This window comes from Pseudomonas sp. B7 (genome assembly GCF_016735645.1).
GTDB classification, from domain to species: Bacteria; Pseudomonadota; Gammaproteobacteria; order Pseudomonadales; family Pseudomonadaceae; genus Aquipseudomonas; species Aquipseudomonas glycinae.
In genome coordinates this window covers 1-115343 of sequence record NZ_JAERRE010000008.1, presented here as the reverse complement: position 1 = coordinate 115343, position 115343 = coordinate 1, and the positions used below count along the sequence as shown (strand labels likewise).

Below are 115343 nucleotides of genomic sequence, written 5' to 3'. Positions count from 1 at the left end.
GCATCTGGCGCATGAAGAACATGAACACCGCGATGATCACCAGGATCGGGAAGCTGGCTACCAGAAGCTGGGTCCAGATGCTTTGCTGTTCAGGCTGCTTGCCTTCTACTACAACGTGGTTGTCGACCAGGTCGCCAATCAAGCCATTGTCCTGAATTGCCGGACGAATGGTCTTGAAGCTGTCGCCATCGTTGCGCTTGCCGGTAATCACATAGCCGTCGACGGCCACGCGCTCGACCTTGCCATCCTTGACCTGCTGGATGAAGTCGGAATAGTTGAGGGTCTGCGGCTCGTTAGGGCTGGAGAAGTTGTTCATCACCGTCACCAGGACAGCCGCGATGATCAACCACAGGATCAGATTCTTTGCCATATCGTTCAATTAACTACCCTCTGAAGCAAGCTCCGCTACTGGCGCGCGCTTCGCATGATATTCACCGGCCTAACTTACTACATTACCTACAGCTCTGGCAGGCGCCGTCTGTAACCCTTTGTGAAACACTTTCTACACAATATTCGCTTATGCGCGCGGGGCGAAATATGAAAAACCTATCGCCCCGCCAAAAAACCTCGTTTTACTCGCTACGACCGCGGTAGCCCCAAGCCAGCATGTACTGCTCGCGAGAGCTGCCACGAGAGGAGTCCGGCTTGATCATCTGGATCTTGTCGAACTTCTTACGAGCATCCTTCAGGTAAGTATCGAACCCTTCGCCCTGAAAAATCTTGATCACGAAATTGCCACCCGGCTTGAGTATCCGTTCCGCCAGATCAAGCGCCAGCTCGCAAAGGAACATGGCTTTTGGCATGTCCACTTCAGGCGTACCACTCATATTGGGGGCCATATCGGAAATCACAAGGTCCACCTGCGAATTACCCACAGCCTCAAGGATCTGAGCGAGCACTGCATCCTCGGTGAAGTCACCCTGGATGAAAGTCACGTCCGGGATGCTGTCCATTTCCAGGATGTCCGAGGCGATCAGTCGCCCCTGACCACCGATCAGCCGGCTGGTGACCTGCGACCAGCCGCCAGGCGCCGCGCCCAGGTCGACGACGTTCATGCCCGGACGGATCAGTTTGTATTTCTCCTGGATCTCCAGAAGCTTGTAACTCGCACGCGAGCGGTAGCCATCCTTCTGCGCTTGCTTCACATAGGGATCATTGACATGTCTTTTCAGCCAACCAAGGCTTGTCTTGGAACGCGCCATTGGGCACCTCGTTGATTAGGGTCGTGATTAATTGGGCGGATCCACGAGCCCTCGGGTAAAATGGCCGCCATTTTACAGAATCCAGACGAAAGGGTCAGATTATGCCGCTCACTCCAGAGCAGAAGAAACAATACAAATCCATTGGTCACCACCTGAAACCGGTTCTGACTGTGGCTGACAACGGTTTGACTGAGGGTGTTTTAGCCGAGCTCGAACGCGCATTGGCAGATCACGAGCTGATCAAGATCAAGCTCAACATCCTCGATCGCGAGGCGCGCCTGGCGTCCGTTGCAGAGCTGTGCAAGGTCGGCAAGGCCGATCTGGTTCAAGTCATCGGCAAGATGGCACTGATTTACCGCAAGAACTTCAGCGTCAACAAGCAGCTGTCGAACGTCCATCGCTTCAAGTGATGGCAAGGGTCATGGGTGTGCTTCGCGCACCCTGCCACTCCATCCCGGCACCGGCTGCAATACCAGCACCAGCCCGGAAAAACCCAACACAAGAAAGCTGAACACCTGCCAGCGCTGCGCATCCGGCCAGCCGACACGCACTGCGACAAACATCGCACACGCATACAACCCCATCAGCAACACCTGCCCGCGAAAATCCCGCCATAGACTGGCAAGGCCCTCGGCCTGTACCAGCACCAAAGCCTGAAATATCACGCACGCGACGGCAAACCCCACCACCGCCACTTCAAACGTACTTGCAACTTCATCGATCAGCAGCGGTGCCAGGCCGATTTGACCCAGCACCGGTCGCAGACCGAGATGTACCAGCCACAGGCCACCGACCCACAACATCTGGGCCAGTTGCCAGAGCATTGCGCCCGCATGCAGCAGGCGGCCACCCTCAGATATGACGGACTTCGACAATCTCGTACTCGATATCGCCACCTGGCGTTTTCACGACGACCGTATCGCCCTCTTCCTTGGCAATCAAGGCGCGAGCGATCGGCGAGCCGACGGAAATCTTGCCGAGTTTGATGTCCGCCTCATCCTCACCCACGATCTGGTAAGTCACGCTTTCATCAGTCTCGACGTTGGCGATTTCGACGGTAGTGCCGAAAATCACTTTGCCGGTGTGCGGAATGGTCGTCACGTCAATGATCACCGCGTTCTGCAGGCGACCTTCGATGTCACGGATCCGCGCCTCGACCATGCCTTGCTGTTCGCGCGCAGCATGGTATTCAGCGTTTTCTTTCAAATCACCCAACTCGCGGGCCGTACCGATGTCCTGACTGAGCTTCGGACGAACGACCTTGGTCAGGTGAGCATGCTCTTCTTCCAGGGCCTTGGAGCCCTGGACGGTCATTGGGTATTTATTCATGCCTTCAATCCTGCGTGTAGATCCTGCAAGCGGCGTACGGTCTTCTCGGGACCGAACTTCAGCGCTTCACAGATAGCTTCGCCAGCAGCAATGGTGGTGGTGCAGTAAATCTTGTGCTGCAAGGCGTTACGGCGAATGGAATAGGAATCGGCGATCGACTGGCGACCTTCGGTGGTGTTGATGATCAAAGTGACTTCGTCATTCTTGATCATGTCGACCACGTGCGGACGCCCCTCGGTCACCTTGTTCACGCGACGCACTTTCAGACCTGCGGCTTCGATCAGCTTGGCAGTGCCGGCAGTGGCGACGACTTCGAAGCCCAAGTTGATCAGATCACGGGCCACGCCTGCAACCAGTGGTTTGTCATCATCGCGCACGCTGATGAATGCGGTACCGCCGGTCGGCAGCACTTCGCTGGCGCCCATCTGGGCTTTGGCGAAGGCTTCGCCGAAGGTGTCGCCGACGCCCATCACTTCACCAGTGGACTTCATCTCTGGGCCGAGGATCGGGTCAACGCCAGGGAATTTGGCGAACGGGAACACCGCCTCTTTCACACTGTAAAAGTTCGGGATGATTTCTTTGGTGAAGCCGATTTCCTTCAGGGTTTTACCGGCCATCACGCGAGCCGCGACCATTGCCAGGGAAATACCGATGCACTTCGACACGAACGGTACGGTACGGGAAGCACGCGGGTTGACTTCGATGACGTAGATGTCTTCGCCTTGCAGCGCCAACTGAACGTTCATCAGGCCGACCACGCCCAGCTCCAGGGCCATTTTCTTGACCTGTTCGCGCATCTCGTCCTGGATGCGTGCCGGCAGCGAGTACGGCGGCAGCGAGCACGCGGAGTCACCGGAGTGAACGCCCGCCTGTTCGATGTGCTGCATGATCGCGCCGATCACTACGTCCTTGCCGTCGCAGACCGCATCCACGTCCATCTCGATGGCGCAGTTGAGGAAGTGGTCGAGCAGCACCGGACTGTCGTTCGACACTTGCACCGCGTCACGCAGGTAACGCTTGAGTTCTTCTTCCTTGTAGACGATTTCCATCGCCCGGCCGCCCAGTACGTAGGACGGACGCACCACCAGCGGGTAACCGATTTTCGCGGCAGCGCGAACGGCTTCGTCTTCGCTGCGCACGGTAGCGTTTGGCGGCTGACGCAGGTTCAGACGCTCGACCATTTGCTGGAAGCGCTCACGGTCTTCGGCACGGTCGATGGCGTCAGGGCTGGTGCCGATGATCGGCACGCCGGCTGCTTCCAGGGCGCGAGCCAGTTTCAGAGGCGTCTGGCCGCCGTACTGGACGATCACGCCCTTCGGCTTCTCGACGCGGCAGATTTCCAGCACGTCTTCCAGGGTCACCGGTTCGAAGTACAGACGGTCGGAAGTGTCGTAGTCAGTGGAAACGGTTTCCGGGTTGCAGTTGACCATGATGGTCTCGTAGCCGTCATCGCGCAGCGCCAGTGCCGCGTGAACGCAGCAGTAGTCGAACTCGATGCCCTGACCGATACGGTTCGGGCCACCGCCGAGGATGATGATCTTGTCGCGACCGGACGGCGCGGCTTCGCACTCTTCCTCGTAGGTCGAGTACAGGTAGGCGGTGTCGGTGGCGAACTCGGCCGCGCAGGTGTCGACTCGCTTGTAGACCGGGAACACTTCCAGCTTGTGGCGGTGAGTGCGCAGGTTCTTCTCGGTGACGCCCAGCAGCTTGGCCAGACGCTGGTCGGAGAAACCTTTGCGCTTGAGCTTGTACATCAGATCGCGGTCGATAGCGGACAGACCGAGGGTCTTGACCTTCTCTTCATCCTTGACCAGATCTTCGATCTGCACCAGGAACCACGGATCGATCATGTTCATGCCGAAGATTTCTTCGACGGTCATGCCGGCGCGGAAAGCGTCCGCCACGTACCAGATACGCTCGGCGCCCGGCACAGTCAGTTCGCGCTTGAGCACGCTCATGCTTTCCGGGTTGCTCAGGTCGACTTTCTCGTCCAGACCGCAAACACCCACTTCCAGACCGCGCAGAGCTTTCTGCAGGGATTCCTGGAAGGTACGGCCGATGGCCATGACTTCACCGACCGACTTCATCTGAGTGGTCAGGCGCGCATCAGCGTTGGCGAACTTCTCGAAAGCGAAGCGCGGCAGCTTGGTCACGACGTAGTCGATGGACGGCTCGAAGGACGCCGGGGTACGACCGCCAGTGATGTCGTTCTGCAGTTCGTCGAGGGTGTAACCGACCGCCAGCTTGGCCGCGATCTTGGCGATCGGGAAACCGGTGGCTTTCGAGGCCAGAGCCGACGAGCGGGATACACGCGGGTTCATCTCGATCACGACCATGCGGCCGGTGTCCGGGCAGATACCGAACTGAACGTTGGAACCGCCGGTCTCGACGCCGATCTCGCGCAGCACCGCCAGCGAGGCGTTACGCAGGATCTGGTATTCCTTGTCGGTCAGGGTCTGGGCCGGGGCAACGGTGATCGAGTCACCGGTGTGCACGCCCATCGGGTCGAAGTTCTCGATCGAGCAGACGATGATGCAGTTGTCCTTTTTGTCGCGGACAACTTCCATTTCATATTCTTTCCAGCCGATCAGCGATTCGTCGATCAGCAGTTCCTTGGTTGGCGACAGGTCCAGACCACGGGCGCAGATTTCTTCGAACTCTTCACGGTTGTAAGCGATACCGCCACCGGTGCCGCCCATGGTGAAGGACGGACGGATGATGCACGGGAAGCCCAGGCGCTCGAGCACCGCGTTGGCTTCTTCCATGCTGTGGGCGATACCGGAACGCGGGCATTCCAGGCCGATGGCTTTCATCGCCTTGTCGAAACGCGAACGGTCTTCAGCCTTGTCGATGGTGTCGGCGTTGGCACCGATCATCTCTACGCCGAACTTCTCCAGAACGCCTTCGCGCTCCAGGTCCAGGGCGCAGTTCAGAGCAGTCTGGCCGCCCATGGTTGGCAGCACGGCATCCGGACGCTCTTTTTCGATGATTTTGGCAACGGTCTGCCACTTGATCGGCTCGATGTAGGTCGCGTCGGCCATGTCCGGGTCGGTCATGATGGTGGCCGGGTTGGAGTTCACCAGGATGACGCGGTAACCCTCTTCGCGCAGGGCTTTACAGGCCTGGGCGCCGGAGTAGTCGAATTCGCAGGCCTGGCCGATAACGATCGGGCCAGCGCCGAGAATCAGGATGCTTTTAATGTCTGTACGTTTTGGCATGGGTTTGTCACTCAAATCCGCAGGTCAGTCGGCAAGCCGTCTTGATCGATTTCTGAAGTCCCGAGGGGGCCGCCGGTTCCGGGGCCGCCCTCAAGGGCTTCTCGCTACAGTCTCAAGGCGAGCGCTTAGCGTCGCTTGGCCATCTCGTTGATGAAGCGGTCAAACAGAGGGGCCACATCGTTCGGGCCCGGGCTCGCCTCAGGGTGACCCTGGAAGCTGAACGCGCTCTTGTCGGTGCGCTCGATGCCTTGCAGGGTGCCGTCGAACAGCGATTTATGGATCGCGCGGACGTTGGCTGGCAGGGTTTCTTCGTCAACCGCGAAACCGTGGTTCTGGCTGGTGATCATCACGACGCCAGTGTCCAGATCCTGCACCGGGTGGTTGGCACCGTGGTGGCCGTGGCCCATTTTCAGGGTCTTGGCGCCGGAGGCCAGAGCCAGCAGCTGGTGACCGAGGCAGATGCCGAAGACTGGAATTTCGGTTTCCAGCACTTCCTTGATCGCTTGGATCGCGTAGTCGCAAGGCTCCGGATCACCAGGACCGTTGGACAGGAACACGCCGTCCGGCTTCAAGGCCAGCACGTCGGCCGCCGGGGTCTGTGCCGGAACGACAGTGACGCGGCAGCCGCGCTCGACCAACATGCGCAGGATGTTGACCTTGACGCCGTAGTCGTAGGCAACCACGTGGTAAGGCAGCTCGGAGGCTTCGATGGTCGCGTGGCTGTCGGTTTTCAGATCCCAGACAGTGGAGCGCCATTCGTATTGGGTCTTGGTGCTGACGACTTTCGCCAGATCCATGCCCTTCAGGCCCGGGAAGCCTTGCGCCGCGGCGATGGCCGCCTCTTCGGAGATGTTGTCGCCGGCCATGATGCAGCCGTTCTGTGCGCCTTTTTCACGCAGGATGCGGGTCAGGCGGCGGGTGTCGATACCGGCGATCGCCACAACATTGTTGGCTTTCAGGTAATCGGACAGGGACATCGTGTTACGCCAGTTGCTCGCTACCAGCGGCAGGTCACGAATGACCAGGCCAGCGGACCAGACGCGATCGGACTCGGCGTCTTCCGGCGTGGTGCCGGTGTTGCCGATGTGCGGGTAAGTCAGGGTAACGATCTGTTGGGCGTAGGAAGGATCGGTAAGGATTTCCTGATAGCCGGTCATTGCGGTGTTGAACACCACCTCACCAACGGTCTGACCGTCGGCTCCAATGGCTTCGCCGCGAAAAATGCTGCCATCAGCAAGGGCGAGTATGGCTGGCTTAGTCAAGAAGACCTCCCGTAAATAACGCATGAAAGGGCAATCGCAGGTTGTAAAAAAGCGGAGTGACGTATGGACACGTCACCCCGCTTCTTCACTGAATTATTCTGCGCGCTTTTAGTGGACACACTAAAGCTGTAGCTTACAGAAAAAGGGATTTTTGGTCTACCGCCAATGAGCCTGAAAGGCCGGAGAATGCGACAGGGCGTCGCCCGGCGGAGCAAAACCGGCACAAACAGGGCGTTTGCGCCGGCTTCAGAACATCTCAATGCAGGCCGAGCACGTCCTGCATGTCGTACAAACCAGGCTCGCGAGCATCCAGCCACAACGCCGCACGCACCGCGCCCTTGGCGAATGTCATGCGACTCGAAGCCTTGTGCGTGATCTCCAGCCGCTCGCCCTCGCAGGCAAACAACACCGTGTGATCGCCCACTACATCACCACCGCGAACAGTGGCAAAGCCGATAGTTTCACGCTCACGGGCACCAGTGTGGCCTTCACGACCATAGACCGCGACTTTCTGCAGATCACGATCCAGCGCATTGGCGATCACTTCACCCATGCGCAAGGCCGTACCCGACGGCGCATCAATCTTGTGCCGGTGATGGGCTTCGATGATTTCGATGTCCGCATCTTCCGCCAACACCCGTGCCGCCATGTCGAGCAGCTTCAGCGACAGGTTGACGCCGACACTGAAGTTGGCGGCGAACACGATCGGAATATCCTTGCCCGCCTCGGCCAGCAACTGCTTCTGCGCAGCGTCCAGCCCGGTCGTGCCGATCACCATCGCCTTGCCGGCCTTGCGGCAGAAGGCCAGGTTTTTCAGCATCACTTCCGGCAGGGTGAAGTCGATCAACACATCGAACTCTTCCGCCACTGATTCCAGATTCCCGGACAGCGGCACGCCGATTCGACCGAGCGAAGCCAGCTCACCGGCATCCACACCGATCAGCGTACTGCCAGGGCGGACAATCGCGGCCGTCAGACCGGTCAGTGGCGCGCGCTGCTGCACCGCCTCGACCAGAATCTTGCCCATGCGCCCGGCAGCGCCCATCACAGCTATACGTCGCATGCCGACTCCTTACAGATCGCCGAAGAAGCGTTTCACACCGTCGAACCAACCGGTGGTTTTCGGGGAGTGGCTGTTGTCGTCCGCCAGGGAGCTGCGGAACTCTTCCAGCAGTTCACGTTGACGACGGGTCAGATTGACCGGCGTCTCGACGGCCACGCGGCACATCAGGTCACCCGCACCACCGCCACGCACTGGCGCCACGCCTTTGCCGCGCACGCGGAACTGCTTGCCGGTCTGAGTCCCTTCCGGAATCTTCAGCTTGACGCGACCGTCGAGGGTCGGAATTTCCAGCTCGCCGCCCAGGGCCGCGTCGACGAAGCTGATCGGCACTTCGCAGAACAGATGCTTGCCGTCACGCTGGAAGATGTCGTGTTCGCGGACATTGATCACCACGTACAGGTCGCCGGTCGGGCCACCCTGAGTGCCCGCCTCGCCTTCACCGGACAGACGAATGCGGTCACCGGTGTCGACACCGGCCGGCACTTTGACGGAAAGGGTTTTGTATTCTTCGACGCGACCGTCGCCGTGGCATGAGTCGCACGGATCGGAAATGATCTTGCCCTGACCATGGCAACGTGGGCAGGTCTGCTGCACCGAGAAGAAGCCTTGCTGCATGCGTACCTGACCGATGCCGCCGCACGTCGGGCACGTCGATGGCGACGAGCCTTTCTTGGCACCCGATCCATCACATGGTTTGCAATTGACCAGTGTCGGAACGCGGATATTCACGGTCGTACCGCGTACCGCTTCTTCCAGGTTCAGCTCCAGGGTGTAACGCAAATCGCTGCCGCGCTGGGCGCCGCCACGGGAACCGCCGCGACCGCCACCGAAGAAGTCACTGAAGACATCACCGAAGATGTCGGAGAAGTTCTGACCGCCGAAACCGGCACCCCCGCCGCCCATGCTCGGGTCGACGCCGGCATGACCGTACTGATCGTACGCTGCACGCTTGCTGGAATCGGACAGCACTTCGTAGGCTTCGTTGGCCTCCTTGAACAGATCTTCCGACGCCTTGTCACCGGGATTACGGTCCGGGTGGTGCTTCATCGCCAGACGGCGATAGGCCTTTTTCAGGTCTGCTTCGCTTGAGCCGCGCTCAACACCCAACACTTCGTAATAGTCACGCTTAGCCATAAGTTCTTCATACTCTTGAGGACGTTCGGCAAACCCCTCCTGAGCTTCGCCAAACTCGTTGAGCCCCAATACAGGCCCGGACCCAACTCACGTCAATTCAACGATCCTGGTCTTTGGTTCATGCGGTATTTGCGGCGCGAAAAGCAGGAGCATTCCCGGCCATACCGCCAACACACGAAGCTTGTCGCATGCTGTAAAAATTCGCGTATTCCAGATACGCCAACGCGGGAGCAAGCTCCCGCGCGGCGACATCCTACCAGTCACCGCCGCAAGGCAGTCAACCGGGCGACCAACAACTTACTTGTGGTCTTTGACTTCTTCGAACTCGGCATCAACAACATCGTCAGCCTTTTCAGCTTTCTCGTCGTGCGGTGCTGCGCCTTCAGCAGGCTGAGCCTGTTCGGCGTACATCTTCTGAGCAACCGGTGCAGAGACTTTCGACAGCTCTTCAACCTTGGCGTCAATGGCAGCCTTGTCGTCGCCTTTGACGGCAGCTTCCAGGGCAACCACAGCCGCTTCGATTGCAGTCTTCTCTTCTGCAGTCACTTTGTCGCCAGCGTCGGCGATCATCTTGCGAGTCGAGTGAACCAGTGCATCACCCTGGTTACGGGCAGCGGCCAGCTCTTCGAACTTGCGGTCTTCCTCGGCGTTCAGCTCGGCGTCGCGCACCATCTTCTGGATTTCTTCATCCGACAGACCAGAGTTGGCCTTGATGGTGATCTTCTGCTCTTTGCCAGTCGCCTTGTCCTTCGCACCTACGTGCAGGATGCCGTTGGCGTCGATGTCGAAGGTCACTTCGATCTGCGGCACACCACGTGGAGCAGGTGGAATATCGGCCAGGTCGAACTTGCCCAAGGACTTGTTCTGTGCGGCTTGCTTGCGCTCGCCTTGCAGGACGTGAATGGTCACGGCGCCCTGGTTGTCGTCGGCCGTCGAGAACACTTGCGATTTCTTGGTAGGAATCGTGGTGTTTTTCTCGATCAGCGCGGTCATCACGCCACCCATGGTTTCGATACCCAGGGTCAGCGGGCTGACGTCGAGCAGCAGAACGTCTTTCACGTCACCGGCCAGAACGGCGCCCTGGATCGCAGCACCCATGGCAACAGCTTCGTCCGGGTTCACGTCTTTACGTGCTTCTTTACCGAAGAAATCCGAAACAGCTTTCTGCACCATCGGCATACGGGTCTGACCGCCGACCAGGATCACGTCGTCAATCTTGCTGGCGTCGATGCCGGCGTCTTTCAGAGCAATGCGGCATGGCTCGATGGTACGAGTCACCAGATCTTCAACCAGCGATTCGAGCTTGGCACGGGAGATCTTCACATTCAGATGCTTCGGACCGGTCGCGTCTGCAGTAATGTACGGCAGGTTGACGTCGGTCGACTGCGAGGAAGACAGCTCGATCTTGGCTTTCTCAGCGGCTTCTTTCAGACGCTGCAGGGCCAGAGGATCGTTCTTCAGGTCCATGCCGGACTCTTTCTTGAACTCGTCGACGAGGTAGTCGATCAGGCGCATGTCGAAGTCTTCGCCACCCAGGAAGGTGTCGCCGTTGGTGGCCAGCACTTCGAACTGGTGCTCGCCGTCAACTTCAGCGATCTCGATCACGGAGACGTCGAAAGTACCACCACCGAGGTCGTAAACGATCACGGTGTGATCGCCCTTGGCCTTGTCCATACCGTAAGCCAGAGCAGCAGCGGTCGGTTCATTGATGATACGTTTTACGTCCAGACCGGCGATGCGGCCAGCATCTTTAGTTGCCTGACGCTGACTGTCGTTGAAGTACGCCGGAACGGTGATCACCGCTTCGGTCACAGCCTCACCGAGATAGTCTTCGGCGGTCTTCTTCATCTTTTTCAGGACTTCGGCGCTGATTTGCGGCGGAGCCATCTGCTTGCCGGAGGCCTCGACCCAAGCGTCACCATTGTTAGCCTTGACGATCTTGTAAGGCACCAGCTTGATGTCTTTCTGTACAACTTCTTCTTCGAAGCGGCGACCGATCAGACGCTTCACTGCGAAAAGGGTGTTGTGCGGGTTGGTCACAGCCTGACGCTTGGCCGACTGACCGACCAGGATTTCGCCATCGTTGGCGTAAGCGATGATCGACGGCGTGGTGCGCGCGCCTTCAGCGTTCTCAATAACTTTGGCTTTGCCGTTTTCCAGCACGGAGACGCAGGAGTTGGTAGTCCCCAGGTCGATACCGATAATTTTGCCCATGTTCACTCTCCCGAAACTTTGGATTTTTTTGCCGCAGCAGTGGTGGCTGACTGCGGTAATACTTAAACGCTTGACTTGTAAATGGGGGCCTTGCGGCTAATTTCAAGCCTTCTCGTCAATCGAAGGCGAAACTGGCGCCGGCGCCTTGCTGACCACGACCATCGCCGGACGCAGCAGGCGACCGTTGAGCTGGTAGCCCTTCTGGAACACCTTCAGAATGCTGTTCGGCTCCAGGTCAGCACTTTCCTGCATGGCCATCGCCTGATGCTCCACGGCATTGAACGGTTCGCCTTCCTGCGGGCTGACAGCGACAAGCTGATAGCGCGTGAGGGTGTCGTGAAACATTTTCAGGGTCAGCTCGATGCCTTCGCGCATCGGACGGATGCTTTCGTCATCCGGGCTCGACAGCTCGAGACCACGCTCCAGGCTGTCGACGATCGGCAGCAGATCGCCGGCGAATTTTTCCAGCGCAAACTTGTGCGCCTTTTCGACATCCTGCTCGGCACGGCGGCGGACGTTCTGCAGATCGGCAGCTACGCGCAGCGATTGATCCTGCGCGGCGGCCAATTGCTCTTCGAGCACTTGTACACGGGTCGCCAGGTCATCACCCGAGGCCTCGGGCGCCTGATTGGCTTCTGGATTTTGCGTATCTACTGTCTGTTCGTCAGCCATAGAATTCTCCTTTCAATATCGTCCGCGAGTTCGATTCGCGCTTCTGCCCCGATATATGGGGCCGCAAAATCAGGCTTCAAGGGCTGACAACGATTAACCCTACAAAAAAGTGCTGCATTGGCATTCCCGGGCGCGACAGGCATTTGATCGGATCATCCTCATCGATCCAAGCGAGGGCATTGTCAGCCCGAAACAAAACACTGTATAAATAACCAGACCTGAAGCCTGGGAGCGGCCTTTATGCTGGTGCACCTGTCCGTACACAACTACGCCATCGTTGAACATCTCGATCTCGAACTTGATCGCGGCATGAGCGTGATTACCGGGGAAACCGGCGCCGGCAAATCGATCATGCTCGACGCCCTGGGCCTGACGCTCGGTGATCGCGCCGACAGCGGCGTGGTTCGACCGGGCGCCGACAAGGCCGATATCCTGGCGACCTTCGACCTGGCCGATATCCCCGAGGCCAGCGCTTGGCTGGCGGAACGCGACCTGGAAATCGACGGCCCGTGCATCCTGCGCCGGGTCATCACGTCCGAAGGTCGGTCACGCGGCTATATAAATGGCACGCCCTGCCCGCTTGGCGATCTCAAGGCACTCGGCGAGCTGCTGATCGATATCCACAGCCAGCACGAACACCAATCCCTGCTCAAGACCGACACCCACCGGCGCCTGCTCGACGAGTACGCCGGGGCCACCGATCTGGCACGCCAGGTACACTTGGCCGCCCAGCGCTGGCGCCAGACTCGCCAGGAGCTGGAACGCCTTTCCAACTCCGGCGACGAACAGCGTGCACGCCATCAACTGCTCAGCTATCAACTCGAAGAACTGGAAAACCTCGGCCTCGGTGAAAACGAGCTGGAAGAGCTGGAGCAGGAACACAAGAACCTGACCAACGCCGAAACCCTGCTCGGCATCTGCCGACAAGTGGTCGAGCAATGCAGCGAAAGCGATTCCGGCAATGTGCTGAATGCCTTGACGGCCAGCCTCAACCGACTGTCGAGCGTGAACAGCTCGGTGGGTGCGCTGGGTGAAGCGAGCAGCCTGCTGACCAGTGCGCAAATCCAGGTCGAAGAGGCCGTCGGCGAGCTCAATCGTTTTCTCGACAACTTCGACGCTGATCCGGCGCGCCTGCAATATCTCGAGGAACGCCTGGACTCCATTTACACATTGGCACGCAAACACCGCATTCAGCCGACGGAAGTGGCAGAGATGCAGCAGAAGCTGCTCGACGAAATCGAAGCGCTGGACGCCAACGATGAATCCATCGAACGCCTCGCCGAAGAACTCGCTTCCTATGCCCGCCACTATCAGGAAAAGGCTCGGGAACTCAGTGAGCTGCGCCATCAGGCAGCCGGCAGCCTGGCAAGCGCGGTGGAACAGGAGATTCAGCGCCTGGGCATGCCCGGCGGGCGCTTCACCATCGAACTGCGCGCCAACAATAGCAGCGAGTTGCAACCCAATGGTCTGGAACAAGTCGAGCTGCTGGTGAGCGCCAACCCGGGTCAACCCTTGAAAGCCTTGGCCAAAGTGGCGTCCGGCGGTGAGTTGTCACGGATCAGCCTGGCCATCCAGGTGATTACAGCCCAGACCTCTCGCGTACCGACATTGGTATTCGACGAAGTGGACGTGGGGATTGGCGGTCCGACGGCGGAAATCGTCGGCCAATTGTTACGCCGCCTCGGGGATCGCGGACAGGTTCTGACGGTCACGCATTTGCCGCAAGTTGCGGCTCAGGGGCATCAGCACCTGTTCGTGCACAAGGTACGTGGCGAGCAGGCGACTCATACGGCCGTTTCGAAGCTGAGCAAGAATGACCGCATAGAAGAAGTCGCGCGGATGTTGGGCGGCATCGATCTGACCAAAGAGTCCTTGGCGCACGCGAAGAAGATGGTCGTAACCGCAAAGGTTTAAGAACCGCAGAAAGCACGAAGGCGACCCTCGGGTCGCCTTCGTTCGTTTCGCGAACCTGAAATTCGCGCGACATGCTTACTTTTTCTTGCGTACGTACAGGACGAGATTGTGATCAACCAACTCGTAATCGTGCTTCTCGACGATCGCCTTCTGAAGCTTTTCGATTTCTTCGTCGAAGAATTCGATGACTTCGCCCGACTCAACGTTAACCATATGGTCGTGGTGGCCACCATCGGCCAATTCGAATACCGCGTGGCCGCCGTCGAAGTTGTGACGGACCACGAGGCCAGCCGCTTCGAACTGGGTCAGAACACGGTAAACCGTGGCCAGACCGACATCCTCGCCAGCTTCCATCAACGCCTTGTAGACGTCCTCGGCACTCATGTGACGCTGCTCGGTGGAGTCGAGCATTTGCAGGATCTTGACCCGTGGCAGGGTCACTTTGAGGCCGGCTTTGCGTAGTTCGCTATTTTCAACCATGGTCAGCTTTCTCGCGATGCTGCTTCGCAGCTTCTCTTAATGCGGGTATGATCGGCGTTTACGTTGTCCCAGCCAAGATAGTGGAAGTCGCCCACCGATGCAAAACACCAAGCTCTTGCTAACCAGTTTCACCTTTGTGGGACTGCTCGCACTCGCCGGTTGTTCATTCCCCGGGGTTTACAAAATCGACATCCAGCAGGGCAATGTCGTCACGCAGGACATGATAGACCAGTTACGCCCGGGAATGACCCGGCCGCAAGTACGGTTTATCATGGGCAACCCTCTGCTTGCCGACACGTTCCATGCCAACCGCTGGGATTATCTGTACAGCCTGCAACCTGGTGGCGGTGAACGCCAGCAGGAACGCATGAGTGTCATTTTCGACTCGAATGACCGTCTTGTCAGCCTGTCCGGTGACTTCATGCCGGGCGTCAGCCGTGACGAAGCCATTCTCGGCAAGGACAGTGGCACCAGCGTGACCGCTCCTGCTGAGAACACCGAGCAGCCGAAACCGGAAAAACCGGCCAAGCCAGGCTCCTTGCTGGATCAGATCCAGAAGGACGTCGATGGTGTGGAAACCGTTCCGGTTCCAACGCCAGAACCGCTGGACACCTCGCCGCAATAATTTGCGACGCAATAAAAAACCCGGAAATTCCGGGTTTTTTATTGCCTGCCGTTCGACCACCCTACTGGTTTCGCGCCTTGGCTTCGGCAGCCTTGGCGGCACGCAGACGGCGCACCTCTTTCGGATCAGCCAACAACGGTCGATAGATCTCGATGCGATCGCCTTCCTGAACCCGCCGGGCATCAGGATCAGCGATCACTTTGCCGAAGATCCCCAAAGGACAACTGATCAGATCCAGCTCCGGAAACTCAGCATCAATCCCGGACGCCATCAGCGCCGCACGCACCGTCGTACCCTCGGCAACACTGATTACACGCAAAACCTGACGATCAACGGCGGCATACACCACTTCGATTTCAATCACCGGCTCAACCATGCATCTGCTTGGCGCGCTGGCAGAACGCATCCACCAGTGTATTGGCTGCCTGATTGAACAAAGGACCGAGCGTCGCGCGGACCAGCGGCCCGGCGTAGTCGAAGGACAGATCCAGACTGATCTTGCAGGCCTTCTCGTTCAGCGCCTTGAACACCCAGACGCCGTGCAGTTGATTGAACGGCCCCTCCTCCAGGTTCATCTCAATCGACTGCCCCGGCACCAGCGTATTGCGCGTCACGAAGTGCTGACTGAGCCCCCCCTTGGCCACGCCGACACTGGCGCGCATATGCTCGAGCGAGCTTTCCAGGACTTCTGCAGACGAGCACCACGGCAAAAACTCGGGGTAACGCGCCACGTCATTGACCAGGTCGTAGAGAAATTGCGCCGGGTAAGGCAGCAGCGCCGATCGTTGAATATGTGTCGTCATGTAAGCGTCACTTCCAGAGCTGGGCGGCAAACACTACAAGAATGCCGATGGGCGCCACATAGCGCATCAAGAACAGAGACAGGGCGAACAGCGCCGGGCTGCGAATCGACAATTCATCACGCACCGCTTCACGCCCCATCACCCAACCGGCAAACAGCACAAAGCACAGCCCGCCGAGCGGCAACATGATCCGCGAGGTGAAGAAGTCGATCACACCAAAGAAGTCCAGGCCAACGGCCGCACCCCATTGGTAGAGATGGAACACCCCGCCATCGTTCACGAAAAATTTGGCTTCCTTCCAGATATTGAAGGAAAACACCGTGCCCAGGCCAACGAACCAACAGGTGAACGCCAACCAGAATGTCACCCAGGCACGACTGATTTTAGTCCGCTCGACCAGATAGGCGACCATCGGCTCAAGCAAGGAAATCGCTGAGCTCCAGGCGGCAATCGCCACTAAAACGAAAAACACTACGCCCATCAACTGGCCGAAAAGCACGTTACCGAAAGCAAATGGCAGGCTGACGAACATCAGCCCCGGGCCTTCACTCGGGTTCAAACCACCGGCGAACACAATTGGAAACAAGGCCAGACCGGCCACCAGCGAAACGAAGGTATCGAGCAGCGCCACACCCACGACCGTGCCGGACAGCGAGGCTTCCTTGGTCATGTAGGCGCCGTAGATCATGATCGAGCCCACGCCCACGCTCAGGGAGAAGAACGCGTGGCCCATGGCCGGCAGCAAGCCGTCGAGGACTTTTTCCGGGTGGAAATCGAACATGAAGTGCACACCCTCCATGAAATGCCCGGTGGTCATGCTGTAACCCAGCAGCACCAGCACCATCACGAACAGCAGCGGCATCATGATCCGCAGGCTGCGCTCGAGCCCGGCAACCACGCCCTTGGCGATCACCACAGCCGACAACAGCATGAAAACCGTGTGCCAAAGTGTCAGGCGCCAGGGGTCGGAGATGACATTGCCAAAATAGGCCCCGACCTGATCGGCCGTAGCCCCCTGAAAATCTCCGCGCCCCATATCAATGATGTAATCCAGCGACCAGCCGCCGACCACACTGTAGAAAGACAGGATCAGCAACGCCGTGATCATCCCGGCGAACGCACCCCACGACCATTTGCCCGAGTGACCGGCTTCCAGCGCCAGCATCTTCAGGGCATTCGCCGGGCTCTGACGGGCACGGCGGCCGATCAGGGTTTCGGCGAGCATCACCGGGATACCGATCAGCGCGATACACGCCAGAAACATAAGCACGAAGGCGCCGCCACCGTAGACCCCGACCATGTAGGGGAATTTCCAGATGCTGCCCAATCCCACGGCCGAACCGGTCGCGGCGAATATGAAAACCCAGCGGCTAGCCCAACTGCCGTGGACAGAAACCTTGTCTGTCGACATCGTTTATCACGCCCAAGCGTTAGAAAAAGAGGCCGCATTGTCCGGGATTCACTCAACCTGCTCAAGCACGCAGCATCACCGTAGCCGACAGCCGTTTATCTCCATATAATGCCGCCCCTATGGCTAAACAGAAGAAACACCCAACAGGGACCATCGCGCAAAACAAAAAGGCGCGACACGATTACTTCATCGAGCACAAGTTCGAGGCTGGTCTGGTCCTGGCCGGCTGGGAAGTAAAAAGTCTGCGGGCAAGCAAGCTGCAACTGGTCGACAGTTACGTGTTGCTCAAGGATGGCGAAGCCTGGTTGCTCGGCAGCCACATCACGCCTCTGATGACCGCCAGCACCCACGTCATTGCCGACCCGGTGCGTACCCGCAAGTTGCTGCTCAACCGCCGCGAACTGGACAAGCTCGCCGCCGCCGTGCAGCAAAAGGGTTACGCCTGCGTGTGCCTGTCCTGGTACTGGAGCAAGCACATGGTCAAGTGCGAGATTGCTCTCGGCAAGGGCAAGAAGGAATACGACAAGCGCGATACCGAACGCGAACGCGACGCCGGTCGCGAGTTGCAGCGTGCGGTGCGCAACAAGGGCAAGGAAGACTGATTCCTCTGCCTGAATGACCGTTCCCGCGCCTGGCACGGGAGCGGTCTTTTTTACATCCCTTTGCGTCGCTCGGCGCGAGCCATGCGCTGCACTTCCTGTCGCACTTCTTCCAGCACTTCCTGCACATACAGAATGTGTCGGCTGGAGACCTCACGCGCCTGCTCCGCGCGCCCCTCGATAATCGCCAGATACAATTCCCGATGCTGGGTGATCAGCATGTCGCGGGTTTCCGTGCGCTGCTTGTACATGCCACCGATGTTGGTCACCACGTTACGCTTGAGCAGATCGAACAAGCCGCGAATGGTGTGCAGCAACACTGCGTTGTGACTGGCTTCGGCAATCGCCAGGTGGAATTTCGCATCCGCCGCACCCTCTTCCGCCCGGCTCACTTCATCGTGACGCGAATAGCAATCCTGTAACTCTTCAAACGCCGCCGTCAGCCGTTCACGATCCACGTCTGTGGCGCGCAACGCTGCGTAATAGGCGCACGATGCCTCCAGTGTGTGACGAAATTCCAGCAGATCGCGCTGTGCCTCGGGATTGCTTTCCAGCAATTGCAGCAGCGGATCGCTGAACGTCGAACCGAGGCTTTCCACAACATAGTTGCCGCCGCCCTGCTTGCTGACCAGCAAGCCCTTGGCCGCCAGTTTCTGAATCGCCTCGCGCAACGAAGGCCGGGAAACGCCGAACTGCTCCGCCAGTGCCCGCTCGGCCGGCAGACGCTCGCCGGACTTCAGCGTGCCCTCGAGAATCATCCCTTCCAGTCGCTCGACAATGTCATCAGACAAACGGCGCTGACGTATCTGATCAAACCCCATCACTCAATTCTCCACCATCCCGACCGCTCGCCGGGCTCTCTATTCTGGCCTATCGGCGCCTTGCCGACACCTGCCAGATGAAACGCCCCGGACCGGATCAGATCGATTCTGCACCGGTGATTCGACGAAAGTTTCAGGGCGGCAAATTGACACACCGACATCAAGGCTTTTACCCTAGCCAACAGCGATTGTAAATTGGTATTACCAATTAACCAAGAACGCTGACAGCGCCTGACCAACAACAATTAGGGGCCACCCCATATGCAAACCTGGCAACAGCTCTACAGCCCGCTCGGCAGTCTCGGCGTGTCCGCACTCGCGGCCGTCATCCCCATCGTTTTCTTCTTCCTCGCTCTGGCGGTGTTCCGCCTCAAAGGTCATGTAGCCGGCAGCATCACGCTCGCCCTGGCCATCGCCGTGGCGATCTTCGCGTTCCAGATGCCGGTCGACATGGCGTTCGCCGCCGCCGGATATGGCTTCGCCTACGGCCTGTGGCCGATTGCCTGGATCATTGTGGCGGCGGTGTTCCTGTACAAACTGACGGTCAAGAGCGGTCAGTTCGAGGTCATCCGCAGCTCGGTGCTGTCGATCACTGACGACCAACGCTTGCAGGTGCTGCTGATCGGTTTCTGCTTCGGTGCCTTCCTGGAAGGCGCCGCCGGTTTCGGTGCGCCCGTGGCGATTACCGCTGCGCTGCTCGTAGGCCTGGGTTTCAACCCGTTGTACGCCGCCGGCCTGTGCCTGATCGCCAACACCGCACCGGTGGCGTTCGGCGCACTGGGGATTCCGATCATCGTGGCCGGGCAAGTCACCGGCATCGACGCGTTCAAGATCGGCGCAATGACCGGCCGCCAGCTGCCGCTGCTGTCGCTGTTCGTGCCGTTCTGGCTGGTGTTCATGATGGATGGCCTGCGCGGCGTGCGTGAAACCTGGCCAGCAGCGCTGGTTGCCGGCCTGAGCTTCGCCGTGACTCAATACTTCACTTCGAACTTCATCGGCCCGGAACTGCCGGACATCACGTCGGCCCTGGCCAGCCTGATTTCGCTGACCCTGTTCCTGAAGGTCTGGCAGCCAAAACGTGCCGCCGGCCAGCACATTGCCGGTGCCGTTCCCGCTTCGGTGGTAACTGCCAGCGTCGGCGGTTTCGGCCAGAAGCGCACCACAGTCGCTTCGCCTTACAGCCTCGGGGAAATTTTCAAGGCGTGGTCGCCGTTCCTGATCCTCACCGTGCTGGTGACCATCTGGACGCTCAAGCCCTTCAAGGCCATGTTCGCCGCCGGCGGTTCGATGTACGCCTGGGTGTTCAACTTCGCGATTCCGCACCTTGATCAACTGGTGATCAAGACCGCACCGATCGTGGCCGCCCCGACCGCGATCCCGGCCGTATTCAAACTCGATCCGATTTCCGCGACCGGCACGGCGATTTTCTTCTCCGCGCTGATCTCGATGCTGGTGCTGAAGATCAATTTCAAAACTGGTCTGACCACTTTGAGAGAGACCTTCTACGAACTGCGCTGGCCGATCCTGTCGATCGGCATGGTGTTGGCGTTTGCCTTCGTCACCAACTATTCCGGCATGTCCTCGACCATGGCTCTGGTGCTGGCGGCGACCGGCGCGGCGTTTCCGTTCTTCTCGCCTTTCCTCGGCTGGCTCGGCGTGTTCCTGACCGGTTCCGATACTTCGTCCAACGCCCTGTTCAGTTCGCTGCAAGCGACCACCGCGCACCAGATCGGGGTCAACGACACTTTGCTGGTGGCCGCCAATACCAGCGGCGGTGTGACCGGCAAGATGATCTCGCCACAATCGATCGCCGTGGCCTGCGCCGCGACCGGTCTGGTGGGCAAGGAATCCGATCTGTTCCGCTTCACCCTCAAGCACAGCCTATTCTTTGCCACGATCGTCGGCCTGATCACTTTGGCTCAGGCCTACTGGTTCACTGGCATGCTGGTGCATTAAGACTACAAGCGACATGGAAATAACCGACGCCGGTTCGTGATTCCGGCGTCAGCAATTCACAACCCGGTCTGTAAGGCTGCTGAAAGCAACGCGCTCTATATTCGGCAGCCTCAACAGACGGATAACCGGGCCCACCCGGAGACACGCCTGATGAGCGAGCTTTTTTACAACGCTGTGCCCAACGCCACTCGCGTCGCACCGCCACTGCCCGAACCCCGGCAATACCCCAGCGAGAAACCGTCGCGGGTCTACCTGTTCGGCACGTGTGTGGTCGACCTGTTCTACCCGGAAGCCGGGATGGACGCGATCCACTTGCTGGAGCGCGAAGGCATCCGGGTCGACTACCCGCAAGGGCAGAGCTGCTGCGGACAACCGGCCTACACATCGGGTTACACCGAGCAGGCACGGACGGTGGCGCGCTCGCAACTGGCGCTGTTTGCCGGGGACTGTCCGGTGGTGGTGCCGTCGGGTTCGTGCGCCGGAATGATCCGCGAGCATTACGCCGACTTGTTCAAGGACGAGCCGGAAACGTTGACACAGGTTCAGGCCCTCGCGGCCCGCACCTATGAATTGGCCGAGTTTCTGCTGTTCGTCTGCAAGGTGCAGCTCAAGGACAGCGGCGAGCCGGTGAAAGTGGCGCTGCACACCTCGTGTTCGGCGCGGCGGGAAATGAACACCCACCTGCACGGCCGCGAGTTGTTGGCGCAGTTGAGCAACGTGGAACGGGTCAACCACGATCACGAAAGCGAATGCTGTGGCTTCGGTGGGACATTCAGCGTCCGTATGCCAGACATTTCCGGCGCGATGGTGGCCGACAAGACCCGGGCGTTGAAGGAATCCGGCGCGCATCAGGTACTCAGTGCCGACTGCGGCTGCCTGATGAACATCAACGGCTCGCTGGAAAAACAGCAGGAAGCACTGCGCGGGCAACACCTGGCGAGCTTCCTCTGGCAACGAACCGGAGGTGCGCGATGAGCACTTCCACGATTATTCCTACGGTTGCCGTAGAAGAAGACTTCCGCACCCGGGCACACAATGCCCTGGGCGACTCGCAGTTACGGAACAACTTCCGCACTGCAATGGATTCATTGATGACCAAGCGGGCAGCGGCTTTCAGCGATGCCCACGAAAGAGAACACTTGCGCGCCCTGGGCAACTCGATCAGGGCGCGTGCGCTCTCCAAATTGCCCGACCTGCTCGAGCAACTGGAACAGAACCTGACCCGCAACGGTGTGACAGTGCACTGGGCGGAAACGGTGGACGAGGCCAATGGCATCGTCCTTTCGATCATCCGCGCTCACGAGGCGCGGCAAGTGATCAAGGGCAAATCGATGGTCAGCGAAGAGATGGAGATGAACCATTTCCTCGAGGCTCGGGACATTGAATGTCTGGAGTCCGACATGGGGGAGTACATCGTCCAGCTCGACCACGAGAAGCCTTCACACATAATCATGCCGGCAATCCACAAGAATGCCGGTCAGGTCGCGTCCTTGTTCCACGACAAACTTGGCGTGGAATACACCAAGGACGTTGACCAACTCATTCAAATCGGTCGCAGGGTACTGCGGCAGAAATTCTTCGAAGCGGACATCGGCGTCTCCGGCGTCAACTTCGCCGTGGCCGAAACCGGCACCCTGCTGCTGGTGGAGAACGAAGGCAACGGCCGCATGACCACCACCGTGCCGCCGGTGCACATCGCCGTCACCGGCATCGAAAAAGTCGTGGAAAACCTGCGCGACGTGGTGCCACTGCTGTCATTGCTGACCCGCTCGGCGCTGGGCATTCCGATCACCACTTACGTCAACATGATCTCCGGCCCGCGCAAGGAGCATGAACTCGACGGCCCGCAGGAAGTGCATCTGGTACTGCTCGACAACGGTCGCAGCCAGGCTTTCGCCGACAGCGAACTGCGCCAAACCTTGAACTGCATCCGCTGCGGCGCCTGCATGAATCATTGCCCGGTCTACACCCGCGTCGGCGGCCATACCTACGGCGAGGTTTACCCCGGCCCGATCGGCAAAATCATCACCCCGCACATGGTCGGCCTGGCGAAAGTACCGGATCACCCGAGCGCGTCTTCGTTATGCGGCGCCTGCGGTGAAGTGTGCCCGGTGAAGATTCCAATCCCCGCGTTGCTGCGGCGCCTGCGCGAAGAAAACGTCAAAGCCCCGGACGCACCGCATCAGGTGATGCGCGGTCAGGGCAGCAAATACTCGCGCAAGGAACGCTTCATCTGGAACGCCTGGGCGAAGCTCAACAGCTCGCCGACCTTGTATCGACTGTTTGCGTTTTTCGCCACGCGCCTGCGCGCCCTGGCGCCGAACAATGTCGGGCCGTGGACGCAGAACCACAGCGCACCGAAACCCGCCGCCCGCTCACTGCATGACATGGCTCGCGAACACCTGGCCAAACGAGGAGACCGTTGATGAGCGCCAAACAAAACATCCTCGGCAAGTTACGGAAGAGTCTGACCGGCACCACACCGATTGCCGACAACTTTGACGTCGATCTGGTGACCCAGCCTTACACCTACAGCGCCGAACAACGGATCCCGCAACTGCGCAAACTGATGGAAGCGGTGCACACCGAAATCCACCTGACTTCCGCTGATGGGTGGCCGGCGCTGCTGGCGCAATTGCTGCGCGACCGCCAATTGCCGAGCCTGCTGATCGCACCGACTACACCTCACGGGCAGCGCATCACACAGCACTGGGCGAACAATCCTGATCTACCGGCGCTGAAGTCCTACGACCGGCCGATGGAAGAGTGGAAAGCCGAGTTGTTCAACGACACCCCGGCCAGCCTCACCGGCACCCTCGGCGCCATCGCCGCCACCGGCAGCCTGATTCTCTGGCCGACCCGCGAAGAACCGCGGCTGATGAGCCTGGTACCGCCAGTGCATTTCGCCCTGCTCAAGGCCAGCCAGATCCGCGACAACTTCTATCAGGTGCAGCAGGAATTCGAGTGGGCCCAAGGCATGCCGACCAACGCGCTGCTGGTGTCCGGCCCGTCGAAAACCGCCGACATCGAACAAGTCCTGGCTTACGGCGCCCACGGCCCGAAAGATCTGGTGGTGTTGATCCTGGAGGACCAATGACCTTACCGGCGACTTTCCTGCGCGATGCGCAGCAATTGATTCCTGCCGAACGGCGTTTCGACGATCCGCTGTCGACCCTGGCCTTCGGCACCGATGCCAGTTTCTACCGATTGATTCCGCAACTGGTGATTCGCGTCGAATCCGAAGACGAAGTGGTGGCGCTGCTGAAACTGGCCCAGCGCGATCAAGTCCCGGTGACCTTCCGCGCCGCCGGCACCAGCCTGTCCGGCCAGGCGATCAGTGATTCGGTGTTGATCGTGCTTGGGGATAACTGGAACGCTCGTGAAATTCGCGGCCAGGGCACGCAGATCCGCCTGCAACCCGGCGTAATCGGTGCCCAGGCCAATGCATGGCTGGCGCCATTCGGGCGCAAGATCGGTCCGGATCCGGCGTCGATCAACGCCTGCAAGATCGGCGGCATTGTCGCCAACAACGCCAGCGGCATGTGCTGCGGCACCGCGCAAAACACCTATCACACGCTGGCCGGAATTCGTCTGGTGCTGGCCGATGGCACACGTCTCGACACTGAAGATGCCGCCAGTGTCGCGGCGTTTCGAGTCAGCCACGGTGACTTGCTGGAACGTCTGGCGACTTTGGGCCGCGAGACCCGCGCCAATGCCAAACTGGCCGCGCGAATCCGCCACAAATACCGTCTGAAAAATACCACCGGCCTGTCGCTCAACGCCCTGGTGGATTTCGATGAGCCTGTGGATATCTTGAGCCACTTGCTGGTCGGTTCCGAAGGTACACTCGGCTTCATCAGCGCGGTGACCTACGACACGGTGATCGACCACCCGAACAAGGCTTCGGCGCTGATCGTTTTCCCGGATGTGGAAACCTGCTGCAACGCCGTCACCGTGCTGAAAAGCCAACCGGTGTCGGCCGTGGAACTGCTCGACCGCCGCAGCCTGCGCTCGGTGCAGGACAAACCCGGCATGCCGGCTTTCGTACAGCAGCTGTCGAACAATGCCTGCGCGCTGTTGATCGAATCCCGCGCCGCCTCTTCCACTTTGCTGCAGGAACAACTGGCGCAGATCATGGCGTCGCTCAGCGCCTTTCCGGTGGAAAAGCAGGTCGATTTCACCGAAGACCCGGTCGAAAACGCCCGCCTCTGGGCGATCCGCAAAGACACCTTCCCTGCCGTCGGCGCCGTGCGCAAGACCGGCACCACGGTGATCATCGAAGACGTGACCTTCCCGGTGGAGCAACTGGCGATCGGTGTGAACCGTCTGATCGAGCTGTTCGACAAACACTCCTACGACGAAGCGATCCTTTTCGGACACGCACTGGAAGGCAATCTGCACTTCGTCTTCACCCAAGGCTTCAACAGCCCAGAAGAAGTCGCACGCTATCAGGCGTTCATGGACGACGTGGCGCAACTGGTGGCCGTGGAGTTCGGCGGTTCGCTGAAGGCGGAACACGGCACCGGACGCAACATGGCGCCCTTCGTCGAACTGGAATGGGGCAGCGACGCCTATCAATTGATGTGGCAGCTCAAGCGCCTGCTCGACCCCAACGGCATTCTCAATCCGGACGTGGTACTCAGCGAAGATCCGCAGATCCACCTCAAGCACCTGAAACCGCTGCCGGCGGCCGACGAGATTGTGGATAAATGCATCGAGTGCGGTTTCTGCGAGCCGGTCTGCCCCTCGAAAGGCCTGACCCTGAGCCCGCGCCAGCGCATCGTGATCTGGCGCGATATCCAGGCGCGAAAGCGCGCCGGGATCGACACCACCGAACTGGAAAAAGCCTACGAATACCAAGGCATCGATACCTGCGCCGCGACCGGGTTGTGTGCGCAACGCTGCCCTGTGGGAATCAATACCGGTGAGCTGGTGAAAAAGCTGCGCAGCCGTCACGCGACACATACGAAAACCGCCAACCTGATCGAAGGAAATTTCGCCACCACCCTGCAAGGTGCACGTTTCACCCTGCATGTGGCCAACGGTGCGCGGATGTTGTTGGGGGCACCGCGCCTGGCGAAGCTTTCAGCGACCCTGACGCGGCTGTCCAAAGGTCAAGTGCCGCTGTGGACCCACGCGATGCCGCAGCCGGAAAAAGCCATTCGCTTCAGCCCGGCCGTGTCGGACGAGCGCCCGCGCGTTGTGTATCTGGCGGCCTGCGTCTCGCGTGTGATGGGGCCGGCGGCGGGCGACAAGGAGCAGATGTCGCTGTACGACAAAACCCGTGGTCTGCTGGAAAAGGCCGGTTATCAGGTGGTGTTTCCGGACAATCTGGACAACCTCTGCTGCGGCCAGCCCTTCGCGTCCAAAGGCTATGCCGAACAGGCCGAACACAAGCGTCAGGAGCTGATCGGCGCGCTGCTCCAGGCCAGTCGCGGCGGACTCGATCCGATCTATTGCGACACCAGTCCCTGCACGCTGCGGCTGGTGCAGGATGTGGGAAATGTTCGCCTGGATCTGTATGACCCTGTGCGATTCATCCGTACGCATCTGATGGATCGTCTCGAATTCACCCCGCAGGAAGCACCGATTGCCGTTCACGTGACCTGCAGCACTCAGCATCTTGGAGAGAGCCAAGCGCTGATCGAACTGGCGCGCAAATGCAGCAAGACGGTTGTGATTCCGGAAGGCATTCACTGCTGCGGTTTCGCCGGCGACAAGGGTTTCACCACGCCGGAGCTCAATAGCCATTCGCTGCGAACGCTCAAGGATGCGGTGCAACAATGCAGCGAGGGGATTTCCACCAGCCGTACCTGTGAGATCGGTCTGACGCAACATGGTGGAATCGACTACCACGGTCTGGTGTATCTGGTGGACCGGGTAACCCGAGCCAAAGCCCCCGCAACCGCCCTCTGAAGAAAAATAGAACCCTTGCGAGCGACCGCAGTCCACAGAACAGGCCCCGAACAATCGGGGCTTGTCCTCCATTCGGTTGCCCGTCCTGACGGCCAGCGAAGTCTGGATCCCTCAGTTCAAGGAGATTCATATGAAACGTTCTGTACTGTTAGGTCTGTTCGTTACTGCCTCGATGATGGCGTCGGCTTCGTTCGCTGCCGACAAGCCCGCTGACCTGTGTGATGCCAATCTGCAAACCATCAACAACGCCAAGGCGCAGGCAATGGCCTCACCCGACCTGAATCAACGGGTAGAAGCCAGTGTGCAAAAGGCCCAGGCACTGAAGGCCCAGGGCAAGATCGACGAATGCGTGGCTGAAACCCAGCAAACCATTCTGGAAATCCGCAAAACCAGCGGAACCAACAACTGATCGAAGCTCAGGCCAACCTTCGGGTTGGCCTTGTGCGCCGTTTGGCGTACACTGCGCAGGCTTGTTGCTCACAAGATACACAGAGCACCAGGCTCGGGGCCGTTTAGGATTCGACGCCGGTTGCGAAACTCTAGGTGCATGCCGACTTGGTAACAGAAGTCGTAAATCCACTGTTGCAACTACTTATAGTTGCCAATGACGACCAATACGGTGCTGCTCTCGCTGCTTAATTGCAGCTGACATGCACTCCTGGTACCTTCGGGTCCAGCAATCATCAGGGGATGTCTGTAAACCCAAAATGATTGTCATATAGAACAGAATCGCCGTGCAGTACGTTGTGGACGAAGCGGCTAAAACTTACACAACTCGCCCAAAGCACCCTGCCCGTCGGGTCGCTGAGGGTTAACTTAATAGACACGGCTACGCATGTAGTACCGACAGCGGAGTACTGGCGGACGGGGGTTCAAATCCCCCCGGCTCCACCACTTCAACATCTAAAGACGTCCACGGACGTCTTTTTTTGTGCCTGAAATCCAGTAAATACGGGGGTTTCAGGGCCATTGAGCTTCACAGCGTTTCAGGCAGATCCATTTTGAAATGTATTCCAAGGCGTATTCCAAGCCAGTGACTGGTAAATTTTGGAATACACAAACAGCGTTGGAGTACCCATGGGAGCACGAGCCACACGCCTTTCAGACCTGAAAATCAAAGCCGCCAAGCCCAAGGACAAAGACTACACATTGACCGACGGCGACGGCCTTCAGTTACGAGTCCGAACCAACGGTTCGAGGCTTTGGAATTTCAATTACATCCATCCCGTGACCAAGAAACGGATCAACATGGGACTGGGGACGTTCCCGGAACTCAGCCTGGCTCATGCGCGAAAACGCACGGTTGAAGCCAGGGAGCTGGTCGCTCAAGGACTGGACCCGAAAGAGCAACGCGACGCAGATCGCCAAGCGAAAAAAGCTGCGACAGAGCACACCTTTCAAAACGTCGCCATCGCCTGGTTTGAACTGAAGAAAGACTCAGTGACAACCGCCTACGCTGAAGACATTTGGCGCTCGCTCACGTTGCACATTTTTCCGGATCTACACGCCACGCCGATTTCTGAAATCAGCGCGCCTCAGGTCATCAAGTTGCTTAGGCCACTTGAAACCAAAGGCAGCTTGGAAACGGTCAAGCGCCTGACCCAACGCCTCAACGAAATCATGACTTACGGGGTGAACTACGGACTCATTCATGCCAACCCCCTGAGCGGAATTCGATCGGTTTTCAAAAAACCAAAGAAGAAACACATGGCGGCATTGCCCCCCGATGAGCTCAATGAACTCATGGTGGCAATTGCCAACGCTAGCATCAAAAGAACCACCCGCTGCCTCATCGAGTGGCAGCTCCATACGATGACTCGCCCTGCAGAAGCCGCGACCACCCGATGGGCTGACATCGACTTCGAGAAGAAGATCTGGACCATCCCAGCGGAGCGCATGAAAAAACGCCGCACACACATCATCCCGCTCACGGAGCAAGCTTTGGCGCTCTTGGAAGCAATCAAGCCCTACAGCGGACACAGGGAGTACGTGTTTCCCGCCGACCGAAATCCGCGAACTCATTGCAACAGCCAGACGGCAAACATGGCGTTGAAGCGAATGGGATTTGAAGGTCGATTGGTGAGTCATGGCATGCGCTCTATGGCCAGCACCATCCTGAATGAACACGGGTGGGATGCGGAGCTGATCGAGGTCGCGCTTGCGCACGTGGACAAAGACGAAGTCCGTAGCGCCTACAACCGGGCGGACTACATAGAGCGAAGACGCCCGATGATGGCTTGGTGGAGTGAACATATCCAGCAAGCGGCCACCGGGAGCTTGTCGGTTTCAGCCGCTCAGAGTGCCAGGGGATTTAACGTAGTCTCGATGAGATAGACGCAATAGCGCTCCTATCGTATTCATCCCAGAGGCATTCGTGTCATATCACCTGGGATCATTAACACAGCGTTCCAGATCACTCCGCTGGTATCCATCGCTCCAAAGGCCAAACAATGTGTCCGTAGCAGAGATCGCATTGTTGGCTGATAAACGGAACAGTCCTAGATGAGATGTCGAGTAACAGGCCGACGTGGCCCAGACCTCGGAGACACCTCATGACCAACCAACACTCTTCACTTACCATGCTGGCCCAAGACGCTCCGCGCTCTTCGGTCCTATCGCTCATGGTCGATAATCGCCTGACACCTCTGGATCGCAATTGCTGGCACGTGATGCACTCGCTACGATCTGCCGGAGGTCTGTACACCCTGGCAGGATTGGGTCAATTGCGCTCATACCTCGCGTGCGCCCCGCTGGCAAAGCGAGCCTCCTACGAAACAGCCTCCCGAGCGCTAACCGTTCTGCGCCTAACAGGTTGGATAAGCTTGGTCGGCCAGAACAGCGACCTCATGACCGGCAACGTTCTGAACGAGCTCTACCAGATCAACGAGACTGCCCTGAGCTTCCGCGAAGCCTGCGCTTTAGACACCACCCTGCCAGCGCTTCTCGATAACTGTATCGACCATAAGCACACCCATCTCGATTGCATCGCAAAGCACATCGAAGCTACGCGGGAGCCAACGTCCAAAGACACTCCCTCACAAATGCCATCACAACGTGATGAGGACAATGAGCCGCCACCCTCACGGAAATGCCCACCCGCCACCAGAAAACCCGTTCCGAGCCATCCGGCAACAAGAACCTCCGTCACGCAGCAGACCGACCAGAAACACCTCAGCACCGACGACAGTACGTATAAAAACAAATATAAAAAAATACGTACGTACCGCACACGCGCACGTGAGGAACGCCATTTGACACAAGGGCCAGTGACGCTGCCGCAATGCCTGGCAAACGCCAAAGCGGATCAGCAACAAGACGTGCTGGCAGCCCTGACTCGACTGCCACCCCAGCATCGCCAGCAAGTGCTCGACGAACTCCAGGCGCGCAGTCAGCGCGGGACGGTGCGTAACGTCGTCGCCTATTTTTTTGGGTTGATAAATCGAGCATTAGCCGGCGAATTTCGACCGTGGGCAGGTCGTGTAAAAGAGCAGAAAACTGCCGCCCCCATTACGCCCCCTCAAGTGGCCTCGGTTGCCGTTGAGATCAGACAAAAGCCCGCCAACAAATCGAAGACAACTCAGCGGGGCCGGCCGCACTTTGCCGAGATGCGCAAAATAATGATGGGGCCAAGAATTGCAAACGACCTGGCTGCACAGATCATGAAAAGCTTGGCCCGCCAGCCGCTTCCTGCCTAAAGCACGCGTCAGTAATCTCTGCGCAACTGGTTATCAGCAAACGGAGGAACATTAGGAAATCCCGAATAACCGGTTTCGGATTTACAGCGAGCACCGGAGGGAGCAACTTCACACCTCGTCTCGCTGAAGTGATCAGCACCCAAAAGCCGCCAGGATCTGCGAGACGGCGCTGCGGGTTCCCGCAGGATCCTCCCAATGACCGCATCGCTTCCGGCAGCGCGGACAGTCGACATCATTGTCGATGGAAGCATGTTACTCACCCCCACCCACGACGGGCCTTTCCCGTCCGGGCAAGGCCTTTCTTGTTTATTCGGAGGCCTTAATGAACATTCGACTGGCACTGTATCAAGCACTGAAAGCGATCGACGTGCCTGAGCCAAAAATCGACGCTGTAATCCAAGCCATGGAGACTGCGTTGCAGTCATCTCCTATCGTTAAACCCGATCCAGACGTAGAACACTTTCGGTCAGAGCTATCCCGCGTCGCATCTGATCTCACTCTCAACATTGGCACGATGATGTTCCCAGTGGTGGCAGTGGTCTTCGTCTTGATGGTGATGATTCATTAACGATCTACCTTGTCGGTAGTAGCAAGAACCACCTGCCCTCTGGCAGGTGGTTTTTTCTTGTGAACCAGAAAGCTGCAAGCGTATAGCGAGCGAACGCACTCGCCTTTGCTTTTGATCAAAGGAAGAGGGACACCCGGATAAATCGGGTACATCTAAAATAGTGGGCTATGTCCAGGGGAGGGACTGACGCGCCCCCCCCTAATCGTGGTGTTCACAACATCGCTCATCTTTATCAGCGCCGTGTGCCGATACTGGGCATGGTTGGTTTCTGCAGGTCACGACGGGCAGAAATCGGCCAGAAGCATTGGTTCACGGGAGGAAGCTATCAACCCGCAGCAGTCATCTGAACCGCATTGATCTAAAGCAACTCCTCCTGCCAATCCTAAAATCGTGATGGCCGTTCATTTCCGGCCTTGATATCCGAAAAGACCTCATCAGGATCTGCCTGACACCAATATCTGAAAAGTAGGTGAGGCTCGATATTTCCGAAATATCGAGCCACGATGCTCTCGGGGGGCACGGTCAATTTAGATTTTGGCCATTGCTGGGCTAAAACACCTATTGGTTTGCCAGATGAATAAACAACCCAAGTCGCCTTGCCTCCACTGATACGAGGTAGGTAGTCCATATCTTGTATCACTTCGATTAAGGTGCGCATTTTTGCTGATTGATCGAGTGTGATCGACATTGCATGGCTTTCTAGGTCATCCCCCGCATGAACGCTATCTCGATCAACGGCAACTTCCAACATGACTGCTCCTTTATAGTAGTGTGCTTTCACCAGATCGATCAGCGTAGAGACACCAGCGGCTATCTGTCGAGTCCGATACTGGATTGGTACCAGTCGTGAAGGGCTGCAATCGGCCAATAGCGGTCGTTCTGGATTGGCAGGAAGCGGCCGATTGCACCGTCTTGGACAGCTAGCTCCAAACAAACAGCCAATTGTTTGCGAACCTGTGTATTGCTGGCGGTCAGCGAGTCCGATCGGCTGCTTCATCAAAGGCGCTAGCTTATCGGTAGTGGCGAAAAGCTACACATCAACTATCTTCTCGAACGGCACCTCGACCGTTACGGAGAGCAGGGATGGCTGATCTAGCGAATGAAGCAATCGGGATCAACGACTTTGAAAAGTGGTTGAATGAACGGAGTGGTTGGCTTCAGGCAGCCGCCAAGCAGCTTATCGACAACAAACGTTTGCCGAATGAGGTCGAACTTGCAGAGCTGGTTCGGCTCGCCAAACTGGAGGCTGCGAAGCAGGGTGACCCTGGGTTCCTGAAGGTGGCTCCTGGTGCATTTTCGGCTGGGGCGGTTCAACGGGTGGTGCGGGTCGAAGAGTTAACCCAAGTCTTCGGGGTTAATGCGATTAAGCCTGGTGCATCTTTGCCATTCGGAACGGGTAGTTTGACTGTCATCTACGGGCAAAATGGTTCGGGGAAAAGCGGTTTTGCTCGTCTACTCAAACAGCTTTGTGGATCTCGTTCACGGGACGAAATCCGGCCGAACGTATTCAGCGATGAAGAGCATGCTTGCAGTGCTCAATGCCGAATCACGATTGATGGCAATTCCCGAGATATCTATTGGCATCCTGGCGCCGAGCCCCATGCGATGCTCAAGTACGCCCAAGTATTTGATTCGAAAACCGCAACTCAGTACATGGGGCGCACTGAGTCAAGCTATGAGCCGAGCAGCATGCGGTTCATCTCCATGCTCATTCAGATTTCGGGCATGGTTTCTGATGAGCTGGGGCGGGAGAAGGGAAAGCTCGTTAGTGCCCTTCCACAGTTCCCAGATGATCTCTCAGATACCGCTGAGAAGGCCTGGTTCTCCTCTCTCAAATCCTCTGCTTCTGCTGAGAAGGTCGAGGCGTATTGCCGGTATGGAAAAGATTTGGACGACGAGCGGGTCAAGGCTGAGGCTCTGCTCGCGGAAAAAGACATCGCGGGTCGCTTGGTTACGATTGGCAAGGAAAGTGTTGCCACCGAAAGCATCAAGCAAGCAATGAAACTGTTGAAAGAAGGCCTCTCCGACGAGAAGGCTAATGAGCTGTCGAAGGCAAAAGTATCGGCGGTTGCGGCGAGAAAGGCGGCCAACGAAGTTGCGCAGCAGGCATTCGCTAATGCTCCTCTTCAAGGCGTTGGTGAGTCGGCCTGGAAACTTATGTGGGAGCAGGCGCGCGCCTATTCCGTTGCTCATGCATACCATGGTCACGAATTTCCCGTTACTTCAGACGGTGCGCACTGCGTGCTCTGTCAACAAGAGCTTACGGCTGAGGGCGCCGCTAGGCTCAAAAGCTTCGAGGCTTTCGTCACCGCGGGTCTCGAGACTGCGGCGAAAACTGCAGAGGCCGCCAGTTCGGCACTGATCGCCAAGGTAATTCAGGTGCCTTCGATTGAAGACTGGATTGCGCGCCTAGCTCAGTTGCAGTTCGACGAATCCACGGCCCGTGCCTGGTATGAGTCGTTGAAGTCTAGGCGAGCACAGTTTATGGAATGTGCTGCCGTGGGAGATATCTCTGTGCTCGATTGGGCTCCTATCGATCAGGCACTGGAAAAACGAGCTGCCGACTTGCTTGCTGAGAAGACCAGCCTCGCCCAGATTCAGCAGGATGGGCAGCGGCAGCAGGTCGAGAAGCGAGTGAAGCAACTCAAGGCGCTTCAGTGGCTGTCACAGAACAAGCCGGCGATTCTCGCAGAGCGTGAGCGGCTAGTAGCTGTAGATCTGCTAGATAGAGCAACAAAGTTAACGGCCACCAATTCGTTGACAACCAAGCGTACCGAGCTTGGACGTACGGAGCTTGATGCTGGATATCAGGCCCGCTTTGATGAGGAGTTGAAATCCCTTGGTGGGCGACGTTTGCCAGTTGTGCCGCAGAGCAGGGCTCAAGGAAAAGGAGTTATCACATTTGGGCTCGCCCTTGTCGGTGCTCGGGCTGGTTTCACTCCTGATGTGGTACTCAGTGAAGGCGAAACCCGTATTGTTGCACTGGCAGCATTCCTGGCCGACACGACCGGTTCAAACCAGCTTGCCCCCTTCATTTTTGATGACCCGATTTCGTCGTTAGATCAGGATTTCGAGGAAAGGGTTGTTACCCGGCTTGTCGAGTTGGCGAAGACTCGACAGGTCATCATCTTCACTCACCGCCTCTCCTTGATTGCACTTGTCGAGGCTGTAATAAAAAAACACGGTGAGAATCCGGCTAACGAGAAAATCACCCACACCGTGCAGTCGCTACGACGGCTGGATAAGGTTTCGGGAATTCTGGCGCAACACAATCTGCGGGATGCCAAGCCCGACAAGGCGCTGAATGCGATTAGAGATCACGTCATCCCCAGGCTCAAAAAGCATCAGGCCGATGCCGACGCAGACGGTTATGACCTCACCGTGAAGAGCGCCTGCAGTGATTTTCGGATCATCTTGGAACGAACAGTGGAACTCATCCTCTTGAATGACGTAGTTATTCGTTTCAGACGGGACGTAATGACTAAAGGAAAGCTAAGAGGCGTTGCAAAGGTGATGGCAGAAGACTGCGATTTTATCGACCGTTTAATGACGAAGTATTCAGTATACGAGCATTCGCAATCAGATGAACTGCCTCAGGTTCCGGTTGAACTTGATGAGTTCGAGCGGGATGTATTGGAACTCATTGAATGGATGGACGAGTTCAAAGATCGAGCCATTTGATGTCAAACGACGAGTAGGTCCAACTGAATTGGGCCGTTTGTCTTAAGAGGAGAGTTTCCGATAGCAGCTGCTAAGCTCATCAAATAGATCCTCCCTAACAGTCAGTATCTTGGTTCTCCAAGCCTGTGCTTGCTCTTCCGTTAGCGGTGTTGAGTCTTTGTGCACCTCTCGTCGAAGAGAGGTTATTAGTTCGCCATAAGTACGGGCCTTGTTCTGTGCTGGCTTATATCCGAGAAGCAATAGCTTTGCTTCTGCATTACTCATTTCTTTGAATGAAGAAAAAAGCTCAGCTATGCAGGAGTCAAGAGCATCTATCCGAGCGTCGGGCATACTCCTCTGTGCTCTTTTGTATCTTCCCCACTCAACAATAAGAGCCCAATACTTCAAAGCGACATGTGTGAAAAGCTCGATTTGTTCAGCGGTTTGTTTGAGCACTTCAAACTCTCTGTTTATACGTGCTTTCTCGAGCTCGCGTGTATGCTGCCGATGGCTCAGTAAAAACGTCGAAATTCCCGCTATGAGTGCGCCTAACCCTATTTTTACCGCTGAATCCAACACTTCTAGTGCCGTCATATTTCTGATTTTCCGTAGCTAACAACTAGGTTATCTTACTGCTCGATAAATACATTACTGCAAGAGGGATGCAACTCTTTCTTCTTCTGTGAATGCAATCTCATGTATTTTTAAAATTCCACTTGCGATGGCTGGCTCGAAATCATCCAAGACTCGGTAGAAATTTGAGCTTGATCGTGATGATTCTTCTGCATTTGGCATTGAAATGAGAATCAGGTCTAGTCTGGTTTTGACCCGCCTTGCTACACGGTAATGATGTATCTTGGATAACATCATGTAGAGGCGATCTCTAACAAGCATAGGAGAATTTCGCCTAATTCGAACATCTACGAAAATTTCGCTCTCGCCATCATTGAAATATGCATCGAAAACTGGCTGAAAATTAGATATCGGATCAATATCCTTGAAATGACTGACAAGCTTTGCGTCGTGAATTACGTTTAAGGTATTGATTGACCGTTCTGCGAAGTATTTCGTTAGAGCAATTTGTGTGGCCGCTCTGATATTAATCCGCTCCCTGGTTACTTCCGAGAGTTCCGGTGGGGTGGAGGGCACGGCATCAACCGATTGGCTTTCTTGAACGTCTAGAGCGGACGCCCGCTCTACACTTGGTGCAGCATGGTAGTCGCCATACACGTTTGTATGATTTTGGTGCTGAGCCTGGGTATTGGTAACGCTTAAAACTTGAGAAACAAGTTGTGCATTTTGCCGCTCGAGCTTGTCGACTTCTCTTTCCTTCTTTTTGACTTCACGTGAAATTGTTATGAGCTTTCCAACCGAGAAGTTATCGAAGGACTCGGCTAGCACCAATATAATTAAGAAACTAAGTAAAGTGATCACTCCTGAGGAGATCTCACCCTTCGGATCTACCACGAGGTAGCGAAACAGAATCATGGCTGCCAGAAGAACGCATAAGGCTGCGATCATGAAGCGCACAAAATAACTGGGTTTACGAGGTTCTTCCATGACTCAGCCTTTACGATCTCAAAAAGCTATTATCTGCCTAGGCCAGTATGGCCGCAAGCAACGCTTGGCACCTAAGGCGCGGAGGTGGTGAGCGATTCGCCCCTACTTTCGTACAGACTTTGGAATGGCCGCTTCTGGCCGATAGCTGCCTAACTTGGATGACCGCTTTTGGTCGATACGGTCTGACGCGTGCATACTATTACTCTAGCCATCTTTTCGCAGCGATCTGATTAACGGCTCGGTTGTCCAGCAACGCGGCATTCACCGCGTCGCCGGCCACTTGGCTAGAAGTTATTCCGTTGATAGCGGATCGAGTGGAAGCTCAACTCCTCGTCACCATCAAACAGCGACTCCTCTAGAGGGTTAACCACTGCGTTGGAGGTCGGATCGAACATTGATCCCCTAGCCTGTAACGTTGGTGCTGCCTGTAGCTGCTCGGACAGCCCTTGGACGCGCAAAACCTGCCCTTCGCGGATGGCTTTCTTCAGTAACTTTAGCGGTTGGCGTTCAACCAGTTTGAGCAATGCCGGTTCAATGTCGCAATACAGCATCTGCTTGTCCCCATCGTTTTGGAATACGCGCCGGCTGATCAGGTGCGCACTGTGAAAGACTGTCTGTTCGATACAGTTCATCGACAGGCTTAGATCAACGCAGGCGTGGTCGTCCGGCAGGTCAATGCGCATGGCGTAGTGCGCACCGAACGTTGCGTGCTCGTAGCGAATGAAATCCCCCCTGTGTACCCGCTCCAGCACTTCCATGGCAAGGCTTGGATTGTCAGTCTGCAGGGTCAGGAGCGTTTCATTGGGCTCGGGCTTGATCTCCACTCGCAATTGGCGCTCCAAGGCTAAGCGGCAGGCGGGACTGATGAATAACAGGTCACCCCAACCGTGCAGGGGCGCGCTGATCCAGCCTGCAGCCACCGCGCCATCCAGCAATCCGTCGCATAACGCCTGGTGATAGTCTGCGTAATCCCAATACTGGTGTTGTGCTGGTTTAGACACGATCAGCATTTCGATCTGCAGCAACTGACCACCGAGCAGAATGACTTGAGAGCAGTTATTGTCTTCGTCCGGGAAATGGATGTATTGGCGGCGCAACGGCGCGTGTATCACTGGCTCGGAGCAGGGCACGCCGAACACCAAGTACGCGTGGCCTTGGTATAAGAACGGAATAAACTCCTCTCCCTCGTCATTGTAGCGGCGCTCCTGCGGCCACTCTCTCAGGCACTGGGCGAACCACCGGGAATGCATTTGCATCCGCGCAGATTCGGGAATCAGCGGTTCCACGAAGTCTGGCAGGTCGTCCCAGTCGTCTCCACGTTGATACTCGAATAGATAGTCTCGGCTTGCCTGATACCACGGAGCGACTTCCCACATGATTTTGAGGTCGTCGCCAAAGGGCTCTGCAGTCGCTGGCTCGACTGTGATCTCTGCATCAAAGGCAAATAACCGCGGCCAGAAAATCCGGGTTCCTAGCAGCAGTAGATCCTTCCCGTTAACACAGACTCGACTTTGAATCACCGCCAGTGGGTCAGGCCCCATGTCGGTGGGTAACCACTCACTTGGTGTGATAGCCTGCAACACATCCTGCAGTGCCACCGGGTTACCTGGTACCGCGAATACTTTACGTAGCGCTTCACAGAGCTCTGGCAAGTTGCGGTTGGTGATGATCAGTTGACTGACCGAGGCCGCCAACGTGCATAGATGCTTGGCCAGATATGCTGTTGCGCCCAGGGACTGAGGCAGTTCGGCCAGTTGCAGCGGACCTTGAAAAGGGGGCTCCTGTTCGAGTCGGCTACACAGATCTGCCCAATCGGCACAGCCATAGGGGCCGCGCGCTAAAACGTATTTGGCAGTGGTCAGGTCAATATCGAACAAATCGCGCAGTTGCTTAGCCTGCACTTTGATAGTTTCGCGGCGAGTAGTCGGTACCATAAGTTCTCCGTTGCTCCGAAGGAGCGACATCGGAGACGCCCACCCGCCATCCCCGATGCCCGGAAGAGGCTCAGGTCAAGAGATTGCTGTGATAATCATGGTTCGATGCGGTTAGCTGCGGCCGGTGAGGCCTCAAGGGGTGGGCAGCCCGTCGACCATGTAGCGACGTGTGGCAAAACTAGCGCAAAGTGATTTGCGACGCAAGCTACTGGGATCATGCGAAAAATCTTGACCGTTCAACCCCCACTATCAGGTTCAAACTCGGAGGATAATCGCCAATGGTCTGACGGGGACTTGCGCATGCGCGCCAACAATGGCGGAGGGAAAGCCTTACAGCGCCCTATTCCCTCATCCCACAGCTCCCTGTGCAGGCGTGGCATGGGCACCATGCCGCTCCTGCACAGGGAGCCGACAAGGACGAAGGCCGCGTCAGTCGTGCAAGCATTGGAGATTTAAATCTGTCGCAAAAGCTGCGCCACTCGATGACGCGCAACTCATATATGCCGGGCCGTCACTGCAGCCGCCGTGACGGCCCCGCCGACGCCCCAAAACTCACCGGTAAATCCTGAATCCTAAAGCGTGCGGCATACATGATGATGCCCCCGCACACTAGCCTTGCAAAAACCAAGGACGGCATATTCAAACGTCGCCCTCCCAATCGCGCAAAACTCCTGCAAGCGCGAATCCAGCAGGATGGAGTTATCCAGGTACGCAAGGTTCCAAAAGCGTACCGACCTTACCCATGGGGCGGAGCCATTTTTGTCTATCTGATTCATTCCGCTATGTGCAGCTAATGCACCATCGAAGACGGCAGCGTCATGAGCAATGCAACGCGCTACCTCCATTAACAATCCCATCCACTTCCCTGGAGTACTCATCAACGCCTAAAGCTCGCTTATCCCGCTCCATCTCCGTAAGAACTTCCAGCAGGAAGCAAGACGGACGTCTCAGTCGAGACACAGGTGTTGCCTGAACACCATGCCCCTGCCCTTCGGGAATCTCGCCTAGCGAGTTGGCACCAACACTTACCAATGATTTTCAGGACAGCGCAATAACTCGAACCAAACCTGTGAGCGTGAATGGGATATGGACGATTTGACCTACGCCCTGCGGCAACTTTGCCGACGCAATCGCGACGGCAGTCACAACACTCAGGCCGACCGCATTAGGTCGCTGGGGCTGATCGCCCGCCAACTGCGAGAGGCTGGCTTTCGGCAACTGAAAGCCTCGTCCCTCAAGGGCAAACATGTCCAGGCGCTGCTGGATCGCTGGCATGCTGAAAGCCTCTCACTTGGCACCATCAAAAATCGACTTGCGCACCTTCGATGGTGGGCTGAAAAAGTCGGCAAAGCTGGAGTTCTCCCAGCGGACAATACGCAATTGGGTGTGGCCGACCGACGCTTCGTCACTAACGTCAGCAAGGCCAAGGTTCTGGGAACAAGTATTGGAAAGATCACCGACGCCCATGTACACATGAGCCTTCAGCTTCAGTCTGCGTTTGGACTACGCCGTGAGGAAGCCATCAAATTTCAACCCAGGTATGCGGATCAAGGCGATCACATCCTCCTTAAGGGCTCATGGACGAAGGGTGGTCGTGATCGAACAGTGCCGATCACTACTTCGCAACAACGCGAGGTACTCAATGCCACACATAATCTAGCGGGGGTCGGCTCATTGATCCCGGCACACAAGACATACATTCAGCAGCGCAATACATACGACGGACAGTGCAAAGCGGCAGGCCTGAGCCACATGCATGGGTTACGTCATCAATATGCACAAAGCCGCTACTTAGCTTTGACAGGCTGGAAGGCGCCGGCAGCAGGGGGAATCTCCTCCAAAGAACTGACCCCAGTACAACGCTCTCAAGACGCTATCGCTCGGCAAATTATCAGTCGTGAACTCGGGCATGAGAGAACACAAATTACCGCAACGTACTTGGGCCGATAACTCAGTCCGCGCGACGTCAATGAGCCGAAAACATCGTCACCACACGCACCGGAACGCAGAACTCTGGGTAGTCAGTAAGTCCAAGTCTGACGAACCTCACCTCGAATGCTCAATCGACCATTACGACCACATTCGCCACTCTCTGGCTGGATGCCAGCTCCCATCGCAAATCTCTTCAGCGCCAACATGACCAAGCGCATTTCCAGTCAATAGGGGTACGCGTAATAACGCATTGAGTCTTTCTGCGCTTGCCAGCTGCGTGTCATATGTGCACGACACATCGAATGCCTCCCCGGCTCAACGCATGTGAGTGAGCGTCAGGAGAATTGTTCATGCCCTACAACGACGAACAGCCATCAGCCAATCCGGAACTACGAATCCTCCGGCGCGCGGATGTTGAGAAAAAACCGGGTTGAAACGCGCCTTCATTTACAAGCTGATGAGAGAAGGAAAATTTCCCTCCTCAGTGCAGCTCGGTATCCGCGCTGTCGGTTGGGATGCCGCAGAAATTGATCAGTGGACTTCGGAACACTTGAAAAGACGCCAATAACAAATGGGGCAGGAACGTGACGATAGCTTTGATCACTCAACGCGGCGGCTCAGCAGAATTGTTCCAACTGATCCCGTTGCAACAACCACTCAGAGACATTCGACCAGTCTTCGATCCAACTACCGCATACCTCTCTCAGGGGGTGCTATGACAAATCCTCACCCGATCAATCAAGCCGTCATTGCCCAAGCTTTGCAAGATTTGCGGAGTGGTCAATTGCGGCGGTGCAAGGCGATGGGCTTTGCAGCTGAAGACCTGGCGGCGCTCAAGGAGCCTGTGTTGCTCAGTGCACTACTCTACACCCGGGTGCTTTGGTGCACGGTTCAGATAAACCGCAACGTGCTGCAAAGAATTCTGAAACAGGCGGGTGAAGTGGAACACGAAACCGCCATGATTGATCGCATGCTTCGCTTAGGGGCGAGCACAGAAATGGTGGCCCGCTTTCATGGTTTGACACACCAAGAAATTGCTCTTCGTCGAAACGTACTCGGACTGCCAAAACGCAAAGGTCGCAGACCGGTGCTTACCGAGCAACAAGACATACTGTTATGGCACAGGCTGCAGCCCCAGCTGAGAACGGCTGGGATATCGACTGGCGATGAGAGCGCCATGCTGAAGTTGTCGCTTGACCTGGCCGAAAAGCTTTCATTCCCGGTATCGGTCGTCTGGGCAACGCTGCATGAATGGATAGCTGACGGACTAATCTGATATCTCGAGATTGTCTGATATCCCTCCCCCCCCCTGCTCATACGCCCTGGAGCTTCTCCAGTTGAACGACCGGCTCGGCGTTTCAAAATCAACCATTGATCAGTCATTCGTCAGGCCCAACCATGACGAACGACATACAACTGAATTGAGCGTTGTCGCATTAAGCCTCAGCAGCCACCTGATCAATCGAATAAAGCCAAATCTCAGATCGAGCGCCCTCCCTTATTACCGGAAGCCTAGCAAGTTGCTTTGCTGGGCGTCCCGTTGCATCCCGCATCTGAAGGTAGCGATGCCAGGCAGCCAGAGGGTTAATTTCCACAAAATACGGAAACACTCGATAACTCTTTTCCGGATTGACAGCAAATGTACTCAGGGGCATTTTGGCGATGCACCTTGCTGATTCATTCAGCACCAGCCGCCAGGATCTTCAAGACGGCGCTGCGGTTCTCCGCAGGATCCCCCCAATGACCGCATCGCTTCCGGCAGCGCGGACAGTCGACTTGAATGTCGATGGAAGCATGACTTTCCCACCCACGACGGGTCTTTCCCGTCGTGGGGAAGGCCTTTTTTTGTTTCAGGAGGCCTTAATGAAAATGGAACTGGCGATGTATCAGGCGCTACGCGCAATCGACGTACCTGAGCTCAAAGCCGAAGCTGTTATCCAAGCATTGGAATCTGACATGCTCACACTACTTGCGACGAAAAGTGATCTCACCAATCTAGAACAGCGATTGACTGTTGAGTTGGCTAAAACTGATCATCGGCTGACCTCCGAGATCTCTAAAATTGATCATAGGCTGACTGCAGAGATCGCCAAATCGGATCTAAAGTTGTCCATTCGCATGGCTTCCATGCTCGCCGTGACGATCGGCATCTTGATCGGGGCGATGAAAGTCTTCTTATAGTTTTCTTAGCGATTACTGAAACAACGAAAATCACCTGTCGTTCGATAGGTGATTTTTTTGCGGCTCTTGGCGTTGAAAAAGACTGTAAGCTTGACTCCCCCCACACTCAGGCACTCTCTTATTAAGCATAAGGGCCTCGCTTAACTTCCGTTGTTCAAGGGCTGAAATCCCAGCCAAACCGAAATATGGCGCATGCTGCATGGAGACTGGCTATGCAACTGCCAGAGTCCAAGAACCAACGCGCCCCTTTCTGACAAACACGCAACGCCCTACCACACCAATCCCGGCGCAGAGCGATCTGTGAGCTCCGACAACCGAGACTGCTCAGTGCTGAGCTTGGATTGGGATACAATCCCCGACATTTAGTCCATCAGGATCGGCATCTGCTCCCTGAGTGCCCACAAGAGATTCCGCAATGCCCCTCACGCTGCAACAACTGGAACGACATCTGTTCAAGGCTGCCGATATTCTTCGCGGCAAGATGGATGCCTCGGAGTTCAAGGAATACATTTTTGGCATGCTGTTCCTCAAGCGCTGCTCCGACGTATTCGAGGAGCGCTATGAGCAGATCGTTGCCGATGAGATAACTGCAGGCAAGAGTAAATCCGAGGCATGTGCCATGGCGGAAAATCCGCGCTGGTACAAACTCCATGGCAATTTCTGGGTACCCATCCATTCGCGATTCTGGTACGTGCTCAACGAAGCGCACATCAATGTCGGCGATCTGTTGAACAAGGCGCTGGCCGGCATCGAGGAAAACAATGCAGCCTTGGATGGAGTGCTCGAGCACATCGACTTCACCCGCAAGGTGGGCCAGAGCAAGATTCCCGATCAGAAGCTGCGCCAACTCATCACCCACTTCGGTGAGGTGCGCTTGCGTAACAGTGACTTCGAGTTTCCTGACCTGCTCGGGGCAGCTTACGAGTACCTGATCGCCGAGTTCGCAGACTCGGCCGGTAAGAAAGGCGGTGAGTTTTATACACCGCGTTCGGTGGTGCGGCTAATGGTGCACTTGCTCAAGCCGACCCTAGACCACGATATTTATGACCCGTGCTGCGGCTCGGGCGGCATGTTGATTGCTGCCAAGGAATATATCGACGAGCACGGAGAGGACGGCCGCAAGGCCAACCTTTTCGGCCAGGAATTCAACGGCACCGTCTGGTCCATCGCGCAGATGAACATGCTACTGCACGGCATCAGCAACGCTTGGCTGGAGAACGAAGATACCTTGGCTGACCCTCGGCATATCGAGGGCGGCGAACTACGCCGCTTCGACCGTATCCTCACCAACCCGCCATTCTCCATCAACTGGGGCCATACCGAGAAAAGCCCGGATGGCAGCCTGGCCTGGAACCCGACATTCCGCGAGCAACGCTTCTGCTTCGGCGAGGTGCCGCTGGGCTCGAAAAAGGCCGACCTGATGTTCCTGCAGCACATGCTCGCCGTAACCCGCGATGAGGGCATGATTGCCACCGTACTGCCTCATGGCGTCCTTTTCCGAAGCGGTGAGGAACGCAGCATCCGCGCTGGCATTATCGAGAACGATCTGCTCGAAGCCGTGATCGGCCTGCCGGCCAACCTGTTCTATGGCACCGGTATTCCCGCCTGCATCCTTATCCTGCGCCAACAAAAGCAGGAAGGAGCCAACCGTGTCAGCGCCAAGCCTGGCGAGCGCAAGGGCAAGGTGCTGTTTATCAACGCCGACCGTGAGTACTTCGAGGGCCGTGCGCAGAACTACCTGCTGCCGGAGCACATCGAGAAGATCACCACCGCCTTCGACGAATTTCGCCGGATCGACGGTCTCAGCGACGTGATGGATATCGCCACACTGCGCGCCAACGACTACAACCTCAATATCCGCCGCTATGTGGATAACGCACCGCTGCCCGAGTCGCATGATGTGCGTGCCCACCTGCTGGGCGGGGTGCCCAAGGCCGAAGTCGAAGCGAAAGCTACGCTATTTGCCGCCCACGGCCTCGACCCGCAGGACCTCTTCGTGGCGCGCGACGCAGAGTATCTCGACTTTCACAGCGAGCTGACCCGCCGCACCGACCTCAAGCCTGCCATCGAAGGCAATGCAGGCCTGCAGGTCAAGGAAGCCGCCCTCCGCGAGGCCTTCGAGCGCTGGTGGCACGAACACAGCCGGCGTATCACCGCACTGGCAGGGAAGCTAGATAACAGCGCTGCACTGGTCGAACTGCGCGGTGAATTGCTGGCCAGTTTTAACCAAACGCTGGAAGGCATCGGCCTGCTCGACCCCTTCCAGGTCCGGGGCATCGTCGCCGGCTTTTGGTACCAGAGCAAATACGACTTCCTTGGCTTGATGGCTCGCGGTAGCTGGGGCGTAATCGACGCTTGGCGCACCAGCATCATCACCGCTCTGGAAGACAAGACCAGCAAGCAAAGCCCGCTGGAGCACAAGCTGGTGAAGTTCCTGCTCGGCGATTTCGTTGCCGGGCTGGCCGAGCTGGAGGCCAAAATGGCCGAACTGGACAACCAGCTCAAGGCAGCCGCCCCAGCCAAAGGAGAAGGTGCTGATGAGGCCGACAGCGCAATGGATTCCGATGACGAGGAGCCCCCCATTGACGAAGCCCAGCTCAAGGCCTGGAAGGCCGAGCTGACCAAGGTGAAGAAGCAGCTCAAGGCCCAGCAGGAAAACTTCGCCAGCCATCTGAACCAAGCTGTCGACGAACTGGACGAGGAGCAGGCCGCTGAGCTGCTGCTCACCATCCTGGACAACGATATGCAGGCCATCGTCGAGCGCTATATCGCTGCCCAACGCAAGCTAATCGTCGCTGCCTTCGAGAACTGGTGGGACAAGTACCGGGTAACGCTGAACGAGATCGAGCAAAAGCGCGATGCGGCGGCGCAGGCACTGCAAGGATTCTTGAAGGGGCTGGGATATGTCTGAGCTTTGGCAAACGGACCATCTAGGCAAGTATTGCTATATCAAGGCTCGCATCGGCTGGCGGGGCCTTTCCGCATCCGAATATACCGAGTCCGGCCCTTATCTAATCGCGGGCAAGCATGTCGAGAATGGGGTTATTGACTGGGATACTTGCGATCACATCTCAGAAATTCGCTACCGTGAGTCATGGGAGATTGCACTTTCCGAAGGCGACGTAATCCTCACGAAAGATGGCACTATAGGGCGCGTCGCTCGTATAGATTCTCTACCCGGCAAAGCAACGATTAACGGAACGATGATGCTTATCCGGCCTGGGGAGGGGCTCGACTATCGATTTCTCTACCATGTTTTGAATGGTGAAGAGTTCAAGAGACTAATTGAGGATAAAGTTTCCGGAAGCTCGATCCCGCACATCTTTCAGCGGGACATGATTAACTTACCAATTTCATTTCCACCAATAGAGCATCAAATCAGGCTTGCCCAAATCCTCGACACCCTCGAAACCGCCATCCGAGAAACCGAGGCGTTGATCGACAAGCTCAAGGCCGTCAAGCTAGGCCTACTGCACGACCTGCTGACCCGTGGCATCGACGCCAGTGGCCAATTGCGCCCGACACAGAGCGAAGCGCCACAGCTTTACAAAGAAACTCCACTGGGGTGGATTCCTAGGGAATGGGAGGTGGCACAATTAGTAAGCCTGTTGGCTGATTTCGATCCCGCGATGCGCTCAGGGCCATTTGGCAGCGCACTCCTCAAGGAAGAGCTTGTCGAGATCGGTCTGCCTCTCTTGGGCATCGACAATGTACATACCGAGCGATTCATTGCAGAGTTCAGGCGCTGCGTAACACCCGAAAAGTTCCGGCAGCTCTCGCGGTATGCTGTAAGGCCCGGTGACTTGATGATTACTATCATGGGAACCGTAGGTCGCTGCTGCCTGGTTCCTGACGATCTAGGCTTGGCGCTGTCTTCAAAGCACACTTGGACGATTTCCTTGGACCAAGATCGCTACTCTCCCTTTCTGGCGATGCTCCAGGTGAACTACTCACCATGGGTTGCCCAGCACTTCGCTAGGGATCAGCAGGGCGGCACCATGATGGCGATTCGTTCTGACACTTTGCGTAGTCTTCTACTTCCGGTCCCGGCCCTTCAGGAGCAACACGCTATCGAGGTTCGACTGCGGGAGATCGGTAATCGCATTAGTGCCGAAACTGCAACACTGGGAAAGATGAAACTTGAACAGTCCGGCCTGATGGACGACCTTCTGAGCGGCCGAGTCCGTGTGACCCCACTGCTGAAATCCGTACAGCAAGCGGCTGTTCAAATGGGAACCTGACATGACCCAGCACCTGCCACCCCGCGAGTCCCTCACCGTCGAGTTCAAGAGCGACCTGAAGAAGCTCCCCGACCGCGAGCTGATCGAGGCGCTGATCTGCCTGACCAATGCTGAAGGCGGTGAGCTGTGGCTAGGTCTCGAGGACGACGGCACCCCCACCGGCCTGCATGAAGAGCATCGTCTACTTGAGGGCCTAGCAGGCATGGTCGCAGCGCGCACCTCGCCGTCGCTGAACGTACAGGCAGAGGCACTCGACCTAGATGGCGTGACCGTGGCGCGTATCCATGTACCCAAGGCCCAATGCGAGGTGGCCACCACCAGCGGCGTCTACCTACGCCGCCGCTTGAAACACGACGGCACGCCCGAATGCATAGCCATGCTGCCCCATGAGCGCAGCAGCCGCGCAAGCAGTTTCGGCCTGCTCGATGTCTCCGCCCTGCCGGTGGCCGGTGCCACCCTCGCCGACCTCGATCCGCTGGAGCGCGAACGACTACGCCAGGCAGTACAACAATACGGCGGCGACCGTGTGCTGCTGGAACTAGACGACGAAGCCCTGGACGGCGCACTGCTGCTCACTTCGCGCCAGCCGGACGGAACGCGCGTGCCGACCCTCACCGGCCTGCTACTGATCGGCCGCGAAACCTCCCTACGCCAACTGGTGCCCACCCATGAGTTCGCTTTCCAGGTGCTGGCCCAGCAAGCAGTGCGCTTCAACGAGTTTCGCCGCTTCCCATTGCTCAAGGCACTGGACTGGCTGGAAACCAACTTCCGCCCCTACAACCCAGAGGAAGAACTACAGGTCGGCCTTTTCCGCGTACCAGTGCCCAAGGTCGACCTAGGCGCCTTCCGTGAAGCCGTAGCCAATGCCCTGGTCCACCGTGACTACCACGGCCGGGGCGCGGTGCATGTGCGTCTTGAAGACGATGCCCTGGTGGTCAGCAACCCCGGGGGCTTAGTCGATGGCGTGACCTTGGCCAACCTGCTGGTGACCGAACCGCGCCCGCGCAACCCGGCCCTGGCCGACGCCATGAAGCGCGTCGGCGTAGTCGAACGCTCCGGCCGAGGCGTGGACAAGATTTTCCGCGGCATGCTCAAATTCGGCCGGCCGGCCCCGGACTACAGCTACACCACCGCCCAAAGCGTGGTGCTGCGCCTACCCACCGCGGAGGCCGACCTGGACTTCCGCCGCCTGGTAGTCGAACACGAGCGCGCCACCAACGCCGAACTGCCCATCGACAGCCTGATCGCACTGGCCGCCCTGCGTGAGACCAAGCGCGTCACGGCCGACGAACTTGCCGTACAAATCCAGCGCGATACCGCCAGTGCCAAACGCACGTTGGAAGCCCTAACCGAAGCTGGCTTGGTCGAGGCCCACGGTTCTACCCGAGGGCGCAGCTACACTCTGTCAGCCAGTCTGTACCAGGCCGTGGGCGACAAGGCCGGTTATACCCGCCAGGCAGGCTTCACACCCATTCAACATGAGCAGATGGTGTTGAACTACGTGCAGCAGCATGGGCAGATTCAGCGCGCTGAAGTAATGGATCTTTGTCGGCTCTCGCCTGATCAAGCGGCAAAACTGCTCAAGCGCATGAAAGACAAGGGCACACTGATACAGCAAGGTGAACGACGCTGGTCGGTCTATAAGCTCGGCTAAAAATTCTATGAGCCGCTATGAGCCGCTATGAGCCCATACACGCCTGAACTGGATTAAAGGAGTAACCGTGGGCTGGGAATTGGATGACGTCGAAAAACCCTTTGTGGCTCAGTTACAGGGGCTGAACTGGAAGCATATCGAGGGCAGCCTCGACGACCCGGCCATCACTGGCCGCAGCAGCTTCAGTGAAGTGATTCAGCGGGCCGCACTGGCCGAGCGCTTGCGTGCCATCAACCTGCGCGACGGTCAGCCCTGGTTGGATGAGCAGCGCATTGCCGAAGCACTGGCGGCCGTTACCCGCGTAGGCGCCGGCAAGTTGATGGAAGCCAACCAAACAGTCACTGAGCTGCTGCTCAAAGGCATCACTGTCGACGGCCTCCCCGGCTGGGAAGGCGGGCGTGGCCAGACCATCCAGTACATCGACTGGGCCACCCCGGCCAATAACCACTTCAGCGTGATCAACCAGTTCCGAGTGAATTGCCCGCCGGGGTATGACAGCGGCAAAAAATTTATCGTCCCGGATCTGGTGTTGCTGGTGAATGGCATCCCGCTGGTGCTGGTGGAGTGCAAAAGCCCCTCCATTCCAGAACCGTTGGCCGAGGCTGTCGATCAATTGCGTCGCTACAGCAACCAGCGCAAGGCGGCCTTCGAGGTCGAGGAGAACGAAGGCAACGAGACACTGTTCGCCAGCGTGCAGCTGTTGATCGCCAGTAGTTACGACGAAGCACGGGTGGGCTGCATTGGTGCTGGCTTCGGGCATTTCTCCCAATGGAAGACCGTGGTTGGCCCGGATGGCAACGGCAGCGAGCAGTCAGTAGCAGTGCAGTTGGGCAAATCCAAACTGTCCGAGCAGGAGCGACTGGTGGCAGGCATGCTGACACCGGCCCACCTGCTCGATCTAATCCGACATTTCATGCTGTTTATGCAGGTTGGCGGGCAGACCATCAAGACGGTCTGCCGCTACCAGCAGTACCGCGCGGTGAACCGCACAGTGACCCGCATGAAACGCGGACAGACCCGTCTTGAGCATGGCGAAAGTGACCAACGCGGCGGCATCGTTTGGCACACCCAAGGCTCGGGCAAAAGCCTGACCATGGTATTTCTGGTGCGCAGGATGCGCACGGATACACAGCTGCGCCGCTTCAAGATCATCGTGGTCACTGACCGTAAAGACCTGCAAAACCAGCTCGCCGTCACTGCGACACTTAGTGGTGAACTACCGGAGGTGGCCTCCAATATCGAAGGTGTTAAAGCCTTGGCACGCCGCCAGGGCCCCGGCCTGATATTCGCCACTATCCAGAAGTATCGCAATCCCGAGCAAGAAGAAAACGGGAATGCCCACATCGCCGTGGACACTGTGCCCTTCCTCAAAGCCGCAGAAAAGCGAGCGCCCTATCTGGTAAACAAACCATTCGAGGTGCTCAATCACGACGAGAGCATTTTGGTATTGATCGATGAGGCTCACCGAACCCAAGCAGGCGATCTGCAGGCGAACCTGCTGGCAGGCCTGCCAAACTGCGTGCGCATTGGCTTTACCGGTACGCCAATCATCATGGGCGATAAGAAACGCACCCACGAAATTTTCGGCGCGTTCATCGATAAATACACCATCAAGGAAGCCGAGGCAGATGGCGCGACAGTGCCGGTGCTATACGAAGGACGCACTGCCAAGGGCGCATTGAAAGATGGGGCGAACCTGGATGAACTGTTCGAGGATTTGTTCCGCGAACACAGTCAGGACGAACTGGAGCTGATCAAGAAAAAGTACGCCACCAAGGGCCATATCTTTGAGGCCCCCGCGCTGATCGCTGATAAGGCGCGCGACATCCTCAGACATTACGTCACCAATATCCTGCCCAATGGCTACAAGGCGCAGGTGGTAGCCTACAGCCGGATTGCAGTAACCCGCTATTTCCACGCGCTGCAGGCCGCCCGTGATGAATTGCTGTTGGAGGCTGAAGCACTGCCGGCAGCCGAAAAGGACCTCGACGATGAAGCACTGTGCCAGCGTCCGCCCAAGCTGCAGGCGCGTGTGCAGGCATGGCGCTATCGCGACAAACTACGCAGCCTGGAATTCGCACCGATTATTTCCGGCTCCAATAACGATCCGGCCGAGTGGAAAACCTGGACGGATGGCAGCAAGCACGAGCAACTGATCCAGCGTTTCAAGAAGCCGCTGATTCATGAGCAGCCGGGCAAGGCCGATCCACTGGCTTTCCTGATCGTTAAGTCTATGTTGCTCACCGGCTTTGACGCCCCCATCGAAGGGGTCATGTACCTTGACCGGCCAATCAAGGAAGCCGAGCTGCTGCAAGCCATTGCGCGGGTCAACCGTACTGGTTTCGGCAAGCGCTGCGGCATCGTGGTCGATTACTACGGGGTCGCCAACCACCTGCGCGAAGCGCTGGCAGCCTATGCCGACGAGGATATCGAAGGTGCGCTGAGCAGCATCAAGGACGAGGTGCCTGTACTGCGCGACCGTCATCTGCGCGTGGTGGACGTGCTGCGTCGCCAGGGCATCGAGTCTCTGGAAGATGCCGAAACCTGCATTGCCGCACTGGAGTCGGAAAAAGTGCGCGCTGAGTTTTCGGTAAAACTCAAAGCGTTCCTCGACTCTTTGGACACCGTACTGCCACGCCCAGAAGGCCTCCCCTTCGTCAAGGACGCCAAGCGTCTGGCCTATATCCATGCACGTGCGCGCGGGCGTTACAAGGACCTGCCGCAACTGGGCAAGGATGTCGGCGCCAAAGTGCGCAAGCTAATCGACGATCACGTTATTTCTTTGGGCATCGACCCGAAAATTCCGCCTATCCAACTCACCGATGCAGACTTCGAGAAGCAGTTGTCGCGTAGCGTCAACGACCGCGCCAAGGCCTCAGAGATGGAGCATGCCATTCGCTCGCATGTGCGCAAGCATGCTGATGAAGATCCGGTACTTTATCGCAAGCTGTCCGAACGCCTGAACGAGCTACTCAAGTCGCTGGGTGAGCAGTGGGATCAGTTGGTTGAGCAGATGCGGAAGATCATCAACGATCTGCGCAGCGGTCAAATGAGCGATGACTACAGCCCCCTGGATTTGCCCGAACACTACGCCCCCTTCCTTCGCACCCTGCTGGATATGGTGTGTGCCGGCGTCAATCCGCAGCCCGCCGAGCTGCTGCGTTTGAAGGATGTGACAGTGGAAGTAGTCGATCTGTTGGTAGGCGAGATCCAAAGCCACCGCGATATCTGGAGCCCGCGCAAGCGAGCGGCACAGGAGGAGTTGGCCGGGCAGCTATTCGATTACTTGATGCGACTGCGTCCGCCCTTGATGGATAGCGATAAGGCCGGGATATTGTCTGACCGCCTGATGGATCAAGCGAGAGCCAGTCATGAAAGGTTGATGCAACTGTGAGCAATCACACCCTCACGGTAGACGATCTGCAATTTACACTGCGCCGTAGCGCGCGCCGAAAAACACTGCAGATCACTGTGGAACGCGACGGCGCGCTTATCCTTTCTGCCCCGCCCGAGGTAGAAGAGCAAATGTTGCGGCAGTTCGTGGCAGAAAAAAGCTTCTGGATTTACTCACGTCTTGCAGAAAAGGAACGCCTGCAACGTTCGATCCCTAACAAGGAATTTCTCGACGGAGAGGGTTTTCTATATTTGGGACGAAGTTATCGCCTTAAACTGGTTGATGAGCAGGATGTGCCGCTGAAACTTTCTGCCGGTCGATTCCGCCTGCTGCGTAGCGAACTGCCACAAGCCCGCGAACATTTCATCCGTTGGTACAGCGAACATGCCCGCAGCTGGTTAGCCTTACGCGTCAAAAACCACCAAGCCCGCATGGACCTGATCCCCAGCGGTGTGCGTGTGCAGGATCTAGGTTATCGCTGGGGCTCCTGTGGCAAAGGTGCACAACTCTATTTTCATTGGAAAACAATCCTGCTGCCCAAGCCCATTGCGGAGTATGTGGTTGTGCATGAGATGGTGCACCTGCAAGAGCCACATCACACCCCAGAATTCTGGCTCCGCTTGGAGCGTGTCATGCCTGACTACGCCCAGCGCAAAACATGGTTGGCAGAACATGGGATCGAAGTTGAAGGAGTCTAAATCGCTTCCACTGGCATTTGCTGGGTCGCTCGTAGCGGTAATCACAAGGCTGCGATCAGTAGGCTTGGAACGACGGGCATTGCCCGTATGTTTATCTCAAGGATGTGCTAACAAGTCTGCCAACGGAGCGAGCCAGTGAATATGCGGCAACATCAGCGCAAGTGAGGTCCGGCTTAGTCATTCAGCCGGACGCTTAGCCGCTGTTGCGCCCCATCAGACTCCCGACCTATTTGCTTCACCGTTGAAGGTGACGAATAACTGATCAGTCATGCTGTCGTAGTTATCCGGCCAGTAGCCGTCACGCTCGGCAATTATTTCCACTAGTGCATTTACCTCAGTTTCATCAAGTACCTGCCACATGTCCTCTCCGGCACAAGGATCAAGTCGAACAATTGAGAAGCTTACTGGCTCACGGAGTTTTTCGTGTTTTTCAATCGTTGTTCAAAATTTCATGGGCGAAAATGGCTGTCGGTGTGTTCTGCTGGGCAGAGATCACCGGCCAATAAAAGGGAGCCCCGGTCCAGCCCTTTTCTTCCCGGCCATTCTGCCGGATTAAAATCAGCATGGGATTGTCGATGGCGTACTTCTTACGAATCTGCCCTTCGGTCTTGGTGCTATCCGGTGCGTCGGCATAAAGGGCGTGCGAGCCTGCACTGACAATGCGCTGGATTTCCCGGTCAACACGCACCATGCACCAAACCTTGCCTTGCGCGCTGGAGTCATTCGGCAGGCTGGCTAGGTACTGTAGCGCAGAGCGTGCTGCCTCCCAATCGAAGCTGTAGCCCTCGTCCTCCTCCATCTTGAAAGTGGGCTCCAAGGCGTTCAACAGCTCAATCGCCATCGCTACTGGGATCAGGGACGGCTCATCAAAGCTGCCTTTACCGGCGAGCTTATCAAGCTGCTGGTCTAACTTTTCAGTGATCGGGCGTAAATAGGATTTGGGCAACACCTGAAAGCCTACCGGGAGGATGCGCTTAAACGGCTTGAGCGTGGTGGTGCGTGATAAGGCGATCTTATTCGGACTACAGGGCTGTACGCCATTGCCAGGCGCCTTTTGGATGAAGACGACCGGCTGTTCAGGGTTCTTGGCCAAGGACTCGCGCAGAGCCACATCGCTCTCGTGCATGCGTTGCATGGCGGTATAGATGGTCGGCTCAGTGTAGAACCGAGTGATAGCGAGATCCTGCCGCGGGCGGAAGCCAAACATGCGCGAGTGCTGCAGCACGGTATCCTGCTGGTACACGTTGGGTTTGCGACCGTAGTAAAAGCCGATCAGGTTAGCAATAGTGACCCCACGGTCGAGAATCTGCCCACCGATGAAGATATTCAGCGGAGTGCGTAGTTTCAGCTGTCCATCATCATCGAGCAGCTCCTCGACCTGTTTCTCGGAGTTGACCTTGGTGATCATCAGCCAGTCCTGCTTGAGTGCTATTTTCACCTCTTGGGCGACCTCCTCAAGTAGGGGCAGATAATCTCCCTGTAGCTCCACCGAAGGTTGCAGCTCTAGGTAGGCACGCTGGATAAGGCTGCTCAACATCTGCGGCTCTTCGCTAACTGCTGCACTGAGTTTTTCCTTGATCTTCTCGACCAACTCCTCCTGCCAGGCATGTGCGGTAGTATTGGCCTCGGTATGCACAAGGAAACTGAACTTTTTCGCAGTCTTCCCTGCCTTCTTGTCCTGCAAGCGACGGATACAGCCACCGATGATGAAGTTACAAATTGCATCACGCAGGGTCGGGATCGCCTTGCTAGTCAGTACCTCCTCCAATTTCAGGCGACGACCATCTTTTTTGCGCAAAACCTGCAGCTCGTCCAAATCTACCGGCTGATAGAGAAATTTGGCCAGGTGGCCTTCATCCTGACTATCTTCAAAGTAGTATTCGCTACCCACGTAGGCGGCGTTGACGGGAACCAGCTCAGTAAAGGCCGGGCGGATCGGCCTGAAGCTGTCGCCTTTAATCTGCACATCGGCAGGCTGCAGGTAAAGCGAATAGGGGGTCGCAGTAACCTGCAGAAAAGCTGCACGCTCGACGATAACGCGCAAATGCTCGAGCTGACGAGCGGTGACGTTGATGTCCAATTCGCCCTTGTCGCGCTTGAAGCCTACGCTAGCGTAATCCGCCTCGTCATCGATGATCAGCACGCGCTTAGCTTTGAGCTGTGGGTATTTGCTTTTGAACAGATCTATAAGGCGGTTGAGGTTGTCAGTCTGCTTCTTCACCACAAGCACCAACTTCTGGTTAAGTTCGAAACCGGTGAGATGACCAGGCATGGTCATGATGTCGAAGACCTTGAGCAGGTCGTTCTCGTCGTGCGCACGGAACTCGCTCTTGATACGTTCGTAGGTCTGTTTAGCTAGAGCCTTGGTGCCCTTCGTCAGCACCACCGCCACATCGAAATCATTGTCGAAGGCCAACGCCATTACTGCCAGAAAGGTTTTCGTCTTACCCGACTGGATCTTACCAAGCAGCATACCGGGGTGGTCTTCACTGGTCTGGCTCAGCATCAGACGTTCGACGACTGACTCGATGCATTTGCAGTCTTCCTTGGAGTAACGTACATCGTCTTTGATAAAAGACGGGTAGAAATCACCCTGCTTGTTCATGCTTGTTCCTCAAATCGTCTAGTAAGTGCTAGTCCACTGCAGATTTTAAGTGCTCAGGCAGCGGCTGCTTGCACATGTGAGGCATTAGGTGGCGAACTTTCCTCACAAACAAGCAGGTACCTGCTGCATAGGTGTTGGATCATTTGGGCAAATTGTGCCGGCCGAAGCGGCCACTTGCCATCACTACCGTTGTTCCAGGCCAAGTGAAGCACCAGCGGACACACTTTGCTCAGCTTTGGCAGTTTTTTATGTATAAATGAGCGGTATTTCGCCCTAGAACTTGCAAATTCAGTACTGCCGTGTCCAGCCTGCGGCAGCCCAATCCAAATTCTCTGGCATCAGATAACGATTACTAGCGTCGGCCAGCCGATTGTTAGCCACTTCTTCTGCGGCTTTGAACAGCAACTTAGAGGCCTCCACATGGGGGCTTTGGGTACTGTGCTCGGCTGGAGTCAATAGCCATTGGCTAGCCGTCGCGGGATTCAATTTGGCTTGGCCATCATGAACCTGAACCACCACAAACTCCTGGCGCATGCGTTTACCCTGGGAACCTTGCCAGCGGAGCATGGCTCCTAGCAATGCGCCTTCCTCAAGTTCTGGTGCTTGGAGCATCGCCGCCAAACCGCCAAAGTCGTACTCGCAGGCTTTGGCCAGAAGGTACTGCATCAGCTTGGAATTGAGATCAAGTATGTGGGTATCCGGGCGATGGGCCGCTAGCGTGCGATCTAAAGTCGCATCCATGCGCGGTGAGGCATTCGGAGATAACCCAATATCGCGCATCACTTGCTCAGATAATCGGATGCGCAGCAGCCGTTCTTTATGGCTGCGATCGATAACCTCGATACCGAGTTGATTGAACATTCCCAAAACGAAGCTATAGAGATGACCGACAGTAATTTCAAGTTCATCACGCAGTTCATTTGGATCACTAGTAGCGGCGTGTGCAAATAACTCGCGCTGGTTAGCTGCAGCAGTTCGTGCCTGCTTTAACGCTTCGTCAATACGTTCGCGAGTACGATCTATGCCGAGTTTTGTAGCCTGTTGCAAGATATCTTCTACATCAATCAACTCGGCAAGCTCACCCAGGATTTCGTCCTTGAGGCCTTCGTTAAACTCATGCCGCTGAACCTCAGCCAAGTTAGTCACCACATTGTCGATTCGCTCATACATCAGGTCGACGATGTTTTGATCCAGGCTATCGGCTTGCTGGATATTGAATACGACAACTTTCTTCTGCTGCCCATAGCGATACAAGCGACCAATACGCTGTACGAGGCGCATCGGGTTCCAGGGCAAATCATAGTTGACCATGACGTGGCATTTGCTCTGCAGGTTGATGCCTTCCCCGCCTGCCTCAGTCGAGATCAGAAAGCGACCTAGCTCCTCGAAGCGCTTGATAGCCTCACGTCGTTCAGCATGTTGCATCGAACCATTGATGAGCTCGACTTGGTCGCTGCCATAGCGGTCGGTCAAAGCTTCACGAAGGTAATTTTGAGTGGTGCGGTATTCGGTAAAGATGAGCACCTTCTCGTCAGGATCGGCAGCGTGGATTTTGCCTATGATGTCCTCGATGAACAGCTTAAGTTTGAGGTCGTTGGCTTTTAGCAAGGCAGCCTCTTCGATAAGATCTTTCAGCAGCCTGACTTCACCAGCAAAGAACTCACGGGCATCGCTGGTGAACTGCTCTTCCCACTCGCCCAAGTAACGTTGATCTCTAGGTTCTTCTTCTGAGAGATCATTGATCTGGTCGTCGAGCAGGCGCTGGAGGCGGTTGCAGAGAGCCCTGTGAATAGCTGCTGCGCTTGAGGCTGCAAGCTTGCGATAGACAGTCATTACGAATCCAATGGCGTTACCGGTGCGGCCTAGTGCTTCTCCCGCTTCATAGCCTTTGCGCAAATAGTTCTGAAGTGTTTTATCGAAATCAATGGATTCAACGCTGCTAGGCACTTGTAACGCGCTGGTAATCTTGCCCTGGAAGATGAAATTCCCTTCAGCATCCGTGACGTCCGCTTTATGGTTGCGAAAAACCATGTCATGCAAAATCTCGGGCTTGACGCTGAGCGCCATTAGCTCGTTACGGCGCTCAGGACGAAGAAGCTCTAGCAGCGCCACGAACTTGTCTTGCATGCCCTGATGTGGGGTCGCGCTCAGCAATAGCATATGCTTAGTCTGGCTGCGTAAGCTTTTCGCCAGGTCATAGCGCTCCGAGCTGTCCAGCTTTTGTCCGTACTGGCGGCGGCTGAGTCGATGGCCTTCGTCGAAAATCACCAGATCCCAGGGATCTGCTTGAAGTAGGCTTTCCAGATGGCCCTCTTGCTTGAGTCGATCCATCGAGCCAATGACGAATTTATACATGCCCCATTCGCGAGGCTCATCGATAAAGAAATCCTCTCCATAGATTCTGAATTCATCTAGCTGGAATTTATCGAAGAGTTCTTCTTTCCATTGCTTGGTGAGCCCAGCTGGGGTGATCAGCAAGATTCGCTTAACTTGGTCACGTTGCCGAAGGGCATGCAGTAACATGCCGGTTTCAATGGTCTTGCCTAGGCCTACATCGTCTGCAATCAGCCAGCTGAGATTGCCGGAGGCTAGGATGTGGTGCACCAAATTAATTTGGTGGGGCAAAGGATCAATTCCCAGGTGAGAAAGGGCACCTGTATTTTCATTCCACACCTTAATTGCGTAGGCAAGCATGCGTAGGCGCATACGTTCGGCATCGTTTGGCTCACTCTTGCTAGCGGTGACAAACCGATGTTTAACCCCCTTTACCTGGCGTAAATACTGATAGGGCAACCAATGGCGCTCTCCTCGATCGGGAAAGTCGACCAACACTTGCTCACTGCCTGCCAAGGTGCGTTGCTGCATGATCACACCCTGTCCTAGGGAGCGAACGCCGCTGCCAGGAGTGGCATCGACCACATCCATGCCATTTTGAAAGCCCGAGCGAACCGCAGATGCATCAACGTAGGCCAGCTTCTTCTCCGGACTGAACCAGTGAACTTGAAGCTGATCCTCGACCTCTTTAGAAATGGTCATTTTGACGATGCCACGGCGTTCCCCTTGGCCGCTGGGTAGTGTTTGACTGACCCAGCAACCAGGAACATGGGTAAGCTTGAGAGGCTTCATGGACTAATCCTTTATCCTTACGACTCGATGCTTGGCGAGGGTTGATCGGTAGTCTGTGTATTCAAGGCAGATGCGAGCGGCGCCCCTGACCATTGAGGCGCGTCCTCATCATCAACAACATCGTCGACTCTGCTCGTGTCATCCTCACTCTTTAACCCTGGTTCTGTGGCATCAGGCCCATTTTCTCCACGCTTTCTTTTTCCAGAGGCGTTGAGGCACAGCTCTTCCTCTATGACAAGGGGCTTGTCACTGAAGTAGCAGCTGGGCTCCTGGGGATGCTTGTTTTGATAAACACCGAATACCCTTAGACGCTCGGTCTTCTCAATATCTAGAGTGTCGCAAAGTCCAAGATCGCTGTACTCCTCCGCCGGTAACTCCCTAGGATCACAAAAATCAAAGTGCTGATTGGCAGGCAAGCAGCCCTCAAGATTGGCGAACCTGAACCATACATACCGAATAAAGGCTTTGAACACGCGACGCAACGTGTGGTTTTCGTACCAGGAAGTAAATAAATTCTCGAGGAAAAATTCAATTTCTTCCACTTGGGGAAGCGAATCAAAGGAGCGCACAATCAGGAGTGCCGTCGGCCAGGATAATACGTAGTAGGACAGGCGACTACTGCCGGTTTTATCGAACGCGATCCAGTAGATATCGTTTTCCGCCCACATCACCTTGATGTGCGCTGCCAAGATAAGTTCGTCAGGAGTCAGCCCCTTTTCGATCTCTCTCTCCAACGCTAGGCGGGTTGCCCCCCACCCGCTAATTACAAAAATTTGTTGAACCAAACGTAATGTGCTTAGCGGCCAGTTAGCGTTTACAATCAACTCTGCTGCTTTCTGAAGTGCGCGATCTTCGCGGGAAAGCGTGTCTGCAATCCAGTCATTGCATTCGACATCTACCGCTTCCTGACTGTCGAAGACTTCATCCGGATCAAAGGCATAGGCCGCATAGTCATCATCTAGATCGCGGAAATCATCTAGGACAGTACTGGTGTCCCCTTCGTGTTCTTTCCCAAGATCAATGAAGGTCAGATCATGCAAGTCATGGTCGAAATCGATTCCATTTTCCGGATCTTCAATCCCCAGCCCATAAGGCGCGCCTAACTCAGGGTAAGCGTAGGGAAGGTCGTCATCATGTTCGTCAAAAATATCATCGTGAATCCGAAAACCGGCGGCTAGCGGCTCAGACAATTGAGACAAGTCTGAGTGAGCAGGGACGGCATCAGTGTCAGCCTCTAGTGAACTCGAGGACAAAGTATGTATGACGCCTAGTGATCGCCCCGACTTCTTGATTACATGGACGCTAGCTTGCGTTTCGCCGGAGGAAGTGATTTTTCGCGGTATTGCAAGCTTAAGAATGGACTTTTTTGGAGTTGGTGAAGTGGCCTCATCTTCACTAGCACGTTCTTCAGAGTCATGTGTTGCGGCTAGGGATGTCTCAAGCTCGTCCACTGCATCGGTCTCATCGGCTAATGTCGATGATTCTTTGGAGGCCAGTTCCACATGATTTTCCCACCAGCCTTCCTGGCTCAAAGGGGGGAACTGAGCGGTTGCTTGCTGACTGAAATCAAGTGAGTTTTCGGCTTCCACCGAAGAGGCCTGGCCAGCTGTTGCAGATGAGGGCCCAAGTGTAGCCAGCGATGTAGCGGAGTCGTTGAGATAGGCCAAGTCGCTAGCCCTAGGCAGATCGTCATCCTCTGACTCTACTAGGTTTGTTTCAACAAAGGCACGCTGTTGTCGCCTAAGCAGTAGCCCCCTCTTAATCGCCTTGGCCGCATCAAGCGGGCGTTTTTGAAGCATATAAATGCGGCCAAGTAAACTTAGGTAGTCCGGCTCCTCAATGGACTCATTGGCTTCGAATAGGATCGTCTCTGCCGCTCGAAGATTGCCTGAGGCAACGAGGTCATTGACGTCTTTGAGCAGGACTTCTTTGCTACGTTGCTTGCACTTGAGCGAAAGCGCTTGAGGAGTGCGACTTTGTTTGAAATGTAGAATGCGTTCAAGGCGATGCTTTATGTCGCCCGCCGCTTGGTGGTTCCTTAGGAATTCGCTGAGAAGCGTTCGGGCGGTGGCATGCTGCTTTTGAGTAATCAGAAGCGTAGTGGCTTGAAGCAGTCCCTCTGAGGAATAGCCGTTCAGGCACACACGTATCTTCGCCTCAAACTCAGCTGGATCCGATGAGGCATGCCCCCACAGTTCGTCCAACAGCGACTCCCAATCCATTCCCATACCGACTCCGTGACGACACAGCTTAGATTTTTATGGTCTTGGAGCGATAGCAGCGAGACCGCCCCATCGCTGCTGAGTTCTGTGCCGTGTGTCACATTATCCAGACCGACTGTGCGGGTAAAGGCAAAAAGCCAGCGGAGCGCTAATTAATTATCCGATCAGCACGCACCGACACGTGGAATCAAGGCCCATCGTGCGCTGCTTAAACTTGGTTTTATGGAATATGAACTTAGTTTCCAGCTCAGCGCTATCGTGTTCAGCCTAATGCGCACCTGAGTAGCGTGCTGAGCTGGGTTTGGCAAACTCGCTACAAACGGCCTACTCAGCATGCCCACTTTCGGATGAACAGATGATCTTTTCGGCCATACCTGCAGGACGGTTATGAAGCATCTCGCTCAATCCAGCTCTCGAGGTATTCCAGTCGGTATCCCAGAGAAATTTACAAGAACAAATTAATCAATTAGATCAAACACCTAAGAAACCAATTCAACTTTCCCCGGCCCACCAACTCTCAACGACAAAGCCCGCCCAGTGCGGGCCTTGTCGCATCTGGAGATTCATCCCGGGAACCTCATACGCTAGGCACTGCTGATCATCGATGTCCAACCCTGTTTCTCCCCACCGCAATGGCTGGTCGACGGCATTCAATCGCTCATCGGCAACTGCCCAGCGTCGCCACGGTCGAGCGCCATGACGAGAGCCTGATCGCCGCAGACCGCATCTTCATCAAATACGCTACGCCCCGTCCCCGGACACGATCGAATACCTGAAAAGCCTGAACCTGGATCGCGTGCTGGTCTGCGGCCTGCAAACCGAAACTTGCTGCCTCGCTGCCGGGTTTGCGTTGTTCGATGCCGGCTTGCAGCCGACGTTGCTCACGGATCTGACGGTGGGCTCGTCGCTGGATCGCTCGGGCGGGTTGGGTGTGCGGTTATGGGAACATCACTTCAAGCACACGCTGACGTCGAGTGAACTTCACTCCTGTCTGCAGGCGTCCTAGGAAATTTCCCGCAACCCGCGTCGACTTTCATGAACTGGTTCAAGATGCTTCCAAACGCTAGTCTTCGCGCTCCGCTGCAACCCGGCAGATGGTTTACCAAAGGGATTCGCCGGGAGCCTGAACCCATGGAGCCTCGTCATGAAAAAAGACACCCCAAGCCTGCCTGATCAAACACCGCCTCACGAGTCTGAATCGAAAGAACCCGCTGTGCTTGCCCAGCCTCAGGAGTACGTGAGAAAGCCGCGTCGCACCCTGCCGTTCAACGAGATTTTCTCCGTGCGCACCGACGTGGATACGGCCACTCTGTTGACCCATGCCTGCGAAACGCTGGCGGCGCTCAACATGATGACGGCGAACATCGCCGATGATTTCACAGGCTCTCAGCGCAGCCGGTTACTGGCGATCCGGCAGCTGTCGATCATGACTGAAATGCTGGTCAATCGGGCCGTGGAGAACCTTGATCCGGTGAATCTGGTGCCTCGTACGACGGCGCCTGTCGTGCACTGAAAAACGACCGCTCGTCGATGACGCAAGTCGTTCATCGACATGAACTTTTCTTCACCCCGGCGGCGGTGATGGCCGTGTACATTGGCCTCGCTCATTCAAGAAACTACGGTTCGCCCGCGCTCCTGCGGGCTTTTTTTCGCCTGCGTTTTGCCTGGCAGGCGATAGACGCAGGTGTCTTGCTCACCGTGCCGTTCCGATTGTCGGGCCCCTGGGTGGATCCTGATCAACACAAACCCGACAGCCTCGGCCAGACGCCGGCTTCGCGCATTGGCAGAGGACGCCGTCAGGTAAAAGGTGAATTCAGGAAGGTTGTTGAGCAGGTGCGTGAGGGCGGCGCGCATGTAGCCCTTGCCCGATTGCTCGGTGTTGGCCCAATAACCCACGACGTAGCGGTTGCGCGAGCGGGGTTTCAGCCCGATGCAACCGATCAGCGCTTGCCCGTCCTCGGTCACGATCAGCCATCGTCGCTCGCCGGTTTCACTGTTGAACTCTTTTCGGGCCTTCAGCAGGAACTCGAGCGCCTGCTCCGCGTTGGTGTACTCACGCGGCCAGGGCAGAAATTCCGAATGATCGAGGTAGCTGGCGTTCAGAGCCTGCTGAAACAACGAATAAAACGCCGGATCCGCCGGTATCAGTCGCAGCGACTGCTCCCCCGCCTTGAATGCCCATTCCATCATGTCCTCCTTGAACGACGCATCTCATAACCGGATGTGAAGTGAATCAGGAAAATTTATAGTGCTCCGCGTTCGGCGATCCAGTTGTGTTTTCCGTCCGGCCGGACAATTCTGTCTATCACTTCATGCTTCCGGAGCACCCGATGCCGCTGCTGACCCTGCCCTGTCAACGCTTGACGCTCGCGGTGCTCGACCCGGATCAGGCGTCTCTGGAAAGCGCGTTCTACCAGCGCAATCAACGTCACCTCGCGCCGTGGTCACCGATCCGCACCACCGACTATTTCTCCACGGAACAGATCCGCCGACGCCTTGAAATACAGGCCAGCGCCTTCGAAGCAGGGCTGGCGGTGCATATGGCGTTGCTGACCCCGGATGGCGAGCAGATGATCGGGGCCTGCAATTTCAGCGGGATCATTCGCGGTGCGTTTCAGGCGTGTTATCTGGGTTATCACATCGACGAGGCGCATCAGGGCAAGGGGTTGATGCAGGAAGCGCTGGAGGCGGCCATCGCCTACATGTTCGACACCCAGAACCTGCACCGGATCATGGCCAACTACATTCCCGGCAATGAGCGCAGCGCCCGGTTGCTGGAGCGCCTCGGGTTCGAGCGTGAAGGCTATGCCAAGGCGTATCTGAACATTGCCGGGCGCTGGCAGGATCATGTACTGACGGCGCGGGTAAATCCGCGTTTCGAAACGCCGGAGCAGCGCTGGTCACGACCGCTGTCCTGACGTTCACAAATTATTAAGGAATGGCCGCGTAAGCTCGGGTTTCCGCTCACTTCCGGTTGCCTGAACCCATGTCGCGTGCCACCTCTTCCCTGCTTCTGCTTGCAGCCCTGCTGTTCTTTTTCGCCCTCGGCAGCCATCAACTGCAAGGCTCCACCGAGGCCCGGGTGGCGGGCATTGCGATGGAGATGCACCTGGACAACGACTGGGTGACGCCGCGCCTGTTCGGCGAGCCCTTTCTGGAAAAACCGCCCCTGAGTCTGTGGCTGGATGCCGGCGCCCTGCGGGTTTTCGGTGTCTCGCCCTGGGCGGTGCGACTGGCGTCGGCGGTGGCCGGGTTGCTCAGCGTGATGCTGCTGTACGCCATGTTGCGGCGCTTCGAACGCCCGAAGGCCATCGCCTGGACGGCGGGGGTTCTGCTGGCGACCATGGCCAGTTACTGGAGCAACGTGCGCGGGGTCGGCGAGGATGCGTTGCTCGCCCTCGGCGTGACCATGGCACTGTTGGCGTTCTTCCAGGCGCAGCGAGCATCGACTCCAGGCAATTCGTTGCTATTTGTAGCCGGGATCGCCATCGCTACGCTGAGCAAAGGCGTGCTCGGTCTGGCGATGCCGGGGGTGGTGATTTTCGCTTTTCTGCTGGCCGACAATCTGATGGACAAGCGCTTCAAGCTGACGGACTGGCTGCGTCCGGGCTTGCTGACCCTTGTCGGTCTGATCCCGCTGATGATCTGGCTTGCCGTGCTCTATCAGCGCGGCGGCGTCCAGGCGGTCAGCGAAGTGCTGCTGACCAACAGCGTGGGACGTTTCAGCGGATCGTTCGTCGAAGCCGGGCACTACGAGCCGTTTTACTACTACCTCGCCAAGCTGCCGCAGGCGTTCCTGCCCTGGAACATTCTGGTGTATCTGGGCCTTTGGCATTTTCGCAAGGAGCTGAAGGCCAACCGTTACCTGCTGTTTTTCAGCCTGTGGATCATCGCGCAGTTCATCCTGCTGACCCTGGCCTCGAGCAAACGCACGGTGTACCTGATGTCGATGACACCCGCAGCGGCAGTGATCGCAGCGGAATATGCGGGCGTGCTGTTCGACAGGTTGAAGGATCACAAGAATGGTTTTGTCGGACGCATCGCCCGCCATCGTCAGACAGTGGCGGCGGGGATACTGGCGGTGGTCATCGCCAGCTACCTTGGCGCCGCGCAATGGGCACTGCCGAACGCCGATAAACACCTGTCGTTCCTGCCGCTGACCGAACACATTCAGGCCCTGCAGGCGAGCGGCAATCAGGTCGCACTGTTTCAAGCCAACGAACGGGTCGGCGGCGCCAGCGTGTTCTATACCCGGAGCGTCCTCAAGGGCCTGGACACCGACGCGCAGCTACGGGAATTTCTCAGCGCATCGCCCTCGCACATCGCCGTGATGTCGGGAGACAGCGAACCCGCCGCCCCGCTGAAAGTCCACAAGACCATGATGGTCGGGCGCCAGGCGTATTACTTCGTAGGCTATTGAAACCACAACAGCACAAACGAAAAACCCGCCGGTGATGGCGGGTTTTTCATTCAGCGGCGAGGCCTCAGAGAGAAACCTCAGGCTGTGCGCCGAACACCTTCCGCTCACGCTTGCTCAACATCGGCAATTCCAGACGAGCCCGCCCGTAAAACGCCAGCGCCGTCAGCAAACACGCCAGCCACACGAAGATCCCGGCCCAGAATGTGTGGGACATGTAGTGCCAGCCCTGTAGGACTCGCGTAGTGCCGTAGACAAAACCGAGCAGCAGCGAGCCCCACAACAACGCGCTGGAGAAACGCCACTGGTAACGACGCGCCACGAAATACAACGCCAGCATGGTGAAACCACCGGAGGCATGGCCGCCCGGCCAGCAACGACCTTCGCCCGCTTCGTGGAACAGCTGGAAATTGTTGTACCACTCGATGTGCGGCATCTTCCCGCCGTACAGCGTGGTTTCGATCGGGCAGTAGACGCTGGTGTGCGCCTTGAGGAAATGGATCACCCCGGTGCAGACCGCGAAAGCCACCACCACGAACAGAAAATCCCTACGGTGCTCGGCGGCAAAGCGCAGCACCGGCGCGACTTTGCAGCGCTCGATAAACCCGCCCAGACGCGGATGCTTTTGCGGTTTCACCAGCGGCCAGACCAACGACAGCATGGCGCCGATCAAGGCAATTTCCGCCGTCCAGTTCGGAATGATCCGCGCCCACTTGTGGGTCAGTTTTTCAAAAAAGTGAATCTTGTCGAGCGGAAAGGTGTGGGTCAGTGGATCGAACAGCAGATTGCTGAACGCGATGTCGATGTTGGTCATGTCGAACATCAGAAAAACCACGGCTGCGCAGAGCAGCGGGATGCCGAAGTTGTAAGCGTAAAAGCGTGATTTCATTGGGTAGTCACCGTGCGCCAGTCGGAGGCTTCAATGAAGCCGAGCATTTGTGGGGCCGCCGGGCTGGCGGCAGAAACAAACAGCGATGCGCCGTACCCGAGGGTCGAGGCCGGCACCTTGAGGTCTTTTTCCAGCTGCGCCATGCATTCGCTGTGGGTCACCAGAATCAGGTTGCGTCCCGGGACCTTGTGCGCGAGCGCGTCCTGCAGCATCCGGCCCTTGCAACTGATCAGCCAGTCTTCGCCGGTCGCCGCCTTGTTGAACATGTAGCCGGCGGTCTGCACCGTGCGCATCATCGGGCTGTTGTAGACGTCGGCCTTGTCCAGGCCCAACTGCTCGAACTGCGCGCCCACGCTCACCGCGACACTGCGCGAACGATCGGTGATGCCATCGTGGCCGCTCAGGCACGCCGCTTTCGAGTGGTCGCAGCGCTCGACGTGGCGCACCAGCACGATGATTTCGCCCTTGTTCCAGCCCTCCTTCAGCGCCTGCGCCCCGGCCACATTGCCGTGGGCAAGGTCCGGCACCGCCGCCGGGGCGAGCAGCCAGAGGGTCAGCGGAATGACCAGCACCGAGGCCGCCAATACCACCCAGGTGTTTCGAAAACGGGCCAGACCGCTCAGATCAATCGAGCGCTTGACGCCGAACAGACTCAGTCGCAATTCCACAAAAAGCCGCCATCACGTGTCATTCGATGCGGCGAGGTTAAAGAGCGCGGCGTGGGCAGCCAGTGAAACCCATGTGAAAAAAGTCTTGGAGGCGCTTGTTACAAATTCCGTAGGACAAAAACCTTTCAGCTCTCGGATTTGCGGCCGATACAGTCCTGCTTACACCCTTGCTGGCGCAAAAAAACAACAATCTTCCAGCCTGACCGACGATCAAGACGCACAACGTTTTTCTGGAGGATTTTTGATGAATAGCTGGTTCGGCAACATCAGCGTGAACCTGAAACTGGGGCTCGGATTCGGCCTCGTCCTGGCCCTGACCTGCATCCTGGCGCTCACTGGCTGGACCAGCCTGGGCGGCCTGATTGACCGCAGCAACTGGATGAGCGACATCACCCAGCTCAACGCTGGCCTGACCAAACTGCGCGTGGTGCGCCTGCAATACATGCTGACCAACGGCGACGAAACCGCCGCGCAGAACGTGCAGACCACCCTCGACGGGTTCGCCGCCCAACAGCAGAAGCTGATAAGCAGCTTCAAGAGCCCGGAAAACGTCAAACTGCTCAAGGAGCAGGCGGCGACCATCGCCGAATACCAGACGTCCCTGAACAAAATGCGTAACGCCTACCGCACCGGCAACACGGCGCGCGACTCGATGGCCACCAGTGCCGCGACGGCTTACGGCCTGATCGAAGCGCTGAGCAACCGCGTTCAGCAAATGCCGCTGAGCGATGAACGTTTCGAGCAGTTCCAGGCCGTCACCGCCGCCAAGGAAGCGTTCATCCTGGCGCGCTACGAAGTGCGTGGCTACACCGCCACCGCCAACGCCGAGACCGAGCAGAAAGCCGTCGGCCAACTGGACGTGGCCATCGCCAGCCTCAAGCCACTGAACACGCATTTCGCCAGCACCCAACAGGACGCCCTGCGTCAGCTGGAAACCGCACTGACCAACTACCGCAGCGCCTTGCAGGCGTTCAAGAACGCCAACACCGATGCGGTGCAGGCGCGCAAGGAAATGACCGATCAGGGCGCGACCATCGTGACCCTGAGCGAGCAGTTGTATCAGATCCAGCTCGATCGCCGTGATGCAGAAAGCGCCCAGGCCCGCACCCTGCAACTGATCAGCACCCTGCTGGCGTTGCTGGTCGGCATTATCGCTGCCTTCATCATCACCCGTCAGATCACCCGTCCGCTGCAGGAAACCATGGCTGTGGTCGACCGCATCGCCAGCGGCGACCTGAGCCACAACGTGATCGTCACCCGCCGCGACGAACTCGGCGTGCTGCAACAAGGCATCGCGCGCATGGGCGTGACCCTGCGCGACCTGATCAGCGGCATCCGCGACGGCGTGACCCAGATCGCCAGCGCCGCCGAAGAACTGTCGGCCGTGACCGAACAGACCAGCGCCGGCGTGAACAGCCAGAAGGTCGAGACCGATCAGGTCGCCACCGCCATGCACGAAATGACTGCCACCGTGCAGGAAGTCGCGCGCAACGCCGAAGAAGCCTCGCAAGCTGCAGCCGCCGCTGACGGCGAAGCCCGCGAAGGCGACAAAGTGGTGAACGAAGCCATCGCCCAGATCGAGCGTCTGGCCAGCGAAGTGGTGCGTTCCACCGAAGCCATGAGCGTGCTGCAACAGGAAAGCGACAAGATCGGCAGCGTCATGGACGTGATCAAGGCTGTGGCCGAACAGACCAACCTGCTGGCCCTCAACGCTGCCATCGAAGCCGCCCGTGCCGGTGAAGCCGGTCGCGGTTTTGCCGTGGTTGCCGACGAAGTCCGTGGCCTGGCCCAGCGCACGCAGAAATCCACCGAGGAAATCGAAGGCCTGGTGGCCGGTCTGCAGAACGGCACGCAGCAAGTGGCCGCCGTGATGAACAACAGCCGCGCCCTGACCGACAGCAGCGTGGCCCTGACCCGCAAGGCCGGCGACTCGCTGGAAAACATCACCCGCACGGTGTCGAACATCCAGTCGATGAACCAGCAGATCGCCGCAGCCGCCGAACAGCAGAGCGCCGTGGCTGAAGAAATCAGCCGCAGCATCATCAACGTCCGTGACGTGTCGGAACAGACCGCGGCGGCGAGTGATGAGACCGCCAAATCCAGCGTTGAACTGGCGCGGTTGGGTGGGCAGTTGCAGCAGATGGTGAGCCACTTCCGCGTGTAAACCCTGCACACGAAAACCGAAGTACAAAGAAGGGCAGCTGAAAAGCTGCCCTTCTTTTTTGCCCGGAAATTGCCATTTTCAGGAATTGGATGACGCGCTCGGAAACGCAATTACACACGGTTGGCGATGGGTGTTTAAGGACACGCCGTGATACGTCCCGAAGCCCACAAAACCTTGCGCCGTTGCCTACGGCTACGCCAGAATCCGCCGGCTTGTGCGCCTTGGGCTGGCTGCGTAATTTGATTGCGTCACTGATTTCCAGTGATCGAGCTTAGCGGCTCGGAATGTCCCCCAACGGTTGCACATGTCGAATCCAGTCAGGCGCAAGCCTGCACTTGATGGTGGCTGTGCGCATGGCACCTTCGGGTGCGCCGGGTTTTGGGTGACTTACCGGTCCGCTAACTTGCGCACAGCTGCCACCCTTTTGCTTAGCGGCGAAAAGGTGCGGCCTCAACCAAGAGGTAAATCACCCATGTTCAAGGTAACGCCAAACCCACCGCTCACCGAACCCACAACCCTCCCGGATCCAACATCCCCCTACGAATGCCCCGGCTCGAAACGCTTCAACGAAGCCGCCGAACGCGCCCTCAATTATCATCTGGGCCCCATCACCGCCCACATCATGGCCGCGCCCTACAAACCCAACACTCTCTATCAGACTCACCCCGAAGCCGACACCGAATCCCTGCTGGTGGACGCCAGCGAATCCCTCGGCTCCGCCACCGTCATGCTCAACAATCATGTAGCGCTGGTCGAGGGCAGCCACCGCAAGACCCTGCAAGGCATCGCCCAGATCGTGATGATCGCCGAACTGGCTGTTAACCGGGCGCTGGACAAGGTTGTGCCGACGGATTGATGCGGGAGGTGGCGAGTGCGGTGCACTCGCCGCTTCTTCTTGATCGCTCAATGAAAAAGCCCGCAGGACGCGGGCTTTGTCACAAAGACTTAAGGCTTGTCTCGCTCAAATTCTCCAAGGGCTGATCACCTCACCCCCCAACGTCGCGCAAGCGTCAGCCATTTACTTTATTCGCGGATTCAAATTACCTTTCAGAGCGCTCATCCGCCCACGGCGGCCTCGATCAAGAGGATTCGGTCATGCAATCGCTCGGCTTCACCTCCGTTCCGCCGCTGCTCAAGTACCTGCGCCATGCCGAACATCTGGGCCTGGCCATCGAGCCTGCGTTGGCGGCGGCCGGGTTGCAGGCGCAGCAGTTGAGCGACAACAGCCTGCGCTTGCCGGGTGAAACCCATGAGCGGTTGCTCGATTACTTTTGCGAACACTCGGGCGATCCGCTGTTCGGCCTCAACGCGGCGAATTTCGTCCTGCCCAACTCGTGGAGCGTGCTGGGTTACATCACCATGAATTGCGCGACATTGGGCGATGCCATGAGCCGCATCATGCCGTTCGAAAAACTGGTGGGCGACATGGGTGTCAGCCGCGCCGAGGTACACGACAGCCACGTACACCTGATCTGGAGCTGTCGCTTTGAGCGCCCGCGGATTCGCCGGCATCTGGTGGAAAACGTGCTTGGCTCCTGGCTGCAATACGCACGCTGGATCGCCGATACCCGACTGTCGCCCGCCGCAGTGTGGCTGGAACACTCACTCCCGGCGGGCACGACGCTGGCGCAGTACGAACAGTTTTTTGAATGCCCGGTACTGTTCGATCAGGCGTATTCAGCGCTGATCGTGCCGTTGCCGTATTTGCAGTTGCCGTTGCGCCAGGCCGATGCACATTTGCTGCGCACCCTGGAAGAGCACGCGCAGAGTTTGATGGCGACCCTGGAGGATGCGTCGCTGGAGCAGCGGGTCAAAAGCATCCTGCGCCAGTTGCTCAAGGAAGGCCTGCCGCGCAAGGAACAAGTGGCCGAACATCTCACCGTGTCGGTACGCACGCTGCAACGTCAGTTGCATCAGGCCGGCACCTCGTATCAGCAGATTCTCGATGAACTGCGCCAGGAACTGGCCGAGCATTACCTGCTCAACAGCACCCTGCCGATTCAGGACATCGCCCAGTATCTGGGCTTCAGCGAATCACGCTCCTTTCACCGCGCCTTCAAGAGCCGACGCGGGATGCCGCCCGGTGAGTTTCGGCAGACTCACCGGGTTAGTGGTGGTGGCGAGTAAGAGTACGGCTCACAGCAGTCCCCTCACCCCAGCCCTCTCCCGGAGGGAGAGGGAGCCGACCGCAATATGCTCATGATCTACGCCGACCTGAAAAAGCTTCTGTGAATCCATAATCGCCACGATCTTTCAGGTCGATGTATGGCTACAGACACCTCGGTCAGTCCCCTCTCCCTCCGGGAGAGGGTTAGGGTGAGGGGGCTTTGAGCTCAGAGGCTGATCGCGTTGGTGAACACCAGACGATTGCCGAACGGGTCGGCGATGGTCATGTCCTGGCTGCCCCACGGCATGGCCTGAATCTGTGGATGCGAAAACTTGTATTCCTTGGCCAGCAACTGCTGCTGAAACGCCTCCAGTTCATCGGTCTCGATCCGCAGGGCCGAACCCGGTGTTGCATCGCCGTGGTGTTCGGACAAATGCAGCACGCACTCGCCGCGCGAGACCTGCAGGTACAACGGGAAACCGGGTTCGAAACGATGCTGCCAATCGATCTTGAAGCCGAGGAAGTCGACGTAGAATTCCACGGCCTTGGCTTCATCGAAAATCCGCAGGATCGGGGTGGTTTTGCCGAAGCTCATGGGTTGCTCCCTGACTGATTGGCCCCAGAGTGTAGCCGGGGTGGATGTCAGCAATTCGGCTTGGTGATGGCTTTCTTTAATTGCAATGTGCCATCACCGTGACGCAGTCAGCAAAATTCAACGAAAGCCGTCGCGCAGATCGCCCTGGCGCGCCAGGAACCGCCCTGCTGTTTGCCCGTTGGCCCGGCCGTCGCGATAACTCAACACACCATTGATCCACACCCCGTCGATGCCTTGCGCGGCACGTTGCGGGTCGTTGAAATCCGCCACGTCACGCACGGTCGCCGGGTCGAACAACACCAGATCTGCCCAGTGTCCTTCACGAATCTCGCCCCTTTCCTTCAGGCCGAATCGCGCGGCCGACAGACCGGTCATCTTGTGCACGGCGGTGTGCAGCGGAAACAAGCCGACATCACGACTGAAATGTCCGAGCACCCTTGGGAAAGCACCCCACAAACGCGGGTGCGGGAACGGGTCTTCCGGCAGACCATCGGAGCCGACCATCGACAGCGGATGAGCGAGGATCCGGCGCACGTCGTTCTCGTCCATGCCGTAATACACCGCGCCCGCCGGTTGCAGGCGTTTGGCGGCGTCGAGCAACGACAGGTTCCATTCGGCAGCGATGTCCATCAGGTCGCGACCGCCCATTTCCGGATGCGGCGTCGACCAGGTGATGGTGATGCGGTGGGCGTCGGTGACCTGCTTCAGGTCCAGGGTCGAAGAACTCGCCGCATACGGGTAGCAATCGCAGCCGACCGGGTGAGTTTTCGCCGCGGCTTCCAGCGAGGCGAGCAACTGCGGACTGCGGCCCCAGTTACCGGCGCCGGCACATTTGAGGTGGGAAATGATCACCGGCGATCGGGCGTGGCGTCCGATACGGAAGGCCTCGTCCATTGCTTCCAGCACCGGTTCGAATTCACTGCGCAGGTGGGTGGTGTACACCGCGCCAAATGCATTCAATTCTTCGGTCAATTGCATGACTTCGTCGGTGGATGCCGAGAACGCGCTCGCATAGGCCAGACCTGTGGATAACCCAAGGGCGCCCGCCTCCAGGCTTTCACGCAACTGCTCGCGCATCGCGCTGATTTCATCGTCGGTCGCGGTGCGAAACAGATCATCCAGATGATTGCTGCGCAGCGCCGTATGCCCGACCAGCGCCGCCACGTTCAACGTGGGATTGGCCGCTTCCACCGCTGCGCGGTAGTCGCTGAAACGTGGATAGACGAACGCTGCCGCCGAGCCGAGCAGGTTCATCGGATCCGGCGGATCGCCGCGCAAGCTGACCGGCGCCGCACTGATCCCGCAGTTGCCGACAATCACCGTGGTCACGCCCTGGCTGAGCTTGGGCAGCATCTGCGGCTGGCGGATCACCACGGTGTCGTCGTGGGTGTGCACGTCGATGAAACCCGGCGCCAGCACACGGCCGGCGGCGTCGATGTCCTCGCTGGCGCGGGCCTCGTGCAAGTCGCCGATCTGCGCGATGCGGCCGTCGAGGATCGCCACGTCGGCGGCGTAACCGGGGCTGTTGCTGCCGTCGATGACCAGGGCGTTGCGAATCAGCGTGTCGTACAGCATGTCAGTCTCCCAGCGGCAGGTGATCGTCGCCGCCACGGTATTCGTCGAGGGCGAGTTTGATCCGCCGCAGACGTTCTTGATTGTCTTCAGGATTGGCCAGCGCAAGCTCGGTGGCCAGCACGTCGATGGCGAGCAGCATGCCGTAGCGCGCCGCCGTCGGTTTATAGATGAACGAGGTTTCGGCGCCTTGCAGCGGCAGGACGATGTCGGCCAGTTCCGCCAGCGGCGAGTCGGCGCGGGTGATGGCGAGAATCCGTGCGCCGTAGTTGCGCGCCAGCGCCACGGTCTCCAGCAACTCCGGGGTAATGCCGGTCAGCGAACAGACGATCACCACCTGCTCGGCGCTGAGGCTGGCGGCGGTGACGCGCATCATCACCGCATCGTGGCACACCGCAATCGGGTAGCCGAGGCGCACCAGTCGCACTTGCAACTCATCGCTGCACAGGGTCGAGCAACCGCCGATGCCGAAGGCGTGGATCATCCGCGCCTGGCCCAGCAGTTTCACCGCATCGGCGAAGCGCGATTCATCGAACGCCGCCAGATGCTGACGCAGGGTGGTTTCGATATCGCCGACGATCTGCCCGTAAAACGCCGACTGCTCGGGCGTGCCCGCCGGGTCGAGGAAACGGCTGCCGACGCCGCTGGCCTGGGCCAGTTGCAGGCGCAGATCGCGCAGGTCGCGGCAACCGACGGTGCGGGCGAAGCGCGACAGCGTGGCGGTGCTGACTTCGGCCCGCTGCGCCAGCTCTTCGAGGCTGGCGGAGGCGGCAAATCCTACGTCGTCGAGCATCAGACGGGCGATGCGTCCTTCACCGGCGCTGAAGGAATCCTGACGGGCGCGGATCTGATAAAGGATGTCCATGGCGGATAACTCCGACTACAGCAGGTAAGAAAGACCGACGGTCAGGGCGAAAGCGACAACCGAGATCAGGGTTTCCAGCACCGTCCAGGTCTTGAACGTCTGGGCCACCGTCATGTTGAAGTATTCCTTGATCAACCAGAAGCCGCCGTCGTTGACGTGGGAAAAGATAACCGAGCCCGCGCCGGTCGCCAGCACCAGCAGTTCCGGGTGGGGATAACCCAGACCGATGGCCACTGGCGCGACCACGCCGGAAGCCGTGGTCATCGCGACCGTGGCCGAACCGGTGGCGATGCGCATCAACGCGGCGAACAGCCAGCCCATGATCAGCGGCGACAAATGAAATTCGTGAGCGAGGCCGACGATCTGATCGGTGACGCCGGCGTCCACCAGAATCCGGTTCAGACCGCCACCGGCGCCCACCAGCAAGGTGATGCTGGCGGTCGGTGCCAGGCATTCGTTGGTGAATTTGAGGATCGATTCGCGGTTGAAACCCTGGGCAATGCCGAGGGTCCAGAAACTCAACAGCGTCGCCAGCAACAGCGCGATCACCGAGTTGCCGATGAACAACAGGAACTGATTGAAAGCGCTGCCCGGCGTGGCAATCAGGTTGGCCCAGCCGCCGATCAACATCAGCACCACCGGCAACAGAATGGTCGCCATGGTGATGCCGAAACCCGGCAGGCTGTCGCGGGGTTCGCGTTCGAGAAATTGTTTTTCCAGCGGGTTATCCGCCGGCAACTGAATGCGCGGCACGATGAATTTGGCGTACAGGGGGCCGGCAATGATCGCCGTCGGAATGCCGATGGCAATCGCATACAGCAAGGTCTGCCCGACCGACGCCTGATAAGCCTGCACCGCCAGCATCGCCGCCGGATGAGGCGGCACCAGCGCATGCACCACCGACAGACCCGCGACCATCGGCAAACCGACCATCAGGATCGACACGCCAACCCGCCGCGCCACGGTAAAGGCAATCGGCACCAGCAACACGAAACCGACTTCGAAAAACAGCGGCAGCCCCACCAGAAACGCAATGCACACCATCGCCCAGTGCGCGTTCTTCTCGCCGAAGCGCTCGATCAGCGTGCGTGCCATCTGCTCGGCGCCACCGGACTCGGCCATCATCTTGCCGAGCATCGTCCCCAGCGCCACCACCAGCGCAATGTGCCCCAGCGTCTTGCCTACCCCGGCCTCATACGCCCCCACCACGCCGGACGGCGGCATCCCCGCCACCAGCGCCAGGCCAATGGAAATCAGGGTGATGACAATGAACGGATTGAGCCGGTAACGGGCGATCAGAACGATCAGGGCGATGATGGCAACGGCGGCGTACACCAGCAGCCAATAGCCGAAGGACGGTGTCATGCGGTACTCCTCGAAAGGGTCACGTTCGAATGGGTTGTGAAACTCATAAATCATTTCGAGATCGAGTTTTCAAACCCAGTGAAAGTAATTTTCGTGGAGGGATAAGGGTTGTCGTTTTTGGATATGTCTTGTCGCGAATAATGAAAATCGCGGGGTGGGATTTTCATAATCCTCGGGCACAAAAAAACCGGTGAAAACAAGCAAGCTTGCTTCCACCGGTCTCGGGAACGTCGCCTTTTCAGCGTGAACTCACACCATTTCGTTACGAATCCATTCAACCACCGACGTACGCTTCGGCGCCCAGCCCAGCAGCTCGCGGGCATGTTTGCCGCGTACGCGGCTGTTGGAACCGAGGCCGTAGTTGGCCATTTCGTAACCCCACTCGGCTTCGGCGTCTTTCAGTGGCCAGTCTTGTGGCTCGCCGAGGTTCAGGGCTTCGGCCATGGCGGTGGTCATGTCGATGAACGACGCTTCGCCGCTTTCGACGAAGTAGAAGCTGCCCGGAACGTTTTGGGTCAGGGCCAGCAGGTACAGCGCCACCACGTCTTCGATGTGTACGTTGGACCAGATGTTCTGGCCGGTGCCGACGTGACGCACCACGCCGCTTTTGCGTGCCTGTTTCAGCAGGCGCGGCAGTTGCACGCTGTCGCGATTGACGCCCAGGCTGTGGCCGTAGATCAGGGTGTTGCAGATGACGGCCGAGTTCACGCCGTCCTTCGCTGCGGCGAGGATCAGGTTGTCGATGGCCACGCGTGCGGCCTTGTCGACGGTCGGCTCCGGCAGATTGTCTTCGAAGTAGATGACGTCGCTGGATTTGCCGCCCGAGGCGTCGCCGACGATGCTCGAACCGCTGGTGTGCAGGAACACTTTGTTCGAGCCGCGCAGGGCATCGAGCAAGGCTTCGACCGCGCCGCGATGATCGCTGCTGGCGGCGTTGATCACGGCGTCGGCGGCGCGGGCCTGTTCGGCCAGCAGCGTTTGGTCGTCGAGGGTGCCGATCACCGGGGTGATGCCCAGTGCTTTCAGCTCATTGGCCTGTTCCGCGCTGCGCACCAGACCGGTGACGGTGTGGCCGGCCTGGACCAGGCCGGTGGCGATGGAGCCGCCGATAAAACCGGCAGCGCCGGTGACGAATACGTTCATGGAGAAACTCCCTGCGTGAGTAAGTGATGCAACGAGTATCGACCGCCGAGCCCGGTGGAAAAACCCGCCCACAACCAAATCACTGTTGCGCAGGGGTCACGAATCAGCCTTTGAAATCGGCGCTGGCGTAAGCCGCCAGTTTGCTCTGGATGAAGTCCAGGAAGCACTGGATGCGCAGCGCCAGCTGCGAGTTGCGGTAGTACACCGCGTTGATCGGCTGGCGATAACCGCTGTTGAATTCCGCCAGCAACACCTTGAGGCGCCCGGCGCGAATGTCGTCGATGGTCATGAAGTGCGAGAGGCAGGCAATGCCCTGGCCTTCCAGCGCGAGATGGCGAACCGTCTCGCCGCTGGAGGCGCTGATCGCCGGAGTGATCGGCCAGCGGTCGCCGTGCACGTAACGCAACGGCCACTGGTTGAGGCCTTCGTTCTGGGTGAAGCCGAGCAAGGTGTGTTCACTGAGATCGGCCACTTCCAGCGGCGCACCGTGTTTTTCCACATACGCGGGACTGGCGACGATCAGCAGCGGACTGCAACCCAGCGAGCGGGCATGCAATGTCGAATCGGCGAGGGTGCCGATGCGGATGGCGACGTCGGTGCTTTGCTCCAGCAGGTCAATGATCAGGTCGTTGCTGTTGAGTTCGAGCTGGATGTCCGGGTACAGCCGACGGAATTCGTCGATGTACGGCACGATGGCGTGGAGCATGAACGGCGACGCGGCGTTGATCCGCAGCCGTCCTGATGGCGTCTGCTGACGGGAAGAGAGGCGCTCTTCGAGCTGGTCCATCTGGTCGAGGATCAGCTTGGCCTGTTCGAAGAAATACTTGCCCTCTTCGGTCAGGTCCATGCGCCGTGTGGTGCGGTTGATCAGCGTGGTGTCGAGCTTGGCTTCCAGTCGCGACAGCGTGCGGCTGACCGCCGACGGCGTCTGTCCGACCTGCTCGGCGGCGGCGGAGATCGAACCGCATTCGATCACGCAGACGAAAATCTGCAACTCATCGGATCTGGCTTTCACGGGTGTCCTCGAATCGAAAGGCCTGCTGCGCAAGCTCAGGCCTTCGATAGTAGCCGAGCGTCAGGCCTTGAGGCCAAACACCTCGGTCAGATGCTGCTCGTAACGCGCCACATCCGCTTCGATGTTCGGGCGTTTCATCACGTCCACACAAAGGAACGTTGGCAGGCCGGTCATGCCGAGGAACTGGTTGGCCTTGTGGAACGGGAAGTACACGGCGTCGACGCCTTTGGCTTCGAAGAAGTCGGTCGGATCATCGAACGCCTGCTGCGGCGCGTTCCAGGTCAACGACAGCATGTACTGCTTGCCCTGGATCAGACCGCCGCTGCCGTACTTCTGCGAGGAATCGGAACGGGTACGGCCATCGCTGGCGTAGAGGCTGCCGTGGCCTTCGGTAAAGACTTCGTCGATGTACTTTTTCACGGTCCACGGCGCGCCCATCCACCAGCCCGGCATCTGATAAATGATCACGTCGGCCCAGAGGAATTTGGCGACTTCTTCGGCGATGTCGTAACCCTCGTCGATGAAGGTGGTTTTGACGTCGAGACCGCCACGATCCAGCACGCTCAGCGCGGCTTCGTGCAAGGTGGTGTTGTAGCGACCGTCGGAGTGGGCGAATTTTTTACCGCCATTGAGCAACAGCACTTTTTTCATGGGAGAGCCTCGATCGGATTCCGATGCGCAGCGCAGAGCGCTGGATGGAGAAGGGGAAAAATTGAATGGCGGCAGATTAGCGATCCGCCTCGCGCGGAATAAGCACCGGGTACGCAAAATTCATTTGAGTAAAACGCACGAATCGATTGCCGATTGTTGCCGTAGGATTGGCCGCCATCTGAATCTGAGGAGTTTTTTGCGATGAGCGAACGCCAGGGCTTCATCCTGCACGCCAAGACCCGCCCGGAAAAAGCCGAGGCTTTCGAAGCGTTTTTCCGCGCCTACGTCGAGCCGAGCCGCGCCGAACCCGGCTGCATCGAGTACCACATGCTGCGCGACAAGGAAGACCCGACCCTGTTCATCTTCTACGAGATCTGGGAAAGCCAGACGCATCTGGACGTGCACTCGAACCTGCCGCACATGCAGCAGTTCCTGGCCCAGCGCATGGAATACCTGGAGCGGGATTTCGATATCCGCCCGATTGAAATGCTCAGCGCGTCGTCCGCTAACCGCTGATCAGCAGATGGGCGCCGAGCGCGCCCAGACCGATGAAAAACACCCGCCTGAACAGCACGGCACTGATGCGCTGGCGCAGCCATTGGCCGAGCAACATGCCGAGGACAGCGGGGATCAGGGCCAGCAGCGAAGCACTCAGTTCCGCGCCGCCGAGCGACCCGCGCCAGAGCAATCCGCCGGCCAGCGCCAGGGTCGATACGGTGAAGGACAGCCCCAGCGCCTGCACCAGTTCATCACGGCTCAAGCCCAGGGCCTGCATGTACGGGACGGCGGGAATCACGAACACCCCCGTCGCCGAAGTGATGACGCCGGTGATCACGCCACACAGCGGGCCCAGCCACGGCTCATGGCGACGACTGACACTCAGCGCCGGCAGGAACAATCCGCTCAACGCATAGAGCAACAGCGCCGCGCCGAGCCCGCGCACCACCCAATACCCGCCGGCCATGCCGATCCACAAGGTGCCAACAGCCGTGCCGAAAAAGATCGCCAGCAGCATCGGCCACAAGCGTTTCACCAGCCCCTGCAAATGCCCGCCGAACGCCAGTTGCCAGACGTTGGTGAGGGTCGCAGGGATGATCAGCAACGCCGCAGCCTGCGACGGTGCCATAGCCAGACCGAGCAGCCCCATGGCGACGGTGGGCAGGCCAAGGCCGATCACGCCCTTGATCATGCCTGCGACGACGAAGGTCACGATCACCAGCAATGACAGGGCCAGACCGAGGTTTTGATAGAAATCTGCGAGTGCGTTCATGGCCACACTTTGCGCCTGCGCGGGTGAACTGAAAATCTGTCATACACTGAGGCAGCCTCTCTTTCAGCAAGAGCCACGCATCATGCACTTCGACCTCACCGACCTGCGCCTGTACCTGCACATCCTCGACAGCGGCAACATCACCGCCGGTGCTGCACGCAGTCATCTTTCGCTGGCGGCGGCCAGTGCGCGGATCCGGACGATGGAAGCGTCGCTGGGCACCGAGTTTCTTGAGCGCGGGCGCCGTGGGGTCACTCCGACGCCGGCCGGCAAGGCACTGGCGCAACATGCCCGGGTGTTGCTGCAACAGGCCGAACGCCTGCAACAGGATCTGGCCGAATACGCGCGCGGCGTCAAAGGCCAGGTGCGCCTGCTGTGCAACACCACGGCGCTCAGCGAATACCTGCCGGAGGTGCTGGCGGATTTCCTGCGTGAGCATCCCAACCTCGACATCGATCTGCAGGAACTGCCTAGCACCCGCATCACCCATGCCTTGCGTCAGGGCGCGGCGGATCTGGGCATTGTGTCCGATGCGATCGACACCACTGACTTGCAGACCCGAGCCTTTCGCGATGATCCGCTGATGCTGATTCTGCCCTTGGATCATCCGCTGTCTGACGCGACCGAAGTCAGTTTCAGCGACGCATTGCGTCATGACTTCGTCGGCCTCGACGCAGACAGCGCGCTGGCGGTCTACCTGGAAGAACAGGCCCTGCACAGCGGCTCGCGGATGCAGATCCGCATCCGCGCCGATGGTTTCAACGGCGTGATGCGCATGGTGGCTCGAGGTGCCGGCCTGGGCATCGTACCGCTGGCGGCGGTTCAGCGCGCTGCGCCGCAAGCCTTCAAGACCCTGCCGATGAATGAAGGCTGGGCCAGGCGCAAACTGTTGCTGTGCGCCCGGGACTTCGCCGCCCTCCCCGCTTATGCCCGCGCCTTGCTCGACGCCTTGACTCTGCCCTGAGGGGCAGACTTTACCCTTGGGGTTTCTTCTTCAAGGACAGTGATTATGGGCAAGCGGATTCTGCTGATTCTCGGCCATCCATCCAATGAAAGTTTTTGCGCGGCACTGGCCGGACGCTACGCTCTATCGGCCCGAGCGGCCGGGCACGAAGTACGGGAAATCGTACTCGGCCAACTCGATTTCGACCCGATCCTGCGCGAAGGCTACCGTCAGGTTCAAACCCTTGAACCGGATCTGCTCCAGGCTCAGGCCGACCTGCTGTGGGCCGAACATCTGACGCTGGTGTACCCGATCTGGTGGGGTGGAATTCCGGCACTGCTCAAAGGTTTTTTCGACCGGGTCCTGCTCCCCGGTTTCGCGTTCAAATACCGCGCGGGCAAAGCGTTTCCCGACAAGCTCCTGCACGGTCGCAGCGCCCATTTGCTGGTCACCATGGACACCCCGCCCTGGTATTACCGCTGGATCTATCGCATGCCCGGCCTGCACGAAGTACGAAGGAACACGCTGGCGTTCTGCGGTATCGAACCACGCCGGACGCTGACCTTCGGGCCGGTGCTCGGCGCCAGCGACCATCAGCGCGAAACCTGGCTGAAGCAGGCCGGATCGATTGCCCGGCATTGAGTTTTCCGCTATTGGTGCGTGAGCCCGCTGACGGAGAAAAGGGATTTGCACATGTACATCGGCCAGGCCGCACAGCGTTCGGGAACCACGATCAAGACCATCCGCCACTACGAGTCGATCGGCCTGCTGCCCGAGGCTCCGCGCCAGGGAAAATACCGGGTTTACGACCCGCAGACGGTCGAACTGCTGAGCTTTATCAAATGCGCACAGGCACTGGGTTTTCGCCTCAGAGAATTGCAGGCGATCTTTGCCGGCCAGCCTGAATTGACGCCCTATGAAAAGGCCCGCCGCGCGATTGCCGACAAGCAACAGGAGATTGCGGCGCAGCTCTTGAAACTCACCCGCCAGCAAGAGGAACTGAGCGCGCTGGAGGCCAGCCTTGAACACGCACAACAGCAATGCCTGTCGAGCGTATCGACCACAAAATAAGCACAAGGAATAGCTTGCAAGGTACGTATACATACGTACTATATCGCCAGAGCGAACGTGTTGCCCGATACCCGTTTTCGCACAACGACAACGGACAAGGAAGAACGGATCGGCTCCATTAAACCTACATGGAATGAGGTGACGCGATGGTTGATTCAACGGAGTTTCGTAATGCAATGGCGATGCTGGGGAGTGCCGTCACCATCGTCACGACCGATGGCCCTGCGGGGCGTTTCGGCTTTACCGCATCCGCGGTGTGCAGCGTGACGGATTCACCGCCCACGCTGCTGGTGTGCGTCAATCGCTCGTCGTCCAATCACGAGCATTTCAAGACCAATGGCGTGCTGTGCGTGAACGTCCTGACCGGCGACCACCAGTCGACCTCCGGCGCGTTTGCCAATCGGCAGTTGAGCATGCAGGAGCGTTTTTCCAGCGTGAATTGCCAGACCCTCAAGACCGGTTCGCCGGTGATCGAAGAGGCGCTGGTCAGCCTCGATTGCCGGGTCAGCAAGGTCGACGAGATCGGCACTCACAGCATCTTCTACTGTGAAATTCTCGAACTGCAGCAACACAGCGAGGCCACGGAAGGCCTGGTCTATTTCAACCGCAGTTACTACCGCCTGAATGACGAACTGCGCCTGGCACCCGAGCAGTGATCCAGACACCCGCCGGCTTCGGCTGAAGCCTGCCGGCGGGTCATGACAGGGATGTAACCATGCTATTCAATGAAGACAACTTCGCGGATATCGACCTGAACCTGATCATCATTTTCCTGGTGCTGTTCCGCGAACGCAGCGTGTCCCGCACGGCCGAGCGCCTGCACGTCAAACAACCCGCCATCAGCGGATCGCTGGCACGGCTGCGCAAGCGGTTCGATGATCCGTTGTTTCTGCGCTCGTCGCGAACCATGCGCCCGACCTCGAAGGCCGAGGAACTGGCGCAGGCACTGACACCGGCCATCAAGCAGATCGAAGCAGTGATCCGGCTCTGAAAAACCGGCGAAAAAAAACCTGCGGGACTTCACTCCTGCAGGTTTCATTTTGTCAGGCCGACTTGAGCGCCTGAGCATACTCGACCCGGGCCCAGAACGCTGGTAGAAAGCACTCGCTGACCAGCAGCGCCGAGCCATTGCGGGTGAAACGCGAACGTCGTGCCAGCAGACGTTTGGCCTGTGGCGCGAAGCGATAGGACAGCGCCGCCAACGGTGCGCCGGGCGGCAGCAAGGCACACTGGAAGGGCTCGCGCAGGGTCTGCTCCGAGGTGTAGAGAATCTCGGCCAGAGGTCGACGGCCATAACCGTTCAGATCCGCCCAGTCGCCATTCAGTGCCGGCACGCTGGTCAGGCTGCGCGCGGTGACGCAGGCCTCGCCGTCGAGCTTCATCACCACTTCGCGCACCCAACCGAGAGTGGCCGGCGGCAAGTTCAGCGCTTGCGCTTCTTCAGGATTGAGCGGGCCATGGGACTGCTCGACGACTTCGATTGAATAATCGCCCATGGCTTTCAGACGTGGGGTCAGTGCCCCGGGCAAAAACAGCCAGTGATGCTCGGAGCCGGTCAATTCCGACAGCGGTCGCGATGACCAGTAATGACTTGTATCCATACCCGCTCACACCTTCCTGGTGATGGTGAATTGTTGGTTGCCGTGGAAGGCCAACCCTTCACCGGCGGTGTCTGTCACTCGGCTCCGTTTTCTTCGGTCACTTCGTGTTTGCTGATGACGCTGATGGTCTGTTCATCGGTCTTGACCGCCGACAGCAGCGAGTCGAGCAATCCCGGGAAACGCACATCCATGTCTTCGCGACGCAGGGACAGCAGGTTTTCCCGACCGTAGGGGCGCTGCCAAATCAGACCGCTGTCACGCAGAACCCGCCAGTGGTGGGTCATGGTCGACTTCGATGCGCCCTTGAGGATCCGGCCGCATGGATGTTCCTGGCCATCGGACAACACTTTCAACACGGTCAGGCGCAGCGGGCTTCCCAATGCGTTCAGCACATTTTCCAGAAGGATCTGATCCTGATTGGGATGATTCGGGACGTTCATAGGTAGGTACCCTTGATGATATAGGCGGGAAAAATCCGGCTTGTATTCGTCTATACGAGAACAGTAAGACTATACACAAGATGTTTTTTCCCCGCGACAGCCGCCCCGAAGGCGGCGTCCCGCAAAACAACTACAAATCGCTGCTCTGCGCTGTCTCCAGCGCCGGCGTCTGGAACCCGCCGCCCAGCGCCGCCATCAACGAAACCGAGCTGTCGATGTGCTTGCTGTTGAGGAAGGCCAGGCGCATTTCGTCCTGAATCAATTGTTGCTCGATGTTAAGCGCATCGAGGAACGTGTCCTCCCCGGCCTTGTAGCGCGACTGCGACAGATCGTAGGACGACTGGGCAATCGAACAGGCATCGCGCTGCACGACGATCTGCTGCTCGAAAGAACGCAGCTGCGTGACCGAAATCGCCACCTCATGCAGCGCCGAATTCAACACCCGGTTGTACTGCGCGATGGCGCTGTCGAGTTCGGCATTGCCGGCCTTCAGATCCGAGCGCAGGCGCCCGGCATCGAAGATCGGCAGCGACACCGTCGGCGCCACATTCCAGAACTTGCTGACCCCGGCGAACAGCGCATCGCCGGTCAAAGCATGGGAACCCGCCGCTGCCACCAGATTGATGTTCGGGTAGAACGTGGTCTTCACCGCCTCGACGTTTTTAGTCTCGGCCTCCACGCGCCAACGTGCGGCGACGATGTCCGGACGACGGCCCAACAATTGGGCCGGCAACTGCGCCGGCAAGGCCACCACACTGGCTTGCAGATTCGATGGCCGCTCCAGGGTGTGCGCACGATCAACGCCCTTGCCGATCAGCGCCGACAGTTGAAGACGAGCAATTTCGATATCTTCGTTAGCGCCGATCAGTGTCGATTCCGAACGCGCCTTGAGGCTCTGCACCTGCTTGAGTTGCGACAGGTTGTCGAGGCCCGAGCCGTAACGTGAATCCGTCAGCTCCACCAATTTGCTCAGGCGTTCAAGATCCCGTTGATTGAGCTCCGAGACCTGCCACGCATAGGCCAACTGGTTGTAAGCCTTGACCACGTTGACCGCGAGAATCAGCCGCGACGATTGCAGATCGACTTCCGCCGCTCGTGCGCTGTTGAGCGCCGATTCCCAGGCGGCACGCTGGCCGCCCCAGAGGTCGAAGGTATAGCTGAAATTGACCGCCAGATTACGCGCAGTGAAGTACTGGTGGCCCTCGCCGCTGTAGTCCTCAAAGCGCGACAGCCGACCGCGAGTGACACCCGCCGACGCGTCCATTTCCGGATAACGCTCGGCGTCGCGCAGGTCGAGAAATGCGTTGGCTTTCGCGACCCGGGCAGCGACTTCCTGCAAGTCCGGGTTGCTGGCGTAAGCCTCTTCGATCAGAGCACCCAGACGTGGATCACCCAGCGATGTCCACCAGTCCGCACGCGGCCATTGGGCCGGCGGCAACTTGTCTTTCAGGCTGTCGGACGGTGCATCGCCGACCGCCAGCAATTTGCCCTGATGATCGATCCCGGCGTAGTTCACACAACCGGCCGCCAACAGGATGGACGCCGCCAGCGGCGCCAGCATCAAACGTGTAATCGAATGCATGTCACGTCCTCACAGGATGGGTTGCGGCACACCGGCCGGCTCGGCTTCGGGTGCATGGCTCGGTTGCTTGATCGAACTGAGCAGCGTGTACACCGACGGCAGAATGAACAGGGTGAACAAGGTGCCGATCAGCATCCCCACCACAATCACCAGCCCCAGGCCGAAGCGGCTGTTGGCGCCGGCCCCGCTGGCGAACAACAGCGGCGCGAGGCCGACCACCATGGCAGCGGTGGTCATCAGAATCGGCCGCAGACGCACCTGCGCGGCGTGCTGGATCGCTTGCACGCGGTCCATGCCTTGCTGGCGCTGCAGCTCGTTGGCGAACGCGACCATCAGGATCCCGTGCTTACTGATCAGACCGATCAGCGTGATCAGGCCGATCTGGGTGTAGATGTTCATCGAGGTCATGCCCAGCGCCAGCGGCACCAGCGCTCCGCAGATCGACAACGGCACGCTGATCAAAATGATGAACGGGTCGCGGAAGCTCTCGTATTGCACGCTCAGCACCAGATAGATGATCACCAGGGCCAGGCCGAAGGTGAACGCCAGGCTGTTGCCTTCCTGCACGTATTGGCGTGCGTCGGACTGCCAGTCGAAACTGAAGCCGGCGGGGAAACCTTCCGATTGTTTTTGCAGGAAGCCCACTGCATCACCCAGGGTCACGCCCGGCGCCGGGATGGCCTGGAACGTGGCGGAGTTCTGCTGGTTGAACTGGGTCAGGCGATTCGGCTCGACCTTGACGCTGAGAGTGGCCAGTGTCGACAGCGGCACCGGATTGCCCTTCTGGTCCTTCACGTAATACAGCTTCAGGGTTTCCGGAGTCAGGCGATCCGCCGACACCGACTGCGGGATCACGTCATAGGAACGGCCGTGGAACGAGAACCGGTTGACGTACTTCTCACCGATCAGGCTGTTCAGCGTTTCGCCGATGTCCTGCATGCGGATGCCCAAGGCGTTGGCCTTGGCCCGGTCGACCTGGATTTCCACCACCGGGTTGTTGAAGTCCAGATCACTGTCGACCACCGCGAACAGACCGCTGGCTTGCGCCGCCTGCTTGAGCTGATCCATCACGTTGTACAGCGCCAGGTATTCCTGATCGCTGCGGATCACCATCTGCACCGGCAGACCACCGGTAGAGCCCGGCAGCGGCGGCATCTGGAACACGAAAATGCTCGTGCCTTCGATCTGGTTCACCCGCGCCTGCAAGTCAGGCTGGATGGTGTTGGCATCGCGGCCGCGCTTTTCCCAGTCCACCAGGTTGATCCCGCCGACGCTGTTGGACAGACCGTCGGAACCGTTCGCCACCCAGTTACTGTAACCCTCGGGGATTTCGTTGAAGGTCTTGTACAGCTCGTGGGCGTAGGCCTCGAGGTAATTCAGGTTGGCGTGCTGCGGCGCCTTGATCGCGGTCAGCAGGATGTTCTGGTCTTCCAGCGGCGCCAGTTCGGTCTGCGCCGAGCGATAGAGGAACGGCAGGCTGAAGAAGATCACCAGCGCCACGCTCAGGCTGATCCAGCGCCGCGCCAGCGAACCGCCGAGCAGCGCGCCATAACGACGGGACAGGTACTGGAAGAAGCGATCCGCCTTGACCGCCATGAAGCCTTCGCTGGTTTTCGCGTCCAGCAAGCGGGTACTCATGATCGGCGACAGGGTCAGGGCGACGATGCCGGAAATCACCACGGCACCGGCCAGGGTCAGTGCGAATTCCTTGAACAGCGTGCCGGTGAGGCCGCCCATCAAACCGATCGGCGCATACACCGCCGCCAGGGTGAAGGTCATCGCCACCACCGGCCCCGCCACTTCACGGGCGCCGATCAGCGCCGCTTCGAACGGGCTCTTGCCCTCTTCGATGTGACGGTGGACGTTTTCCACCACGACGATGGCGTCGTCCACCACCAGCCCGATGGCGAGCACCATGGCGAGCAGGGTCAGCAGGTTGAGGCTGAAGCCGAACATCTGCATCAGCATCGCCGCGCCGAGCATCGACAGCGGAATCGTCACCAGCGGAATCAGCACAGTGCGGAACGTGCCCAGGCACAGGTAAATCACCAGCACCACGATCACCAGCGCTTCGAGCAGGGTGTAGCTCACCTCGTCGATCGACGACTGAATGAAGTGCGCCACTTCGAACGGGATCTGCACGGTCACGCCCGGTGGCAGGGTTTCCTGAATCTGCGGCAGCAGTTCGCGCACCCGTTTGACGATGACCAGCGGGTTGCCTGTCGGCGCCGCATCCAGACCGAGGAACAGCGCCGGCACATCGCTCATCGCGCCGCTGGTGTCGGTTGAGGCGGCGTTCAGTTCCACAGTGCCGACGTCACGCACACGGATGATGTGGCCGTTGTCGTTGCGCAGCACCATGTCGCGGAAATCTTCGACGCTGTTCAGGTCGGTGTTGACCCGCAGGTTGCTGACCACGTACAGGCCTTTGACCTGACCCGGCGCGGCCTGGAAATTGTTGCCCTCGATGGCGGCCGAAACGTCCTGCCCGGTCATGCCATAGCCGGCCAGTCGCTGCGGATCGAGCCACAGGCGCATGGACAGTTTCTGCTCGCCCATGATGTTGATCTTGGCCACCCCTTCGATGCCGGCGAACATCGGTTCGACGACGCGGGAGATGTAATCCGACATCTCCGGAATGGTCAGGTTGGAACTGGCGAACGCAACGTAGGCCACGCTGGTAAAACCGCCGGAAGTGCGCTCCACCACCGGGTCGTAGGCGTCCTTCGGCAAGCGGTATTTGATCTGGTTGACCTTGGCCATGACCTCGGTCAGCGCCGCGATGGAGTCACTGTTGAGCGCCATGCGGATCGTCACCTGGCTACGCCCTTGGGTCGAGGCCGACGACAGATAGTCGATGCCCTCGACCGAGGCCACGGCCTGGCTGATCGGCTGCGTGACGAAGCCTTGCATCAGTTCCGAAGAGGCGCCGGGATACTGGGTCGTGACCGTGATGGTCGACGTTTCCAGCATCGGGTACTGGCGGATCGGCAGATTCATCAGCGCGCGCACCCCGAACAGCAGGATCAGCGTGCTGACCACCACGGCCAGCACCGGGCGGCGAAGAAAGAGGTCGGTGAAATTCATTTTTCCAGCCCACTGAGTTTAAGAGCAATCGTGTCCGGCACGCCTTCCACCGCCACGCCGTCGTGGAGCTTGAGCTGACCGGACGTCACCACTTGCACGCCTTCGGTCAGGCCCTTGTCGACCACCGCCCAGCCATCGCGGCGCTCGCCGACCTTGATGCTTTCACGCTTGACCTTCTGCACGCCGGCCTCGTCGGTGTAGACCGAGAACACGCTTTCGCCGTAGGCGTTGTAGGTGATCGCGGTTTCCGGAATCAGCAGCTCGGCGGTCTGCGGCAGGGTCACCGAGACCCGTGCATACATGCCGGGACGCAGGCGTTTTTGCGTGTCGGTGATGACTGCTTGCACGTTGATGGTGTGGGACTGGTTGATCTGCGGATCGACCGCGACGATCTTGCCGGCGAAGGTCACATCACCCCAGGCATCGACCTTGGCCTGCACGGTCTGGCCCAGTTGCACTTGCGAGCCATCGCGCTCGGCGAGGGTGAAGTTGACGCGCAGCACGCCCGGATCGGTCAGGGTTGCCACCGCGCTGCCGGCCTGCAGGTATTGGCCCAGGTGCGCCTGGCGAATGCCGAGGGTGCCGGCGAACGGCGCGCGGATATGCCGTTGAGCGATCTGCGCCTGCATGCGCTCCATGTCGCCTTTGGCCGCGTCGTATTGAGCGCGGGCACTGTCGAAGGCGCGACGGCTTTCGGCGCCGGTCTTGGCCAGTTCCTGGACCCGGGCGAACTGGGCCTTGGCCGATTCGTACTCGCCTTTGAGGCGCACCAGTTCGCCTTGCTCCGGCGCGTCGTTGAGCTTGAGCAGCACTTGCCCCGCCTTCACTTCATCGCCGGACTCGAAATCGATGTCCACCACTTTGCCGCTGACTTCAGCCGACACCAGCACCTGACGCTGGGCTTCGAGTTTGCCGATGGCCTCGAGGTAGTAGGTGTAAGGCTGCTTTTTGACCACGGCCAGACCGACCCGGGTGCTGGGGATCCGTTGCTCGGCCGCCGCCGGTGGCGGCGACCAGAAACGCCAGCCCAGTGCTGCGGATAACACCACCACAAGAACAATAAAGATCAGCGACTTGATAATGTTTCGAGCAAGCATGTGGCACTCCCTTGACTCTTTGCTGCGAGCACAAAAGTTTGAGTTTTAAGAAAATAAAGGTGCAACTAAAGACGGGCGCGTTATCGATCCCTGTGAACTTGCACTTGTAAACGCGCCCGCTTTATTTATCCGCTGTTACGCCGCGGCCAGTACGTTGGTTTTATCCAGGTAATACTTGCCGATACCGTGCAAGTTCAAAGGCGACAACGTGAAGTGCTTCGAACCGGTGTGAATATCGCGGAAGCAACGCTCCAGGAAGTGCGACTTGTAGACGGCTTTGGAACCGGCCATCGAGTAGATCTGGTTGACCGCATTGACCGAGTTCTCGGTCAGCACCGAGGCGGCCAGGCCGACGCGGGCGCTGACCGGTTCGCCGACGGTTTCACCCCGGTTGATGACCTGGTGGATCGCATCTTCCAGCAGCAATTGCGCGGTGTGCACCGAAGAGATGGCGCGACCGGTCTTCTCGAAGATCACCCCTTCCAGGCCCGGGTCGGTGTTCACGGCGCGGTCATTGCGGAAATGATCGACCGCAGCCCGGGCCACGCCGAGCACGGTGGACATCGCCGCCAGGGTGCCGAACTCGTAGTAACCGGTGGCATAGGCCCGGGAACTGCGCGCTTCGGGGGATTGCTTGAGGGTTTCGACATCCAGCGAGAAAGACTTGTGGACGATCACGTTGGAGCACTGGAAGTGATGGCTGCCGGTGCCGCGCATGCCCAGGGTGTCCCAGGTCGGCAGGATGGTGCATTGGCTGGCGGGCACGAAGAACATCCGCACTTCAGGGGTGGTGTTGTTTTCGGTGCCTTTGACGGTGGCGGTGCAGACCAGCCAGTCGGCGTGGGCCGAGCCGCTGGCGAACGCCCATTTGCCGCTCAGCAGGTACTCGTCGCCCATCGGCAGCGCTTCGCCGCCGGAGTGGATGGCGCCGATCACGAAACCGTCGCAGTGGTTGTAGATCGCTTCGGAAGTGGCTTCCGGCAGGTAATCCGACAGGCGCCCCATCGCCACTTGCACCGCCAGCTGCCAGGACAGCGAGGCGTCATAGCGGGCGAATTCCAGCAGCAGGGCCGAGGTGGTCTGGATATCGACCTGGGACCCGCCGAACGCCTTGGACACCGAGGTGCGGCCAAAACCTTCCTTGAAGAATCGGGACATCACATCCTTGTGCGTCGCGTTGGTCTGCTCGCTGTAATCGCAGTGCTGAATAATCAGCGGATTCAGTGCACGCACCTTCTCGAGCCATTCATTGGATTCGGAGGGAAGGCTGTTCCATTGCATTAGATTTTTCATAACGGCTCCTAGCTATTATTTATTTACGATCAGCAGACGAAAAAACAGACAGAACTTTTATTGTTGTCAAACCCCGATAAAAATGTACGTCTACAGTCGTACATTTGACAAGCACTATTATCAGACTTCTTTCATTTCCCAATAAAAGAGCAATCACTGTCCGACAATAACGCAAGACGCAAGAGGCCGACGCAACTTGCGCACAAGTTACGTTGCCTGAAACTTTTGGATTACTTCACGCCGGCACGCCGGTCACTGACTTTCGACAGTGAGGCCCAGTCCTGATCGGCCTGACCATGGGCCATGCCGTCCAGCAGGTTGTCCTTCAACACGCTGGCAAACGGCAGCGGCACCTGCGCCGCTTCACCGGCTTCCAGCGCCAGGCGTACATCCTTGAGACCCAGCGACAACTTGAAACCCGCCGGCTCGAATTTCTCATCGACCATCAGCTTGCCGTAGCCCTGATAGACCGGCACGGCGAACAGGGTCGAGGTGATCATCTCGATGAACGCCCCGCGACTGATGCCATAGCCGCCGGCCAGGGTCGAGGCTTCGGCCATGGATTCGATTGCCGAGGCGATCATCAGATTGGCCGACAGTTTGGCAGCGCAGGCCACTTCAGCCGTGTCGCCCAGCGTCCAGGTCTTGCGCCCGAGCACGTCGAACAGCGGCTGAACCCGGACCAGTGCTTCGGCGGGCCCGGAGGCGAGAATGTTCAGATTGCCGGCAGCCGCCACATCGACTCGCCCCAGCACCGGTGCCGACACGTAACCAACGCCGCGTGCTTCATGCACGGTCGCCAGCTCCCTGGCCAGCGCCACGGACACCGTGGACATGTTGACGTGAACGCTGCCGGCCCGCAGACCGTGCAGCGCCTTGGCATCGAAGAACACCGAGCGGATCGCCGTGTCATCGCCGAGCATCGAAATCAGCACCTCGGCCTGGGCTGCCAGTGCCGGTGTCTGGACAGCTTCGGCGCCGGCCTTGGCCAGTGCTTCCAGCGGTGCCGACGAACGATTCCACACGCGGACCCGATGCCCGGCTTTCAGCAGGTTCAGCACCATCGGTGCGCCCATCGTGCCCAGACCGATAAATCCCAGTTGCATGTCGCGTTCCTCTCTCGATGAGGTGTTCAAAGCCGATTAGACGATGATGCAGAATTGCGATTGTACGTGTACAGGCGTACATTTCAAGTGCCGCGACGATTCATTCTTCGCGGCAAGGGTTTCAAACACACCTTTACCCAAGGCAAGGAGGCTTTATGCAATTCGGGATCTACACCGTTGGCGACGTCACACAAGACCCTACCAACGCCCGTACCCCCAGCGAATCCGAGCGCATCCAGGCCACCCTGCAAATTGCGCAGAAGGCCGAAGACATCGGACTGGACGTGTTCGCCACCGGCGAGCACCACAATCCCCCGTTCATCACCTCCTCTCCCACCACACTGCTGGCCTACATCGCCGCCAAGACCCAACGCATCATTCTTTCGACGTCCACCACCCTGATCAGCACCAACGACCCGGTACGCCTGGCCGAAGAATATTCGCTGTTGCAGAACCTCTGCGGCGGGCGCATGGACCTGATGCTCGGCCGCGGCAACACCGCGCCGGTCTATCCCTGGTTCGGCAAGAGCATCGCCGACGGTCTGCCACTGGCGATGGAAAACTATCGCCTGCTGCACCGGCTCTGGCGCGAAGAAGACCTCAACTGGAGCGGACGCTTTCGCACCCCGCTGAAAAACTTCACCTCGATCCCGCGGCCCCTCGATGACCTGCCGCCCTTCGTCTGGCACGGCTCGATCCGCACCCCGGAAATCGCCGAGCAGGCGGCGTATTACGGCGACGGTTTTTTCGCCAGCCACATCCTCTGGCCCCGTGAGCATTTCATGGCGCTGGTCGAGTTCTACCGCGCGCGGTTTGCCCATTACGGTCACGGCACGCCGGAGCAGGCGATCGTCGGTCTCGGCGGGCACATTTTCATGCGCCGCAACTCGCAGGATGCGCGCCGGGAGTTCCGTCCCTATTTCGACAACGCCCCGGTGTACGGCCATGGCCCGTCCCTGGAAGAGTTCATGGAAATGACCCCGCTGGCCGTCGGCAGCCCTCAGGAAATCATCGACAAAACCCTGACCTTCCGCGAGTACTTCGGCGACTATCAGCGCCAGCTGTTCCTGTTCGACCATGGCGGCATTCCGCTGAAAACCGTGCTGGAACAACTCGACATGTTCGGCAAGGAAGTCTTGCCGGTGCTGCGTGAAGAAACCCGCAAACGCCGCTCGCCGCTGGCGGCCGAAGCGCCGACCCACGCCAATCGCCTGGCCCGTTTGCAAATTCCGTCGGCCGATCCACGCGCTACGGTCAAAGCTGCCGAACTCGACAGCGTGACCGGCCACTGACCCTGTGGGAGCGAGCAGGCTCGCTCCCACACTTGATCAGGCAGCGCCTTTCAACGGGCGCTGCGCATCCATCGCCACCACCACATCATCGTGGATCAAACGCGCCAGGTACTGACCGTAACCGGTCTTGCTCATGCTGCCCGCATGCACCAGCAATTGCGCGTCGTCGATCCAGCCCTTGTGGTAGGCGATCTCTTCGAGGCAGGCGATTTTCAGGCCCTGGCGTTTCTCGATGGCCTGGACGAAATTGCCCGCTTCCATCAACGCGTCGTGAGTGCCGGTGTCGAGCCAGGCCATGCCACGGCCCATCACCGACACATTCAATTTGCCGCGTTGCAGGTAGACGTTGTTGACGTCGGTGATCTCCAGCTCGCCGCGCGGCGACGGCTTGATGTCGGCGGCAATCTGCAGCACTTCGTTGTCGTAGAAATACAGGCCGGTGACGGCGTAGTTGGACTTTGGATCGCTCGGTTTTTCGCAGATGCTCAAGGCCTTGCCGGCAGCATCGAATTCCACCACGCCAAAGCGCTCGGGATCGGCCACGTAATAGCCGAACACTGTCGCGCCTTCATCACGCGCCGCCGCTTGCAGCAGGGTTTCACCGAAGCCGGCGCCGTAGAAAATGTTGTCACCGAGCACTAGGCAGACGTTGTCTTCACCGACGAATTCACGACCGATGATGAACGCCTGAGCGAGGCCGTCCGGACTCGGTTGCACCGCGTAACTCAAGCTCAGGCCCAACTGACTGCCGTCGCCGAGCATGCGCTGAAAGCCCGGCAGATCTTCCGGGGTGGAGATGATCAGGATCTCGCGGATTTCCGCCAGCATCAGCACCGACAGCGGGTAATAGATCATCGGTTTGTCATACACCGGCAGCGACTGTTTCGAGACGCCCAGGGTGATCGGGTGCAGACGCGAACCGGCGCCGCCCGCCAGCAGAATTCCTTTGTACTTGGCCATGCTTTTTTCCTTTCAAGCAGTGAGATTTGAATGACTGAACGTTCAGGCCACAAGGGCTTTGTCGCTTTGCTCGCCGAGGCGCTCCAGCGCGTAGGCACCGGACATCACCCGCACCCACCAGGCGCGGTTATCCAGATACCAGTCGACGGTTTTCTGCATGCCGCTTTCGAAGGTTTCCTGCGGCGTCCAGCCCAGCGTCGCGTGAATTTTTCCGGCATCGACGGCGTAGCGTTTGTCGTGGCCCGGACGATCCTTGACGAAGGTGATCAGGTCGCGGAAGTGCGCGACGCCCGCCGGTTTTTCCGCACCGCGTGCTTCGAGCAGATCGCACAGGGTGTGCACCACTTCCAGGTTGGTCTTCTCGTTGTGGCCGCCGATGTTGTAGGTCTGCCCGACCTCACCGCGCGTAACCACCGCATACAGTGCGCGGGCGTGATCTTCGACGAACAGCCAGTCGCGAATCTGCGCGCCATCGCCATACACCGGCAGCGGCTTGCCTTGCAGCGCATTGAGGATGACGTGAGGAATCAGTTTTTCCGGGAAGTGATACGGCCCGTAATTGTTCGAGCAGTTGCTCACCACCACTGGCAGGCCGAAAGTGCGATGCCAGGCGCGAACCAGATGATCGGAGCCGGCCTTGGTCGCCGAGTACGGCGAGCTTGGCGCATACGGCGTGCGCTCGGTAAATGCCGGATCTTCGGGTTCCAGGTCGCCGTACACTTCATCGGTGGAAATATGATGGAAACGGAACGCCGCCTGACGCGCCGCGTCCAGTCGGTTCCAGTAACCACGCGCCGCTTCGAGCAGCGTGTAGGTGCCGACGATGTTGGTTTCGATGAAGGCTTGCGGGCCATCGATCGAACGGTCCACATGGGACTCGGCGGCCAGATGCATCACCGCATCCGGTTGCAGCCGTGCGAACAGTTCGTCCAGCGCCGGCCTGTCGCAGATGTCGACCTGACAGAACCGGTAACGCGGTGAATGGGACACCTCAGCCAGAGATTCGAGATTGCCGGCGTAGGTCAGTTTGTCGACGTTGATCACTTCACATTCGGTCTCTTCAATCAGAAACCGCACCACGGCCGAGCCAATGAAGCCCGCGCCCCCTGTCACTAAAATTTTCATCAGCGCCTCCCCTGGCAAAATGATGATTGAACGTCCTTCGATGCTGTGTGCGGGTCAGTTCAACAACGCCACCCAGTATTGCGACAGACCTTGTTCGAGAATCAGCAGCGTCTGGATGCAGACGAAGCTTTCGTCGGTGGTTGCCGAGGTCGCATTGAGTGGGCCGAATCCACCGTCCTGCTTCTGATGGGCAGCGATCCAGTCTTTCGATTCCTGCAGATACGTCGGCTGCGCGTCGAGCAGATACATTGCTGCGATAGCCATGTAAGTACCTACCAGGCTGACCGCTTTACCCGGCCGGTAGTGGAACGAGCCGTTGGCCAGTTGCAGGCTCTGAAGCCAAGCGACGGTCTGTTCGGCATCAACGATGCGTCGGTTGAGAATGAACAGCGTCGACACCACGCGGTACACCGAAAACGCGTCCGGCGGATAACCCGGCTTGTTGGCGAAACCGCCGTCGGCCGAGCGGCAGCGCAAGGCAAACGCCATCACGCCCTGCTCGTCCGGCGCCTTGGCTTCAAGCGCATGCAGCGACAGCACCGCCAGGTTGGTGTGCCAGATGTCCGAGCCGAAACCCGGCACATCGCCGAACCCGCCGTCCGGGTTCTGACACGCTTGGAGGTAACGCACGCAACCGCCGATATCGTTCGGCAATGCGCCCAGCACTCGCAGCGACAACACCGCGCAGTAGGTGGCGAACACATCGCTGAGATGCCCCGGTTGCTCGGCAAATCCGCCGTCGGTGTTTTGCGAGGCCCTGATGCAATCGATCAGGCTGGCCTTGTTTTCGATTTGCAGACCCAGCGCGTGCAAGTCTGAGATCACGTGCAACCCGGAGAACACCTGCCAGGTTTTGTCGGCACGGAAACCCAGCGGCGCGGTTTCGGCCGTCAGCCCGTAAGGCGTTTCATTCGACGCCCGGGCCTTGGCCAGCCACGCCAGATAACGCTGCAGATCAACATTGATGGTCGGCACGCCATTCGGGTGAATCCGCTGCACATCGCCACCGCCATCGATCACTTGCAACTCACGGTTTACCAGCGCTGCATCGTCATGATGAGTGACGGCAACGACCGGTTCGATGGACTGCAAGGCGTGGGCCGCGGCGAGCTGGGTTTTCAGACTCTTCAGGTGCAACGGCAGGTACGTCAGGTTGCCAATGCTGAAGATTCCTGGCTGACGCGGCGGCGCCCAGAACTGCCGAATGAACGGCACGGTCGGGTCATCCGGGGTCGACCAAAAGTAGCCCTTGCCCATGAACAGACCGCCATGGCGGGCGTCATGGAATTCCAGCAACGCCGCCGTCACCGAAGCCCGATCCGCTTCGCTCACGCCGGACGGCAAGGCCTGAATCGCCTGCAACAGCAACGCCACGTCGTAGGCAGTCTTGATCGGGAATGGCGACTCGTGATTTTTGTACGAGGTGTGCCAGTCGCAACGCACTTTGCCGTTGATCCCGACCCGGTCCCAATACCCGCCGTACGCCGGATCGCGAAACAGCGCCAGGGTTTGCAGCAGGAACGAACGAGCCAGATTCGACAGCGCATTGTCGTCCCGCGTATCAGCCAGTTGCGCCAGCACCAGGCTGACTTGAGCACGCACGCCGCAACGGGTCAGCGCCACATCGACACAAGATTGGCTGTCGCTGCCGGCCACCCGGCCGATCAGGTTTTCTGCATGAATCTGCAAGTGCCCGACCAAGCCGAGACCCAACGGCTGATTGTCGATACGCGCGAGCAAGGCCGTGGCGCTGATGTCGAGATCGATCGAGGTCGCCAGCTCCAGCGGCGTCGACCAGTCGCTGCTGTACAGACCGGCGAGCGTGGAACGGGCGTAGAGCGCTTCGACCTTTTCCAGCAGGCCGTGGATCGCGGCATTGTTTGCTGCGTCCTGCGGCACCCTCCGTTGATAGGCAATCAATGCCGCCAGTGCGTCCAGTTGCAGCGCCAGCGTGCGGCAACGTCCGGAGCCGTGCGGCGTCCAGTAGCGGTCGGCCAGTTCGTGGAAACCGCCATTCGAAGCATCATGCAAACGCATCAGCCCGTCATGGGCAAAACGCAGTTCGACATCGTCGCCGTGCTCGGCTTGGTAGAGCGTCGCCGCGACCTGATCCTGCAACTGCTTGTCGCTGGAAATCGCAACCTCGCCACTGGCATCGGTCACGGCGAAAAAGCCGCCGTGCTCGATGTCCTTGAGGCCTTGATCAAATAGAAACTGCGGATGCAGTGACATGGTGAATCCCTCTTCCTTGAGGTTAAGCGGCTTTGCTTTCGGTCAGCGACACAACGCTGCCCTGGCACAACTCAATGATGCGCGTCGCGGCGCGGGCGGCACCTTCGCCATCCGGCGCGGCGACTTGCTGATGCGGCGCGTAGTAGGCCGAAGCATCGGTGTCTTTTTCCAGCTCGCCCTGGATCAGCTCGACGATCGCATCGCGGTCGTGGCCCAGGTGCGTCGGGAAACCCAGCAGCTCCAGACGGCGCAGCGCCTCGAGTTCGTGGTACTCGGATTTGGACGGCAGCACGAACAGCGTTGGAATCTGCAGTGCGGCGATTTCCGTCACGGTGATCCAGCCCGGCGCCGAAATCAGCAGGCTGGCTTCGCGCAGCAGGCCCATCCAGTCCGGGTAGTACGGCACGCAGACGACGCCGTCCTGAGCCTGGATATCCTGACGGCCCAGCAGCACCAGTTTCAGTTCCGGATTGCGCTCGCGCAGGATCCTGAAGCTGTCCAGATAGGCGGCGAGCAGCGCGTCCTTGTTCTGGGCAAACATTGTGGTGCCGCTGATCGAAGCCACAATGAATGGCGAGTCGCCGAGGTTCAGTTGCTCGCGCACGTTCAAGCCGGTCTGCACATTGATGTCGCGGATCATCGGGCCGACAAAATGCGCCTTGCCGCTGACCAGTGCTTCGGCCACTGGTGTGCCCTGATCGAGAGAGGCCACATAGGGTTTGTCGGTCAGCACCAGTTGGCTCTGATTGATCATCCAGTTGAACTGGCTGTGCAGCGCGGTGCGGGCCCGGGCCATTTCCAGCGCGTTGACTTCGAAACCGCCGTCAGCCAGATCATGATCTTCGAGCTGGCACAGGGTGAAGTCGTAGCGCTCGGTGACGAACACCAGCGGCGTACCGCTGAAAATCGCGGCCAGGCAGGCGGCCATGTTGTAGTCCGACACCAGAGCCGTCGGTTTGTACTCGGCGATCAGCGCCAGGTAAGACAGAATCCGCTCGCCGGACAAGAAAGTATTGGCGATATAACCGCCAATGTAATTATTCCAGTCGAGTTCTTTCGACAAGTTGCTTTTTTTTGAGTAATCGACCAAACGACCGGCAATATCCACAACTTCAACACCAGATTTTTCGAACATCGGCGTGAAGGTCGGCTGCAAGGAAGCCAGCGCCACGGTCAATGGCATGTCCGGACGCTGTTTCTTGATCGCCTGAGCGATGGACAGCGCGCGCATGTTGTGACCGGAACCGGTTGGATTGGGGGCAAATAAAATCATTCTTGAATCTCCATTAGTTGAACAACGCCATGAACCACAGTGTTTTCCAATACATCCCTTATAACCACCGAGTACGGTTTGATAACGGCACCGTCACCAATATTCAGTGGACCTACCAAGATGGCGCCCTCGCCAATTACGCAACGACTTCCAATGCGCACCGGTGCCTCCTCCCAAGGCAGTGAGCGAAATGAATGATCATGAGTGGAGGCAACGATCGTGACCCCCTCGGACAACTCGCTGAAGGCACCGACGGATACACCGCCAGCCGCCTCGATAACCACACCGGCCGCCAGTCGCGCGCCGGTGCCCAGTTCGATGCCGCCCAGTTGCGACATGCCGCCCTGACGGTTGCTGCGCCCGATCAGGATGCAGTCCCGGGCGATTTCCACCGACGCCCCGCCGCGCAATTCGGCATCGATCAGGGCGTCGTCACTGATGTCCCAGGTCTGGGTGTCGGGGTTCAGCGACTTGAACCGCGCGACCGACTGCGTGGACCGATCGAGCATCGACGGCAAGCCCTGGCGCGCCCGCTCCCGGACTTTGGCCAGCACCGGTTCCGGGCTCGGCCGGCCGTCCTCGACCACGGTGCGCCGGGCAATGACCCGCGCCGGGCGGCCGACGACGATTGCGTCCGGCGGCACATCCGCTGTCACCAACGCGCCAGCCGCCACCACGGCCCCGGCACCGACGGTAACACCGGCAGTCACGGTGGCCTTGGCGCCCAGCCAGACGTTTTCGGCAATTCGAACCGGCGACTGCGCCGTCCCCAGGCACCGGGCCCCGGTGGCGAACATGCTGGATTTGCCGACAAACGCGTGCTGCAAATCGCATCTGAAACCGATGAAACAGTCATCGCTGATTTGCACATGTGTCAGGCGACTGCCGGCACGCACCCAGACGTGCCGGCCAAGCTCACTTGAACTATCAACAGTCGTCGAAACTTCAATTACGTTTATGTCGTCCACAATAAAGCCTCATTCCATTGATGCCGGGCACATAACATTCCGAGAGGCGTGCGTATCCCGCAGATATAAATCCGCCAGTGCACAAATAATTAATTAACTGTTCATTTAAAGCTTCAACTCAAAGCACGCGAGACATTGCGTCCGCGCCACTTATTAACTGTCCGGTTCATTCAACTGTCATTATTCATTAACAACGGATAGAAGTTCACACTTGAGCCAAAGGCCAAGTCAGTTATCGAGATGAGAAAAAGCCGATTCAAGTCTGTCCGTGACTCAGATGAAGCTCCGTTTTGAGGAATAGTTCTTTAGTACGAATGTTATAGTACAGACGATTTTGTTTTGCAATAGGTGTCAGAATGGTTATCTCGTTTTAGTCTAAAAATTGATTGAACTTTTATGGTGCACGCTTGTGCCAAAACCTTCTTATATGCACAGCGCTGGTGCAAATCAGGGAGGAGTGCAGATTTGCCCCAGCGCTTACAGGCATCTGGAGGTCGACCCCAGACACTTCGACAGCCCCCACGGGCGCTACGGTGACGGCTCTATTTCCCTCTGGCCTGGAGCCGTCATGCCCGCACCTATCACCGTTCTGCGCGACACCCACCCCCTGCCCGTACTCGACGCCTGCAAATGGGAAAAGCTCGAGGGCGACCCGCACACCGTCAACCTCAACGCCTACACCAGCGAAGACGGCAGCAAGATCATGGGCACCTGGATCTGCACGCCGGGCAAGTGGCGAGTGGACTACGTGAAATGGGAGTACTGCCATTTCCAGGAAGGCTACTGCGTGATTACCCCGGACGGCATGGAGCCGATCCACCTGCGCGCCGGCGACATCTTCGTGGTCGAGCCAGGCATGAAGGGCACCTGGGAAGTGGTTGAGACCGTGCGCAAATATTTCGTGTTCGCCTGATACAAAAAAGCCGGGAAACCACCCGACGTGATTTCCCGGCAACACCTACTGCATCTGAATTGCAGACCTGCGACGAGCACAGGCCTGACGACGATTACTGCGGCTTGCGATAGCTGTTGATGATCGCCGAGAAGTCCTTGCCCCCTTCCCCGCGCTGACTCATCGCCTGATACAACTGCTGCGCCACCGCGCCCAGCACCACCGGCTGATGGGCCTGACGCGCCGCCTCGGTGGCCAGCCCCAGATCCTTGAGCATCAGTTCGGCGCCGAAGCCACCCGTGTAGCCGCGCGAGGCCGGTGCCGTTTCGACGATGCCCGGCCACGGGTTGTACATTTCCGAACTCCAGCAACGACCCGTCGAACTGTTGATGATTCCGGCGAGCACCGTGGTGTCGATCCCCAGCGCATCGCCCAGGGCCATCGCCTCGCTGACGCCGACCATCGAAATGGCGAGCAACAAGTTGTTGCAGATCTTGGCGATCTGGCCGGTGCCGACCTCACCGCAATGCACGATGTTGCGGCCCATCTGCGCCAGCACCGGTTGCAGGGTGGCGAACAGTTCAGGAGTGGCGCCGACCATGAAGGTCAACGTCCCGGCAGTGGCGCCGCCGGTTCCGCCGGACACCGGTGCATCGGCCATGGCCACGCCTTGTTTGGCAGCGGCCGCTGCCACATCGCGCGCAGTCTGCGGATCGATGGTGCTGCAATCCACTGCCGGCACGCCTTTGCCGATCCCTGCCAGCACACCGTCCTCACCGAGCCAGACGCTGCGTACATGCACGGCGGCGGGCAGCATAGTGATCACCAGTTCTGCATCTTCAGCCGCTTCGCGAGCCGAAGCGCGGATGGTGCCACCCAGTTGCTCGAGCTCCGCGAGCACGGTTTTGTTCAGGTCCACCAGATTCAGCGAATGCCCGGCCTTGATCAGGTTGCGCGCCATCGGCGCGCCCATGTTGCCCAGACCGATAAATGCGATTTTCATGGCCATTCCTCAGCGCAGGTTGATGGTGGTGTTCACGCCGTCGTTGACGCTGTCGTCATCGAACCAGCGCGCCGTGACCGTTTTGGTCTGGGTGTAGAACTGCACCACTTGCTTGCCGTAAGGGCCGAGGTCGCCGAGTTTCGAACCGCGCGAACCGGTGAAGCTGAAGAACGGCACCGGCACCGGAATCGGGATGTTGATGCCGACCTGGCCGACGTCGATTTCAGTCTGGAATTTACGCGCCGCGGCACCACTCTGGGTGAACAGGCCCGTGCCGTTGCCGAACGGGTTGGCGTTGACCAGCGCGATGGCCTGATCGAGGGTATCGACCTCCAGCACCACCAGCACTGGGCCGAAGATTTCCTGGGTGTAGATCTGCATGTCGGTAGTCACCCCGGAAAACAGGGTCGGGCCGACGAAGTTGCCTTTCTCGTAACCCGGCACGCTGATGTCGCGACCGTCCAGCTCAAGTTTTGCGCCTTCCTTGATGCCGCTTTCGATCAGATCGAGAATCCGCGCCTTGGCCTTTTTCGAAATGACCGGGCCGACATCGGTGCCCGGCTCATTGCCGGCGTTGACCTTGAGTTTCTGCGCCAGCGCTTTCAGATCCGGCAGCCACTGCTTGGCCGCACCCACCAGCACCACCACCGAGGTGGCCATGCAACGCTGACCGGCCGCACCGAAACCGGCGCCGACCAAGGCGTTGAGCGCTTGCTCGCGATTGGCATCCGGCAGCACCACCGCATGGTTCTTCGCGCCCATCATCGATTGCACGCGTTTGCCGTGTTTACCGGCCAGGTCATAAACGTGGGTGCCGACGGCAGTCGAACCGACGAACGAAACGGCCTTGATGTCCTTGTGGGTGCACAAGCCGTCAACCACGTCCTTGCCACCATGGACGACGTTAAGCACACCGGCCGGAATGCCCGCTTCAATCGCCAGCTCCACCAGCAGCATGGTCGACAGCGGATCCTGTTCGGACGGCTTGAGTACAAAGGTGTTGCCGCAGGCAATGGCCATCGGGAACATCCACAGCGGGATCATCGCCGGGAAGTTGAACGGGGTGATGCCGGCGCAGACGCCGATCGGCTGACGCAGGGTGTAGGTATCGACGCCGCCGGCCACGTTCTCGGCGAACTCGCCCATCTGCAGGCTGCCGATGGAGCAGGCGTGCTCGACCACTTCCAGGCCACGGAAAATGTCGCCTTCGGCATCGGCAATGGTCTTGCCCTGTTCGGCGCTCAGCACCACGGCGATGCGTTTGGAATGCTCACGGATCAACGCCTGCAGCTTGAGCATGATGCGCATGCGCGCGCCGATCGGAGTCAGCTTCCAGGTCTGGAAGGCGCGCTGGGCGGCGCTGACGGCAGCGTCGACTTCAGCGGCGGTGGCGAACGGAACCTTGGCCAGAACCTGCTGGGTCGCCGGGTTGATGATGTCGTGCCACTCGGTGGTCTGCGACTCGACCCACTCGCCGTCGATCAGCAGCTTGACCTTCTGGATCGTGGTTTCGTTGGGCGTAAGCGATGCGTTCATGCTGGTCTCCAGAACTTGTTTTTATCGTAGGAGCCAAGGCGAAAGGTTCGCCTTGAGATGAGGCGTGTGTCACGAATTGGTTGTCGGACTGTTTTTGGAGTATAGATGTGCAAACTTCTAATAAGAACGCACATATAAGCCCGTCCATCATGCAAAAAAACATCACCTCTCTAGGTTCGCTGAATTGGGACGACCTCAAGTTTTTCCTCGAAGTCGCCCGCACCCGCAAGGCCAGTACCGCGGCCAAACGCCTGGCGGTCGACTACACCACCGTGTCGCGGCGGATCAGTTCGCTGGAAGCGGCGCTCGGCACCTTGCTGTTCGAAAAGTCCCGCACCAGCGGTTTCGTGCTGACTGCCGAAGGCCAGCGCCTGCTGAGTTATGCCGAGTCGATCGAAAGCACGCTGCACATGGCCTGCGAGCAGGTGTCCGGCTCCGGCGTCGCGCTGTCCGGGCATGTGCGGATGGGCTGCACTGAAGGTTTCGGCAGCTTCTTCATCACCCCGCAACTGAGCCACTTCGTTGACGCCTACCCGGCGATCTCGGTGGACATCCTGCCGCTGCCACACTTCATCAGCCTGTCCAAACGCGAGGCCGACATCGTCATCGCCCTCGAACGCCCGGAACACGGGCCGTACGTGTGCTGCAAACTCTGCGACTACCGCTTGCAGCTCTACGCGACCCAGGAATACCTGGACAAGCACCCGCCGATCCGCCGCCCCGCCGACCTGGGCAAGCATCAATTCATCAGTTACGTGGATGACCTGGCGTTCAGCTCAGAGCTGCTGTATCTGGCGAACGTGTTGCCCGGCGCCAGCGCCAATTTGCGCAGCACCAGCGTGATCGCACAGTTCGTGGCGGCGCAGCAGGGGCGCTCATTGGCGATTCTGCCGTGCTTCCTCGCGGCCCAGGACCCGCGCCTGTTGCCGGTGTTGCCGGAGGAAATCGATATCACCCGGCAGTTCTGGATGTACTGCCGGGAGGATCTGCGCAAGTTGAAGCGGATCACCCTGCTGTGGGATTACATCCGTGAGGTGACCGAGCGCAATCAGGGTCTGTTGATGGGTGAGACCCGTGACATGCAGTTCACCGATTAATCGGCGCTGACCACAATCGACACTCGGCGGTTTTCGGTGCGGCCGGCGGCGGTGTCGTTGGAGGCGACCGGTTCGCGACTGCCGAGGCCCTGCAGCTGAATGTTCTCTTGTTTCATGCCGACCGAGGTCAGCACGTTGCCGACGCTTTTCGCGCGGCGCAGGGACAGCTGCTGGTTGTAGGTTTCCTTGCCCGAGGCGTCGGTGTGGCCATCCACCCGTACCCGCTCGATGCCGACACCCAGCAACGCTTTGCCGATACGCTCGACGATTTCGGTACTTTGTTTATTCAGGCTTTCGACATCGCTGCCAAACAACACTTTGCCCGACAGGCCGAACTCCCAGCCGTCATCGGTCAGCTCGAAGCCTTGCTGCTTGAGGACCGCGACCTGGGCCGGCGTCAGGCCTTTTTGCGGGGCGGTCTGGCAACCGGTCAGGGCCAGCATGGCCGTCAGCAACAGGGTGGAAAACAGTCGAAAGGAAAGTGAGAACACGGGCATCAGCTCCTGGTTTGAACGGGATCGACCGGGTGCTCCGACCCGGCCGTGGATTGGGCGCCACGCGACAAACGCTTGGCTTGATACATCGCGGCATCGGCCGCATCAAGCAAGGTGCCGGGCGTGACGCCATGATCGGGGTAAACCGCGATGCCGATACTGAGCGACGTCACGACACTGCTGTCGCCCGGCAGCGCAATCGGGGTGTCCATGCTGGCGAGGATCTTGTCGGCAATGCGTTCGGCGTCTTCGGTCTTGTGCAAGGGCGTGAGCAGAACGGCGAACTCGTCACCGCCCAGACGCGCCACCAGATCCTCTTCACGCAACTGCGCCCGCACTCGATTCGCCACCGCCACCAGCACCGCGTCACCGGCGGCATGACCGAAGTTGTCGTTGATGTCCTTGAAGCGGTCGCTGTCGAGAAACAGCACCGCCACGCGCTCGTTCAGTTTGTGGGCGCTGCGTAGCGCACGGATCAGGCGGCCTTCGAAAAAGGCCCGGTTCGGCAAGCCGGTGAGACTGTCGTGGCTGGCCTGGTGGGCGAGGGTTTCGTTCTCGCTTTGCAGGTGGGTTTGCCAGTCTTCGAGTTCATCGAGCAAGGCATTGAAGTCATTGCCGAGGTTGTCTAGTTCGGCAATCTTCGCCCGTGGCACCCGTCGATCCAGTGCCCGCTCGCTGCGGGCCGCATGCGCCACCGCCGCCAGGCTGTGCAACGGGCCGATGATCCTGCGCAACTGACGCTGCGCCAGGTACAGCGCGACCCAGGCGCTGATCGCCGTGCAGAGAATGATCCCCGCCAGACCGCTCAACAGAAAACGCATCAGGCTGCCACCGTGGCCGATCAGCAAGATCCGCCCGATCTCGCGATCCTGATGCTGGATCGGCAGGTTGATGGGTTTTTCCAGAATGACTCGCGCGACCTGCATCTCCAGCTCGGAAATCAGGCCGTTCTCCGGACGATGCCAGCGCGCGAGCAATTGGCCCTGAGCGTCCAGCACCTGGGCATCGGCCACTTCTTCGGTCGAGGCGATCAACGCCAGCGCTTCGGTCGCTGCGACCTTGTCATTGAACACCACGGCAGCTTCCACGGTGTAACTGATCGAGCGGGCGATCAAGTGCAGGTTGTGATCGGCATAGACCCGCAGCGCCAGCACCCCGAGCAGCGTCAGCGACACACTGGCCATTGCCACGGCGACCAGCGCCACGATCAGGTTGCCACGGCCGATGACCGAGCCCAGCGTCGGGCGCCCTGTGGATTTGCCGCGTCTCATGGCACCGCCGGCTTGCGCCGCGACAACTGCAGCACGCTGGGGTGAATGCGCACACCGCTACGGGCGACGGAGTCGAGATTGACCTCGAACGACACCTGTTCATCGCCGACCCGCAGGCAGAACAGGCTGCCGACCGTGCACTGATCGCCGCCTTCACTGATGCTCAGCACCGGATGCCCGATCAGGGACGCGAACAACCGGCTGCGTTCTTCAGCCGTGAGTTTGCCGATGTAGACCGCGTCGCACTCGCTGACGATGGCCGGGTTGTCGGCCAACAGTCGACGCACGATGACCGGACGGCCCGTGGCCTGGGTCGTGCCCTTGACCAGGTCGTCGGTGTATTCGGTCGGGCCGACGATGCACAAACGCAATTGCGCCGGCTCTACCGGCCAGCGCGCATAACTGAGGATACCGAGGACAACCTGGGTGACGGATTTGGCCCGTTGTTCGGCCATACCCACCGGGGTTTGAGTCTGGGCAGCGGCCACACCCGTGAGCAAACAGAGCACACCGGCAAGCAACGCCTGCTTGCAGCCAACTACGCGCTCTGTCGCCCAGACAGCCACCTTCATGCAGGGATTCTCTTGGATCGTTACGAAATGATGCCGCAACGATAGCACAGCGTTGGAAAGCCAGCGATACAGCGACCTCTGACCGGTCGGTCAATTATCGGCGGCAATCGAAGGCACCTTCATCCTTTATGCGGCGCGCCTTCTTCCAGTTCCAGCATCAGTCCACTCAGGCGCTTCACCTTGCGCTGCACCGCTTCTTCAAACACGCCGCTCCGAGGCTCGATCAAGGTGAACCAGTCTTTGGCCCGGGTAATTCCGGTATAGATCAGTTCCTTGGTCAACACAGGATTCAGGGCGTCCGGCAGGATCAGCGCGGTATGGGCAAACTCCGAGCCCTGAGACTTGTGCACGGTCATCGCATAGACGGTCTCGACATCGTTGAGCCGGCTCGGCAACACGAAACGCACCCCGCCGCGCCCGTCGTTACGCGGGAACGCCACTCGCAATACCGACTTACCGGCATCAGGGCCATCGCGCTCGGGCAGTTTCAGGGCGATACCGATGTCACCGTTCATCAGCCCCAGACCGTAGTCGTTTCGGGTCATCAGCACCGGCCGGCCTTCGTACCATTGCTGGTCGCTCTCGATCAGCCGCGCCTTGAGCAACGCTTCGGTGATGCGCTGGTTCAGCCCCTCCACACCCCACGGCCCTTTGCGCACTGCGCACAACAACTGGAAGGTATCGAAGGCCCGCAGGACGTCACGTGCCCAGTCGACCCAACACGGGTTCTCGAGCGGCGTTCCGCTCGCCGGACGTCGATCGCGCAAGACGCTCAGATAGTGTCGATATCCGTGAGGGCCTTTCGCGTGCCCATCGAGCACCAGGTGCTCGAGTTCACGGTCGTGCTCATTGTGGAGTGGCAAAGAAAACACATCGCCATGAGTCTTGGCTTCCAGCAACTGGCGAGCCTCGACCGGGAGTTGCTGATTCACTCGTCGCGCCAGTTGACCGATGCCGCTGCCCTCGCCGAAACGCCGCGAGTGTCGCAGCATCACCACTTGCTGGGCCAATGGATGCGAGCCGTCAGTGCCTTCGTGCAAGCCGCTGTCCTGCAGGGATTCGCCACTCACCTGTTCCAGCCACTGGCGGGTCTGCGCACTGTACCAACCAGCTTCGGCATCACGGCACAAATCTCCCAGCACCGCACCCGCCTCCACGGAGGCAAGTTGATCCTTGTCGCCCAGCAACACCAATCGGGCATGAGGCGGCAAGGCATCGAGCAGATTGGCCATCATTTCCAGGTCGATCATGGACGCTTCATCGACCACCAGAACGTCCAGGGGCAGACGGTTACCGGCATGGTGGCGAAAGTGCCGCGTGCCGGGACGACTACCGAGCAGGCGGTGCACCGTGGTCACCTCGGTCGGGATTTTTTCCCGGACGCTGTCAGCGACCTTCAGCGATTGCACCTGCTGACTGATGGACTCGGTCAGCCGCGCCGCCGCTTTTCCGGTAGGCGCCGCGAGCCTTATGCGCAATGGTTGATGCGCCTCGACCGCAGGTGCCTGGAGCAACGCCAGCAAACGGACCACCGTCGTCGTCTTGCCGGTACCCGGGCCACCCGTGATGATGCTGAAGGCACCTCGGGTGGCCAGGGCGCAGGCGAGTTTCTGCCAGTCGATGACATCCGCACGCTGGGCCGGATCGAACAGTTCGTTCAGCCGGCGTGCAAGATCGGGTGGTGTCGCTTCCTGCTCCGCGAGTCGCTGACGCAGTGCGCTGTCGATACGCCGCTCGTAGGCCCAATAGCGCCGCAAGTACAAACGCTTGCCGGACAACACCAGTGGGCGCTCCTGAGCCGACGCACTCTCGTCGGCGGCCAGTGCCACCAGCGAACTGCCGGCCAGCACCTTGCACCAGTGCGCTCCGTCGAGGGTTTCGAGCAATTGCGATGGCAGCAGCAACACGCCGGGTTGCGCATCCCCCTCCGGCGGCAGGGAAAGTGCAAAATCCGGTGCCTTGAGGGTTTCGAACAGATCCAGGCAGACATGACCATGGCCGAGCTGGTGACTGGTCAATGCGGCGGCGAGCAACACCAGCGGATCGACATCGGATTCCAACTCATGAAGAAAGGCCACGAATGCCTTGTCCAGTGCCCGCAACCAGCCACGCTCGACCCATTGGGTCAGCAACAGCAAAAGATCATCGGCACGGGTCAGGGGTGTCAATTGCGCGAGGCTTTCGGCGGTCAGCGGCGTAGGCAGCAGGTCGGCGAATGTCCGATTCATAGCAGCTCTCCCTGTTCCCACGCGGGCTCGGCCTTGGGTTGCGGTTTGCCCTGGAACATGAGGTCCAGACGCTCGATCAGCTCCCTTGGTGGTCGCGCGAAGTAAACGCCACCGCCAGGGGCCCGTGTTCCGCGCAGGAACAGATACAGCGCGCCGCCGATATGCCGGTCGTAATCGTAATCGGCGAGCCGCGCCTTGAGCTGACGATGCAGTGCCAACAGGTACAGCACGTATTGCAGGTCGTAACGGTTGTCGAGGATCGACTGCTCCATAGCCCGCTCGGTGTACGCAGCGTCATCGACGCCCAGCCAGTTGGATTTGTAATCGGCCACGTAGTAACGACCCTCGTGCTCAAACGTCAGGTCGATAAAGCCTTTGAACATGCCATTGAGCTGCACCGCTTCGGCGCCGACCCGGGCCACACCGTTGTGAGTGAATTGACGCACCTGTTCGTCGAGCTTGAGGACGTCGACTTTGTGGCTGGCAAACCAGAACTCCATCTCGACCCGATACTGCTTCAATTGCTCAAGCACCACTGGCGGTTGGTCGAGCCCTGCGGGCAGTGGCAGTTTGAGCAAGTGTTGCAACCAGTCGCCGAGGGTGGTGATCCAGCCTTCCCAGCCCCGCCGATTGCAACGCCGGGCAATCGCATCGTCCAGCGATTCGCGGGTGACCGCGAACCCTTCCTCCCCTGCCCACTCCAGTAAACCGTGAAGAAACGTTCCCGGATTCGGTCCGCGAGGGAAGCGATGAATGTCAGCTCCGCCGGCGATGATCTCGCGCGGAGCTTCAGGATCGAGGCGTTCGTCGTCGAACAGCTTTTGCGCTTGCGGACTGTCGGGAGCTTCGTCATTGCCAACGCTCAGCACGTCACTGATGCGCAAGGCGCTGTACGACGCGATCCACCAGTTCTCGCTGGCCCTGCGGCTCGGCAAAAGGGTGGCACGTAGCGTGGCCTCATTACGCGGAGGCTGGTACTCCTCGCTGGTGGCCTCCGGCATTTCAACAACGCTCAGCGCCGAACAATCCTGTTGCAGATCGTCCAGCCAGCGGGCCAATCCGCTGGATTCATTCAACGTTGCGCCGCCGCCCAACAGATAGCCCAGTGCAGAAAGATGCAGCACCGAACTACTGTGATTGCCGCGCTTGAGATCCGTCACCCCGAGCCAGCACGCATGTTGTGCGCGGGTCAGCGCGACGTAGAGCAAGCGTAGATCCTCTGCCAGGCGTTCGTTGTCCGCCACAGCGATCAGTTCCGCGTCGGGCTTCAGACTGATGCGAGCCTTGCCGGACTCATCGTGGTAATGCAGCGGCAATCGACTGCCATCCACGGGTTTGGCCGAGCAGATGAAAGGCAGGAACACCAACGGGTATTCAAGTCCCTTGGACTTGTGAATGGTCACGACCTTGACCAGTTGTTCGTCGCTTTCAAGACGCAGGATCTGCTCTTCGCCTGCCTGCCCGGACAGCGCCAGATGCTCGGCCAGATGGCGGATCAGTGCCTGCTCGCCATCGAGTTCCGACGCGGCCTGTTGCAACAACTCCGACAGGTGCAACAGGTTGGTCAGCACCCGCTCGCCATCACTGCGGGCAATGAGCATCTGCGGCAGTTGAAAGTCGTGCAGCAGGCGCCGCAACATCGGCAGCACCCCTTGCTTGCGCCAGAGTTCACGATAACCACGGAACTGCATGACCCGGGTTTCCCAGACCAGTTCGTCCTGATTCAGACGCTCCAGCTCGGCCAGCGGCAGGTTCAGCGTGATGCACGCCAGCGCCGCCTTGAGGGAGCGTTCGACATCCGGCTCGGCGCACGCCTTGAGCCACGACAACAGATCATGGGCTTCCTGAGCGGAAAAAACGGAGTCCTTGTCCGACAGATAAACGCTGCGGACTCCGCGTGCTGCGAGCTCACCGCGTACCGCCTGCGCCTCTTTACCATCGCGCACCAAAATCGCAATGTCCGCTGGCCGCAGCCCACGCCAATCCTTGCCCTCCTGCGCAAACCCGGCACGACCGGTTTGCCCGCCATTGAGCAGGGTCGTAATCTCACTGGCGCAGGCCGCCGCCAACTGCTGGCGATACACTGCCCCGGACAGTGGTTTGTCGGTGGATAAATGCCAGATGTTCAGCGCTGGCACGTCCAGCCCGGATACCTGCAAATGTTCTTTACGCCCCTGAGCCTCCACAGGCTGGAACGGCACGGGGTTATCGCCGTTTTTCTCTCGGAACAGAAACGCTCCGCGTCCTTGCTCACGGGACTCTGCACGCTCGAACACATGGTTGACCGCACTGACCATCCCGTGGCTGGAACGGAAGTTGGTGCCCAGGGTATGCAAGCGTCCGGTTGTGGCCTGCCGGGCTCGCAGATAGGTGTAAATGTCCGCGCCACGGAAGGCATAGATCGCCTGTTTGGGATCACCAATCAGGAACAGCCCGGTCTCCGGGTTATCCTCTTCAATGCGATAAATACTTTCGAAGATCCGATACTGCACCGGATCCGTGTCCTGGAACTCATCGATCAGGGCGACCGGGAACTGCTCGCGGATGAGCGTGGCGAGGCGTTCCCCACCATCGGACTGCAAGGCAGCATCCAGGCGCAACAGCATGTCGTCGAACCCCATTACGGCCCGACGGCGCTTCTCGTCCTCAAAGCGAGCACCGACCCATTTGGCTGCATGCTGCAGCACGGCCGCATCGGGCGTCGGCAAATTGTCGAGGCTCGACTTGAGCACAGGCATGGCATCCAGGCCCGGGTGACTCGGCGGCTCACCTTTCCAGGCTTCAGCCATGCCGTCCGGTGTGAGCCGGGCGAACCCGGTGCCGATATCCAAATGCTCGAGCGTCTCGTCCTCGGCCCAGGCCTTGAGCTTTTCGAACCAGGGTTCGAAATAGCGGGCCTGCATCTTGCGCCCGTCCACCGTTTTGTTGGCGACGCCCTGATGGCAGATGGCGAGCAACTCATCGGCCCACTGCCGCCATGGTTCCTTCAACTCCATCAACGCTGCACGGCGCTCCTGCAGACACTCTTCGATCAGCTCAGACGGGGTCTTGTCAGAGTCCCCTTCGCGCTCGGTGCCAAACAGCCCACGCACGCGCGGCAACAGGGCCGCCGGACCTCCCCAGTGACTGCGAACCCAGTTCAAGGCATCGCCCTGCATCGGATAGCAGAACAGCCGCCAATAATCGCGCAGCACTTCACCGAGCAGGTCGCTGTGATCGGTTTCCAGTGTCTGGGTAAACAGACTGCCGCTATCGAACGCATGCTCGCGCAGCATTCGCTGACACCAACTGTGAATCGTCGAGACCGCGGCTTCGTCCATCCATTGCGCGGCAATGTCCAGGCGGTTGGCGCAACCGGGCCATTGTTGCGGATCGAACTGTGCACGCAGTTCATCGATCAGCGCATCAGGGGGCGAAGTCTCGTCACGGAAGAAACGGGCGGCCTCGGCCAGGCGCGTACGGATGCGTTCGCGCAACTCTTTGGTCGCCGCATCGGTGAAGGTCACCACGAGAATCTGCGGGGGCAACAGCTCTCGACCGAAACCACTTCCCTCGCCTCCATGGCCAAGGATCAACCGCAGATACAACGCCGAAATGGTAAACGTCTTGCCAGTGCCCGCACTGGCTTCGATCAGTTGGCTGCCCTTTAACGGGAATGCCAGGGCGAGTGGTGGCTGGTTACTCATGCGCCTGCCTCCTCGTGGGTCCATGAGTGCCAAGGTGCCTCGAGCAACGGGCGATAAAGCGCATCACACCAACCGGAGAAGGTTTCATCCGCCTGCAGTGCATCGTAGTCGGGGAACTGTCGGGCCAGAGCCGGGCTTTCCCGACGTTCGCCTTCGCTGGTCTGACCATCACCCTCATAGGTTTTGCGGGCAGCCGCTTCAGCCTTGACTGGATCGGTCTGCCCCAGCCATGCAAAAGCCGTTTTTACCGCGACCGGAAGTGGCTGACGCATACCCGTCTGCCAGGCGAGCAGCAGATCCTCAAGAACCCGTCCCGCTCGAGTCTGTTCCAGAGGTTCAAGAAGGAGCGTGTCATCACTGGCCACCAGTGCGGTCGTCAGGGAGAGCCCACTGGCACACGCGACAAGGTGGCTGACCCAGGGCTTGGTCAGGCGATGCCATTTGCGGCTCTTGATCGAGCCTATGCTGTTCGGGATCGTCGTGACCGACAGTACGCCGCCATCGGCGCGCCGGTGCAAGCCGCCCAGCCACCCTTCAAGGCGCAGCTCCTGCCATTCAAAATTGATCGGTAGGGCGTTGGACAGGGGTGTCGGCCATAACGCCAGCAACTGTTGATATCGCTGCAACAAGTCTGGCAAAGGCTCGATCAGCTCTCGCTGAAGGCATTCACCGAATCCGGCAATGGGCAACAGGCCGCTGTTCTGCAGGCGTCGGGCTTGAGACTCGAGTGCCTGATCAACATTATCCGGGTGTCTCAAGGCTGCTCCGAGCAAGCTGTCACTGAGCATATATCGCTGCAACGCATCCAGTACAAAGGGTTCCTCGTCAGCCTGAGGTATCTGCGCCGCTTCGAAGTAAACCTTGAGTCGCTGAGTGAAAAAGTGTCGGACCGGATTGCGCAGGAAGTCCTGTAGCAGTTCCAGACTCAACGGCTCCTCCTGGATATGGGGTACAAGCATCGTTGCGGTGTCGTTCTGTTCGTGAGGTTGATGCAGCACCTGCCATTCGCTGGCATAGCTGAACAGTTTGTCTTCCTCATGGAAGTAGCGCGAACTGAATGGCTGCAACGGATGCTCCTGAGTCATGGCAATCAGGAGATCCTCTTTGTTGTCGCTCGATCGCCATCCATTGGCGAGATGATCGCGCAACTGGCCGATCAACACAGAGGCTGGCCGCTCGCTGTTGTCGCGAATGCTGCGACCGACCCAACTGATGTAGAGCTGATGACGGGCGGACAAGAGCGCTTCGAGCAGAAGATAGCGATCATCCTCCCGACGGGAGCGATCTCCCGGCCGGTAGTCGCTGCCCATGAGATCGAAGTCCAGCGGCGGTTGAGCGCGCGGATAATCGCCATCGTTCATGCCCAACAGGCAAACCAGCTTGAACGGGATCGCGCGCATCGGCATCAGCGTGCAAAAGTTAACGGCTCCGGCCAGGAAGCGCTGCGACAGACGCCCCTGATCCAGCCCCGCCAGCCAAGCCTCACGGACGACGGTCAGTGGCAGCTCGTCCAACAGACCGACGGCCTCACAGGTTTCCATCCAGGTTTCGCGCAACTCCTCGAGTTGAGCCAGCAGGTAGTCGTCATGCTCATCTTCGGGCTTGAAAAACAGTTGCATCAACGCCTGAAGCCGATGCCCCCATTCCTGTGGTTGGGCGGGTTTCATCAGTTGCTGATGCGAAAGCTCCAGTGCATCCAGCAACGCTACCAATGGCCCAATCAACGCGGCATCGAGACCGCCGATTTCATCGTAGGGTTCGATATCCCCACAGGCTCCGGAACTGCCGACGGCATAGCCGAGCAGCATCCGACGCAGGCCGAAGCGCCAACTGTTTTGCTCCAGTTCGTCGGGCAATCCCAGTTCGGCCCGTTGCCCGGCATCAATCCCCCAACGCACGCCGGCACCTTCGATCCAGCGATGCAGGGTCGGCAAGTCTCGTTCCTGCACACCAAATCTGGCGCGTAACGCCGGAACATCAAGCAAGTCGAGGATTTCACTGACGGGGAAACGACTATCCGGCAGCTTGAGCAGATGCTCGACAGCGATCAGTAATGGATCCCGTCCGCGCTGCCCCTGATCGGCCATCGTGAAGGGAATGAAGCGTGGATCATGACGATCCAGCTGCCCAAATACGGCGCGAATATGCGGCGCATAACTATCGATGTCAGGCACCATCACGATCACGTCGCGCGGGCGTAATTGAGGGTTGGCACTGAAACGTGCCAGCAACTGGTCGTGGAGAATCTCCACTTCGCGCTGGGCGCTATGGGCAATATGAAAGCGGATCGAATCGTCTTGAGTCAGATCGACTGCCGGCCAGAGTGCTCGAGTCTCGTTGAGCGGCCGCAGTTCCAGAATGTCGTCCTGTAACTGATTGAGCATGTTCTTCGGCTGGTTTTCGCTGAACAGATCGATACGTCCATTGCGAAATGCTGCGCGATAGCTATCGGGGTCGTCATAGCTGTCGAGAAGGTTGATGTAATCGCGACCTTGCTTGCCCCACGCAGCGAGGAGCGGGTGAGCATGCTGGTGGAGCATTTCCGAATCCAGCACTACGGGCATACCGTTTTTTCGGGCTTGCCGCTTGTACTGATGGCGCAAGAGATCCTTGTCGGCAACGATATCGGCCCAGTGATAACGACAGGGGTTATGGACGCACAACAAAACCTGGCTGAAACGGGAAAGCCCGGCCAATGCCTCCAGTACCTGGGCTGGCAACGAGGAAATTCCGAAAACGATCACTCGCTGGGGAAGTCCGGTCGGTGCGCGTTCAAGACTGTTGATGCGCTCCATGAACCGCTGGTGCACGCCCGCCCGACTTTGAGCCATGCCTTGCTCGCCCACATCGTCCAGCAGGGCACGCCACAACTCTGCCTGCCAGCAACTGGTCGGAGGAAGCGGCTTCGCTTCACCCCTCACATTGCGTAGTTGATGATGCCCCTCTGCCCAATCCTCAAGCCAATCAGCGCGGTAAACCTGATATTGGTCAAAGAGGTCTGCCAGACGTTCGGACAACTGGTAACGCTTGCGCAGATCGGTGTCATGGATGAGGAAGCGTTGTAGCGGTTCGAAATGGGGTCGGGTGATGACCTGTGGCAACAGGCGCATCAGGCGCCAGGTCAATGGTGCCTTATCGAGCAGCGACGTTGCCGGAATCTCCTCTCGCCCCAGAACCATCCGGTAAAGCTGCCACATGAAACTGCCCGGCAGTTGCACATCAATAGCGGCGGCGATACCACAGCCGCCAGAGTCGTCCGCTTCAGGGTCTTCAGCCAGTGCCAGCTTGAGCCATTGAGCGATGCCGTTGCTCTGCACGAGCGCAATTTCGTTCTCCAGGGGTGCCAGTGGATAGCGCCGCATGATGCTGATCACAAGGCTGCGCAGTTCATCCAGGCTGTTGCTCTGAACGACCATGAATGCAGCGTTGAGGGACTGGGTGTCCGGCATGAAGGCTTCCTTGGAAAAGTACAAAAGCTAGGGCTGAACCTTAGCATTGTCGGCCGGCGAGGACAGCCGCAAGGCGGCTGAGAATGCTGTAAGAACTTTCCTGCGGGCAAAACAAAACCCCAACTGCTTTCGCAATTGGGGTTTCGGAATTTAATCTTGACGATGACCTACTCTCACATGGGGAAACCCCACACTACCATCGGCGATGCATCGTTTCACTTCTGAGTTCGGGATG

At 58.6% G+C, this 115343-nt stretch carries 91 protein-coding genes, 1 rRNA gene, 1 other RNA gene and 3 pseudogenes (1 of these 96 running past the window's edge); 41 read left to right on the top strand and 55 right to left on the bottom strand.

Annotated features, from left to right (window positions below; genetic code table 11):
* On the bottom strand, window positions 1-370 hold the 5' portion of the coding sequence (gene ftsH / locus JKA62_RS18635; RefSeq protein WP_011332403.1) for an ATP-dependent zinc metalloprotease FtsH. Its footprint begins 1538 nt before the window's first position; the window shows 370 of its 1908 coding nt (coding positions 1-370); its start codon is at window positions 368-370; its stop codon lies off the left edge, out of view.
* Window positions 371-572: 202 nt separating this feature from the next.
* Entirely contained in the window at window positions 573-1202 is a 630-nt protein-coding gene (gene rlmE, locus JKA62_RS18630; protein ID WP_011332402.1) for a 23S rRNA (uridine(2552)-2'-O)-methyltransferase RlmE, read from the bottom strand.
* Window positions 1203-1303: 101 nt separating this feature from the next.
* Here rlmE and JKA62_RS18625 point away from each other — a divergent pair, with 101 nt between their 5' ends.
* Window positions 1304-1612, top strand: a complete 309-nt coding sequence (locus JKA62_RS18625; protein WP_011332401.1) for a YhbY family RNA-binding protein — start codon at window positions 1304-1306, stop codon at window positions 1610-1612.
* Between the two features lie 9 nt (window positions 1613-1621).
* On the opposite strand, the gene JKA62_RS18620 is transcribed toward JKA62_RS18625, so the two are convergent.
* The 8 genes from JKA62_RS18620 to grpE all read right to left on the bottom strand — a co-directional run bounded on the left by JKA62_RS18620 (window position 1622) and on the right by grpE (window position 12094).
* Entirely contained in the window at window positions 1622-2026 is a 405-nt protein-coding gene (locus JKA62_RS18620) for a hypothetical protein (protein ID WP_011332400.1), read from the bottom strand.
* A 28-nt stretch (window positions 2027-2054) separates the two neighbouring features.
* Window positions 2055-2531, bottom strand: coding sequence for a transcription elongation factor GreA (gene greA, locus JKA62_RS18615; protein WP_007953757.1), 477 nt, complete (start codon window positions 2529-2531; stop codon window positions 2055-2057).
* A complete protein-coding gene (gene carB, locus JKA62_RS18610; RefSeq protein WP_011332399.1) occupies window positions 2528-5749 on the bottom strand; it encodes a carbamoyl-phosphate synthase large subunit in 3222 nt (1073 codons plus the stop codon). The genes greA and carB overlap by 4 nt, the downstream gene beginning before the upstream one ends.
* 125 nt (window positions 5750-5874) lie before the next feature.
* Entirely contained in the window at window positions 5875-7011 is a 1137-nt protein-coding gene (gene carA / locus JKA62_RS18605) for a glutamine-hydrolyzing carbamoyl-phosphate synthase small subunit (protein ID WP_041475137.1), read from the bottom strand.
* Window positions 7012-7267: 256 nt separating this feature from the next.
* Entirely contained in the window at window positions 7268-8074 is an 807-nt protein-coding gene (dapB, locus tag JKA62_RS18600; RefSeq protein WP_011332397.1) for a 4-hydroxy-tetrahydrodipicolinate reductase, read from the bottom strand.
* 9 nt (window positions 8075-8083) lie between these two features.
* On the bottom strand, window positions 8084-9208 hold the full coding sequence (gene dnaJ, locus JKA62_RS18595) for a molecular chaperone DnaJ (protein WP_041475136.1): 1125 nt from the start codon (window positions 9206-9208) through the stop codon (window positions 8084-8086).
* 297 nt (window positions 9209-9505) lie between these two features.
* A complete protein-coding gene (gene dnaK, locus JKA62_RS18590) occupies window positions 9506-11422 on the bottom strand; it encodes a molecular chaperone DnaK (protein ID WP_011332395.1) in 1917 nt (638 codons plus the stop codon).
* Window positions 11423-11524: 102 nt separating this feature from the next.
* Window positions 11525-12094 carry a nucleotide exchange factor GrpE gene (gene grpE / locus JKA62_RS18585; RefSeq protein WP_011332394.1) on the bottom strand — a complete coding sequence of 190 codons (570 nt, stop codon included), beginning with the start codon at window positions 12092-12094 and terminating at the stop codon, window positions 11525-11527.
* A gap of 240 nt (window positions 12095-12334) precedes the next feature.
* Between grpE and recN the strand changes: the two genes are divergently transcribed.
* On the top strand, window positions 12335-14008 hold the full coding sequence (recN, locus tag JKA62_RS18580; protein WP_011332393.1) for a DNA repair protein RecN: 1674 nt from the start codon (window positions 12335-12337) through the stop codon (window positions 14006-14008).
* A gap of 75 nt (window positions 14009-14083) precedes the next feature.
* Here recN and fur read toward each other — a convergent pair whose 3' ends face one another.
* Window positions 14084-14488, bottom strand: coding sequence for a ferric iron uptake transcriptional regulator (gene fur, locus JKA62_RS18575; RefSeq protein ID WP_011332392.1), 405 nt, complete (start codon window positions 14486-14488; stop codon window positions 14084-14086).
* Window positions 14489-14585: 97 nt separating this feature from the next.
* Between fur and JKA62_RS18570 the strand changes: the two genes are divergently transcribed.
* Entirely contained in the window at window positions 14586-15113 is a 528-nt protein-coding gene (locus tag JKA62_RS18570; protein WP_011332391.1) for an outer membrane protein assembly factor BamE, read from the top strand.
* 61 nt (window positions 15114-15174) lie between these two features.
* Here the strand turns inward: JKA62_RS18570 and JKA62_RS18565 are convergent, their stop codons facing one another.
* Genes JKA62_RS18565 through JKA62_RS18555 form a run of 3 tightly spaced genes read right to left on the bottom strand, consistent with a single transcriptional unit; the run spans window position 15175 to window position 17327 of the window.
* A complete protein-coding gene (locus JKA62_RS18565) occupies window positions 15175-15489 on the bottom strand; it encodes an RnfH family protein (RefSeq protein ID WP_011332390.1) in 315 nt (104 codons plus the stop codon).
* Window positions 15482-15916: a type II toxin-antitoxin system RatA family toxin gene (locus tag JKA62_RS18560; protein WP_201818980.1), complete on the bottom strand. Its 435-nt coding sequence runs from the start codon at window positions 15914-15916 to the stop codon at window positions 15482-15484. The genes JKA62_RS18565 and JKA62_RS18560 overlap by 8 nt, the downstream gene beginning before the upstream one ends.
* A gap of 7 nt (window positions 15917-15923) precedes the next feature.
* The gene (locus JKA62_RS18555; RefSeq protein ID WP_201818978.1) at window positions 15924-17327 is read right to left on the bottom strand and encodes a sodium-dependent transporter; all 1404 of its coding nucleotides are present in this window, start codon (window positions 17325-17327) and stop codon (window positions 15924-15926) included.
* 119 nt (window positions 17328-17446) lie between these two features.
* Between JKA62_RS18555 and smpB the strand changes: the two genes are divergently transcribed.
* Complete coding sequence (gene smpB, locus JKA62_RS18550; protein WP_007953781.1) at window positions 17447-17929, top strand: SsrA-binding protein SmpB; 483 nt, start codon at window positions 17447-17449, stop codon at window positions 17927-17929.
* A gap of 50 nt (window positions 17930-17979) precedes the next feature.
* Here smpB and JKA62_RS18545 read toward each other — a convergent pair whose 3' ends face one another.
* A complete protein-coding gene (locus JKA62_RS18545; RefSeq protein ID WP_007953782.1) occupies window positions 17980-18747 on the bottom strand; it encodes an FCD domain-containing protein in 768 nt (255 codons plus the stop codon).
* A 261-nt stretch (window positions 18748-19008) separates the two neighbouring features.
* Between JKA62_RS18545 and JKA62_RS18540 the strand changes: the two genes are divergently transcribed.
* The 10 genes from JKA62_RS18540 to JKA62_RS18495 all read left to right on the top strand — a co-directional run bounded on the left by JKA62_RS18540 (window position 19009) and on the right by JKA62_RS18495 (window position 30882).
* Window positions 19009-20703 (top strand): lactate permease LctP family transporter, encoded by a 1695-nt coding sequence (locus JKA62_RS18540; RefSeq protein WP_201818976.1) that lies wholly within the window; start codon window positions 19009-19011, stop codon window positions 20701-20703.
* A gap of 150 nt (window positions 20704-20853) precedes the next feature.
* Complete coding sequence (locus JKA62_RS18535; protein WP_201818974.1) at window positions 20854-21678, top strand: (Fe-S)-binding protein; 825 nt, start codon at window positions 20854-20856, stop codon at window positions 21676-21678.
* Window positions 21675-23129, top strand: coding sequence for a LutB/LldF family L-lactate oxidation iron-sulfur protein (locus tag JKA62_RS18530; protein ID WP_064382599.1), 1455 nt, complete (start codon window positions 21675-21677; stop codon window positions 23127-23129). Before JKA62_RS18535 ends, JKA62_RS18530 begins: the two co-directional genes overlap by 4 nt.
* Window positions 23129-23800, top strand: a complete 672-nt coding sequence (locus JKA62_RS18525) for a LutC/YkgG family protein (RefSeq protein WP_011332385.1) — start codon at window positions 23129-23131, stop codon at window positions 23798-23800. The genes JKA62_RS18530 and JKA62_RS18525 overlap by 1 nt, the downstream gene beginning before the upstream one ends.
* On the top strand, window positions 23797-26619 hold the full coding sequence (locus JKA62_RS18520) for an FAD-binding and (Fe-S)-binding domain-containing protein (protein WP_201818972.1): 2823 nt from the start codon (window positions 23797-23799) through the stop codon (window positions 26617-26619). Before JKA62_RS18525 ends, JKA62_RS18520 begins: the two co-directional genes overlap by 4 nt.
* A 130-nt stretch (window positions 26620-26749) precedes the next feature.
* Window positions 26750-27028 (top strand): hypothetical protein, encoded by a 279-nt coding sequence (locus JKA62_RS18515; RefSeq protein ID WP_007953788.1) that lies wholly within the window; start codon window positions 26750-26752, stop codon window positions 27026-27028.
* A 95-nt stretch (window positions 27029-27123) separates the two neighbouring features.
* Window positions 27124-27513: a transfer-messenger RNA gene (gene ssrA, locus JKA62_RS18510) on the top strand.
* 183 nt (window positions 27514-27696) lie between these two features.
* The gene (locus JKA62_RS18505) at window positions 27697-28953 is read left to right on the top strand and encodes an integrase domain-containing protein (protein WP_201818970.1); all 1257 of its coding nucleotides are present in this window, start codon (window positions 27697-27699) and stop codon (window positions 28951-28953) included.
* Between the two features lie 218 nt (window positions 28954-29171).
* Entirely contained in the window at window positions 29172-30314 is a 1143-nt protein-coding gene (locus tag JKA62_RS18500; protein WP_201818966.1) for an STY4528 family pathogenicity island replication protein, read from the top strand.
* A gap of 322 nt (window positions 30315-30636) precedes the next feature.
* Entirely contained in the window at window positions 30637-30882 is a 246-nt protein-coding gene (locus JKA62_RS18495) for a hypothetical protein (RefSeq protein WP_201818965.1), read from the top strand.
* Window positions 30883-31264: 382 nt separating this feature from the next.
* On the opposite strand, the gene JKA62_RS18490 is transcribed toward JKA62_RS18495, so the two are convergent.
* Window positions 31265-31633 carry a hypothetical protein gene (locus JKA62_RS18490; RefSeq protein ID WP_201818963.1) on the bottom strand — a complete coding sequence of 123 codons (369 nt, stop codon included), beginning with the start codon at window positions 31631-31633 and terminating at the stop codon, window positions 31265-31267.
* A gap of 332 nt (window positions 31634-31965) precedes the next feature.
* Here JKA62_RS18490 and JKA62_RS18485 point away from each other — a divergent pair, with 332 nt between their 5' ends.
* A complete protein-coding gene (locus tag JKA62_RS18485; RefSeq protein WP_201818961.1) occupies window positions 31966-34563 on the top strand; it encodes an AAA family ATPase in 2598 nt (865 codons plus the stop codon).
* 42 nt (window positions 34564-34605) lie between these two features.
* On the opposite strand, the gene JKA62_RS18480 is transcribed toward JKA62_RS18485, so the two are convergent.
* The 3 genes from JKA62_RS18480 to JKA62_RS18470 form a co-directional block, all read right to left on the bottom strand.
* On the bottom strand, window positions 34606-35136 hold the full coding sequence (locus JKA62_RS18480) for a hypothetical protein (protein WP_201818959.1): 531 nt from the start codon (window positions 35134-35136) through the stop codon (window positions 34606-34608).
* A 54-nt stretch (window positions 35137-35190) separates the two neighbouring features.
* Window positions 35191-36102, bottom strand: a complete 912-nt coding sequence (locus JKA62_RS18475; protein WP_201818957.1) for a hypothetical protein — start codon at window positions 36100-36102, stop codon at window positions 35191-35193.
* Between the two features lie 284 nt (window positions 36103-36386).
* The gene (locus JKA62_RS18470; RefSeq protein WP_201818955.1) at window positions 36387-38036 is read right to left on the bottom strand and encodes a hypothetical protein; all 1650 of its coding nucleotides are present in this window, start codon (window positions 38034-38036) and stop codon (window positions 36387-36389) included.
* Window positions 38037-39122: 1086 nt separating this feature from the next.
* Between JKA62_RS18470 and JKA62_RS18465 the strand changes: the two genes are divergently transcribed.
* The 9 genes and pseudogenes from JKA62_RS18465 to JKA62_RS18425 all read left to right on the top strand — a co-directional run bounded on the left by JKA62_RS18465 (window position 39123) and on the right by JKA62_RS18425 (window position 52136).
* Window positions 39123-39986, top strand: a complete 864-nt coding sequence (locus tag JKA62_RS18465; protein WP_201818953.1) for an integrase domain-containing protein — start codon at window positions 39123-39125, stop codon at window positions 39984-39986.
* Between the two features lie 332 nt (window positions 39987-40318).
* Window positions 40319-40536, top strand: a pseudogene (locus JKA62_RS18460) (AlpA family transcriptional regulator).
* A gap of 147 nt (window positions 40537-40683) precedes the next feature.
* Window positions 40684-41244, top strand: a complete 561-nt coding sequence (locus JKA62_RS18455) for a DUF2857 domain-containing protein (RefSeq protein ID WP_201818951.1) — start codon at window positions 40684-40686, stop codon at window positions 41242-41244.
* 464 nt (window positions 41245-41708) lie between these two features.
* Window positions 41709-42149: a hypothetical protein gene (locus JKA62_RS18450; RefSeq protein ID WP_236676590.1), complete on the top strand. Its 441-nt coding sequence runs from the start codon at window positions 41709-41711 to the stop codon at window positions 42147-42149.
* 415 nt (window positions 42150-42564) lie between these two features.
* Window positions 42565-45060, top strand: a complete 2496-nt coding sequence (locus tag JKA62_RS18445) for a type I restriction-modification system subunit M (protein ID WP_201818949.1) — start codon at window positions 42565-42567, stop codon at window positions 45058-45060.
* A complete protein-coding gene (locus JKA62_RS18440) occupies window positions 45053-46390 on the top strand; it encodes a restriction endonuclease subunit S (protein WP_201818947.1) in 1338 nt (445 codons plus the stop codon). The genes JKA62_RS18445 and JKA62_RS18440 overlap by 8 nt, the downstream gene beginning before the upstream one ends.
* A 1-nt stretch (window position 46391) precedes the next feature.
* A complete protein-coding gene (locus tag JKA62_RS18435; protein ID WP_201818945.1) occupies window positions 46392-48044 on the top strand; it encodes an ATP-binding protein in 1653 nt (550 codons plus the stop codon).
* Window positions 48045-48111: 67 nt separating this feature from the next.
* Window positions 48112-51438, top strand: coding sequence for a type I restriction endonuclease subunit R (locus JKA62_RS18430; RefSeq protein WP_201818943.1), 3327 nt, complete (start codon window positions 48112-48114; stop codon window positions 51436-51438).
* Window positions 51435-52136: a M48 family metallopeptidase gene (locus tag JKA62_RS18425; RefSeq protein ID WP_201818941.1), complete on the top strand. Its 702-nt coding sequence runs from the start codon at window positions 51435-51437 to the stop codon at window positions 52134-52136. The genes JKA62_RS18430 and JKA62_RS18425 overlap by 4 nt, the downstream gene beginning before the upstream one ends.
* Window positions 52137-52349: 213 nt before the next feature.
* On the opposite strand, the gene JKA62_RS18420 is transcribed toward JKA62_RS18425, so the two are convergent.
* The 4 genes from JKA62_RS18420 to JKA62_RS28945 all read right to left on the bottom strand — a co-directional run bounded on the left by JKA62_RS18420 (window position 52350) and on the right by JKA62_RS28945 (window position 60095).
* On the bottom strand, window positions 52350-52496 hold the full coding sequence (locus JKA62_RS18420; RefSeq protein ID WP_166673424.1) for a hypothetical protein: 147 nt from the start codon (window positions 52494-52496) through the stop codon (window positions 52350-52352).
* 70 nt (window positions 52497-52566) lie between these two features.
* Window positions 52567-54741, bottom strand: coding sequence for a Z1 domain-containing protein (locus tag JKA62_RS18415; protein WP_134021820.1), 2175 nt, complete (start codon window positions 54739-54741; stop codon window positions 52567-52569).
* 288 nt (window positions 54742-55029) lie between these two features.
* On the bottom strand, window positions 55030-57447 hold the full coding sequence (locus JKA62_RS18410) for a DEAD/DEAH box helicase (protein ID WP_134021884.1): 2418 nt from the start codon (window positions 57445-57447) through the stop codon (window positions 55030-55032).
* Between the two features lie 437 nt (window positions 57448-57884).
* Window positions 57885-60095 carry a hypothetical protein gene (locus JKA62_RS28945; RefSeq protein WP_236676589.1) on the bottom strand — a complete coding sequence of 737 codons (2211 nt, stop codon included), beginning with the start codon at window positions 60093-60095 and terminating at the stop codon, window positions 57885-57887.
* A 585-nt stretch (window positions 60096-60680) separates the two neighbouring features.
* Between JKA62_RS28945 and JKA62_RS18395 the strand changes: the two are divergent.
* A pseudogene (locus JKA62_RS18395) lies at window positions 60681-61095 on the top strand (isochorismatase family protein).
* Between the two features lie 138 nt (window positions 61096-61233).
* Window positions 61234-61602 (top strand): DUF6124 family protein, encoded by a 369-nt coding sequence (locus JKA62_RS18390; protein ID WP_011332370.1) that lies wholly within the window; start codon window positions 61234-61236, stop codon window positions 61600-61602.
* Between the two features lie 95 nt (window positions 61603-61697).
* Here the strand turns inward: JKA62_RS18390 and JKA62_RS18385 are convergent, their stop codons facing one another.
* Complete coding sequence (locus tag JKA62_RS18385) at window positions 61698-62276, bottom strand: GNAT family N-acetyltransferase (RefSeq protein WP_064382604.1); 579 nt, start codon at window positions 62274-62276, stop codon at window positions 61698-61700.
* A gap of 143 nt (window positions 62277-62419) precedes the next feature.
* On the opposite strand from JKA62_RS18385, the gene rimJ reads away from it, so the two are divergent.
* Window positions 62420-63007: a ribosomal protein S5-alanine N-acetyltransferase gene (gene rimJ, locus JKA62_RS18380; RefSeq protein WP_201818939.1), complete on the top strand. Its 588-nt coding sequence runs from the start codon at window positions 62420-62422 to the stop codon at window positions 63005-63007.
* A gap of 68 nt (window positions 63008-63075) precedes the next feature.
* On the top strand, window positions 63076-64509 hold the full coding sequence (locus JKA62_RS18375) for an ArnT family glycosyltransferase (protein WP_201818937.1): 1434 nt from the start codon (window positions 63076-63078) through the stop codon (window positions 64507-64509).
* Window positions 64510-64573: 64 nt separating this feature from the next.
* Here JKA62_RS18375 and JKA62_RS18370 read toward each other — a convergent pair whose 3' ends face one another.
* A complete protein-coding gene (locus JKA62_RS18370) occupies window positions 64574-65395 on the bottom strand; it encodes a phosphatase PAP2 family protein (protein ID WP_201818935.1) in 822 nt (273 codons plus the stop codon).
* A complete protein-coding gene (locus tag JKA62_RS18365; protein ID WP_201818933.1) occupies window positions 65392-66063 on the bottom strand; it encodes a histidine phosphatase family protein in 672 nt (223 codons plus the stop codon). Before JKA62_RS18365 ends, JKA62_RS18370 begins: the two co-directional genes overlap by 4 nt.
* Between JKA62_RS18365 and JKA62_RS29255 the strand changes: the two are divergent.
* From JKA62_RS29255 to gliR, 4 genes and pseudogenes are all read left to right on the top strand, one after another.
* Window positions 65957-67369, top strand: a pseudogene (locus JKA62_RS29255) (methyl-accepting chemotaxis protein); the annotation flags it as partial. The gene JKA62_RS18365 and the pseudogene JKA62_RS29255 overlap by 107 nt on opposite strands.
* Entirely contained in the window at window positions 67364-68227 is an 864-nt protein-coding gene (locus tag JKA62_RS29250) for a methyl-accepting chemotaxis protein (RefSeq protein ID WP_371857340.1), read from the top strand. The pseudogene JKA62_RS29255 and the gene JKA62_RS29250, both read left to right, overlap by 6 nt.
* A 472-nt stretch (window positions 68228-68699) precedes the next feature.
* Window positions 68700-69083: a DUF6124 family protein gene (locus tag JKA62_RS18355; protein WP_201818931.1), complete on the top strand. Its 384-nt coding sequence runs from the start codon at window positions 68700-68702 to the stop codon at window positions 69081-69083.
* A 239-nt stretch (window positions 69084-69322) separates the two neighbouring features.
* Window positions 69323-70354 carry an AraC family transcriptional regulator GliR gene (gene gliR, locus JKA62_RS18350; protein WP_201818929.1) on the top strand — a complete coding sequence of 344 codons (1032 nt, stop codon included), beginning with the start codon at window positions 69323-69325 and terminating at the stop codon, window positions 70352-70354.
* 206 nt (window positions 70355-70560) lie between these two features.
* On the opposite strand, the gene JKA62_RS18345 is transcribed toward gliR, so the two are convergent.
* The 7 genes from JKA62_RS18345 to JKA62_RS18315 all read right to left on the bottom strand — a co-directional run bounded on the left by JKA62_RS18345 (window position 70561) and on the right by JKA62_RS18315 (window position 77540).
* Window positions 70561-70929, bottom strand: coding sequence for a glyoxalase superfamily protein (locus tag JKA62_RS18345; protein ID WP_011332360.1), 369 nt, complete (start codon window positions 70927-70929; stop codon window positions 70561-70563).
* A gap of 117 nt (window positions 70930-71046) precedes the next feature.
* Window positions 71047-72504, bottom strand: a complete 1458-nt coding sequence (locus tag JKA62_RS18340; protein ID WP_201818928.1) for a D-aminoacylase — start codon at window positions 72502-72504, stop codon at window positions 71047-71049.
* A 1-nt stretch (window position 72505) separates the two neighbouring features.
* The gene (locus JKA62_RS18335; protein WP_007953817.1) at window positions 72506-73366 is read right to left on the bottom strand and encodes a MurR/RpiR family transcriptional regulator; all 861 of its coding nucleotides are present in this window, start codon (window positions 73364-73366) and stop codon (window positions 72506-72508) included.
* Between the two features lie 15 nt (window positions 73367-73381).
* Complete coding sequence (locus JKA62_RS18330; protein ID WP_201818925.1) at window positions 73382-74731, bottom strand: GntP family permease; 1350 nt, start codon at window positions 74729-74731, stop codon at window positions 73382-73384.
* A gap of 249 nt (window positions 74732-74980) precedes the next feature.
* Window positions 74981-75874 carry an NAD-dependent epimerase/dehydratase family protein gene (locus JKA62_RS18325; RefSeq protein WP_201818923.1) on the bottom strand — a complete coding sequence of 298 codons (894 nt, stop codon included), beginning with the start codon at window positions 75872-75874 and terminating at the stop codon, window positions 74981-74983.
* Window positions 75875-75977: 103 nt separating this feature from the next.
* The gene (locus JKA62_RS18320) at window positions 75978-76889 is read right to left on the bottom strand and encodes a LysR family transcriptional regulator (protein ID WP_201818921.1); all 912 of its coding nucleotides are present in this window, start codon (window positions 76887-76889) and stop codon (window positions 75978-75980) included.
* Between the two features lie 60 nt (window positions 76890-76949).
* Window positions 76950-77540, bottom strand: coding sequence for an NAD(P)H-dependent oxidoreductase (locus JKA62_RS18315; RefSeq protein ID WP_201818919.1), 591 nt, complete (start codon window positions 77538-77540; stop codon window positions 76950-76952).
* A gap of 201 nt (window positions 77541-77741) precedes the next feature.
* On the opposite strand from JKA62_RS18315, the gene JKA62_RS18310 reads away from it, so the two are divergent.
* Window positions 77742-78056 (top strand): putative quinol monooxygenase, encoded by a 315-nt coding sequence (locus tag JKA62_RS18310; RefSeq protein WP_201818918.1) that lies wholly within the window; start codon window positions 77742-77744, stop codon window positions 78054-78056.
* Here the strand turns inward: JKA62_RS18310 and JKA62_RS18305 are convergent.
* Entirely contained in the window at window positions 78046-78810 is a 765-nt protein-coding gene (locus JKA62_RS18305; protein ID WP_201818916.1) for a sulfite exporter TauE/SafE family protein, read from the bottom strand. The two genes, JKA62_RS18310 and JKA62_RS18305, sit on opposite strands and share 11 nt — an antisense overlap.
* Before the next feature lie 82 nt (window positions 78811-78892).
* Between JKA62_RS18305 and JKA62_RS18300 the strand changes: the two genes are divergently transcribed.
* The 5 genes from JKA62_RS18300 (at window position 78893) to JKA62_RS18280 (ending at window position 81815) form a co-directional block, all read left to right on the top strand.
* Window positions 78893-79774 (top strand): LysR substrate-binding domain-containing protein, encoded by an 882-nt coding sequence (locus JKA62_RS18300; RefSeq protein ID WP_011332351.1) that lies wholly within the window; start codon window positions 78893-78895, stop codon window positions 79772-79774.
* 45 nt (window positions 79775-79819) lie between these two features.
* Window positions 79820-80395, top strand: coding sequence for an NAD(P)H-dependent oxidoreductase (locus JKA62_RS18295; RefSeq protein ID WP_201818914.1), 576 nt, complete (start codon window positions 79820-79822; stop codon window positions 80393-80395).
* 51 nt (window positions 80396-80446) lie between these two features.
* Entirely contained in the window at window positions 80447-80824 is a 378-nt protein-coding gene (locus tag JKA62_RS18290) for a MerR family transcriptional regulator (RefSeq protein WP_201818912.1), read from the top strand.
* A 146-nt stretch (window positions 80825-80970) separates the two neighbouring features.
* The gene (locus JKA62_RS18285; RefSeq protein WP_201818910.1) at window positions 80971-81480 is read left to right on the top strand and encodes a flavin reductase; all 510 of its coding nucleotides are present in this window, start codon (window positions 80971-80973) and stop codon (window positions 81478-81480) included.
* 59 nt (window positions 81481-81539) lie between these two features.
* Window positions 81540-81815: a helix-turn-helix domain-containing protein gene (locus JKA62_RS18280; protein WP_085713206.1), complete on the top strand. Its 276-nt coding sequence runs from the start codon at window positions 81540-81542 to the stop codon at window positions 81813-81815.
* A 52-nt stretch (window positions 81816-81867) separates the two neighbouring features.
* Here JKA62_RS18280 and JKA62_RS18275 read toward each other — a convergent pair whose 3' ends face one another.
* From JKA62_RS18275 to JKA62_RS18245, 7 genes are all read right to left on the bottom strand, one after another.
* Window positions 81868-82425 carry a chorismate--pyruvate lyase family protein gene (locus JKA62_RS18275; protein WP_201818908.1) on the bottom strand — a complete coding sequence of 186 codons (558 nt, stop codon included), beginning with the start codon at window positions 82423-82425 and terminating at the stop codon, window positions 81868-81870.
* Window positions 82426-82499: 74 nt separating this feature from the next.
* Window positions 82500-82865, bottom strand: coding sequence for an ArsR/SmtB family transcription factor (locus tag JKA62_RS18270; RefSeq protein WP_007953843.1), 366 nt, complete (start codon window positions 82863-82865; stop codon window positions 82500-82502).
* A gap of 130 nt (window positions 82866-82995) precedes the next feature.
* Window positions 82996-84447, bottom strand: a complete 1452-nt coding sequence (locus JKA62_RS18265; RefSeq protein WP_201818906.1) for an efflux transporter outer membrane subunit — start codon at window positions 84445-84447, stop codon at window positions 82996-82998.
* 9 nt (window positions 84448-84456) lie between these two features.
* On the bottom strand, window positions 84457-87534 hold the full coding sequence (locus JKA62_RS18260) for a MexW/MexI family multidrug efflux RND transporter permease subunit (protein WP_011332346.1): 3078 nt from the start codon (window positions 87532-87534) through the stop codon (window positions 84457-84459).
* Entirely contained in the window at window positions 87531-88631 is a 1101-nt protein-coding gene (locus JKA62_RS18255; RefSeq protein ID WP_039772925.1) for an efflux RND transporter periplasmic adaptor subunit, read from the bottom strand. The genes JKA62_RS18260 and JKA62_RS18255 overlap by 4 nt, the downstream gene beginning before the upstream one ends.
* Window positions 88632-88766: 135 nt before the next feature.
* Window positions 88767-89924: an oxidoreductase gene (locus JKA62_RS18250; protein WP_201818904.1), complete on the bottom strand. Its 1158-nt coding sequence runs from the start codon at window positions 89922-89924 to the stop codon at window positions 88767-88769.
* Window positions 89925-90154: 230 nt separating this feature from the next.
* Complete coding sequence (locus tag JKA62_RS18245) at window positions 90155-91060, bottom strand: NAD(P)-dependent oxidoreductase (protein ID WP_258399136.1); 906 nt, start codon at window positions 91058-91060, stop codon at window positions 90155-90157.
* 125 nt (window positions 91061-91185) lie between these two features.
* On the opposite strand from JKA62_RS18245, the gene JKA62_RS18240 reads away from it, so the two are divergent.
* A complete protein-coding gene (locus tag JKA62_RS18240) occupies window positions 91186-92322 on the top strand; it encodes an LLM class flavin-dependent oxidoreductase (protein WP_011332342.1) in 1137 nt (378 codons plus the stop codon).
* Between the two features lie 36 nt (window positions 92323-92358).
* Here the strand turns inward: JKA62_RS18240 and rfbA are convergent, their stop codons facing one another.
* The 5 genes from rfbA to JKA62_RS18215 are packed head-to-tail and all read right to left on the bottom strand — an operon-like array spanning window position 92359 to window position 98739.
* Window positions 92359-93282 carry a glucose-1-phosphate thymidylyltransferase RfbA gene (rfbA, locus tag JKA62_RS18235; RefSeq protein ID WP_011332341.1) on the bottom strand — a complete coding sequence of 308 codons (924 nt, stop codon included), beginning with the start codon at window positions 93280-93282 and terminating at the stop codon, window positions 92359-92361.
* A 42-nt stretch (window positions 93283-93324) separates the two neighbouring features.
* On the bottom strand, window positions 93325-94407 hold the full coding sequence (gene rfbB / locus JKA62_RS18230; RefSeq protein ID WP_201818901.1) for a dTDP-glucose 4,6-dehydratase: 1083 nt from the start codon (window positions 94405-94407) through the stop codon (window positions 93325-93327).
* 54 nt (window positions 94408-94461) lie between these two features.
* Window positions 94462-96639, bottom strand: coding sequence for a prenyltransferase/squalene oxidase repeat-containing protein (locus JKA62_RS18225; protein WP_201818899.1), 2178 nt, complete (start codon window positions 96637-96639; stop codon window positions 94462-94464).
* Between the two features lie 22 nt (window positions 96640-96661).
* Entirely contained in the window at window positions 96662-97912 is a 1251-nt protein-coding gene (locus JKA62_RS18220; protein WP_201818897.1) for a hypothetical protein, read from the bottom strand.
* Window positions 97909-98739 (bottom strand): DapH/DapD/GlmU-related protein, encoded by an 831-nt coding sequence (locus tag JKA62_RS18215; protein WP_236676587.1) that lies wholly within the window; start codon window positions 98737-98739, stop codon window positions 97909-97911. The genes JKA62_RS18220 and JKA62_RS18215 overlap by 4 nt, the downstream gene beginning before the upstream one ends.
* A gap of 709 nt (window positions 98740-99448) precedes the next feature.
* Here JKA62_RS18215 and JKA62_RS18210 point away from each other — a divergent pair.
* Window positions 99449-99793: a cupin domain-containing protein gene (locus JKA62_RS18210; RefSeq protein WP_007953863.1), complete on the top strand. Its 345-nt coding sequence runs from the start codon at window positions 99449-99451 to the stop codon at window positions 99791-99793.
* A 94-nt stretch (window positions 99794-99887) separates the two neighbouring features.
* Here JKA62_RS18210 and mmsB read toward each other — a convergent pair whose 3' ends face one another.
* Together mmsB and JKA62_RS18200 are read right to left on the bottom strand one after the other, a co-directional pair.
* Entirely contained in the window at window positions 99888-100775 is an 888-nt protein-coding gene (gene mmsB, locus JKA62_RS18205; protein WP_039772935.1) for a 3-hydroxyisobutyrate dehydrogenase, read from the bottom strand.
* 9 nt (window positions 100776-100784) lie between these two features.
* Window positions 100785-102311: a CoA-acylating methylmalonate-semialdehyde dehydrogenase gene (locus JKA62_RS18200; protein WP_201818893.1), complete on the bottom strand. Its 1527-nt coding sequence runs from the start codon at window positions 102309-102311 to the stop codon at window positions 100785-100787.
* A 149-nt stretch (window positions 102312-102460) separates the two neighbouring features.
* Between JKA62_RS18200 and JKA62_RS18195 the strand changes: the two genes are divergently transcribed.
* Window positions 102461-103408, top strand: coding sequence for a LysR family transcriptional regulator (locus tag JKA62_RS18195; protein ID WP_201818891.1), 948 nt, complete (start codon window positions 102461-102463; stop codon window positions 103406-103408).
* Here the strand turns inward: JKA62_RS18195 and JKA62_RS18190 are convergent.
* The 7 genes from JKA62_RS18190 to rrf all read right to left on the bottom strand — a co-directional run.
* Complete coding sequence (locus JKA62_RS18190; RefSeq protein ID WP_236676586.1) at window positions 103405-103905, bottom strand: OmpA family protein; 501 nt, start codon at window positions 103903-103905, stop codon at window positions 103405-103407. The genes JKA62_RS18195 and JKA62_RS18190 overlap by 4 nt on opposite strands.
* Window positions 103905-105173, bottom strand: coding sequence for a diguanylate cyclase domain-containing protein (locus JKA62_RS18185; protein WP_201818887.1), 1269 nt, complete (start codon window positions 105171-105173; stop codon window positions 103905-103907). The genes JKA62_RS18190 and JKA62_RS18185 overlap by 1 nt, the downstream gene beginning before the upstream one ends.
* Entirely contained in the window at window positions 105170-105745 is a 576-nt protein-coding gene (locus JKA62_RS18180) for a YfiR family protein (RefSeq protein ID WP_201818885.1), read from the bottom strand. The genes JKA62_RS18185 and JKA62_RS18180 overlap by 4 nt, the downstream gene beginning before the upstream one ends.
* Before the next feature lie 119 nt (window positions 105746-105864).
* Window positions 105865-107973, bottom strand: a complete 2109-nt coding sequence (recD, locus tag JKA62_RS18175; RefSeq protein WP_011332330.1) for an exodeoxyribonuclease V subunit alpha — start codon at window positions 107971-107973, stop codon at window positions 105865-105867.
* Window positions 107970-111659 (bottom strand): exodeoxyribonuclease V subunit beta, encoded by a 3690-nt coding sequence (recB, locus tag JKA62_RS18170; RefSeq protein ID WP_011332329.1) that lies wholly within the window; start codon window positions 111657-111659, stop codon window positions 107970-107972. Before recB ends, recD begins: the two co-directional genes overlap by 4 nt.
* A complete protein-coding gene (gene recC, locus JKA62_RS18165) occupies window positions 111656-115108 on the bottom strand; it encodes an exodeoxyribonuclease V subunit gamma (RefSeq protein ID WP_011332328.1) in 3453 nt (1150 codons plus the stop codon). The genes recB and recC overlap by 4 nt, the downstream gene beginning before the upstream one ends.
* A gap of 154 nt (window positions 115109-115262) precedes the next feature.
* Window positions 115263-115343: ribosomal RNA gene (gene rrf / locus JKA62_RS29245) — 5S ribosomal RNA — on the bottom strand; the annotation flags it as partial.

Coding starts and splice junctions, on each gene's coding strand:
- rlmE (WP_011332402.1), bottom strand. CDS start 1,202: ATGGCGCGTTCCAAGACAAGCCTTGGTTGGCTGAAAAGACATGTCAAT.
- JKA62_RS18625 (WP_011332401.1), top strand. CDS start 1,304: ATGCCGCTCACTCCAGAGCAGAAGAAACAATACAAATCCATTGGTCAC.
- JKA62_RS18620 (WP_011332400.1), bottom strand. CDS start 2,026: ATGCTCTGGCAACTGGCCCAGATGTTGTGGGTCGGTGGCCTGTGGCTG.
- greA (WP_007953757.1), bottom strand. CDS start 2,531: ATGAATAAATACCCAATGACCGTCCAGGGCTCCAAGGCCCTGGAAGAA.
- carB (WP_011332399.1), bottom strand. CDS start 5,749: ATGCCAAAACGTACAGACATTAAAAGCATCCTGATTCTCGGCGCTGGC.
- dapB (WP_011332397.1), bottom strand. CDS start 8,074: ATGCGACGTATAGCTGTGATGGGCGCTGCCGGGCGCATGGGCAAGATT.
- dnaJ (WP_041475136.1), bottom strand. CDS start 9,208: ATGGCTAAGCGTGACTATTACGAAGTGTTGGGTGTTGAGCGCGGCTCA.
- dnaK (WP_011332395.1), bottom strand. CDS start 11,422: ATGGGCAAAATTATCGGTATCGACCTGGGGACTACCAACTCCTGCGTC.
- grpE (WP_011332394.1), bottom strand. CDS start 12,094: ATGGCTGACGAACAGACAGTAGATACGCAAAATCCAGAAGCCAATCAG.
- recN (WP_011332393.1), top strand. CDS start 12,335: ATGCTGGTGCACCTGTCCGTACACAACTACGCCATCGTTGAACATCTC.
- fur (WP_011332392.1), bottom strand. CDS start 14,488: ATGGTTGAAAATAGCGAACTACGCAAAGCCGGCCTCAAAGTGACCCTG.
- JKA62_RS18570 (WP_011332391.1), top strand. CDS start 14,586: ATGCAAAACACCAAGCTCTTGCTAACCAGTTTCACCTTTGTGGGACTG.
- JKA62_RS18565 (WP_011332390.1), bottom strand. CDS start 15,489: ATGGTTGAGCCGGTGATTGAAATCGAAGTGGTGTATGCCGCCGTTGAT.
- JKA62_RS18560 (WP_201818980.1), bottom strand. CDS start 15,916: ATGACGACACATATTCAACGATCGGCGCTGCTGCCTTACCCGGCGCAA.
- JKA62_RS18555 (WP_201818978.1), bottom strand. CDS start 17,327: ATGTCGACAGACAAGGTTTCTGTCCACGGCAGTTGGGCTAGCCGCTGG.
- smpB (WP_007953781.1), top strand. CDS start 17,447: ATGGCTAAACAGAAGAAACACCCAACAGGGACCATCGCGCAAAACAAA.
- JKA62_RS18545 (WP_007953782.1), bottom strand. CDS start 18,747: ATGGGGTTTGATCAGATACGTCAGCGCCGTTTGTCTGATGACATTGTC.
- JKA62_RS18540 (WP_201818976.1), top strand. CDS start 19,009: ATGCAAACCTGGCAACAGCTCTACAGCCCGCTCGGCAGTCTCGGCGTG.
- JKA62_RS18535 (WP_201818974.1), top strand. CDS start 20,854: ATGAGCGAGCTTTTTTACAACGCTGTGCCCAACGCCACTCGCGTCGCA.
- JKA62_RS18530 (WP_064382599.1), top strand. CDS start 21,675: ATGAGCACTTCCACGATTATTCCTACGGTTGCCGTAGAAGAAGACTTC.
- JKA62_RS18525 (WP_011332385.1), top strand. CDS start 23,129: ATGAGCGCCAAACAAAACATCCTCGGCAAGTTACGGAAGAGTCTGACC.
- JKA62_RS18520 (WP_201818972.1), top strand. CDS start 23,797: ATGACCTTACCGGCGACTTTCCTGCGCGATGCGCAGCAATTGATTCCT.
- JKA62_RS18515 (WP_007953788.1), top strand. CDS start 26,750: ATGAAACGTTCTGTACTGTTAGGTCTGTTCGTTACTGCCTCGATGATG.
- JKA62_RS18505 (WP_201818970.1), top strand. CDS start 27,697: ATGGGAGCACGAGCCACACGCCTTTCAGACCTGAAAATCAAAGCCGCC.
- JKA62_RS18500 (WP_201818966.1), top strand. CDS start 29,172: ATGACCAACCAACACTCTTCACTTACCATGCTGGCCCAAGACGCTCCG.
- JKA62_RS18495 (WP_201818965.1), top strand. CDS start 30,637: ATGAACATTCGACTGGCACTGTATCAAGCACTGAAAGCGATCGACGTG.
- JKA62_RS18490 (WP_201818963.1), bottom strand. CDS start 31,633: ATGTTGGAAGTTGCCGTTGATCGAGATAGCGTTCATGCGGGGGATGAC.
- JKA62_RS18485 (WP_201818961.1), top strand. CDS start 31,966: ATGGCTGATCTAGCGAATGAAGCAATCGGGATCAACGACTTTGAAAAG.
- JKA62_RS18480 (WP_201818959.1), bottom strand. CDS start 35,136: ATGACGGCACTAGAAGTGTTGGATTCAGCGGTAAAAATAGGGTTAGGC.
- JKA62_RS18475 (WP_201818957.1), bottom strand. CDS start 36,102: ATGGAAGAACCTCGTAAACCCAGTTATTTTGTGCGCTTCATGATCGCA.
- JKA62_RS18470 (WP_201818955.1), bottom strand. CDS start 38,036: ATGGTACCGACTACTCGCCGCGAAACTATCAAAGTGCAGGCTAAGCAA.
- JKA62_RS18465 (WP_201818953.1), top strand. CDS start 39,123: ATGGACGATTTGACCTACGCCCTGCGGCAACTTTGCCGACGCAATCGC.
- JKA62_RS18455 (WP_201818951.1), top strand. CDS start 40,684: ATGACAAATCCTCACCCGATCAATCAAGCCGTCATTGCCCAAGCTTTG.
- JKA62_RS18450 (WP_236676590.1), top strand. CDS start 41,709: ATGACCGCATCGCTTCCGGCAGCGCGGACAGTCGACTTGAATGTCGAT.
- JKA62_RS18445 (WP_201818949.1), top strand. CDS start 42,565: ATGCCCCTCACGCTGCAACAACTGGAACGACATCTGTTCAAGGCTGCC.
- JKA62_RS18440 (WP_201818947.1), top strand. CDS start 45,053: ATGTCTGAGCTTTGGCAAACGGACCATCTAGGCAAGTATTGCTATATC.
- JKA62_RS18435 (WP_201818945.1), top strand. CDS start 46,392: ATGACCCAGCACCTGCCACCCCGCGAGTCCCTCACCGTCGAGTTCAAG.
- JKA62_RS18420 (WP_166673424.1), bottom strand. CDS start 52,496: ATGTGGCAGGTACTTGATGAAACTGAGGTAAATGCACTAGTGGAAATA.
- JKA62_RS18415 (WP_134021820.1), bottom strand. CDS start 54,741: ATGAACAAGCAGGGTGATTTCTACCCGTCTTTTATCAAAGACGATGTA.
- JKA62_RS18410 (WP_134021884.1), bottom strand. CDS start 57,447: ATGCGCCTACGCATGCTTGCCTACGCAATTAAGGTGTGGAATGAAAAT.
- JKA62_RS28945 (WP_236676589.1), bottom strand. CDS start 60,095: ATGGGAATGGATTGGGAGTCGCTGTTGGACGAACTGTGGGGGCATGCC.
- JKA62_RS18390 (WP_011332370.1), top strand. CDS start 61,234: ATGAAAAAAGACACCCCAAGCCTGCCTGATCAAACACCGCCTCACGAG.
- JKA62_RS18385 (WP_064382604.1), bottom strand. CDS start 62,276: ATGGAATGGGCATTCAAGGCGGGGGAGCAGTCGCTGCGACTGATACCG.
- rimJ (WP_201818939.1), top strand. CDS start 62,420: ATGCCGCTGCTGACCCTGCCCTGTCAACGCTTGACGCTCGCGGTGCTC.
- JKA62_RS18375 (WP_201818937.1), top strand. CDS start 63,076: ATGTCGCGTGCCACCTCTTCCCTGCTTCTGCTTGCAGCCCTGCTGTTC.
- JKA62_RS18370 (WP_201818935.1), bottom strand. CDS start 65,395: ATGAAATCACGCTTTTACGCTTACAACTTCGGCATCCCGCTGCTCTGC.
- JKA62_RS29250 (WP_371857340.1), top strand. CDS start 67,364: ATGGGCGTGACCCTGCGCGACCTGATCAGCGGCATCCGCGACGGCGTG.
- JKA62_RS18355 (WP_201818931.1), top strand. CDS start 68,700: ATGTTCAAGGTAACGCCAAACCCACCGCTCACCGAACCCACAACCCTC.
- gliR (WP_201818929.1), top strand. CDS start 69,323: ATGCAATCGCTCGGCTTCACCTCCGTTCCGCCGCTGCTCAAGTACCTG.
- JKA62_RS18345 (WP_011332360.1), bottom strand. CDS start 70,929: ATGAGCTTCGGCAAAACCACCCCGATCCTGCGGATTTTCGATGAAGCC.
- JKA62_RS18340 (WP_201818928.1), bottom strand. CDS start 72,504: ATGCTGTACGACACGCTGATTCGCAACGCCCTGGTCATCGACGGCAGC.
- JKA62_RS18335 (WP_007953817.1), bottom strand. CDS start 73,366: ATGGACATCCTTTATCAGATCCGCGCCCGTCAGGATTCCTTCAGCGCC.
- JKA62_RS18330 (WP_201818925.1), bottom strand. CDS start 74,731: ATGACACCGTCCTTCGGCTATTGGCTGCTGGTGTACGCCGCCGTTGCC.
- JKA62_RS18325 (WP_201818923.1), bottom strand. CDS start 75,874: ATGAACGTATTCGTCACCGGCGCTGCCGGTTTTATCGGCGGCTCCATC.
- JKA62_RS18315 (WP_201818919.1), bottom strand. CDS start 77,540: ATGAAAAAAGTGCTGTTGCTCAATGGCGGTAAAAAATTCGCCCACTCC.
- JKA62_RS18310 (WP_201818918.1), top strand. CDS start 77,742: ATGAGCGAACGCCAGGGCTTCATCCTGCACGCCAAGACCCGCCCGGAA.
- JKA62_RS18305 (WP_201818916.1), bottom strand. CDS start 78,810: ATGAACGCACTCGCAGATTTCTATCAAAACCTCGGTCTGGCCCTGTCA.
- JKA62_RS18300 (WP_011332351.1), top strand. CDS start 78,893: ATGCACTTCGACCTCACCGACCTGCGCCTGTACCTGCACATCCTCGAC.
- JKA62_RS18295 (WP_201818914.1), top strand. CDS start 79,820: ATGGGCAAGCGGATTCTGCTGATTCTCGGCCATCCATCCAATGAAAGT.
- JKA62_RS18290 (WP_201818912.1), top strand. CDS start 80,447: ATGTACATCGGCCAGGCCGCACAGCGTTCGGGAACCACGATCAAGACC.
- JKA62_RS18285 (WP_201818910.1), top strand. CDS start 80,971: ATGGTTGATTCAACGGAGTTTCGTAATGCAATGGCGATGCTGGGGAGT.
- JKA62_RS18280 (WP_085713206.1), top strand. CDS start 81,540: ATGCTATTCAATGAAGACAACTTCGCGGATATCGACCTGAACCTGATC.
- JKA62_RS18275 (WP_201818908.1), bottom strand. CDS start 82,425: ATGGATACAAGTCATTACTGGTCATCGCGACCGCTGTCGGAATTGACC.
- JKA62_RS18270 (WP_007953843.1), bottom strand. CDS start 82,865: ATGAACGTCCCGAATCATCCCAATCAGGATCAGATCCTTCTGGAAAAT.
- JKA62_RS18265 (WP_201818906.1), bottom strand. CDS start 84,447: ATGCATTCGATTACACGTTTGATGCTGGCGCCGCTGGCGGCGTCCATC.
- JKA62_RS18260 (WP_011332346.1), bottom strand. CDS start 87,534: ATGAATTTCACCGACCTCTTTCTTCGCCGCCCGGTGCTGGCCGTGGTG.
- JKA62_RS18255 (WP_039772925.1), bottom strand. CDS start 88,631: ATGCTTGCTCGAAACATTATCAAGTCGCTGATCTTTATTGTTCTTGTG.
- JKA62_RS18250 (WP_201818904.1), bottom strand. CDS start 89,924: ATGAAAAATCTAATGCAATGGAACAGCCTTCCCTCCGAATCCAATGAA.
- JKA62_RS18240 (WP_011332342.1), top strand. CDS start 91,186: ATGCAATTCGGGATCTACACCGTTGGCGACGTCACACAAGACCCTACC.
- rfbA (WP_011332341.1), bottom strand. CDS start 93,282: ATGGCCAAGTACAAAGGAATTCTGCTGGCGGGCGGCGCCGGTTCGCGT.
- rfbB (WP_201818901.1), bottom strand. CDS start 94,407: ATGAAAATTTTAGTGACAGGGGGCGCGGGCTTCATTGGCTCGGCCGTG.
- JKA62_RS18225 (WP_201818899.1), bottom strand. CDS start 96,639: ATGTCACTGCATCCGCAGTTTCTATTTGATCAAGGCCTCAAGGACATC.
- JKA62_RS18220 (WP_201818897.1), bottom strand. CDS start 97,912: ATGATTTTATTTGCCCCCAATCCAACCGGTTCCGGTCACAACATGCGC.
- JKA62_RS18210 (WP_007953863.1), top strand. CDS start 99,449: ATGCCCGCACCTATCACCGTTCTGCGCGACACCCACCCCCTGCCCGTA.
- mmsB (WP_039772935.1), bottom strand. CDS start 100,775: ATGAAAATCGCATTTATCGGTCTGGGCAACATGGGCGCGCCGATGGCG.
- JKA62_RS18200 (WP_201818893.1), bottom strand. CDS start 102,311: ATGAACGCATCGCTTACGCCCAACGAAACCACGATCCAGAAGGTCAAG.
- JKA62_RS18195 (WP_201818891.1), top strand. CDS start 102,461: ATGCAAAAAAACATCACCTCTCTAGGTTCGCTGAATTGGGACGACCTC.
- JKA62_RS18190 (WP_236676586.1), bottom strand. CDS start 103,905: ATGCCCGTGTTCTCACTTTCCTTTCGACTGTTTTCCACCCTGTTGCTG.
- JKA62_RS18185 (WP_201818887.1), bottom strand. CDS start 105,173: ATGAGACGCGGCAAATCCACAGGGCGCCCGACGCTGGGCTCGGTCATC.
- JKA62_RS18180 (WP_201818885.1), bottom strand. CDS start 105,745: ATGAAGGTGGCTGTCTGGGCGACAGAGCGCGTAGTTGGCTGCAAGCAG.
- recD (WP_011332330.1), bottom strand. CDS start 107,973: ATGAATCGGACATTCGCCGACCTGCTGCCTACGCCGCTGACCGCCGAA.
- recB (WP_011332329.1), bottom strand. CDS start 111,659: ATGAGTAACCAGCCACCACTCGCCCTGGCATTCCCGTTAAAGGGCAGC.
- recC (WP_011332328.1), bottom strand. CDS start 115,108: ATGCCGGACACCCAGTCCCTCAACGCTGCATTCATGGTCGTTCAGAGC.